The organism is Agrobacterium sp. CNPSo 3708, from assembly GCF_028674915.1.
Taxonomy (GTDB): Bacteria; Pseudomonadota; Alphaproteobacteria; order Rhizobiales; family Rhizobiaceae; genus Agrobacterium; species Agrobacterium cavarae.
Genome location: NZ_JAQZSF010000007.1, coordinates 115,344 through 229,982, shown reverse-complemented (window position 1 = coordinate 229,982; position 114,639 = coordinate 115,344). Strand labels below are relative to the sequence as shown.

Annotated in this window: 109 protein-coding genes and 2 riboswitches (2 of these 111 running past the window's edge); of the genes, 61 read left to right on the top strand and 48 right to left on the bottom strand. The window is 59.4% G+C overall.

What is annotated here, in order from left to right; genetic code table 11:
* The 11 genes from PVA19_RS16630 to rplU form a co-directional block, all read right to left on the bottom strand.
* Positions 1-1,157 carry the 5' portion of a murein hydrolase activator EnvC family protein gene (locus PVA19_RS16630; protein ID WP_440599387.1) on the bottom strand. 178 nt of this gene lie to the left of the window's left edge, so 1,157 of the gene's 1,335 nt are visible here — the first part of the coding sequence; the start codon lies at positions 1,155-1,157; its stop codon lies off the left edge, out of view.
* A gap of 219 nt (positions 1,158-1,376) precedes the next feature.
* The gene (rlmH, locus tag PVA19_RS16625) at positions 1,377-1,859 is read right to left on the bottom strand and encodes a 23S rRNA (pseudouridine(1915)-N(3))-methyltransferase RlmH (RefSeq protein ID WP_112359182.1); all 483 of its coding nucleotides are present in this window, start codon (positions 1,857-1,859) and stop codon (positions 1,377-1,379) included.
* Between the two features lie 202 nt (positions 1,860-2,061).
* The gene (rsfS, locus tag PVA19_RS16620) at positions 2,062-2,535 is read right to left on the bottom strand and encodes a ribosome silencing factor (RefSeq protein ID WP_062444487.1); all 474 of its coding nucleotides are present in this window, start codon (positions 2,533-2,535) and stop codon (positions 2,062-2,064) included.
* A 63-nt stretch (positions 2,536-2,598) separates the two neighbouring features.
* Positions 2,599-3,195, bottom strand: a complete 597-nt coding sequence (locus PVA19_RS16615) for a nicotinate-nucleotide adenylyltransferase (RefSeq protein ID WP_274103613.1) — start codon at positions 3,193-3,195, stop codon at positions 2,599-2,601.
* A gap of 42 nt (positions 3,196-3,237) precedes the next feature.
* Positions 3,238-4,524, bottom strand: a complete 1,287-nt coding sequence (locus tag PVA19_RS16610; RefSeq protein WP_274103482.1) for a glutamate-5-semialdehyde dehydrogenase — start codon at positions 4,522-4,524, stop codon at positions 3,238-3,240.
* Positions 4,517-5,686, bottom strand: a complete 1,170-nt coding sequence (proB, locus tag PVA19_RS16605) for a glutamate 5-kinase (RefSeq protein WP_274103480.1) — start codon at positions 5,684-5,686, stop codon at positions 4,517-4,519. The genes PVA19_RS16610 and proB overlap by 8 nt, the downstream gene beginning before the upstream one ends.
* Positions 5,683-6,747 carry a GTPase ObgE gene (gene obgE / locus PVA19_RS16600; RefSeq protein ID WP_062424758.1) on the bottom strand — a complete coding sequence of 355 codons (1,065 nt, stop codon included), beginning with the start codon at positions 6,745-6,747 and terminating at the stop codon, positions 5,683-5,685. Before obgE ends, proB begins: the two co-directional genes overlap by 4 nt.
* 173 nt (positions 6,748-6,920) lie before the next feature.
* Positions 6,921-7,505 carry a GNAT family N-acetyltransferase gene (locus PVA19_RS16595; protein ID WP_062444481.1) on the bottom strand — a complete coding sequence of 195 codons (585 nt, stop codon included), beginning with the start codon at positions 7,503-7,505 and terminating at the stop codon, positions 6,921-6,923.
* The gene (locus PVA19_RS16590) at positions 7,502-8,134 is read right to left on the bottom strand and encodes a GNAT family N-acetyltransferase (RefSeq protein WP_062424760.1); all 633 of its coding nucleotides are present in this window, start codon (positions 8,132-8,134) and stop codon (positions 7,502-7,504) included. The genes PVA19_RS16595 and PVA19_RS16590 overlap by 4 nt, the downstream gene beginning before the upstream one ends.
* A gap of 130 nt (positions 8,135-8,264) precedes the next feature.
* Positions 8,265-8,534 (bottom strand): 50S ribosomal protein L27, encoded by a 270-nt coding sequence (gene rpmA / locus PVA19_RS16585; RefSeq protein WP_062424761.1) that lies wholly within the window; start codon positions 8,532-8,534, stop codon positions 8,265-8,267.
* Between the two features lie 40 nt (positions 8,535-8,574).
* Entirely contained in the window at positions 8,575-8,889 is a 315-nt protein-coding gene (rplU, locus tag PVA19_RS16580) for a 50S ribosomal protein L21 (protein WP_062424762.1), read from the bottom strand.
* A gap of 324 nt (positions 8,890-9,213) precedes the next feature.
* Here rplU and PVA19_RS16575 point away from each other — a divergent pair, with 324 nt between their 5' ends.
* On the top strand, positions 9,214-9,657 hold the full coding sequence (locus PVA19_RS16575; RefSeq protein ID WP_062424763.1) for a metallopeptidase family protein: 444 nt from the start codon (positions 9,214-9,216) through the stop codon (positions 9,655-9,657).
* Between the two features lie 167 nt (positions 9,658-9,824).
* On the opposite strand, the gene PVA19_RS16570 is transcribed toward PVA19_RS16575, so the two are convergent.
* Both PVA19_RS16570 and PVA19_RS16565 read right to left on the bottom strand, forming a co-directional pair.
* Positions 9,825-10,031, bottom strand: coding sequence for a DUF1737 domain-containing protein (locus PVA19_RS16570; RefSeq protein WP_274103477.1), 207 nt, complete (start codon positions 10,029-10,031; stop codon positions 9,825-9,827).
* Positions 10,028-10,939, bottom strand: a complete 912-nt coding sequence (locus tag PVA19_RS16565; RefSeq protein ID WP_274103475.1) for an HpcH/HpaI aldolase/citrate lyase family protein — start codon at positions 10,937-10,939, stop codon at positions 10,028-10,030. The genes PVA19_RS16570 and PVA19_RS16565 overlap by 4 nt, the downstream gene beginning before the upstream one ends.
* Before the next feature lie 111 nt (positions 10,940-11,050).
* On the opposite strand from PVA19_RS16565, the gene PVA19_RS16560 reads away from it, so the two are divergent.
* The 3 genes from PVA19_RS16560 to leuB all read left to right on the top strand — a co-directional run bounded on the left by PVA19_RS16560 (position 11,051) and on the right by leuB (position 13,553).
* Positions 11,051-11,287, top strand: coding sequence for a hypothetical protein (locus PVA19_RS16560; protein ID WP_062424811.1), 237 nt, complete (start codon positions 11,051-11,053; stop codon positions 11,285-11,287).
* A 143-nt stretch (positions 11,288-11,430) separates the two neighbouring features.
* Entirely contained in the window at positions 11,431-12,036 is a 606-nt protein-coding gene (gene leuD, locus PVA19_RS16555; protein ID WP_062424766.1) for a 3-isopropylmalate dehydratase small subunit, read from the top strand.
* 410 nt (positions 12,037-12,446) lie between these two features.
* Positions 12,447-13,553, top strand: coding sequence for a 3-isopropylmalate dehydrogenase (leuB, locus tag PVA19_RS16550; protein WP_062444474.1), 1,107 nt, complete (start codon positions 12,447-12,449; stop codon positions 13,551-13,553).
* A 132-nt stretch (positions 13,554-13,685) separates the two neighbouring features.
* On the opposite strand, the gene PVA19_RS16545 is transcribed toward leuB, so the two are convergent.
* Positions 13,686-14,303, bottom strand: coding sequence for a helix-turn-helix transcriptional regulator (locus PVA19_RS16545; protein ID WP_274103472.1), 618 nt, complete (start codon positions 14,301-14,303; stop codon positions 13,686-13,688).
* A gap of 111 nt (positions 14,304-14,414) precedes the next feature.
* Between PVA19_RS16545 and PVA19_RS16540 the strand changes: the two genes are divergently transcribed.
* The gene (locus PVA19_RS16540; protein WP_274103471.1) at positions 14,415-15,854 is read left to right on the top strand and encodes an MFS transporter; all 1,440 of its coding nucleotides are present in this window, start codon (positions 14,415-14,417) and stop codon (positions 15,852-15,854) included.
* A 39-nt stretch (positions 15,855-15,893) separates the two neighbouring features.
* Here the strand turns inward: PVA19_RS16540 and PVA19_RS16535 are convergent, their stop codons facing one another.
* The 4 genes from PVA19_RS16535 to PVA19_RS16520 all read right to left on the bottom strand — a co-directional run bounded on the left by PVA19_RS16535 (position 15,894) and on the right by PVA19_RS16520 (position 19,981).
* Positions 15,894-17,144 (bottom strand): cytochrome-c peroxidase, encoded by a 1,251-nt coding sequence (locus PVA19_RS16535; protein ID WP_274103470.1) that lies wholly within the window; start codon positions 17,142-17,144, stop codon positions 15,894-15,896.
* 110 nt (positions 17,145-17,254) lie between these two features.
* Complete coding sequence (locus PVA19_RS16530; protein ID WP_062444471.1) at positions 17,255-17,632, bottom strand: hypothetical protein; 378 nt, start codon at positions 17,630-17,632, stop codon at positions 17,255-17,257.
* A 12-nt stretch (positions 17,633-17,644) separates the two neighbouring features.
* Positions 17,645-18,541, bottom strand: coding sequence for a glutathione-dependent disulfide-bond oxidoreductase (gene yghU, locus PVA19_RS16525; protein ID WP_274103468.1), 897 nt, complete (start codon positions 18,539-18,541; stop codon positions 17,645-17,647).
* Between the two features lie 126 nt (positions 18,542-18,667).
* Positions 18,668-19,981 carry a cobyrinate a,c-diamide synthase gene (locus PVA19_RS16520; RefSeq protein ID WP_274103466.1) on the bottom strand — a complete coding sequence of 438 codons (1,314 nt, stop codon included), beginning with the start codon at positions 19,979-19,981 and terminating at the stop codon, positions 18,668-18,670.
* Positions 19,982-20,075: 94 nt separating this feature from the next.
* Here PVA19_RS16520 and PVA19_RS16515 point away from each other — a divergent pair, with 94 nt between their 5' ends.
* Entirely contained in the window at positions 20,076-21,197 is a 1,122-nt protein-coding gene (locus PVA19_RS16515; RefSeq protein ID WP_274103465.1) for a cobalt-precorrin-5B (C(1))-methyltransferase, read from the top strand.
* Positions 21,198-21,203: 6 nt separating this feature from the next.
* Here PVA19_RS16515 and PVA19_RS16510 read toward each other — a convergent pair whose 3' ends face one another.
* Positions 21,204-21,347, bottom strand: coding sequence for a hypothetical protein (locus PVA19_RS16510; protein ID WP_165457044.1), 144 nt, complete (start codon positions 21,345-21,347; stop codon positions 21,204-21,206).
* A 229-nt stretch (positions 21,348-21,576) separates the two neighbouring features.
* On the opposite strand from PVA19_RS16510, the gene PVA19_RS16505 reads away from it, so the two are divergent.
* Positions 21,577-22,680, top strand: coding sequence for an NAD(P)/FAD-dependent oxidoreductase (locus PVA19_RS16505; RefSeq protein WP_274103464.1), 1,104 nt, complete (start codon positions 21,577-21,579; stop codon positions 22,678-22,680).
* Positions 22,681-22,731: 51 nt separating this feature from the next.
* Here the strand turns inward: PVA19_RS16505 and PVA19_RS16500 are convergent, their stop codons facing one another.
* The 5 genes from PVA19_RS16500 to denD form a co-directional block, all read right to left on the bottom strand.
* Positions 22,732-23,130, bottom strand: coding sequence for a (R)-mandelonitrile lyase (locus PVA19_RS16500; RefSeq protein WP_274103463.1), 399 nt, complete (start codon positions 23,128-23,130; stop codon positions 22,732-22,734).
* A gap of 34 nt (positions 23,131-23,164) precedes the next feature.
* Complete coding sequence (locus tag PVA19_RS16495; RefSeq protein WP_274103462.1) at positions 23,165-24,139, bottom strand: threonine ammonia-lyase; 975 nt, start codon at positions 24,137-24,139, stop codon at positions 23,165-23,167.
* A gap of 108 nt (positions 24,140-24,247) precedes the next feature.
* Positions 24,248-25,681: an aldehyde dehydrogenase family protein gene (locus PVA19_RS16490; protein ID WP_062424776.1), complete on the bottom strand. Its 1,434-nt coding sequence runs from the start codon at positions 25,679-25,681 to the stop codon at positions 24,248-24,250.
* Positions 25,682-25,854: 173 nt separating this feature from the next.
* Positions 25,855-26,757: an NAD(P)-dependent oxidoreductase gene (locus PVA19_RS16485; RefSeq protein ID WP_274103461.1), complete on the bottom strand. Its 903-nt coding sequence runs from the start codon at positions 26,755-26,757 to the stop codon at positions 25,855-25,857.
* A complete protein-coding gene (gene denD, locus PVA19_RS16480) occupies positions 26,754-27,740 on the bottom strand; it encodes a D-erythronate dehydrogenase (RefSeq protein WP_274103460.1) in 987 nt (328 codons plus the stop codon). The genes PVA19_RS16485 and denD overlap by 4 nt, the downstream gene beginning before the upstream one ends.
* Positions 27,741-27,894: 154 nt before the next feature.
* Between denD and PVA19_RS16475 the strand changes: the two genes are divergently transcribed.
* The 6 genes from PVA19_RS16475 (at position 27,895) to PVA19_RS16450 (ending at position 34,435) form a co-directional block, all read left to right on the top strand.
* The gene (locus PVA19_RS16475) at positions 27,895-29,340 is read left to right on the top strand and encodes an FAD-binding oxidoreductase (protein WP_274103459.1); all 1,446 of its coding nucleotides are present in this window, start codon (positions 27,895-27,897) and stop codon (positions 29,338-29,340) included.
* A 50-nt stretch (positions 29,341-29,390) separates the two neighbouring features.
* The gene (locus PVA19_RS16470; RefSeq protein ID WP_062424780.1) at positions 29,391-30,110 is read left to right on the top strand and encodes a FadR/GntR family transcriptional regulator; all 720 of its coding nucleotides are present in this window, start codon (positions 29,391-29,393) and stop codon (positions 30,108-30,110) included.
* A gap of 193 nt (positions 30,111-30,303) precedes the next feature.
* A complete protein-coding gene (locus PVA19_RS16465; RefSeq protein WP_274103458.1) occupies positions 30,304-31,464 on the top strand; it encodes a fumarylacetoacetate hydrolase family protein in 1,161 nt (386 codons plus the stop codon).
* Between the two features lie 116 nt (positions 31,465-31,580).
* Complete coding sequence (locus tag PVA19_RS16460) at positions 31,581-32,111, top strand: TRAP transporter small permease (protein ID WP_062424782.1); 531 nt, start codon at positions 31,581-31,583, stop codon at positions 32,109-32,111.
* A 3-nt stretch (positions 32,112-32,114) separates the two neighbouring features.
* A complete protein-coding gene (locus PVA19_RS16455; protein ID WP_274103456.1) occupies positions 32,115-33,392 on the top strand; it encodes a TRAP transporter large permease in 1,278 nt (425 codons plus the stop codon).
* A gap of 35 nt (positions 33,393-33,427) precedes the next feature.
* Positions 33,428-34,435, top strand: coding sequence for a TRAP transporter substrate-binding protein (locus PVA19_RS16450; protein ID WP_274103455.1), 1,008 nt, complete (start codon positions 33,428-33,430; stop codon positions 34,433-34,435).
* A gap of 92 nt (positions 34,436-34,527) precedes the next feature.
* Here PVA19_RS16450 and acs read toward each other — a convergent pair whose 3' ends face one another.
* Complete coding sequence (gene acs / locus PVA19_RS16445; protein ID WP_113180752.1) at positions 34,528-36,486, bottom strand: acetate--CoA ligase; 1,959 nt, start codon at positions 36,484-36,486, stop codon at positions 34,528-34,530.
* Positions 36,487-36,716: 230 nt separating this feature from the next.
* Here acs and PVA19_RS16440 point away from each other — a divergent pair, with 230 nt between their 5' ends.
* Positions 36,717-37,418 carry a DUF1013 domain-containing protein gene (locus PVA19_RS16440; RefSeq protein ID WP_274103454.1) on the top strand — a complete coding sequence of 234 codons (702 nt, stop codon included), beginning with the start codon at positions 36,717-36,719 and terminating at the stop codon, positions 37,416-37,418.
* Positions 37,419-37,727: 309 nt separating this feature from the next.
* Here the strand turns inward: PVA19_RS16440 and PVA19_RS16435 are convergent, their stop codons facing one another.
* Complete coding sequence (locus PVA19_RS16435) at positions 37,728-39,512, bottom strand: glucan ABC transporter ATP-binding protein/ permease (protein WP_062424787.1); 1,785 nt, start codon at positions 39,510-39,512, stop codon at positions 37,728-37,730.
* Positions 39,513-39,854: 342 nt separating this feature from the next.
* On the opposite strand from PVA19_RS16435, the gene PVA19_RS16430 reads away from it, so the two are divergent.
* From PVA19_RS16430 to PVA19_RS16405, 6 genes are all read left to right on the top strand, one after another.
* Positions 39,855-40,592 carry a helix-turn-helix transcriptional regulator gene (locus tag PVA19_RS16430; RefSeq protein WP_162723073.1) on the top strand — a complete coding sequence of 246 codons (738 nt, stop codon included), beginning with the start codon at positions 39,855-39,857 and terminating at the stop codon, positions 40,590-40,592.
* Between the two features lie 122 nt (positions 40,593-40,714).
* On the top strand, positions 40,715-44,176 hold the full coding sequence (gene pyc, locus PVA19_RS16425) for a pyruvate carboxylase (RefSeq protein ID WP_274103453.1): 3,462 nt from the start codon (positions 40,715-40,717) through the stop codon (positions 44,174-44,176).
* 114 nt (positions 44,177-44,290) lie between these two features.
* Positions 44,291-45,115, top strand: coding sequence for a DeoR/GlpR family DNA-binding transcription regulator (locus PVA19_RS16420; RefSeq protein ID WP_274103451.1), 825 nt, complete (start codon positions 44,291-44,293; stop codon positions 45,113-45,115).
* A complete protein-coding gene (locus tag PVA19_RS16415; RefSeq protein WP_062424791.1) occupies positions 45,112-46,299 on the top strand; it encodes an MFS transporter in 1,188 nt (395 codons plus the stop codon). Before PVA19_RS16420 ends, PVA19_RS16415 begins: the two co-directional genes overlap by 4 nt.
* A 284-nt stretch (positions 46,300-46,583) precedes the next feature.
* Positions 46,584-47,834, top strand: coding sequence for a flavodoxin-dependent (E)-4-hydroxy-3-methylbut-2-enyl-diphosphate synthase (gene ispG, locus PVA19_RS16410; RefSeq protein WP_062424814.1), 1,251 nt, complete (start codon positions 46,584-46,586; stop codon positions 47,832-47,834).
* Between the two features lie 68 nt (positions 47,835-47,902).
* Positions 47,903-48,565 carry an OmpA family protein gene (locus PVA19_RS16405; protein ID WP_062424792.1) on the top strand — a complete coding sequence of 221 codons (663 nt, stop codon included), beginning with the start codon at positions 47,903-47,905 and terminating at the stop codon, positions 48,563-48,565.
* 100 nt (positions 48,566-48,665) lie between these two features.
* Here the strand turns inward: PVA19_RS16405 and PVA19_RS16400 are convergent, their stop codons facing one another.
* Positions 48,666-49,565, bottom strand: coding sequence for a polyprenyl synthetase family protein (locus PVA19_RS16400; RefSeq protein WP_438371327.1), 900 nt, complete (start codon positions 49,563-49,565; stop codon positions 48,666-48,668).
* Positions 49,566-49,817: 252 nt separating this feature from the next.
* Between PVA19_RS16400 and mtgA the strand changes: the two genes are divergently transcribed.
* The gene (gene mtgA / locus PVA19_RS16395) at positions 49,818-50,465 is read left to right on the top strand and encodes a monofunctional biosynthetic peptidoglycan transglycosylase (RefSeq protein WP_236769768.1); all 648 of its coding nucleotides are present in this window, start codon (positions 49,818-49,820) and stop codon (positions 50,463-50,465) included.
* A gap of 6 nt (positions 50,466-50,471) precedes the next feature.
* Here the strand turns inward: mtgA and PVA19_RS16390 are convergent, their stop codons facing one another.
* Both PVA19_RS16390 and metA read right to left on the bottom strand, forming a co-directional pair.
* Positions 50,472-51,497 (bottom strand): aldose epimerase family protein, encoded by a 1,026-nt coding sequence (locus PVA19_RS16390; RefSeq protein ID WP_274103448.1) that lies wholly within the window; start codon positions 51,495-51,497, stop codon positions 50,472-50,474.
* Between the two features lie 96 nt (positions 51,498-51,593).
* On the bottom strand, positions 51,594-52,520 hold the full coding sequence (gene metA / locus PVA19_RS16385; protein WP_062424953.1) for a homoserine O-acetyltransferase MetA: 927 nt from the start codon (positions 52,518-52,520) through the stop codon (positions 51,594-51,596).
* 60 nt (positions 52,521-52,580) lie between these two features.
* A riboswitch (SAM riboswitch) is annotated at positions 52,581-52,657 on the bottom strand.
* A 90-nt stretch (positions 52,658-52,747) separates the two neighbouring features.
* Between metA and PVA19_RS16380 the strand changes: the two genes are divergently transcribed.
* The 7 genes from PVA19_RS16380 to PVA19_RS16350 all read left to right on the top strand — a co-directional run bounded on the left by PVA19_RS16380 (position 52,748) and on the right by PVA19_RS16350 (position 61,040).
* Positions 52,748-53,398 (top strand): thiamine diphosphokinase, encoded by a 651-nt coding sequence (locus PVA19_RS16380; RefSeq protein WP_274103446.1) that lies wholly within the window; start codon positions 52,748-52,750, stop codon positions 53,396-53,398.
* A gap of 4 nt (positions 53,399-53,402) precedes the next feature.
* Positions 53,403-55,229, top strand: a complete 1,827-nt coding sequence (locus PVA19_RS16375; RefSeq protein ID WP_274103445.1) for an ABC-F family ATP-binding cassette domain-containing protein — start codon at positions 53,403-53,405, stop codon at positions 55,227-55,229.
* A gap of 64 nt (positions 55,230-55,293) precedes the next feature.
* A complete protein-coding gene (locus PVA19_RS16370; protein ID WP_062424950.1) occupies positions 55,294-55,686 on the top strand; it encodes a VOC family protein in 393 nt (130 codons plus the stop codon).
* Positions 55,687-55,736: 50 nt separating this feature from the next.
* Positions 55,737-55,844: riboswitch (TPP riboswitch) on the top strand.
* Positions 55,845-55,882: 38 nt separating this feature from the next.
* Entirely contained in the window at positions 55,883-56,896 is a 1,014-nt protein-coding gene (thiB, locus tag PVA19_RS16365; RefSeq protein ID WP_274103444.1) for a thiamine ABC transporter substrate binding subunit, read from the top strand.
* Positions 56,897-56,914: 18 nt separating this feature from the next.
* Entirely contained in the window at positions 56,915-58,540 is a 1,626-nt protein-coding gene (gene thiP / locus PVA19_RS16360) for a thiamine/thiamine pyrophosphate ABC transporter permease ThiP (protein WP_274103443.1), read from the top strand.
* Complete coding sequence (locus PVA19_RS16355; RefSeq protein ID WP_113267458.1) at positions 58,537-59,253, top strand: thiamine ABC transporter ATP-binding protein; 717 nt, start codon at positions 58,537-58,539, stop codon at positions 59,251-59,253. Before thiP ends, PVA19_RS16355 begins: the two co-directional genes overlap by 4 nt.
* Before the next feature lie 308 nt (positions 59,254-59,561).
* Positions 59,562-61,040, top strand: coding sequence for a M48 family metalloprotease (locus tag PVA19_RS16350; RefSeq protein ID WP_062424969.1), 1,479 nt, complete (start codon positions 59,562-59,564; stop codon positions 61,038-61,040).
* 42 nt (positions 61,041-61,082) lie between these two features.
* Here the strand turns inward: PVA19_RS16350 and PVA19_RS16345 are convergent, their stop codons facing one another.
* Positions 61,083-62,156 carry an MBL fold metallo-hydrolase gene (locus tag PVA19_RS16345; protein ID WP_274103610.1) on the bottom strand — a complete coding sequence of 358 codons (1,074 nt, stop codon included), beginning with the start codon at positions 62,154-62,156 and terminating at the stop codon, positions 61,083-61,085.
* Positions 62,157-62,492: 336 nt separating this feature from the next.
* On the opposite strand from PVA19_RS16345, the gene ffh reads away from it, so the two are divergent.
* The 5 genes from ffh (at position 62,493) to trmD (ending at position 66,210) form a co-directional block, all read left to right on the top strand.
* A complete protein-coding gene (gene ffh / locus PVA19_RS16340) occupies positions 62,493-64,061 on the top strand; it encodes a signal recognition particle protein (protein WP_274103441.1) in 1,569 nt (522 codons plus the stop codon).
* A gap of 8 nt (positions 64,062-64,069) precedes the next feature.
* On the top strand, positions 64,070-64,387 hold the full coding sequence (locus tag PVA19_RS16335) for a chorismate mutase (RefSeq protein WP_062444677.1): 318 nt from the start codon (positions 64,070-64,072) through the stop codon (positions 64,385-64,387).
* 32 nt (positions 64,388-64,419) lie between these two features.
* Positions 64,420-64,797, top strand: a complete 378-nt coding sequence (gene rpsP / locus PVA19_RS16330) for a 30S ribosomal protein S16 (protein ID WP_062424945.1) — start codon at positions 64,420-64,422, stop codon at positions 64,795-64,797.
* Positions 64,798-64,931: 134 nt separating this feature from the next.
* Positions 64,932-65,507 (top strand): ribosome maturation factor RimM, encoded by a 576-nt coding sequence (gene rimM / locus PVA19_RS16325; protein ID WP_062424944.1) that lies wholly within the window; start codon positions 64,932-64,934, stop codon positions 65,505-65,507.
* Between the two features lie 4 nt (positions 65,508-65,511).
* Positions 65,512-66,210, top strand: coding sequence for a tRNA (guanosine(37)-N1)-methyltransferase TrmD (gene trmD, locus PVA19_RS16320; protein ID WP_113180737.1), 699 nt, complete (start codon positions 65,512-65,514; stop codon positions 66,208-66,210).
* On the opposite strand, the gene PVA19_RS16315 is transcribed toward trmD, so the two are convergent.
* Positions 66,192-66,938: a sulfite exporter TauE/SafE family protein gene (locus PVA19_RS16315; protein ID WP_274103440.1), complete on the bottom strand. Its 747-nt coding sequence runs from the start codon at positions 66,936-66,938 to the stop codon at positions 66,192-66,194. The two genes, trmD and PVA19_RS16315, sit on opposite strands and share 19 nt — an antisense overlap.
* A gap of 261 nt (positions 66,939-67,199) precedes the next feature.
* Here PVA19_RS16315 and rplS point away from each other — a divergent pair, with 261 nt between their 5' ends.
* The 3 genes from rplS to PVA19_RS16300 all read left to right on the top strand — a co-directional run bounded on the left by rplS (position 67,200) and on the right by PVA19_RS16300 (position 69,603).
* Positions 67,200-67,745, top strand: coding sequence for a 50S ribosomal protein L19 (rplS, locus tag PVA19_RS16310; protein ID WP_027673599.1), 546 nt, complete (start codon positions 67,200-67,202; stop codon positions 67,743-67,745).
* 211 nt (positions 67,746-67,956) lie between these two features.
* Positions 67,957-68,751: a transporter substrate-binding domain-containing protein gene (locus PVA19_RS16305; protein WP_274103439.1), complete on the top strand. Its 795-nt coding sequence runs from the start codon at positions 67,957-67,959 to the stop codon at positions 68,749-68,751.
* Between the two features lie 36 nt (positions 68,752-68,787).
* Positions 68,788-69,603 carry an amino acid ABC transporter permease gene (locus PVA19_RS16300; protein ID WP_274103438.1) on the top strand — a complete coding sequence of 272 codons (816 nt, stop codon included), beginning with the start codon at positions 68,788-68,790 and terminating at the stop codon, positions 69,601-69,603.
* 5 nt (positions 69,604-69,608) lie between these two features.
* Here PVA19_RS16300 and PVA19_RS16295 read toward each other — a convergent pair whose 3' ends face one another.
* On the bottom strand, positions 69,609-70,901 hold the full coding sequence (locus PVA19_RS16295) for an MFS transporter (protein WP_274103437.1): 1,293 nt from the start codon (positions 70,899-70,901) through the stop codon (positions 69,609-69,611).
* 452 nt (positions 70,902-71,353) lie between these two features.
* Here PVA19_RS16295 and leuC point away from each other — a divergent pair, with 452 nt between their 5' ends.
* From leuC to PVA19_RS16260, 7 genes are all read left to right on the top strand, one after another.
* Positions 71,354-72,763, top strand: a complete 1,410-nt coding sequence (leuC, locus tag PVA19_RS16290) for a 3-isopropylmalate dehydratase large subunit (RefSeq protein ID WP_274103436.1) — start codon at positions 71,354-71,356, stop codon at positions 72,761-72,763.
* A gap of 172 nt (positions 72,764-72,935) precedes the next feature.
* Entirely contained in the window at positions 72,936-73,868 is a 933-nt protein-coding gene (gene dapF, locus PVA19_RS16285) for a diaminopimelate epimerase (RefSeq protein WP_274103435.1), read from the top strand.
* A complete protein-coding gene (mtaB, locus tag PVA19_RS16280; RefSeq protein WP_274103434.1) occupies positions 73,865-75,139 on the top strand; it encodes a tRNA (N(6)-L-threonylcarbamoyladenosine(37)-C(2))-methylthiotransferase MtaB in 1,275 nt (424 codons plus the stop codon). The genes dapF and mtaB overlap by 4 nt, the downstream gene beginning before the upstream one ends.
* Before the next feature lie 22 nt (positions 75,140-75,161).
* Positions 75,162-76,634 (top strand): signal recognition particle-docking protein FtsY, encoded by a 1,473-nt coding sequence (ftsY, locus tag PVA19_RS16275; RefSeq protein ID WP_274103433.1) that lies wholly within the window; start codon positions 75,162-75,164, stop codon positions 76,632-76,634.
* 2 nt (positions 76,635-76,636) lie between these two features.
* Positions 76,637-77,287 (top strand): septation protein A, encoded by a 651-nt coding sequence (locus PVA19_RS16270; RefSeq protein WP_274103432.1) that lies wholly within the window; start codon positions 76,637-76,639, stop codon positions 77,285-77,287.
* Positions 77,284-77,880 carry a DUF2585 domain-containing protein gene (locus tag PVA19_RS16265; RefSeq protein WP_274103431.1) on the top strand — a complete coding sequence of 199 codons (597 nt, stop codon included), beginning with the start codon at positions 77,284-77,286 and terminating at the stop codon, positions 77,878-77,880. Before PVA19_RS16270 ends, PVA19_RS16265 begins: the two co-directional genes overlap by 4 nt.
* Positions 77,881-77,973: 93 nt before the next feature.
* Positions 77,974-79,161, top strand: coding sequence for a GGDEF domain-containing protein (locus PVA19_RS16260; RefSeq protein ID WP_274103430.1), 1,188 nt, complete (start codon positions 77,974-77,976; stop codon positions 79,159-79,161).
* Between the two features lie 18 nt (positions 79,162-79,179).
* Here PVA19_RS16260 and PVA19_RS16255 read toward each other — a convergent pair whose 3' ends face one another.
* From PVA19_RS16255 to ccmA, 5 genes are all read right to left on the bottom strand, one after another.
* Complete coding sequence (locus PVA19_RS16255) at positions 79,180-79,782, bottom strand: DsbE family thiol:disulfide interchange protein (protein WP_274103429.1); 603 nt, start codon at positions 79,780-79,782, stop codon at positions 79,180-79,182.
* Positions 79,779-79,955, bottom strand: a complete 177-nt coding sequence (gene ccmD, locus PVA19_RS16250; RefSeq protein ID WP_113178176.1) for a heme exporter protein CcmD — start codon at positions 79,953-79,955, stop codon at positions 79,779-79,781. Before ccmD ends, PVA19_RS16255 begins: the two co-directional genes overlap by 4 nt.
* A gap of 4 nt (positions 79,956-79,959) precedes the next feature.
* Positions 79,960-80,721: a heme ABC transporter permease gene (locus tag PVA19_RS16245; RefSeq protein WP_274103428.1), complete on the bottom strand. Its 762-nt coding sequence runs from the start codon at positions 80,719-80,721 to the stop codon at positions 79,960-79,962.
* A 66-nt stretch (positions 80,722-80,787) separates the two neighbouring features.
* A complete protein-coding gene (gene ccmB, locus PVA19_RS16240) occupies positions 80,788-81,447 on the bottom strand; it encodes a heme exporter protein CcmB (RefSeq protein ID WP_062597385.1) in 660 nt (219 codons plus the stop codon).
* A 241-nt stretch (positions 81,448-81,688) separates the two neighbouring features.
* Positions 81,689-82,330, bottom strand: coding sequence for a heme ABC exporter ATP-binding protein CcmA (gene ccmA, locus PVA19_RS16235; protein WP_274103608.1), 642 nt, complete (start codon positions 82,328-82,330; stop codon positions 81,689-81,691).
* A 273-nt stretch (positions 82,331-82,603) separates the two neighbouring features.
* On the opposite strand from ccmA, the gene acnA reads away from it, so the two are divergent.
* The 3 genes from acnA (at position 82,604) to PVA19_RS16220 (ending at position 87,033) form a co-directional block, all read left to right on the top strand.
* Positions 82,604-85,297 carry an aconitate hydratase AcnA gene (gene acnA / locus PVA19_RS16230; RefSeq protein ID WP_274103427.1) on the top strand — a complete coding sequence of 898 codons (2,694 nt, stop codon included), beginning with the start codon at positions 82,604-82,606 and terminating at the stop codon, positions 85,295-85,297.
* A 260-nt stretch (positions 85,298-85,557) separates the two neighbouring features.
* The gene (locus PVA19_RS16225; protein WP_082478871.1) at positions 85,558-86,340 is read left to right on the top strand and encodes a DUF1223 domain-containing protein; all 783 of its coding nucleotides are present in this window, start codon (positions 85,558-85,560) and stop codon (positions 86,338-86,340) included.
* A 300-nt stretch (positions 86,341-86,640) separates the two neighbouring features.
* On the top strand, positions 86,641-87,033 hold the full coding sequence (locus tag PVA19_RS16220; protein ID WP_062424926.1) for a DUF2794 domain-containing protein: 393 nt from the start codon (positions 86,641-86,643) through the stop codon (positions 87,031-87,033).
* Between the two features lie 193 nt (positions 87,034-87,226).
* Here the strand turns inward: PVA19_RS16220 and PVA19_RS16215 are convergent, their stop codons facing one another.
* The 3 genes from PVA19_RS16215 to PVA19_RS16205 form a co-directional block, all read right to left on the bottom strand.
* Positions 87,227-88,009: a Bax inhibitor-1/YccA family protein gene (locus tag PVA19_RS16215; RefSeq protein ID WP_062597381.1), complete on the bottom strand. Its 783-nt coding sequence runs from the start codon at positions 88,007-88,009 to the stop codon at positions 87,227-87,229.
* Between the two features lie 266 nt (positions 88,010-88,275).
* Positions 88,276-90,825, bottom strand: coding sequence for an ABC transporter permease (locus PVA19_RS16210; protein ID WP_274103426.1), 2,550 nt, complete (start codon positions 90,823-90,825; stop codon positions 88,276-88,278).
* On the bottom strand, positions 90,822-91,535 hold the full coding sequence (locus PVA19_RS16205) for an ABC transporter ATP-binding protein (protein WP_062597379.1): 714 nt from the start codon (positions 91,533-91,535) through the stop codon (positions 90,822-90,824). Before PVA19_RS16205 ends, PVA19_RS16210 begins: the two co-directional genes overlap by 4 nt.
* A gap of 67 nt (positions 91,536-91,602) precedes the next feature.
* On the opposite strand from PVA19_RS16205, the gene PVA19_RS16200 reads away from it, so the two are divergent.
* From PVA19_RS16200 to rlmN, 6 genes are all read left to right on the top strand, one after another.
* Positions 91,603-92,253 carry an arylesterase gene (locus PVA19_RS16200; RefSeq protein WP_113273078.1) on the top strand — a complete coding sequence of 217 codons (651 nt, stop codon included), beginning with the start codon at positions 91,603-91,605 and terminating at the stop codon, positions 92,251-92,253.
* 68 nt (positions 92,254-92,321) lie between these two features.
* Positions 92,322-92,915, top strand: a complete 594-nt coding sequence (thpR, locus tag PVA19_RS16195) for an RNA 2',3'-cyclic phosphodiesterase (RefSeq protein ID WP_113226933.1) — start codon at positions 92,322-92,324, stop codon at positions 92,913-92,915.
* Positions 92,916-93,062: 147 nt separating this feature from the next.
* Positions 93,063-93,368: a 4a-hydroxytetrahydrobiopterin dehydratase gene (locus PVA19_RS16190; RefSeq protein ID WP_062424920.1), complete on the top strand. Its 306-nt coding sequence runs from the start codon at positions 93,063-93,065 to the stop codon at positions 93,366-93,368.
* A gap of 52 nt (positions 93,369-93,420) precedes the next feature.
* A complete protein-coding gene (locus PVA19_RS16185) occupies positions 93,421-93,798 on the top strand; it encodes a YkvA family protein (RefSeq protein ID WP_062424919.1) in 378 nt (125 codons plus the stop codon).
* A 359-nt stretch (positions 93,799-94,157) separates the two neighbouring features.
* Positions 94,158-94,661, top strand: coding sequence for an invasion associated locus B family protein (locus PVA19_RS16180; RefSeq protein ID WP_062424918.1), 504 nt, complete (start codon positions 94,158-94,160; stop codon positions 94,659-94,661).
* A 269-nt stretch (positions 94,662-94,930) separates the two neighbouring features.
* Positions 94,931-96,103, top strand: coding sequence for a 23S rRNA (adenine(2503)-C(2))-methyltransferase RlmN (gene rlmN, locus PVA19_RS16175; protein ID WP_113273198.1), 1,173 nt, complete (start codon positions 94,931-94,933; stop codon positions 96,101-96,103).
* Positions 96,104-96,231: 128 nt separating this feature from the next.
* Here the strand turns inward: rlmN and PVA19_RS16170 are convergent, their stop codons facing one another.
* Positions 96,232-97,314: a M48 family metalloprotease gene (locus PVA19_RS16170; RefSeq protein ID WP_274103425.1), complete on the bottom strand. Its 1,083-nt coding sequence runs from the start codon at positions 97,312-97,314 to the stop codon at positions 96,232-96,234.
* Between the two features lie 473 nt (positions 97,315-97,787).
* Between PVA19_RS16170 and PVA19_RS16165 the strand changes: the two genes are divergently transcribed.
* From PVA19_RS16165 to PVA19_RS16150, 4 genes are all read left to right on the top strand, one after another.
* Complete coding sequence (locus PVA19_RS16165; RefSeq protein ID WP_274103424.1) at positions 97,788-98,741, top strand: ABC transporter substrate-binding protein; 954 nt, start codon at positions 97,788-97,790, stop codon at positions 98,739-98,741.
* Positions 98,742-98,908: 167 nt separating this feature from the next.
* Complete coding sequence (locus PVA19_RS16160) at positions 98,909-99,790, top strand: ABC transporter permease (RefSeq protein WP_274103422.1); 882 nt, start codon at positions 98,909-98,911, stop codon at positions 99,788-99,790.
* Positions 99,787-100,581 (top strand): ABC transporter ATP-binding protein, encoded by a 795-nt coding sequence (locus PVA19_RS16155; protein WP_274103421.1) that lies wholly within the window; start codon positions 99,787-99,789, stop codon positions 100,579-100,581. The genes PVA19_RS16160 and PVA19_RS16155 overlap by 4 nt, the downstream gene beginning before the upstream one ends.
* Before the next feature lie 164 nt (positions 100,582-100,745).
* Positions 100,746-101,705 (top strand): DUF3829 domain-containing protein, encoded by a 960-nt coding sequence (locus PVA19_RS16150; protein ID WP_274103420.1) that lies wholly within the window; start codon positions 100,746-100,748, stop codon positions 101,703-101,705.
* Positions 101,706-101,947: 242 nt separating this feature from the next.
* Here the strand turns inward: PVA19_RS16150 and PVA19_RS16145 are convergent, their stop codons facing one another.
* On the bottom strand, positions 101,948-102,595 hold the full coding sequence (locus PVA19_RS16145; protein WP_113267556.1) for a LysE family translocator: 648 nt from the start codon (positions 102,593-102,595) through the stop codon (positions 101,948-101,950).
* Between the two features lie 78 nt (positions 102,596-102,673).
* On the bottom strand, positions 102,674-103,528 hold the full coding sequence (locus PVA19_RS16140; RefSeq protein WP_274103419.1) for an SDR family NAD(P)-dependent oxidoreductase: 855 nt from the start codon (positions 103,526-103,528) through the stop codon (positions 102,674-102,676).
* A gap of 259 nt (positions 103,529-103,787) precedes the next feature.
* On the opposite strand from PVA19_RS16140, the gene PVA19_RS16135 reads away from it, so the two are divergent.
* The gene (locus PVA19_RS16135; protein WP_062444382.1) at positions 103,788-105,011 is read left to right on the top strand and encodes an argininosuccinate synthase; all 1,224 of its coding nucleotides are present in this window, start codon (positions 103,788-103,790) and stop codon (positions 105,009-105,011) included.
* Positions 105,012-105,257: 246 nt separating this feature from the next.
* Here PVA19_RS16135 and PVA19_RS16130 read toward each other — a convergent pair whose 3' ends face one another.
* The gene (locus PVA19_RS16130; RefSeq protein WP_274103417.1) at positions 105,258-105,725 is read right to left on the bottom strand and encodes a MarR family winged helix-turn-helix transcriptional regulator; all 468 of its coding nucleotides are present in this window, start codon (positions 105,723-105,725) and stop codon (positions 105,258-105,260) included.
* 242 nt (positions 105,726-105,967) lie between these two features.
* Here PVA19_RS16130 and PVA19_RS16125 point away from each other — a divergent pair, with 242 nt between their 5' ends.
* The 4 genes from PVA19_RS16125 (at position 105,968) to ppa (ending at position 111,620) form a co-directional block, all read left to right on the top strand.
* Positions 105,968-108,034: a M3 family metallopeptidase gene (locus tag PVA19_RS16125; RefSeq protein ID WP_274103416.1), complete on the top strand. Its 2,067-nt coding sequence runs from the start codon at positions 105,968-105,970 to the stop codon at positions 108,032-108,034.
* 270 nt (positions 108,035-108,304) lie between these two features.
* Entirely contained in the window at positions 108,305-110,125 is a 1,821-nt protein-coding gene (typA, locus tag PVA19_RS16120) for a translational GTPase TypA (protein WP_062424909.1), read from the top strand.
* Between the two features lie 212 nt (positions 110,126-110,337).
* Entirely contained in the window at positions 110,338-110,844 is a 507-nt protein-coding gene (locus PVA19_RS16115; RefSeq protein WP_062597372.1) for a GNAT family N-acetyltransferase, read from the top strand.
* 242 nt (positions 110,845-111,086) lie between these two features.
* Positions 111,087-111,620, top strand: coding sequence for an inorganic diphosphatase (ppa, locus tag PVA19_RS16110; protein WP_062424907.1), 534 nt, complete (start codon positions 111,087-111,089; stop codon positions 111,618-111,620).
* A gap of 2 nt (positions 111,621-111,622) precedes the next feature.
* Here ppa and PVA19_RS16105 read toward each other — a convergent pair whose 3' ends face one another.
* The 4 genes from PVA19_RS16105 to PVA19_RS16090 all read right to left on the bottom strand — a co-directional run.
* Positions 111,623-111,937 (bottom strand): DUF167 domain-containing protein, encoded by a 315-nt coding sequence (locus PVA19_RS16105; RefSeq protein WP_274103415.1) that lies wholly within the window; start codon positions 111,935-111,937, stop codon positions 111,623-111,625.
* On the bottom strand, positions 111,934-112,248 hold the full coding sequence (locus PVA19_RS16100; protein WP_062424905.1) for a YggT family protein: 315 nt from the start codon (positions 112,246-112,248) through the stop codon (positions 111,934-111,936). Before PVA19_RS16100 ends, PVA19_RS16105 begins: the two co-directional genes overlap by 4 nt.
* A gap of 259 nt (positions 112,249-112,507) precedes the next feature.
* Entirely contained in the window at positions 112,508-112,999 is a 492-nt protein-coding gene (locus tag PVA19_RS16095; RefSeq protein WP_062424904.1) for a tellurite resistance TerB family protein, read from the bottom strand.
* A 27-nt stretch (positions 113,000-113,026) separates the two neighbouring features.
* Positions 113,027-114,639, bottom strand: the 3' portion of a protein-coding gene (locus tag PVA19_RS16090) for a heme biosynthesis protein HemY (protein ID WP_274103413.1). Its footprint extends 190 nt past the window's final position; 1,613 of the gene's 1,803 nt are visible here — the last part of the coding sequence; its start codon lies off the right edge, out of view — the gene reads right to left on this strand; the stop codon is at positions 113,027-113,029.

Genomic DNA, 114,639 nt, shown 5'->3' with positions numbered 1-114,639 from the left:
ACGAACATGCCCTGCCGCGTTCTCACATTGTCCATGCCCGTCAGTACCAAATGATAACCGTCGCCAGCGTTGAGGATGATCATGCGGCCGTAGCTGCGAAATTCTCCAGCAAAAACCACAAAGCCATCGGCTGGCGCTGTTACCAGTGCTTCCGGGCCGGTCGCCACGACGATTCCCTTGGAGAAATGCCCTGTTCCGTCGGCATCGCCGAAGCGTCTCAGCACTTCTCCGGAAACCGGCATTGCCAGCTTACCCTTCAAGCTCGAAAACGGATATGCTGGCGCAATGCGGTTTTTATCGGGCACCCCGGCCTCGGTTTGCGCCTCCAATTTGTCCCGCTCGGCAGGCGGAAGACGGGCGATTCGCTCCTCTTCCAGACGTGCCTTTTCCTTGGCATCGCGCACCGAGGAAATCTCGTTTTCAAGCGATGAGACAAGGCCCTCCAGGCTGGTCGCCTTGCTTGCAAGTTCTTCTGATCGCTTGCGTTCTGCCTCAAGATCGGCGGTCGTCTGGCTGCTCTTCTTGTCGTTTTCGGCACGCAGCAGATCTAGCCGCTTTTCCTCTTCCAGGCTTGCCGTCATCATGCCGGTCAACTGTTCACGCTCTCCAGCAATCGCCTGGCGCAGGTCAGTCAATTCTTTGAGAGCGGAGACAAGCTTGTCGGTCTCGGCGCGAATGCCGGGAACGACGGCGCCGAGCAGGATCGCGCTTCTAACGGAGGCGAGTGCATCTTCGGGAGAGACCAGAAGGGCAGGTGGCGGATTGCGGCCCATGCGCTGCAGCGCGGCCAGCACCTCCGCCAGGACACCGCGGCGCTCGCGAAGCGAGGCTTTCACATCGTCCTCGCGCACGCTCAGTTTCGCCAGACGGTCCTCGCCATCGCTGATCTTGGCTTCCAGATCCTTGCGGCGCTGTGCCGAGGCGATCAGTTCTTCCTTGATCCGGGCCGTGTCCTGATTGAGCGCTGCAATGCTCTCTTCAAGCTGCCTCGCCTTGTCTTCCGACAATCCAATGCTGTCCACCAGTTCCTGCAGATCCTGGCGGTTCTGGTCACGGCGTGTTTCCAGTTCCCGCAATTCGCTCGGTGATTCTGCCGGTGGAGTGGCAGTGGCAGTGGTCGCGGTCGGTGCGGCATCCTGAGCAGAGGCGCGCGACATGGTCAAACACGTCAGTCCGATGAAAAGCGCGACACTTGCCTTCAGTGCAAGCCGACCCGCTGGGGACACAAGCCGGAATGTGTCGCGTGCTGGACCCATGATGTTGTCTTTTACCTGCTCGATAAGATTGGCGACCATACGCTGCTTCGCCGCTTTGCGCCAATAGGTCTTGATGAGGGTGCGAGATAGACCTGCATTTGCGACAAAACCGTGTCGGGTTCAGACCCGGTGGTAAGGGTGACCGGACAGGATGGTAACGGCGCGGTAAAGCTGTTCGGAAATCAGGAAGCGGACGATCTGGTGCGGCCAGGTCAGCTTGCCAAGGCAGAGTGTGGCGGTTGCCTTCTCGCTCAGCGAAGGGTCGAGACCGTCCGCGCCGCCGATCGCAATCACCACATCGCGCTTGCCGTTGTCGCGCATGGTGGCGAAAAGCTCGGCGAAAGCGGGACTGTCCAGCGCCTTGCCGCGCTCGTCCAGAAGGATCAGTGCAGCACCGTCGGCGAGATGCTTTTCCAGCATCGCCGCTTCTTCGCGTTTGCGCGTCTCAGGGTTGGAGGCACGGCTTTCCTGTACCTCGATCATCTTGGCGAATTCCAGCCCAATCGCCGGACCTGCCTTGGCGAAGCGATCCAGATAGCGAGACGCAAGCTCTTTCTCAGGGCCGGATTTCAGCCGTCCCACTGCAAAAATTGAAATCCGCATTCACATATCAGCCTGTTCGCAACCCTGTCGGGTTGCGCTTTTAGCAGGATTGGCTGAGGATTTCCATGCGACCGAAAAAGCCTTCGGCCTAAAGCGTGTCGCGATTTCTCAGATTCGCGCTTACGCTTTATTCCCTTGCTTTATCGCATGGCGTTATCGCAAAACCGCTGCACACTTCTGCACGGCATGCTCTAACCCGCGATCAATGCAGTGTTTCTTCCTCGATGTCCGGGGTCGCCCACATCTTTTCGATGTTGTAGAACGCCCGCACTTCAGGACGGAACACGTGGATGATGACATCGCCTGCGTCGATCAGCACCCAGTCGCCGGCCTCAAGGCCTTCGACACGCGCGCCGCCGAAACCCTCATCCTTCATATCGGTGATGAGATGTTCGCAGATCGCCGTCACATGCCTGTTCGACCGCCCGGACACGACCACCATGTAGTCTGCCAGCGCCGATTTTCCGGCAATGTTCAGGGAAACGATATCTTCTGCTTTGGAGTCCTCGACACTCGCAAGGACGGTTTCCAGGGCACGACGGGCGGCATCGACGCCACTCTCCTGGCCCTTTGGGATAGCGCTGTAAGCTCTTCCCTTAGCGTGTACTGTTGTCAGAGGTTTTCCTTTCCGAAATGACAAAACAGATACTGCGCGCCGCGATTCTCGACGACGCATAATAAAAGTGGCACCATTGGATTCACTTTTCAAGATGTGGGGAGGCAAGCCAGCGCTCACACTTCATTTATGGTGCGGGCTGTTGCCGTTGCGCAAAGCCGTCGAGCTCAACGTCGAGCGCGGTCCATGGATGAAGACCCAGGCCGGTGCCTGCTTCTTCCACAAGACACCGGCATCATCCTCATCAATGCGGGCATGGCTGAAGGCCTGCGCCATGGTGGAGGAAAGATAGGCAAGCGTTGCACCCGGGCGATCAATGACGGCAATCGGAAAGGTCTCGGCGATCAGCCGCCATTTTTGCCAGTGATGAAAGGTTCTGAGATTATCCGCCCCCATGACCCAGATGAAATGGGCATGTGGGTTGCGCGCCTTTACCTTTGCCAGCGTATTGGCCGTATAGCTGACACCGAGTGTCTGCTCGAAGGCGGTGATCTTGATGCGCGGGTCGGTGACGAGATTTTCGCAGGCGGCGATACGGTCGGCAAGCGGGGCCAGTTCTGTTCGGTTCTTTAACGGATTGCCAGGCGTCACCATCCACCAGAGTTGATCGAGCCCGAGGCGCCGCATGGCAATTTCCGCCACCAGCGCATGGCCGTCATGGGGCGGATTGAAGGACCCGCCGAACAGACCGATCACCATGCCGCGCTCGGTGTGCGGCATGGTCAGGTAACGTTGGTCAAGTGCCCGATCAGCCGCCAAAAATCAAATCCGCGTCTGGCCGGTGCCATGCACGCGGTATTTGAAGGACGTCAGCTGTTCGACGCCGACGGGCCCACGCGCATGCATCTTGCCGGTGGCAATGCCGATTTCCGCTCCCATGCCGAACTCGCCACCATCGGCAAATTGTGTGGAGGCATTGTGTAGCAGAATGGCGCTGTCGATCTCGTTGAAGAAGCGGGCAACGACCTCCGCGTCTTCGGCGATTACCGCTTCTGTATGGTTTGAGGAATAGGTGCCGATATGCTGTATCGCACCGTCGATACCATCCACCAGGGTCACCGAGATGATGGCGTCGAGATATTCCGTGCGCCAGTCCTCCTCATTCGCCAGCGTCACGCCTGCAACGGCGTTTTGCACCTCATCCGAACCGCGTACTTCGCAGCCTGCCTCCAGCAGGATTTTTACCAGGGGCTCAAGGTGGGTTGCTGCCACGGCGCGATCGACCAGCAGGGTTTCGGCAGAGCCGCAAATACCGGTGCGGCGCATCTTGGCGTTCAGAACGATCTTCTTTGCCATGTCGAGGTCGGCGGATTTGTCGACATAGACGTGGCAGATGCCTTCCAGGTGCGCAAAGACGGGCACACGGGCTTCTGTCTGCACACGCCCGACCAGGCTTTTTCCGCCACGCGGCACGATGACATCGACGGTGCCACCAAGGCCGCCAAGTAGCAGGCCGACGGCGGCGCGATCGGTCACCGGCACGAGTTGGATCGCATGCTCTGGAAGGCCAGCTATCTTTAGCCCTTCCACCAGGCAGGCATGGATAGCGCGCGATGAATATTGCGAATCCGATCCGCCGCGCAGGATCACGGCGTTACCGGCCTTGAGGCACAGCGCACCGGCATCTGCCGTCACATTGGGGCGGCTCTCATAGATGACGCCAATGACGCCGAGAGGTGTGCGAACACGCTCGATCTTCAGGCCGTTGGGACGATCCCAGGCCGCGATCACCTCACCGACGGGATCGGCAAGATTGGCAATCGCCCGGATACCTTCGGAAATGCCGGCGATGCGCGACGGGTCGAGTTTCAGGCGATCGATGAAGGAGCCGGCCACGCCCGCCTGTTCCGCTGCCGCGACATCCTGTCTATTGGCATCGAGAATGCGGTCCACAGATGCATCGATGGCCGATGCCATGGCGAGAAGCGCGCGGTTCTTCTTTGCGGTCGAAGCGATGGACAACGGTCGTGAAGCAGCTTTCGCCTGAGCGCCGATATTCATCATCAGCGCATCGACAGACTGGCTTTGCTTCACGGCCTGGTCAGGCATCGACTTCATCCTTCTTTGCTTTTTTGATTTTCACGGCAGCGCCGGTCATCACCAGATCGTCGCGGTGGATCATGGCGGAGCGCCCGACATAACCGAGGATCGTTTCGATCTCGTTGGACTTGTGACCATTGATGCGGCGTGCCTCGTCGGCATCGTAGCCGGCAAGTCCGCGCGCGATCTCGCGACCTTGCGCGCCGATAATGGCAACGGCATCGCCGCGGCCGAAATTGCCCTTCACCAGTTTGACACCGGCAGGCAGCAGGCTCTTGCCCTGATGAAGCGCCTTTTCGGCACCCTCATCCACATGCATTTCGCCCGCCGGCTGAAGCTGGCCTGCGATCCAGGTCTTGCGGGCTGTCACGGGCGTGCCGGAAGGCGCAAACCACGAGGAGCGCGCGCCATTCTCGATGGCTTTCAGCGGATGCAGCGTCTTGCCCGATGCGATGATCATGGCGCAACCGGCAGCAGTGGCGATCTTGCCCGCGTCGATCTTGGTGCGCATGCCGCCACGCGACAGTTCCGACGCGGCACCTCCGGCCATGGCCTCAATTTCGGGCGTGATGTCCGCGATGGTTTCAAGAAACCTGGCGTCCGGGTCGAGATGCGGAGGGGCTGTGTAGAGGCCGTCAATGTCAGAGAGCAGAACGAGCAGATCCGCACCGGTCATGGTCGCGACGCGAGCGGCCAGCCGATCATTGTCGCCGTAGCGGATTTCGGTCGTCGCCACCGTATCGTTTTCATTGATGATCGGTGTCGCACCGATCTTCAGCAACTGGTTGATCGTCGCGCGCGCATTGAGATAGCGGCGGCGTTCTTCCGTGTCGGAAAGCGTCAGCAGGATCTGTCCCGCGACGATGTCATGCTTGGAAAGACTTTCCGACCATGCGCGTGCCAGTGCGATCTGCCCGACGGCTGCTGCTGCCTGGCTTTCCTCCAGCTTCAGCGTGCCGGTTGGAAGATTGAGAACCGTTCGGCCAAGCGCGATCGCGCCGGAAGAAACGACCTGCACATCGGCGCCGTTCTTCTTCAGCGCCGCGATATCATCGCAGATCGCGTCAAGCCAGTCCTTCTTCAGCCCCGTCTTGCGGTCCACCAGAAGCGCGGAGCCGATCTTGATGACGATGCGATGATGGCTGCCAAGCGGTTTTCTGGCAGATGTCATAGACGGTCGTCTCCGTCCTCTAGCTCTTCGATCGGCATGGAGCGGTCGGGAAGGGCGGTCTCGCCGCCTTCGCTGGCATCGACGATCACATCGCGCAGTGCGCGCAAGGCTTCCGTCATGCCGATATGGGCGGCAGCCGAAAGAAGAAGCGGAGGACGGCCACAGGCCTTTTCCAGTTCCTTGGCCTTCTTCTTCAGTTCCTTCTCGTCCAGCACGTCGATCTGCGACAGGGCGACGATCTCGCGCTTGTCGGTCAGGCCGCCGCCGTAGGCGTTCAGTTCCGCCTTGACGGTCTTGTAAGCCTGGCCAACCTTTTCTTCCTGCGCGGACACCAGATGAAGCAGCACGCGGGTGCGCTCCACATGGCCGAGGAAGCGGTCGCCGATACCCACACCTTCATGCGCGCCTTCGATCAAGCCCGGAATATCGGCCAGAATGAATTCGCGACCGTCAATCGTGGCAACGCCGAGATTGGGGTGGAGCGTGGTGAAGGGATAGTTGGCGATCTTCGGACGCGCGCGCGTTACCGTTGCCAGGAAGGTGGACTTGCCGGCATTGGGCAGACCGACGAGACCAGCATCGGCAATCAGCTTCAGGCGAAGCCAGATGGTCTTTTCTTCACCTGCGAGGCCCGGATTGGCATGCGTCGGCGCCTGATTGGTGGAGGATTTGAAATAGGCGTTACCGAAGCCGCCATTGCCGCCTGCGGCAAGGCGAAAGCGCTGGCCTTCCTTGGTCAGGTCGATGATCAGCGTCTCGTTGTCTTCTTCGAAGATCTGGGTTCCGACAGGTACCTTCAGCACCACATCCGATCCCTTGGCGCCAGTGCGGGTCTTGCCCATGCCGTGCTGGCCGATCGAGGCCTTGAAATGCTGCTGGAAACGGAAGTCGATCAGGGTGTTGAGGCCATTGACGACCTCGACCCACACGTCACCACCGCGTCCGCCATCGCCGCCATCCGGGCCGCCGAACTCGATGAACTTTTCGCGCCGGAAGGAGACGGCGCCTGCGCCGCCATCGCCGGACTTGATATAGACTTTTGCTTCATCGAGAAATTTCATCGGACTGCCGTTCTGTCAGCTTGCATGCGGTCATGGCCTTGCCATCCGCGTCAAAAAGGTTCTGTCGCCTGGAATATAGCCGCTTGCCCTGAAGGTCAAAGATTATCATGGGCAAGCGCCTATGGAACAAGGCCGGTTTGCGACAAAACCGGCCTTGTCCATCGCGTTGTACGTTACGGTCGGACGAAGCCTTCCGCCGTCAGCTCGGTGTCAATATGCGCGACCATGGTGGCACGCGCGACCGCATAGACCTCACTGCAGCCGGTAATGCGGAAGCCGAGCTTCTCCTGCACGTTGAGCGAGGCCGGGTTATCGGCGAAGACGCCCGAGTGCAAAACCTCGTTCGGCATGCGCCGGAAGAAGCGCTCGACGACGGCGCCAACGGCCTCCGTCATGTAGCCCTTGCCCCAGTAGAAGCGGTTCAGCCAGTAGCCGAGGTGCCATTGACCGTGACGGCGCTCTACCGACACCACGCCGATCAGGGTGTCATCACCGGTGGTGATGGCGAAATCCCAGTCGGGCAGGGTGCCTGACGTCCGCAGGATCAGCCATTCCAGTGCATCCTGCTTGTAGTAGGGCGCTGGAACACGGGCCAACATGCGGGTCACTTGGAAATCGGCAAGCGTGTCCGCAATCGAGCCCGCATCGGTGAGCCGCTGGGGCCGGAGCACCAGCCGTTCGGTTTCGATCGTCGGGCAAGGGCCGGGCGGCGGGGTCGTTTCGACGCTGCGAGGGCGCATCAGCTGAGCCGTACTCATCGCATGTCTCCCCAGCTTCTCAATGATACCCATGTCTTGCGATCCAGCCTGTACCATTCGACCGGGACCATGGCGCCCAACGCCAGCGATCCGACCATGCCGGAACCCTGAAGCTGAAACCCGCACTTTTGTATGACACGGCGAGAGCCGATATTTGTGACCCGGCACCGCGCATCGATCTGGTCGATCTCGCGGGTACGGAAGGCCATGTCGATCAGCGCATGGGCCGCTTCGGTGGTGTAACCCCTGTTCCAATAGGGTTCGCCAAGCCAGTAGCCCATTTCAAGGGTCTTTTCGTCTTCCTGCGGCTCCAGTCCGCAGCACCCCATGAACTCGCCATTGTCCATGCGCGTAATCGCATAGACGCACTTGCCAATCTCGCCATTTGCTGCACGGCGCACAAAATCCGCGGCGTCTTTCGCCGTGTAAGGGTGCGGCATGCGCGACACCATGGTCGCGATGTTGGCGTTGTTGGCAAGATGGGCAAGGGCGTCGATGTCTTCTTCGTGGGGTTTGCGCAAGACAAGTCTTTGCGACAACAAGACGGGGCAATCGCTCCTTGACCGTTCAGGTCTTATCCGTTCTTCGGGTGACCGTGATTGGTCGACCCTCAACAATTCAGCTTGCATGGTTCAGTCCTCCGTGGAGTTAAAGAAAAAAGGGGAGTTGGGTGGTGCCCCAACTCCCCTTTTTTGTGACTGAACCTGTTACGTCTCAGCCGGGTCATTGGGACACCGGCTGCATATGACGCTTACCGGCTTATTCTGCGGCTTCCGCTTTCGGCGCTACGGACACGAATACGCGACCATTGGCCTTCGTGCGGAAGTTAACGTTGCCTGCCGTGAGTGCAAAAAGCGTATGATCTTTGCCCATGCCGACATTGGCGTCGGGATGCCACTGCGTGCCACGCTGACGAACGATAATGTTGCCTGGAATGACGGCTTCGCCACCGAACTTCTTCACGCCAAGGCGCTTGGAGTTGGAATCGCGACCGTTACGCGAAGAACCGCCAGCTTTTTTGTGTGCCATTGGATTGCTCCTTTAAACCTAGTTTCCCGTGTCGCGCCGATTAGGCAGCAACGATGTCCGTGATACGGACGACAGTGTGATGCTGACGATGGCCGCGCGTACGCTTGGAGTTCTGACGACGACGCTTCTTGAAGGCGATGACCTTCTTGCCGCGGTTGTGCTCGACAACTTCAGCCTTGACCGTTGCGCCTGCAACGAAAGGTGCGCCGAACTTTGCATCAGCGCCAACGCCGACAACGAGAACTTCAGTGAATTCTACAGTTGCGCCTGCGTCTGCTTCCAGCTTTTCGATGGTCAGCACGTCGTTGGCGCTTACGCGGTACTGCTTACCGCCGGTCTTGATGACTGCGAACATTTTTTATCCTTTCATGTTCGTTCCGGCTCTGCGCTTTTGGCACTGGCCGTCTTTTTATCAGTCGGAGTAGCGGAAATTCGTCGAGGCAAATGCCCTTGGAAACTCTGCCGGTGGACCGCTTTTTTCAAAGCGGAGTAAACGGAAGGCGCAATACGCCATCAATTTGGCTGCGAATTACGCGAGCGAGGCCTTTATGTCAAGGTTCAAAACGGCCTAAAAACGACGGCTGCGCCTAGAAAATCAGGCCTTTTGCGCGGTTGTTGCAAACAGGTCTCGAATTTTATGTCGCAAGGGTTTATATCAGCCCCACAGCAAGGAGCAGAAATGGCCCGCATAGACAGTACCGACGATTGGCGGGATCGCCACGCGCCGACAATATCAGCGTTTGAATCGCTTGCCATTGAGGCATATGGCCACCTGCCGGAAGAATTTCGTGCGCTGACGAAAGATCTGATCATCGAGATCTCGGAGTTTCCGACCGACGATGTGTTCGAGGACATGGCGCTCGAAACGCCGTTCGACCTGCTCGGCCTTTTCGAGGGCCGCGGCATTTCGGAGCGTTTCACCATGGAAACCGGCGAGATGGTCAACCGCATCACGCTCTATCGCCGCCCGATCCTGGATTACTGGGCCGAGAACGAAGAGACGCTTGGCGACATCATCACCCACGTCCTCATCCACGAAATCGGCCATCACTTCGGCCTGTCGGACGACGACATGGAGCGGATCGAGGAAAGCGCGGACGACGCGGCGGCAGATCGCGGGTGAGTGACTTAACTTGCGTGCGCGTGTGCGACAAAGCCGCAACGCCCGCTTTTTGTCGTCCTCGCCCTTGAGGCGAGGATCCATAAGCCATTGACGCTATTGGTAAAGATGGATCCTCGGGTCAAGCCCGAGGATGACGGTAGAGGAGGCGTCGACCGTCACAACCGCTCTTACTGCTCACCCAGCTTCATATCAGGATGATAGTTCTTGCCCTCGACGGTCTTCGTCACCGCCTGGCCGCAATGCATGATGCCGGCTGCGGCGTTGAAGGCGTAGCTTGGAGAGCCTGCAAGTTCCCAGCCCTTGTTGAGCGCATCAGTGACGCGGTGACAGAATTTGGCGTCGTCCGGGCCCGTGATGAAACGATAGACCTTCATGTGTTTCCTGCCTTTCTTGCGGCGATGATCTCGGCGATGGCGACGAGGCGTTCTGCGCCGGCGACATGCAGCCGTTCGATCATCCGTCCGTTGATGTTGATGACGTTCAATCCCATAGATTCGGGCTTTGCGAAAGCCGCGATCGTCTCGCGCGCCTCTACAAGTGCCGCTTCATCCGGAGTGAAGGCGATGTTTGCCGCCTCGATCTGCGTCGGGTGGATCAGCATCTTGCCATCAAAGCCCATGTCGCGGCCCTGCTCGCATTCCATGGCGAAGGCAGCCAGATCGCGAAAATCGTTGGAAACGCTGTCGATCACATCGAGACCGTAGGCACGGGCCGCAAGCACCACCTGCATCAGCCATGGGACGAGATAGGTGCGCCCCGGTCTTGCCGGAACGCGGGTATCCTTGCGCAGATCGTTCAGTCCCACCACGAGGGCGCTAAGCCTTGCGGCTTTGGTGTGCGCGGCTTCGGCAATCGCTGCGGCATTCAGGACGCCGCGCGGTGTCTCGATCATCGCCCAGATCTGCATCTCTTCCGGAGCGTCGGCTTCGTCCAGAAGGTCGGCAAGTTCATGAATGTCGGAGGGCTGCTCGACCTTTGGCAAGAGTAAGGCTTGGGGGCCGCAGGTCAGCGCAGCCTCCACATCCTTGAGCCCGGTCTGCGTGGAAAGCGGATTGATGCGGATGATCGCTTCGCGGTTTGCAAGCGGCGTCTCGCGGAAGAAGGACAGGAGATTGCTGCGCGCCTCATCCTTCATGTCGGGAGCAACCGAATCTTCCAGGTCGAAGATCGCGCCATCGCAGTCAAGAGAGCTTAGCTTTTGGAGGGCGCGCAGGTTGATTGCAGGCACAGACAGCAGCGAACGGCGCGGGCGTGCAGTATTATCGACAAAAAATTCGGCCATGCCCCACTTGTGTCAATCTTTTGTTACATCTGCAAGGTCGATGACGGTGTGAAACCTCTTGCAAGCGTCAAGAAGAAGGCCCACATTCGTCTGGACAGAAAGGTTTGGACCATGCAGGGCATTCGTACATTCTTCATCGCAGCCTCCAGCATCGCAGTTCTGGCTCTCGCCGCGCTCTTCACCGCATCTCTGACGATCGCATTCGTCGGAACGCTTGCGGTTCTCAGCATCGCCAAGATGTTCTCCTCCCGCCTCAAGCCTGAGCCCATCCGCGTGAAGACGCAGGATCGCCGCCAGCAGAACATGCGCGTGTGGAATGACGGTCGCGGCACGATCATCGATCTCTGATCGGTTCGACTGACGCTTTGGCATTGTAATCCAATTATTGGCGGCGTACCGCAATGGCGTGCTTTGATCTTCAAAAGCGCGCCTTTTTGCTTTAATGGCCTTGGTTGAACGGCTGAGTGCCGGCCAGAATTTCGGAGTGAGAGATGGATAAGTTCACCAAGCTGACGGGTGTTGCCGCCCCCATGCCGGTCGTCAATGTCGACACGGACATGATCATTCCCAAGGACTACCTGAAGACCATCAAGCGCACCGGGCTTGGCAAGGGCCTGTTTGCCGAATCGCGCTACCTGGAAGACGGCTCGCCAAACCCCGATTTCGTGCTGAACAAGCCTGCCTATCAGAATGCGCAAATCCTGGTGGCTGGCGACAACTTCGGTTGCGGCTCCTCGCGCGAGCACGCACCCTGGGCGCTTCTCGATTTCGGCATTCGCTGCGTCATTTCCACCAGCTTCGCCGACATCTTCTACAGCAACTGTTTCAAGAACGGCATTCTGCCCATCGTTGTCAGCCCTGAAAACCTCGAAAAGCTCCTCGACGATGCTTCGCGCGGCTCCAACGCCGTGTTGACGATCGACCTGGAAAACCAGGAAATCAGCGGCCCCGATGGCGGGCGGATCACCTTCGAGATCGATGCCTTCAAGCGTCACTGCCTGCTGAACGGTCTGGATGATATCGGCCTGACGCTGGAACATGCAGGCGCAATCGATAGCTTCGAAAAGACCAACGCCTCTGCCCGGCCCTGGGCCTGATCAATCCTTCTGACTAAGCGCGGACACCTCTCCGTCGTCATCCTCGGCCTAGAGCCGAGGATCCACGTCTTTCAATAGCGCCAATGGGTTATGGATCCTCGGGTCAGGCCCGAGGATGACGAGGAGGAGAGCTTTGACCTCCAAGAGCCTTGTGTCGAAGACCCCCTCCAACCTCCAACCTCCAACCACGCAGTCGATGCCTGATACATCGTCGTGTCATGTATTTTGGAGCATGAGATGAAACTGAGATGATGTGACAGCCGGTTTGCTGCGTCACCCGTACCGAATAGGCTTTTGCTTTGCTTGAAATGCTGCGGGTCGAGCGTTAAGAAGCCCGCATCTTGCAGCCTTTCGGCGTTGCAACCCATGTTTTGACGTGCGCTTCTTTCCAAGCGCCCAAGGAGGATTTCATGACTGTGCGCTCGCTCTTCCTGTTGCCTGGCGACGGTATCGGCCCGGAGGCGATGACCGAGGTCCGTAAGCTGATCGATTACATGAACAGCGAGAAGAATGCCGGCTTCACGGTTGAGGAAGGCCTTGTTGGCGGTTGCGCTTACGACGCGCATGGCGTGGCGATTTCCGATGCGGATATGGAAAAGGCGCTGGCAGCTGACGCCATTCTGTTCGGTGCAGTCGGCGGACCGAAATGGGATGGCGTGCCTTATGAAGTTCGTCCGGAAGCGGGTCTGCTGCGCCTGCGCAAGGATCTCGAGCTTTTCGCGAACCTCCGCCCAGCGATTTGCTACCCGGCGCTGGCCTCTGCCTCGTCGCTGAAGCCAGAGCTCGTCGAAGGTCTCGATATTCTCATCGTTCGCGAACTGACGGGCGGCGTCTATTTCGGCGAGCCGAAGCAGATCATCGATCTCGGTAATGGCCAGAAGCGCGGGATCGACACGCAGATCTACGATACCTTCGAAATCGAGCGTATCGCCAGCGTCGCCTTTGAACTGGCGCGCACCCGCGGCAACCGCGTCTGCTCCATGGAAAAGCGCAACGTCATGAAGTCCGGCGTTCTGTGGAACCAGGTCGTCACCGAAACCCATGCGGCGAAGTACAAGGATGTGCAACTGGAGCATATGCTGGCCGATGCCGGTGGCATGCAGCTGGTGCGCAAGCCCAAGCAGTTCGACGTCATCGTCACCGACAATCTCTTCGGCGACATGCTCTCCGACGTCGCCGCCATGTTGACGGGCTCGCTCGGCATGCTGCCATCCGCGTCTCTCGGTGCGCCGGATGCCAAGACCGGCAAGCGCAAGGCCATGTACGAGCCAGTTCACGGTTCCGCTCCCGATATCGCCGGCCAGGGCATTGCCAACCCGATCGCAATGATCGCCTCCTTCGCCATGTGCCTGCGCTACTCCTTCAACATGGTTGATGACGCCACCAAGCTGGAAACGGCGATCGCCAATGTGCTGGAAAAGGGCATCCGCACCGCCGACATCATGGCCGCCGGCGCGCGCCAGGTCAGCACGTCGGAAATGGGCGATGCGGTTCTGGCGGAATTCAAGGCTCTGTAGATACGTCTTTATTGTTCTGTCGCGCCCGAGCTTTGCTTGGGCGCCACGACAGCATCGGCCCGAAAATCGACATCGATTTTCGGACCGATGCGTCTATTCAAAAAGGTGTTGCAAGCACGGGCGGACCTTGCGCTAACCGATCCGGTATGCGCATCGTCTCGCACCCTGTAGCAGGTGCTCGGTCCTTTCCACCGGTGCGCCCAGCACGGCTCTGAAAATATCGATCTCCGAACGGCAAAAGCCACGGCAGGCGGTTGCGGCGGCGCATATCGGACAATGGTTTTCGACGAGGATGAAGTGTCCATCCTCTTCCTGCCACCAGCTTGCCATATAGCCCTCGGCCACCCGCAAGGCTGAGAGCCGCGCGACACGCTCGTCCAGCGTAGGGGCGTCGAGAAGTGCCGCGCTGTACATCGCCGCTGTCTTGCGCTCCCGGGCTGCAATGATCGTTTCCAGCGCATCCTCACCAAGCTCGCTGCCGATCGCTTCTATGAGGGATACCGCGACGTCAGCATGACCATCTGGAAATTCGCGATGGCCGGCGCTGGTCAGGCGCCAGCTTTGACGCGGCCGCCCCCGCCCGATTGCGGGTTGCGCGATGCTTTCCACCAACCCTTCATCGGCGAGTTTGGCAAGCTGCTGGCGCGCCGCTTCGCCCGTCAGGCCAAGAACTTCGCTGAGCTCTGACGTGGCCTTCGGGCCTTCGGTCTTCAACAGAAAGAGGAGCCTGTCACGGGGAGAAGGGCGCATTTTGTCTGTCCTGCCACTTGCTTAATTTATCTGCGGGTATAATTTCCAAGATATAACTTGGATAATTCCATGCCGCCGACTTTGCAACGGCCTTTTATCGGAAATTCGATCATGTCTTCTCCCGGCGCCCCTTCGTCAACCAGTCTTTGGACCCTGTTTTCCGCCCGGCATCTGGGAGCAAGCCTGATGCTCTCAGGTGGCATCGCGCTCTATGCGATCGAGACCTATGTGACGGCCACGATCATGCCGTCTGTCGTGCGTGATATTGGTGGCCTGCCCCTCTTCGCCTGGGTGACGACGCTCTACGTCACGGCCTCTGTGCTGGGGTCGGTATTTATCGCCATCCGTCCACGTGGCCTTAGCCTCAATCGGACCTATAGTGTCGGTGCAGTCCTCTTTCTCCTTGGTTCGGCGATCTGCGCTGTGGCGCCAACCATGGAGATCGTCCTTGCCGGGCGAGCCGTGCAGGGCTTCGGGGCCGGCACGTTGGCAACGCTGGGCTATGCGTTCATCCGCTATGTCTACCCAGAATCTCTGTGGAACAAGGCGACGACGCTTTATGCTGCGATCTGGGGTATCTCGACCTTCATCGGACCGACGCTCGGTGGCTTCTTCGCCGAGGGCAGCGCATGGCGACATGCTTTCGCGATCATCGTCCCCTTCGCACTCATCATGGGACTTCTGGCGCCGTGGCTGCTGCCGGTGGGCGTGGATGACCGGACCGAGACCAAGGCGCCGCTAAAGCAGATGATCCTGCTGTCCGCTTCGCTTTTGCTGGTCAGCTTTGCGAGCACCGCCGAAGAGATTGGCGCCCGCACCTGGCTTGTGGTTTGCGCCCTCACCGCCATTGCAGCACTTCTGCTTGTCGAACGACGGGCGACGTTGCGCATTCTGCCGCGCGGCGGCACTCTTCTATCGATGCCGATCGCGCGTGTTTATGCTGCGATGTTCATGCTTCTGGCGGCCCTGACCTGCGACATTTACATCCCCTATTTCCTCCAGAACCTGCACAATGTGCCGCCGTTGATCTCGGGCTATATCGTCGCCCTTGTGGCGCTCGGCTGGACGGTAGCCGCCTTCATATGCAGCGATTTCACCGGCAGGGCGATGCGCCGCTCCATTCTTGTCGGCGCCATTCTGGAAGCTGTTTGCATCGGCATGCTGGCCGTAACGCTGGCACGGCTCAATCCCAGTGGGGACGTGCTTCTGGTCAGCGCAGCCGCTTTTCTGATCTTCGGCATGGGCTTCGGCGTTGGGCTCGGTTGGGCGCATCTCGTGACCCATATTCTGCATCTCGCCGAGCCTGATGAGAAAGACAAGGCATCCGCCGGTATCACCACCGTCCAGTCTCTCGGCAGCGCTTTTGGTGCGGCTCTTTCCGGCGTGATCGTCAACAGCACCGGGTTTGTGAGCCCCGGCGGCGTCGAGGGGGCAGCATCTGCCGCGACGTGGCTCTTCATGCTCTTTGCCCTACCAGCGGTTCTGGCAGCGTTCGCGGCCTTCTCATTGCCAGAGCCACGTTACGGAGCGCATGTGGGTGACAATGATTGATCGATGCCGGGCCTAAGTCCTCGAAGTGATTGAGGCGGCTTAATTTTTTGCTGCGTCTCCGGGCTTCGCGGAGATCGCGTGGACGGTCGGATCTTCCGGGCGTCCGATGTTCTCGCCCTTGGCAAGCAGCGGTTCGTAGCGCTTGTCGGTCAGCGTCTTGAGGAAAGCCACGATGGCATCGACGCGCTTGTCGTCGAGTGCCGGGGCGGACGTCAGTTCTTCCATGGCGATGTTGTCCGGAACCTCCGGCGCATCCCATTTCTCGCCGGTTTCCGGGTTGATCTGCCGGCTCGGCTTCTTGCTCTTGTACTTCACATAGAACAGCACGACGGTGCGCAGGTCCTTGAAGACGCCGTTGTGCATGTAAGGGCCTGTCACCGCGATATTGCGGAGCGACGGCACCTTGAACTTGCCGCGCTGTGCCGGATCGTCGCCGACGGCTGGATTTTGCGCCAGGCCGAGATCGACAGCATCCGGCTTCGACCCATTGGCTGCGCGGGCTAGTCTGTTGGCCGGGACGCCGATGTTGAAGTATTTGTGGTTGGTGAAGACGCCGTCCGAGAGGCCGTGCTCACCCTTGATCGTGTGGCAGGTGTTGCAGTTGGTGAACTGCGTGGACGACATCAGCACGCGGCCGAGTTCTTCCTGATCCGTCAGCTTTTCCTCGCCGCGCAGGAAGCGGTCATATTTCGAATCGAAGGTGGAAAGCGCATCGGATCGCTCGTAAGCGGCCAGCGCCTTGCCCATGGCGGCGAAGGCTTGCTCGTCGTTCTCGAATACGTTCGGCCCGAAATGGCTTGCAAAGGCAGTGACGTAGTCAGGATTTTCCTTCAGCCGCTTCACCACGCTCGACTTGTCGGCCATCCCCATTTCGATTGGGTTCAGCGGCGGACCGCCGGCCTGATCTTCCAGCGTGGCGGCGCGTCCATCCCAGAACTGGCCGCCAATATAGTTTCCGTCGGCGTCCTTGCCGAAGGGCGGGGAGAATTTGGCGTAAGTTGCCGTCGGCGCGTTGCGATCTCCCAGCGACTTGCCATCATCGCCAAGCGAAACCGCATGGCCTGCCTTTTCCGTATCGCGGATGTCGGTGAAGCCGTTGGCAGAGGTGTGACATGTGGAACAGGACATCGTCCGGTTCATCGACAGATTGGCGTCGTGAAACAGCGCTTCGCCGAGCTTTTCGACGGTTGGGTAGTCGGTGCCGCCATGGGCAGCTCCGCCAAGACCCATCGCTACGGGAAGGAGGATGAGTGCCGAAGCGGCAAGAAAATGAGAGAAGTGCCTGACCATGTCAGAGCCGCCGAAAATGATGAAACCGGTGGCTCTATACCATCTTCTTTACGCCGCGCACAGAAACTTTCTTCAAGGTCTCCACTTTGTCGCAGGCGCTTATTTCGACCTCAGACGTCGAAGTAATCCTCGAAGGATTCGGGGAAGCTCTGGCGCGCCACGCGCTCGTCGATCACGAGCATCGCCTCATAGGAAAGCGGATCAAAATTCTTCTCGGCGGGGAGAACTTCACGCCCGAAGAGCAGGCTGAGGCGGGCGGCATCGAGATTGCCCCGCTCGAAAGGCTCTGCGCCGAAATGGTGCCAGAGGGCATGCAGGAAGGCCGCATCGATACGATGTTCCGGCGTGCCGGGACGTGCCTTGCGCGGCAGTTGCTTGATGGGGGTGACGCCGCGCGGATTGGCGCGGCGTATGGTAAACTGGACGCCTGTGCCCGGCATGCCGGATGGAAAACCACGGTGTTTGGTCATGTCGGGCAGGTTCGCCATTTCGTCTATCCTTCAGCTCTTGCCGATCTTGTCCTGCGTCTTGGTGTCGAAATCGGACGCGTCGTGACGTTCATGTAGCTGTTCTGAGGGATCACCGGAAGCCTTGTTGACCATGCGGCCGCGTTTGACGGCAGGACGCTCGGCAATTTCATCGGCCCAGCGCTTCACATTCTTGTAGCTTGCTGCTTCCAGGAACACTTCCGCCTTCGGATAGGATTGTCCGCGCGCCAGGTTGCCATACCAGGGCCAGATGGCGATATCGGCGATCGAATATTCATCGCCTGCCATGTAGCGGTTTTCGGCCAAGTGACGATCGAGCACGTCCATCTGGCGCTTCGCCTCCATGGCAAAACGGTCGATGGCGTATTTGATGTGGATGGGCGCATAGGCGTAGAAGTGGCCGAAGCCGCCGCCGAAGAAGGGGGCAGAACCCATCTGCCAGAACAGCCAGTTCAGCGCTTCGGTGCGGGCCTTGTGCCCCTTCGGCAGGAAGGCGCCGAATTTTTCCGCGAGATAAAGCAGAATCGAACCGCTTTCGAAAACGCGCGTCGGTTCCGGTGTGGAATGATCGACCATGACCGGGATCTTCGAATTCGGATTGGCAGCAACGAAGCCGGAACCGAACTGGTCGCCATCGCCGATCTTGATCAGCCAGGCATCATATTCCGCGCCGGAATGGCCGGCGGCCAGAAGCTCTTCCAGCAGAATGCCGACCTTCTGACCGTTCGGTGTCGCCAGCGAGTAGAGCTGCAGCGGATGCTTTCCAACCGGCAGTTCTTTCTCATGGGTTGGCCCGGCAATCGGTCGGTTGATATTGGCAAACGCGCCGCCATTGCCCTTTTCCCACTGCCAGACCTCTGGCGGCTGATAGCCTGCGGGAAAGTTGTTTTCGGGAGACTTTTCGGTCATGAAGATCCGTCCTTATTCCAGATGTGGTTCCAGGTGGGGATGCTGTGTTTCAGCAATATAGGAAATGCAAAGCCGTTCCTCCACTCCCGCGACAGACGGAACACCAGCCTCCGGAAAAAGAACCTGCTAAGCCTTTGCGATCGCGTGGAAAAATGTTCCGCTGACAAGGCCGCGCCTTCCGCCGGATAGCCCGAGCGGCTTGCCGAGACCATCGGCAATTTCAGCGAAGGGCTGATCGGTGCCGGCGTCGATGACGCTGGCATAATGGAACTCGTGTCCGCGCAAAACATCGCCAGCCTGGCCGAGCGGGCCGGTCTCGGCAATCCTGGCCTGACGGTAGCCAAGGTTCATCTTTCGCTTGGCAAAGCTGGTGACGTGCGAGAGTAGCCCGGTCATGGCGTGCGTCACGCCGTTCGCGTCTTCCAGCGCTTCCCCCAGCACCATATAGCCTCCGCATTCCCCATGCACCGGCTTCGTCTGCGAAAAATGGGCAAGCGACGCCTTGAAGCGCGATGCGACGGCCAACTGTCCGGCGAAAAGCTCAGGATAACCGCCGGGCAACCAGCAGATATCGCAGGACGCGTCCGGGGCTTCATCGGCAAGCGGGGAGAAGGGCAGGATCTCGGCGCCAGCCTCCCGCCATTGCCGCTTCAGATGCGGATAGAGGAAGGTGAAGGCGGCGTCTTCGGCCAGTGCGATGCGCTGTCCGGGCGGGGCAATTCCCGCTTCGACCGACCCTTCGGCCAAATCGATGGGCGTTGCCAGGGCCAGGAGCTCATCGAGATCGATGGCACGCTCCATCGTATCGGCCAGTCTTTCGATATGGGCGTCGATCTCCGGGTGTTCGCTCGCCTGCACCAGACCGAGATGCCGTTCGGGCAGGGTCAGCGATGGATCGCGCATGACGCAGCCCGCCACGGGAAGGCCGATCTTTTCGATCGCCTCGGTGCAGAGCGTGCGGTGGCGTTCGCTGCCCGCACGGTTCAAAACGACGGCTGCCATCTTCACCGCCGGATCATAATGGGCAAAACCATGCGCCATGGCTGCCGCCGTTTGCGACTGGCCCGAGACATCGAGGACCAGGAGGACGGAGATGTGAAAGAGCCGCGCCAGATCAGCGGCCGAGCCGGTGCGGTTGTTGGAGACGGCAATACCATCGAAGAGGCCCATGGCGCTTTCGATCAGCAAGAGGTCTGCACCGTCGGCCTGTTGGGTCAGAAGATGACGCAGCAGATCCGGCTGCATCGCCCAGCTGTCCAGGTTGAGGCCGGGCGTACCGGTTGCGACCGCATGAAAGCCGGGATCGATGTAATCCGGTCCGGTCTTGATGCCGCGCACCTTGATGCCGCGGCGGGCAAAGGCGCGCAGCAGCCCGATGGTGACGCTGGTCTTGCCGGAGCCGGAGCGGGGCGCGCCGATGATGATGGCTTTTGCGGTCATGGCAGAATTCTAAACTCCGGGGCGCGCTTTTGATCGTGCAGTTGGTCTGTTGTTTACCGATGACGGCTCACGCTGCAAGGTCTATAGGACATTCATGGAAACGGATGGCAAAAACCTTCGGCGTGGCTGGACCACCGGCACCTGCGCTGCTGCAGCGACGAAGGCCGCCTGTCAGGCGCTTTTGACCGGGTCCTTCCCTGATCTTGTCGATGTCGAACTCCCCAACGGGTCTCGACCGGCCTTCGTTCTCGCAACGGAGGAAAAGGGCGACGGGTTCGCCCGCGCGGGCGTCGTCAAGGATGCCGGCGACGATCCGGATGTGACTCATGGCGCGCTGATCGAGAGCACGCTGCGCAGGACGGAGACGGGAAGCGGCATCAGCTTCAAGGCGGGCAAGGGCGTGGGGATTGTCACCCGCCCCGGTCTGCCGCTTTCGGTGGGAGAGCCCGCGATCAATCCCGTCCCGCGCCAGATGATGCTTGCTGCGATCCATGAGGTGGCAGGGACTGACGCCGATTTCGAAGTCGAAATCTCCGTGCGTGACGGGGAGACGCTGGCGGAAAAGACTTTGAATGGCCGTCTCGGCATTGTTGGCGGCCTCTCCATCCTCGGCACGACCGGTATCGTCATTCCCTTTTCCTGTTCGGCCTGGATCCACTCGATCTGGCGCGGGATCGATGTGGCACGGGCAGAAGGGCTTCCCCATCTGCTAGGCGCAACGGGCAATGCGTCGGAAAAGGCGGGGCAGGCCTTTTACGGGCTGCCCGAGACCGCGCTGATCGACATGGGCGACTTCATTGGCGGCATGCTCAAATATCTGAAGAGCCATCCTGTCCCCAGAGTGACGGTGGCGGGCGGAGTCGCCAAGATGACCAAGCTGGCGCAGGGCATGCTGGACGTCCATTCCAAGCGTGGGCTGGCGGATCTGGAAGCGTTGGCAAAACTTGCTGAAGACGCGGGCGCGACGAGCGAACTTCTGACCGCCATCCGCCACGCCAATATGGTGGCGCATGCCTTTCAGCTGGCCGAGGCGGCCGGGATCGATCTTGGGAATATTGTGGCGCAGCAAGCCTGGGTTACGGCTGCGGCGGCGCTTGGCCGGGACGATATCGCGCTCGATATCCTGGTCTTCGATCGTGATGGCAATCTTAAAGGGCGCACAGCGCCGACGCCATCAAATCGAGCGGCCCCCATTTCCGAGGGGCCGATCGGCTAAGTCTCGTTAAGGCACGAGGCCGAAGATAACCGCTGCGACGAAGGCAAAGCAGATGCCGACGAGCGCTGTATGGATCGATGCCTGCCAGCCGCGATGCGGCGCGGTTGACGGCGTGAAATCTCTTGCTTTTCCTGCTTTGGAATAAGACATCGCACCCTCCTGTTCGTCCAAAAATCGGTACCGCCGATCTGCGGGATAGTGACACTGAGAATATCGCTATTCTCTCGTGTTCCAGTAGAGATAAATTTCCATAAGATTGGGCTTGCGGGGAAAATACTGGTCGTGACTTGCCTCCCAACAAGGTCCGATCTACCGCATTCACGATTCCTTAACGTCCGAGCGGTGTTTCGGTTCAGTGGGTAGAAGGTGGGAAAGACGCGTGGCGGATATCGATGCGATCATCATAGGGGCGGGTGTCATTGGCCTTGCGGTCGGGAGGGCGCTCGCGCTTCAGGGCCGGTCCGTTATCGTATTGGAAAAGGAAGCCGAATTCGGCAGTGCGACCTCCTCTCGTAATAGCGAGGTTATTCATGCCGGGCTCTATTATCCGCAAGGCAGCCTGAAGGCGCGGCTTTGCGTGGAGGGGCGACAGCGGCTCTATGACTATTGCGAAAGTCATGGCGTTGCGCATCGCCGGTGCGGCAAGCTGATCGTGGCGACCACAGAGAGCGAAATTCCTCTGATCGAGGACCTGCAGCGGCGAGGTCTCGACAATGGCTGCGAGGCGCTGGATCTGATCAGCGCGTCCGAGGCCCGGCGTCTCGAACCGGCACTCTCCTGCAAGGCGGCACTGTCGTCACCCATGACCGGCATTATCGATAGCCATGGCTACATGCTGGCGCTGCTTGGCGATATGGAAGATGTGGGCGGCAGCTTGGCCTACAGGGCGCCGTTCCTGCGCGCGGTCGTGGAGGAGGATGGCTTCCGGGTCTTCGTCGGCGGGAGCGAGCCGGTGGAATTGACCTGCCGGACGCTCATCAACGCGGGAGGGCTGGTTGCGCCGCAGATTGCTGGCGCCATCGATGGACTGCCGGCGGCACATGTTCCTGAAGCCTTTTATGCCAAGGGCTCCTATTTCTCGCTGAAAGGCAGAGCGCCATTTTCACGACTCATCTATCCGGCACCCCATGCCCATGGGCTTGGCGTGCATCTGACGCTCGATATTGCCGGACAGGCGCGCTTCGGTCCGGATATCGAATGGATCGACCGTATCGATTACGCCGTCGATCCGAAACGGTCAGCGGGCTTTGACGAGGCGATCCGCCGATACTGGCCAGGTCTGCCGGATGACGCGCTCCAGCCTGCCTATTCCGGTATCAGGCCCAAGATTTCCGGACCTTCAGAGCCTGCGATGGATTTCCGCATCGACGGACCGGAGCGGCATGGCGTTTCCGGCCTCGTCAATCTTTTCGGTATCGAGAGTCCGGGGCTGACGGCATCGCTGGCAATTGCGGATGAGGTGGTTTCAAGACTGGCCGAATAGCGCGTCTCAAACCGCCACGGTAGAGTGCCGTGGGTCCGTTCGGCCGACGCTTTAGTCGCCGGTATATTGGGCATCCGTGACATGCTCCATCCAGTCCACGGCCTTGCCGTCCTTCACTTCCTGGATGGCGATATGGGTCATGGCGGTTTGTGGCGATGCGCCGTGCCAGTGCTTCTCACCAGGTGAGAACCAGACGACATCGCCAGGAGCGATCTTTTCGATCGGGCCACCTTCCCGCTGCACCAGGCCCGATCCGGAGGTGACGATCAATGTCTGACCGAGCGGATGGGTATGCAAGGAGGTGCGGGCGCCGGGTTCGAACGTCACCTGCGCGCCTTGCACGCGCTCTGCATGATGCGGATTGAACAGTGGATCGATGCGGACCGTTCCGGTGAAATAGTCGGCAGGGCCTTTGCCCGATGGTTTCGTGCCAGCGCGGGTGATTTCCATGATCATGTTCCTCGTCTTGTTGAACGCTTGAAGATCAGGCGTATTTCGACAGCGCGTCCGCCATGATGGCGCTATCGACATTGCCGCCGGATGCCACGGCGATCACGGAATCGGTTTCAAGCTCATCACCATGGAAAAGGGCGGCTGCCAGTGCCACGGCACCGCCCGGTTCCACCACGATCTTCAGGCGCTGGAAGGCAAGCACCATGGCTCGCAGCGCTTCTTCTTCGGTCACGGCTATGCCAGCACCGCAAAGGCGCTTGAGGATCGGAAAGGTGATGTTGCCGGGCTGCGGCGTGATGATCGCGTCGCAGATGGAGCCACTGAGGGCTGCGTTTCTCTCGATCTTCCCTGAGGCGAGCGAGCGCGCCACATCGTCGAAATGCTCCGGTTCTGCGGTACGAACCTTCAGGCCCGAAGCCTTGGCTTCCAAGGCAAGCGCGACACCCGATGTCAGCCCGCCGCCACCACAGCAAACCAGCACCTCTGCTTTCTCGATGCCAGCCTCCTGCGCCTGTTCGGCAATCTCCAGGCCCACCGTTCCCTGGCCGGCAATCACCAGCGGTTCGTCATAGGGGCGAATCAAGGTCAGGCCGCGTTCTTCGGACAGCGTCGCGCCGATCGCGTCACGGTCTTCATTGGCGCGATCGTAGAGCACGACCTCGGCGCCGTAGGCTTTGGTGTTTTCGATTTTGATCTTCGGTGCATCGCGCGGCATGATGATGACGGCGGGCACGCCGTGCAGGCTTGCCGCCAGTGCGACGCCCTGGGCGTGGTTGCCGGAGGAAAAGGCGATGACGCCACGCTTTCGCACCTCTGGTTCCAGTGCCGAGACCGCCGACCAGCCGCCACGAAACTTGAAAGAGCCGGTCCGCTGCAGGCATTCCGGCTTGATCAGGACCTTGCGGCCAGCAATCTCGTCAAGAAAGGGAGAAGACATCAAGGGGGTGCGGATTGCCTCGCCGTTCATACGCTGGCGGGCGGCTTCGATCATCGCAATATCGGTCATCATCGTCTCACGTCATTCCAGATGGTGCCTACCATAGGGCCAAATGCAGCGACGTGAAGCCAAAAAAATCCCCGGTCGAAGCCGGGGATTTTCGTCTCTGCCTGTTGATTAGGCCAGCGTGTAGGCCGTCTTCACCGTGGTGAAGAATTCGTTGGCGTACTTGCCCTGCTCGCGCGGGCCGAAGGAGGATGCCTTGCGGCCACCAAACGGCACGTGGAAGTCGACGCCTGCGGTCGGCAGGTTGACCATGACCATGCCGGCTTCGGCGTTGCGCTTGAAGTGCGTGGCGTGCTTCAGGCTGGTGGTGGCGATGCCGGAGGACAGGCCGAAGGGCGTGTCATTGGCAACGGCCAGAGCCTCGTCGTAATCCTTGACGCGGATGACGGAGGCGACCGGTCCGAAGATTTCCTCGCGCGAGATGCGCATGTCATTGGTGGCTTCGGTGAACAGCGTCGGCTGCAGGAAGAAGCCGGGGGTTTCGCGCTTCAGCACTTCGCCACCGAAGGCGAGCTTGGCGCCCTCCTTCTTTCCGATTTCGATATAGTCGCAATCCTGCTTCAACTGCTTTTCATCGACGACCGGTCCGACATGGGTGTCTTTCGACATCGCATTGCCGACATTGATCTTGGCCAGACGCTCGGAAAGCGCTGCCACGAACTTGTCGTGGATGCCTTCGGTGACGATGATCCGTGACGACGCGGTGCAGCGCTGTCCGGTGGAGTAGAAGCCGGAATTTGCAGCCGCTTCGACAGCAACGCCAAGGTCTGCATCATCAAGAACGACGAAGGGGTTCTTGCCGCCCATTTCCAGCTGGAACTTGCGGTTGAATGGCAGCGACGAAGCGGCAACTCGTTGGCCGGTGCCGGTGGAGCCTGTAAACGTGATGCCAGCGAGATCCGGGCTGTCGAGCATTGCCTGACCGACGACGGAACCGCGACCCATGACGAGGTTCAGAACGCCCTTCGGCAGGCCTGCGCGGTGCAGGATATCGACGATCGCCCAGGCGCAACCGGGAACGAGGTCGGCCGGCTTGAAGACGATGGTGTTGCCGTAGCAAAGCGCTGGTGCAATCTTCCAGGCCGGAATGGCAATCGGGAAGTTCCAGGGCGTGATGATGCCGATGACGCCAAGCGGTTCGCGGGTCACTTCAACGCCGATGTTCGGGCGGGCGGATGGAATGACTTCGCCTGCCAGGCGCAGTGCTTCGCCGGCAAAGAAATCGAAAATCTGGGCGGCGCGGATGGTCTCGCCGATGCCTTCGGCCAGAACCTTGCCTTCTTCGCGGGCGAGGAGCGCGCCGAGCTCTTCCTTGCGGGCGAGGATTTCATCGGCGGTCTTCTTCAGGATGGCGTGACGCTCGAGAATGCCGGAGCGCGACCAGGCCGGGAAAGCGGCCTTGGCAGCGGCAATCGCCTGCTTGGCGTCTTCAGCGGAAGCCTGTGCGTATAGGCCGACGACTTCGTTGGTGTCAGAAGGATTGATGTTCTTCGACGTTTCGGATCCGATCCATTCGCCGCCGATAAGGTTTTGGTGAATTGTCATTGGTGCACTCCCTGTAATCGCTTTAATTTTCAGTGCTCGGGCAGCGTGGGGCGAAGCCCCGCTCCTTCGCGTTGTCCGCCGCGGCAGAGCGCGCGACGAGGTCGGCGGTGACCCTATGTCATGTCATGCCATCGCGAAAGACATTCGGGCGTCTAATTGTATGATTTTTTAAGTCAGTCTTGGTGCTCGCGTTTGTTCAGTCTTTCCAGATGCAGCAATAAGCCGCTGTGGTCGATATCGGCGCCGCCATCGCCGACAAAGGCATCGAAAGCGCGGGTCACTTCTTCCGTCAGCGGCAGCGCCAGATCAAGATCCTTGGCGGTGGCAAGAACGCCGTTCAGATCCTTCAACTGGAATTTGGAGGGACCGCCGGGCACGAAGTTGCGGTTCACCATGCGCTCGCCATGCAGCTCGAGAATGCGGCTTTCGGCAAAGCCGCCACGGATGGCGTTGCGGAAACCTTCGCGTGATGCGCCACCGGCTTCGACCAGCATCATCGCTTCCGCCACCGCGCCGATGGTGATGGCGACGATCTGCTGGTTGGCGAGCTTGCACAGCTGGCCTGCACCGGATGGTCCCACATAGGTCAGGCGACCCATGGCGGAAAAGACATCGCCGAGACTTGTCACCGTTGCCTCATCGCCACCGGCCATGATTGCCAGCGTCCCGGCAGTTGCGCCAGGCACGCCGCCGGAGACCGGTGCGTCCACATGGGCAATACCAAGCGCTTTCAGCTTTTGCGAATGGTCGCGGGCGATTGGCGGGGCAATGGAACTGCTGTCGATGACGATGGCGCCTTTTTCCAGCGCCTCGGCAACACCCATGTCGAACAGCACATTGCCGACGGCATTACCATCGCTGAGCATGGTGATGACGACATCGGCCCCTTTCGCCCCGTCAGCAGGGGAAGCGGCGAGGACCGCCCCATGCTCCACCAGCGCCCGCGCTTTCTCCACACTGCGGTTCCAGACGCGCACCGTAAAGCCGGCTTTCAACAGGTTGCGGGCCATGGGCCCGCCCATCAGGCCGGTGCCGATAAAGGCGATGATGCGCGCTTGTTTGCCCGACTCCGTCATTTCAGCGAACCTCCCAGCTCGTCTTCGATATGGACCTTGATGATCTCTTCAAAATTCGTCTCGGCTGTAAAGCCCAATTCGCGGGCGCGGGTAGCCTCGAAGCCGGGTGCCCAGCCTTCGCACATGCGCATGATCATCTCATTCGGCTCGCGACGGATGAGGCTGACGGCCTTTTCGCCCGCGATCTTGCGCAGTGCCTCGATCTGCTCGCCCACCGTGGCGCTCAGTCCCGGCATGGAGAGGTTGCGGCGTGGACCAACCTTGTCGGTATCGATCGTTGCGCCGTGCAGCAGGAAGCCGACAGCCGAACGGGGCGAAGCATGCCAGTGGCGGATGGTCTCCGGCACCGGCAACACGGCTTCCTGGCCGACCAGAGGTTCACGCAAAATGTTGGAGAAGAAACCGGAGGCGGCGGCATTCGGCTTTCCGGGGCGGATGCAGATCGTCGGCAGGCGAATGCCGATGCCTTCGAAGAAACCGCGTCTCGTATAGTCGGACAGAAGCAGCTCCGAGATTGCCTTCTGCGTGCCGTAGCTGGTCAGCGGCGTGGTGTGGAAATCATCGGGGATCGGGTAAGGCAGCGGGGCGCCGAAAACGGCGATGGACGAGGTGAAGACCACCCGCGGCTTGTAGCCATCCTCACCATTGGCGATGCGGATCGCATCGAAGAGATAGCGCGTGCCATCCAGATTGATGCGATAGCCCTTGTCGAAATCGAGCTCTGCTTCGCCAGAGACGATGGCCGCGAGATGGAAGATCACGTCCGGTCTTGTGGAGACCAGCTTTTCGGCCTCGCCTGGGGCGGAAAGATCGGCGGCGCGTGCATCGACCTTACCTTTGAAGCCGGCCGGCGATTCGGGCTGAAACACATCGATTAAGGTGAATGTCTCGATGTCCCTACCGTTCAGGTTTCCTTCGCGAACGAGCCTTTCGGTCAGCTTGCGTCCTACCATTCCGGCTGCGCCGATAATCGCTACATGCATCTGGTTTCTCCTCCACCGCATTACAAAATTTGACTTGTAAGGTTGTCTGATAACCTTATATGACTGGCTTGAAAACAGTATTTTGAAAAACCGAAAAATTTAAGAGCGGAGACGCCAAAGAAGCGTCACCGCCTGGGTGGAGGCGAGGGGGCATATGCTCAAGGTTCATGCGCAATCACGCGAGGAGCTGCAGGCTTCTTTGAAGGCCGGTCTTGGCGAGGGGCTGGTTCTGACGGACGCGGCAGAAATGGTCCGCTACTGCCGCGACTGGCATGGCGATGTCTCAAGCAGTGCCGTTGCCGTCATTCGCCCACGCAATGTGGAAGACGTTGCCGCGACCGTGCGGCTCTGCGCAGAGCTTGGCCTCGCCATTGTCCCCCAGGGCGGCAATACCGGTCTCGTTCTTGGTGGCGTGCCCGATGCGCCGGATCACCAGATCGTTCTCAGCCTTGAGCGCATGAATGCGATCCGCGCCATCGATACGGATGATTTTTCCGCCGTGGTGGAGGCTGGCTGCATCCTGTCGGAATTCAAGGATGCGGTGCAGGAAAAGGGCATGTTCTTTCCGCTGTCTCTCGGCGCGCAAGGATCCTGCCGCATCGGCGGCAACGTTTCGACCAATGCCGGCGGCATCAATGTGCTGCGCTATGGGATGACGCGCGAGTTGGTGCTCGGTCTCGAAGTCGTTCTTGCGGATGGTACCATCTGGAACGGGCTGTCGACGCTTCGCAAGGACAATCGCGGCATCGATCTCAAGCAGCTTTTCATCGGCGCGGAAGGAACGCTTGGCATCATCACCGCCGTCTCGGTCAAGCTCTATCCCAACCCCGAGCATGTCGAAACCGCGCTTCTCGGATTGAACTCGCTCGATGATGCGATCAAGCTTTATCGCCGCGCGCGTCGTGAGTGCTGCGATCTGATGTCGGCTTTCGAGTTCATGCCGCCGGTCGCGTTCACGCTTGCCATGGAAGCCATTCCGGATCTGAAAATGCCGATCGCCGGCGATTATGCCGCCTATGTGCTGATGGAGATTTCAGGCTCTGGTCTGGTCGATACCAGCGATCTGATGAGCCGCTTTCTCGAAGGTGTGATGGAAGACGGGCTGGTGCTCGATGGCGTCATCGCCTCTTCGCGCGCTCAGGCGCAGTCACTCTGGATGTTCCGCGAAGGTATGAATGAAGGCCAGGCGCTGCGCGGCGCCCATATGCGCACCGATATTTCCGTGCCGCTGTCGCGTCTTGCCGAATTCGTTGCAGAAGCGGAGGCGGCACTGGCCAAGGAACTGCCGGAATGCCTGGCGGTGTCCTACGGTCATGTGGGAGACGGCAATGTGCATCTTAACGTCCTTCCGCCCAACGGCAGCACGCGTGAGGAGCGGGATCACTACATTTACAAGGCCAAGGTCATCGTCAATGCGGTGCTGGACCGTTACGCTGGCAGCATCAGTGCCGAGCACGGGATCGGCCGCTTGAAGCGCGGGGATTTTGAAAGCCGTCTCGGCCCCGTCCAGCGGGAGATGATCGAGCGGCTGAAAGCCGCCTTCGATCCGGAGCTTCGCATGAATCCCGGTTGCCAGCTTGCCCTACAAGCGGCTAGCTAGAAGAATGAAAGTGCGCCGTCCTTCGGCGTTCATGTCCACCAGGAGCCATCATGACGCTGGAGTTCAGCCAGATTCACCGCACCGATCATCTTCCTGGCCGGATCGCCGCGGAGATCGCGCGTGAGATCAATGATGGAAAGCTGAAAGCCGGCGACAAGTTGCCGACCGAGCATGCGCTGTCCAAGACGTTCGGCGTCAGCCGTTCGGTCGTGCGAGAGGCCATCGCCCAGCTTCGCAATGAGGGCGCGGTCGAAACACGTCAGGGCGTCGGGGCCTTCGTCAGCGATCCGCGTCATCGCGTATCGATCCGTATCGAGCGCTCCAAGCTGACCGATCCCGACAAATTCCGCGATCTCTTCCAGTTGCGTCTGCCGTTGGAAATCGAGGCCGCCGGTCTTGCCGCCGTCAACCGCACGCCGGAGCAGTTGAGCCGGCTGGAGGCCGCCCTCAACAATATGCGCAATGCGCCGGATTGGGACAAGGACGGTATTCCTGCCGATCTCGATTTCCATCGCACCTTGGCAGAGGCGACGCAGAACGATTATTTCTCGATGTTTCTCGGCTTTATCGCCGAGCGGATCAGCTCGGCGATAAAGGTCGCCTTTTCACGCGCAGTCTTCGGCGAAATCCTGGAAACCACCATCCAAGAGCATGTGCCAATCTATGAGGCCATTGCTGCGTCCGATGCGGCAGCCGCACGCGCCGCCATGCGCGCCCATCTGGTGGGTGCTGCAAAACGCTTGAATCTCGAGATGGAAATCTACGAATAGGCCTTTCGCGCCGGCGCGATTGGTCCTGCCCGCCACGGGCTGTGAATTTCATCGAAAATTCGGCGTCTGGCAGGCTGGACTAAGGCCTTTTCTCATACTAAGAAGATTGACGTATTCAGGTTGTCAGACATCCAGACAATATAATTGCTGTGGAGGCAGTGGTCGGATGGGCTGAAAGTGGGAGGGATCAAGCTTGGTCGAAATCAGGACTGTCGATGCTGCTGCAATTTTGCCGGAAGATCATCGGGATGCGATCCTGATCGGTCGCGTCTGGTCCAAGAGCGAAGACGGCCCATGTCCGGTCCTGTTGAAGGATGGCGTTCTCTACGATCTCTCCAGGCTTGCGCCGACCGTCTCGGAACTGCTCGAAAAGCACGATCTCGTCGAGCGTCTTTCCGACACGCTGCAGTTTGCAGCGCTCGGTGCCTTTGAAGCCTTTCTTGATGGTTCCGCCGGACAATTGCTTTCGCCAAACGATATTCAGGCCGTCAAGGCGGCCGGCGTCACCTTCGCCGACAGCATGCTGGAGCGCGTCATCGAAGAACAGGCCAAGGGCGATCCGCAGCGTGCGCAGGACATCCGCGGCCGTCTGGCTCCAGTGCTTGGCGATAGCCTCAAGGGTGTCGAGGCCGGCTCCGAAAAGGCTGCGGAGGTCAAGCGCCTGCTGCAGGAAATGGGCCTCTGGTCGCAATATCTGGAGGTCGGGATCGGCCCGGATGCGGAGATTTTCTCCAAGGCGCAACCCATGTCGTCCGTCGGCTGCGGCTCGCTGATTGGCGTTCATCCCAAGTCGCAGTGGAACAATCCTGAACCGGAAGTGGTGCTTGCCGTCACCTCCGATGGCCGCATCGTCGGCGCCGCCCTTGGCAATGACGTCAACCTGCGCGATTTCGAAGGGCGCTCCGCCCTGCTGCTGAGCAAGGCAAAGGATAACAACGCGTCCTGCTCCATCGGCCCGTTCATCCGTATTTTCGACGGCAAGTTTACACTGGACGACGTGAAGCAGGCACAGATTTCGCTGCTCGTTGAAGGCGAAGACGGGTTTACAATGACGGGCGTCAGCCCGATGCAGGCAATCAGCCGCACGCCGGAAAATCTCGTGTCGCAGCTTTTGAACCGCGATCACCAGTATCCGGATGGTGCCGTCTTCTTCCTGGGCACGATGTTTGCTCCGGTCAAGGATCGTCATGGTCCAGGTCTCGGCTTCACCCATGCCAAGGGTGACCGCGTCGAGATATCAAGCCCGCGATTGGGCAAGCTGATCAACTGGGTGGCCAGCACATCCGATTGTCCGGAATGGACCTTCGGCACGACGGCATTGATGCGCAATCTCGCAAAGCGCGGGCTTCTATAACGTCCGTCGCGGGCGAGCGATCTCGCTGACGCGACACGCATATCCACAGGCTTAAAACGTTGCGCGCGCGCCTCTTTGTGTTCGCGCCGCTTCGGATCATTCTCGGGAGGGGAAAGATGCAGAAAGTCATCAATCTTTTTTACCGCATCCTCGAGACCATTCTCGTCGCGCTTCTTGCAGGCATGGCAATCATGGTCTTCGTCAATGTGGTCATGCGCTACACCATGAATTCCGGCATCAACGTCTCGGAAGAACTGGCGCGCTATTTCTTCGTCTGGATCACCTTCATCGGTGCGGTCGTCACCTTCCGTGAAAACAGCCATATGGGCATCGAAACGCTGGTGATGTTCCTGTCGCGGCGCTGGCGCATTTTCTGCATGATCCTGTCCAACATCATCATTCTTCTATGCTCGGCGATCTTCTTCTGGGGAACGTGGAAGCAGTCCGCCATCAATGCCAGCATGCATGCGCCGGTCACCGGCCTGTCGATGATCTGGGTCTATGGTGTTGGCATGTTCACCGGCGGAATCATGTTCATCATCGCGCTCGAGCGCCTGTACCGCTTTCTGACCGGCAAGGTCCGCGAAGACGAGATTGCCGCCTTTGCCGGTGAAAATCTCACCATCGAACAGCTTTCGGAGCGCTGACACATGACACTTCTGGTTTTTGTCGGCTCGCTCCTCGGCGCCATGGCAATCGGCGTTCCCGTTGCCTTCTCGCTGATGTTCTGCGGCGTCGTGCTGATGTGGTACATGGGCATGTTCAATACGGCGATCATCGCCCAGAACATGATCTCCGGCGCCGATACCTTCACGCTGCTCGCCATTCCCTTCTTCATCCTGGCCGGTGAATTGATGAATTCCGGCGGTCTGTCGCGCCGCATCATCGACTTTGCGATTGCGCTGGTCGGCCATATTCGCGGCGGTCTCGGCATCGTTGCCATCGTTGCCGCCATCATCATGGCGTCGATCTCCGGTTCGGCGGCGGCGGATACCGCCGCACTCGCGGCGATCCTCATCCCGATGATGGCGAAGGCCGGTTACGACATTCCGCGTTCCGGCGGTCTGATCGCTGCCGGCGGCATCATCGCCCCCGTCATTCCGCCGTCGATGGCCTTCATCGTCTTTGGCGTTGCGGCAAACGTGTCGATCACCCAGCTCTTCCTCGCTGGTATCGTGCCCGGCATCCTGATGGGCGCATCCTTGATCATCGCCTGGCTGATTGTCGTGCGCAAGGACAACGTCCAGCCGCTGCCGAAGACGACGGCAAAGGAACGCCTGGTCGCAACGGGCCGTGCGGGCTGGGCGCTCGGCATGCCGGTCATCATTCTCGGCGGCATCAAGGCCGGTATCATGACGCCGACGGAAGCCGCCGTCATTGCTGCGGCCTACGCACTCTTCGTCGGCATGGTCATCTACCGCGAATTGAAGCCTGCCGATCTGTGGCATGTGCTGCTTCGCGCTGCCAAGAGCACATCGATCATCATGTTCCTGGTTGCCGCAGCACTGGTTTCTGCCTGGCTGATCACCGCTGCCAATATCCCAGCGGAGGTTGCCGGCTTCATCGAACCGCTGATCGACCGTCCAATGCTCTTGATGGCCGTGATCATGGTGCTGGTCTTCATCGTCGGCACTGCGCTCGACCTGACACCCACCATCCTGATCCTGACGCCTGTCCTGATGCCGATCGTCAAGCAGGCGGGCATCGATCCGGTCTATTTCGGCGTGCTCTTCATCATCAACAATGCCATCGGCCTCATCACGCCGCCGGTCGGTGTTGTCCTCAATGTGGTTTCGGGTGTCGGGCGCATTCCGCTCGGCAAGGTGACGGTCGGCGTCTGGCCGTTCCTGGTCGCCGAAACCATCGTTCTGGCCCTTCTGGTGATCTTTCCGCAGATCGTCATGGTGCCGCTGCAATATCTGCGTTGACCGAACGACTCGGTTTGTTTCCAAGGGAGGAAAACATGAGAAAGCTACTTCTACTCACGACAGCCATCGCCTTCACCGCCGGTGCCGCCGCACCCGCTTTTGCCGAATACAACAGCCGGATGATCCGCGTGTCGAACGGCATCAACCAGGATCACCCGGTCGGCAACGGCATCAAGGCCATGCAGGCCTGCCTCGACGAGAAGACCGGCGGCAAGCTGAAGATGACCGCATTCTGGGGCGGCGCTCTCGGTGGTGACTTGCAGGCCACCCAGGCTCTGCGTTCTGGCGTTCAGGAAGCGGTCGTCACATCGTCCTCACCACTCGTCGGCCTGATTCCGGCGCTTGGCGTGTTCGACCTGCCTTTCCTTTTCTCCAACACGAAGGAAGTCGATGCCGTTCTGGACGGCGAGTTCGGCGACATGATGAATAAGAAGCTGGAAGAGCAGGGCCTCGTCAATCTGGCCTATTGGGAAAACGGCTTCCGCAATCTCTCCAACTCCAAGCGCGCGGTCGACAAGTGGGAAGACTTCTCCGGCTTGAAGGTGCGCGTGATGCAGAACAACATCTTCCTCGACACCTTCCAGAACCTTGGCGCCAATGCCACGCCGATGGCGTTTGGCGAAGTGTTCTCCGCACTTGAGACCAATGCGATCGACGCACAGGAAAACCCCTATGTGACGATCGACACCTCGAAGTTCTACGAAGTGCAGAAATTCGTCACCGAGACGAACCACGCTTACACGCCGTTCCTATTCCTCTTCTCCAAGCCGATCTTCGACAGCTACACGCCCGAAGAGCAGACCGCCCTTCGTGAATGCGCGATTGTCGGCCGCGACGAAGAGCGCAAGGTCATTCGTGCGCTGAACCAGAAGTCGCTCGACAAGATCAAGGAAGCCGGTCTCAAGGTGAACGTTCTGTCTGCGGAAGAGCAGGCGCGTATCCGCGAAAAGTCCGCGGTCGTCTACGAAAAGCACAAGGCTGAAATTGGTGCAGATATCGTTGACGGCATTCAGGCCAAGCTCAAGGAAGTTCGCGCTCAGTAATTTGCGCTAAGGTTTAAATACCGAAACGCCCGGTGACAGATCGTCGCCGGGCGTTTTTGTTTCTCAGGACATGTCAGGCGCCCGTAAAGGCCTCAAGCCGCTGCAGGCTTGTTCTGGCGGTGTTCGATCAGGTCGTCGACGACGGCGGGATCGGCGAGCGTCGAGGTGTCGCCGAGCGCGCCGAAATCGTCTTCGGCGATCTTGCGCAGGATGCGGCGCATGATCTTGCCGGAGCGGGTTTTCGGCAGGCCGGGTGCGAACTGGATCTTGTCCGGCGTTGCCACCGGGCCGATCTCATCGCGCACATGCTTGACGAGTTCGGCGCGCAGCGCTTCGTCGCCGGTCTTGCCCGCCATCAACGTCACATAGCAATAGATGCCCTGTCCCTTGATATGGTGCGGATAGCCGACCACGGCTGCCTCCGAAACCGCGCTATGCGAGACGAGCGCCGATTCCACCTCTGCGGTTCCAAGACGGTGGCCAGAGACGTTCAGCACGTCATCGACGCGGCCGGTGATCCAGTAATAGCCATCCTCGTCACGGCGGCAGCCATCACCGGTGAAGTACTTCCCCTTATAGGTGGAGAAGTAGGTCTCGATGAAGCGCTGATGGTCTCCATAGACGGTACGCGCCTGGCCCGGCCAGCTGTCGGTGATGCAAAGATTGCCGTCGGCCGGACCTTCCAGCACCTTGCCCTCAGCATCGACCAGTTCCGGCTTGACGCCGAAGAAGGGGCGGGTGGCCGAACCGGGCTTCAGATCGGTGGCACCCGGCAGCGGCGAAATCAGGATGCCGCCGGTTTCCGTCTGCCACCATGTATCGACGATCGGGCTCTTGTCCTCGCCGACGACATGATAATACCACTCCCAGGCTTCCGGGTTGATCGGCTCGCCGACCGTGCCGAGGAGGCGGATGCTAGAGCGCTGCGAGCGTTTGACGAACTCGTCGCCAGCGCCCATCAACGACCGAAGCGCGGTGGGTGCGGTGTAGAAGATATTGACCTTGTGCTTGTCGATAACTTCCCAGAAGCGTCCCTGGTCGGGGAAGTTTGGTACACCTTCGAACATCAACGTCGTGGCACAGTTGGCAAGCGGTCCGTAGACGATATAGGAGTGGCCGGTCACCCAGCCGACATCGGCCGTACACCAGTAGATGTCGCCATCCTTGTAGTCGAAGACATATTCGTGCGTCATCGACACATAGACGAGATAGCCGCCAGTCGTGTGCAGCACACCCTTCGGCTTGCCGGTGGAGCCCGATGTATAGAGAATGAAGAGCGGGTCCTCCGCTTTCATCTTCACCGGCTCGCAATGGGGTTTTACGTTTGCGGTTTCCTGGTGGTACCAGAGGTCGCGACCGGGCGCCCAGTTGGTCTTGCCGCCCGTGCGGCGCACGACCAGGACCTTGTTGACGATGACGTGCTGGCGCGCGGCGATATGGATCGCCTTGTCGGTGTTTTCCTTCAGCGGAATGGGCTTGCCGCCACGAACGCCTTCATCGCAGGTGATGACGAAGGTGGACTGGCAGTCGACGATGCGGCCGGCCAGCGCTTCGGGAGAGAAACCGCCAAAGACGACGGAATGGATGGCACCGATGCGGGCGCAGGCAAGCATCGCATAGGCCGCTTCCGGGATCATGGGCATATAGATGGTGACGCGGTCGCCCTTCTTGACGCCGTGCTTTTTCAGCACATTGGCGAGGCGGCAGACGGCGTCATAGAGCTGGTTGTAGGTGATCTTCTTGTCGATATAGGGATTGTCACCTTCCCAGATGATCGCGGTGCGTTCGCCATGCGTCTTCAGATGGCGGTCGATACAGTTGTAGGAGACGTTGGTGAGGCCGTCCTCGAACCATTTGATCGGCACCTTGCCCTTGAAGGAGGTGTTCTTGACCTTGGTATATGGCTTGAACCAGTCGATCCGCTTGCCGTGCTTGCCCCAGAATTTCTCCGGGTCTTCCACGCTGTCCTGATACCATTTCAGATAGCGGTCATTGTCGATCAGAGTGCCGGTTTTGGCCGATTTGAGAACCGGGTAGATCTTCGCAGACATGAACTCCTCCTCATGCAGATTGTCTTTTTAAGTCTGGAGACTCCTGTCCTCCAGTCATGTGTCCAATTCATAACAGGTTGGTGACATCCGGCAATTAGACAAAGGTCATTTGTTTCTCGAACAATTGCAATTCTGATGCAATCCGGTTATAGAGCGGTCATATTCCCGGAAATCAGTGGTTTCATTCCACGCCCGCGACACCGGCGCGGACGCTCAGAAGGATTGTATCTATGGCTCAAACACTGCTCATGCCGAAAGCGACGGCCGTCTGGCTCGTTGACAACACGGCGCTGTCGTTCGATCAGATTGCCACGTTCTGCAAGCTTCATCCGCTTGAGGTCAAGGCAATCGCCGATGGTGAAGCAGCGCAGGGCATCAAAGGTCTCGATCCGATCGCAACAGGTCAGCTTTCCCGCGACGAAATCCAACGCGCCGAAGGCAACCCGAACCACAAGCTGAAGCTTTCCGAGCCGAAGGTTCGTGTTCCAGAATCCAAGCGCCGTGGCCCGCGTTACACGCCGGTGTCCAAGCGTCAGGACCGTCCGAATGCCATTCTCTGGCTGGTGCGCAACCACCCGGAGCTGAAGGACGCGCAGATTTCGCGTCTCGTCGGCACCACGAAGTCGACCATCGAGCAGATCCGTGATCGCACCCACTGGAACGCCGCAAACCTGACACCGATGGACCCGGTCACGCTTGGCCTCTGTAGCCAGATCGATCTCGACCTCGAAGTCGAACGTGCATCGCGCGGTCGCCCGCTTCCCACCCAGGAAGAACTGGATGCGACCTTGCAGCCTGCAAGCACCACTGAAAAGCTCGGCTTCAACTATGATCGCGAAGAAGAAAAAGAAATCGACGCCAACGCCGTTTTCGCCAAGCTCTCCTCGCTCAAGTCTACCCGCAAGGATGAAGACGAGGACGACAACTACTAACAGTCTATCCAATAATCGCCGTTGGCCGCCTGCAAATGGCAATTTCTGTGCTTCCGGTGCTCACGTACTTTAAGTACGCTGCGCTCCGGTTCTCGAAATCACCATTTTCGTCAGACCAACAGCAATTCTAGAACAAACTGTAAGGCGTTTGGTCGGTCCTGATACTGCCCGCATCCAGAATGCACCTATTGAAGCCCCGGTTTGCGCCGGGGCTTTTTGCTTTCTGCCGTTTCAGCAAACCGCACAAAGAAAAACCTCCGCAGCGCAGGGCTGCGGAGGTCAATCTGAAATCATCACGTCTTTTTTGTCTTATGCGTGGTTCATCTGTCGCTGCGGCATGTTGATAGATGGCACACCGGTCTTTTCGTCGTCATTGACAAGGCCACTTGCTCTGAGCAGCGAGGTGAAGCGGCCACCGCGCAGGCTGAGTTCATCGAAGGTACCCTTCTCGATGATCCGGCCATTGTCCATGAACAGCACCAGATCGGCGTCGCGGACAGTCGACAGACGGTGCGCGATGATGAAGGTGGTGCGATCCTTGCGCAGCGCATCGACGGCGTCCTTGACGCGCGCTTCGGTTTCCACGTCGAGCGCACTCGTCGCTTCATCCAGAACCAGGATTGGCGCATTCTTCAAAACCGCACGGGCAATGGCGATACGCTGACGCTCACCACCGGAGAGACGGTTGCCGCGCTCACCCACCTGCGTCATGTAGCCATTTAGCCTGCTGTCGATGAAGTCGGTCGCGGCCGCCGCAGTTGCGGCCTGGACGATTTCATCGTCGGTCGCCGAATCGCGACCCAGACGGATGTTGTCACGGATCGAGCGGTTCAGAAGGCCGGCATCCTGGAACACGGTTGCAATCGAGCTTCTGAGCGACTGGCGCGTCACCGTCGAGATGTCGATGCCGTCCACAAGGATCTGGCCGGAGCTTGGGTCATAAACACGCTGCAACAGGTTGATGAGCGTGGTCTTGCCTGCACCCGTCGGACCGACGATGGCGACCGTCTCGCCGGCATTGGCGACGAAGGAGACGTCGTGCACGCCCTGCTTGGTGTTGGCAAAGCCGAAATTGACGTTGCGGAATTCGACCGTGCCTTCGACGTGACCGAGTTCGCGAGCCGAATTCGGTTCTTCACGCTCCTGGACGGAATCTTCCAGCTTGAAGAAGTCCTCGAGCTTGGCGCGGGCCTCGAAAATCTGGCTGACGAAGGCACGCATCTGGTCGAGGCGGCCGATCAGCAGGTTGGCGAAGCCGATAAAGGCAATGACGTCACCAACGCGAAGCTCGCCATTCTTCACCAGGATCGTACCGATGACGAGGATGATCATCATCGACAGCGTCGAGGCCGTGCGGTTCAGCGCGCTGGCGAAAGCCCACCAGTCGAGAACCGGGTACTGGGCGCTCAGCAGGCGCTCGGTGAAGGACTTCAGAGCCTTGGTTTCCGCTTCGATGCGGTTGTAGCTGTGCAGCACCGAGACGTTGCTGATCGAGTCGCTCACATGGGCAAAAACGGTGTGATAGTGCTCCTCGACGGAGGCCTGGCCTTCCTTCGTGCGGTTCATCACCCACTTGCCGATAAACCAGTAGAAAATACCAAGGCCCACCAGCACGAAGCTCAGGCGAACGTCCATCGAGAAGGCAGTCGGGATCAAGAGCGCTACGGCAACGAAGGTTGCCAGATGCGTGCGCATGAATTCGAGCCAGAGGCCGAATAGCGTCTCGCTGGCGCGCAACAGCGTATGCAGCGCGTTGGAGGTGCCGCGCTGATGATGCCACGACAGCGGCATGGAAATGATACGGCCGAAGGCTTCGGTCAGAAGCGAGGCGCGGCGCCCATGGGCAAGCCGGTCCGCCTCACGCGCCACGGCAACGTAAGCCACTGTATTGAAGAGGCCGAACGCACCCCAAAGAATGAGGATGTTGGTTGGAACGGACCCTGTCGACAGCGCATCGATGATCTTGCCGAACAAAACAGGCTCAGCGATGGTGATTGCCGCAAGAATAACGTTTGCAACAACGACGATCGTGACCCGCCATTTGTTGGTTGCAAGGTAGCGCAGGGCGCGCGTGTAAACTTGAAACAGTGTCAATTTCCAAATCCCGTCTTCATGTCAGTCCTGCCCTTTGGGGCGAAACCCTTACCTTCAACGACAAGGGCGATTGCGGGCTATGCAAGCAGTTGTTTTATCGCTCTTTCTACATGAATGGGCGCTTAACGCCGGGGCTTTTGAAGCGAGACTCGAAAAAAATCGCGTTCTGCACGATCTGAATATTTTGGATTGTCAAATCGGTCTATTTCGCGGAAAAGTTTTAGTGCATGACACGTTGCTTGATTACAAATTTGCCGCGTTCGAACCTGGCTGCTAAGGGGTGCGAAAGACATACCCCCTGCAAGGTTCGTGGTCTTTTTTATTGCCAGGATCTATTTTGAGATGCAGACCCTATTTACGTTCCTGGATACCCATGCAGAGCCAATGGGTCTGGATGAATTTCTCTCTTCTTTCCAGCAGGTTATAAGCCAGTATGGGTTTGACTATTATCGTATTTTCCGACGCGCCGTCCGGCGGGCCGCGGTCAAGGATGTGGTGCTGGCGCAGCAGCAGCCCGAGGGGTGGCCCGCGATTTACGACGCGAAGAAGTATAGGGAGGTCGATCCCATCGAGCGATCGCTCTGTCTGTTGCAAAAGCCGGTGAGGTGGCGGGATGCAGTGTGCCTTCTTCCGCAGGCGACGCATCGCAAACGTGCGGCGAAACTTTTTCAGGATGCGGCTCGGCATGGATTGCGGGAAGGCTATGCTTTTCCAATTCACGGACGCAACGGCATGCTGGGTGGCGTTGTCATCAGCGGCCTTGGCTGCCATCTGACGGAACGTGAATTGGCGATCTTCGATGCGGTCATGCGTGTCACGTTCTGGCGTGTTGCGGATTTGACCGGACACTCGGAAGATCTGCTGTCCTCTCCGGATCTTTCGGTGGCGCAGCTGACGCGCCGGGAGCGCGATGTACTGACGCTACTGGCGCTCGGCAACACGTCGCCGGAGATCGGCAAGGCGCTTTCGATCACCAGTCATACGGTGGATTGGTACCTCAGCGGTATCCAGCGCAAGCTCGGTGCGCGAAACCGCCAGCACGTCGTGGCGCTTGCGTTTCGCTGCGGCTTGATTGGTTGACGCATTCAGACGCGCGGACCAGAACCGGGATGATGAAAATCGTCCTTTCCAACATGCGGTTTTGCTGCTTAATTCCGCGGTGCAGCATGTTGGAGTGCTCATAAGGTTCTTGGGAGGCCGTTTTGAAGATATCGAAAATTCTCGTTGCCAATCGTTCGGAGATCGCAATCCGCGTATTTCGCGCCGCCAACGAGCTCGGTATAAAAACGGTCGCCATCTGGGCCGAAGAGGACAAGTTGTCCCTGCACCGCTTCAAGGCGGATGAAAGCTATCAGGTCGGACGTGGCCCGCATCTTGCCAAGGATATGGGTCCGATCGAGAGCTATCTGTCGATCGAGGAAGTGATCCGCGTCGCCAAGCTCTCGGGCGCTGACGCCATCCATCCAGGCTACGGCCTTCTTTCGGAAAGCCCCGAATTCGTCGACGCCTGCGATGCCGCCGGCATCACCTTCATCGGCCCGCGCCCGGCAACCATGCGTCAGCTCGGCAACAAGGTGGCCGCCCGCAATCTGGCGATTTCGGTTGGCGTGCCGGTTGTTCCGGCGACCGAGCCTCTGCCGGATGATCTTGCGCAGGTGGAACGTATGGCCGAGGAGATCGGCTACCCGGTGATGCTGAAAGCCTCCTGGGGCGGCGGCGGTCGCGGCATGCGCGCCATTCGCAAAAAGGAAGATCTGGCGCGCGAAGTCACAGAAGCCAAGCGCGAAGCCAAGGCGGCCTTCGGCAAGGACGAAGTCTATCTGGAAAAGCTGGTGGAACGCGCCCGCCACGTGGAAAGCCAGATCCTTGGCGATACGCATGGCAATGTCGTCCATCTCTTCGAGCGTGACTGCTCCATCCAGCGGCGTAACCAGAAGGTGGTCGAGCGCGCGCCAGCGCCCTATCTGTCGGAATCGCAGCGCCAGGAGCTTGCCAATTACTCGCTGAAGATCGCAGCGGCGACGAATTACATCGGCGCCGGCACGGTCGAGTATCTGATGGATGCCGATACCGGCAAGTTCTACTTCATCGAGGTCAATCCGCGCATCCAGGTGGAGCACACGGTGACCGAAGTCGTCACCGGCATCGATATCGTCAAGGCGCAGATCCACATTCTCGAGGGTGCTGCCATAGGCACGCCCGAATCCGGCGTGCCTGAGCAGAAGGATATCCGTCTCAACGGCCACGCGCTTCAGTGCCGCATCACCACGGAAGATCCCGAGCACAATTTCATTCCCGATTACGGTCGCATCACGGCCTATCGTTCGGCCTCAGGCTTCGGCATTCGCCTGGATGGCGGCACGTCCTATAGCGGCGCCGTCATCACCCGCTATTACGATCCGCTGCTCGTCAAGGTCACCGCATGGGCGCCAAAACCGGATGAGGCGATCAGCCGTATGGACCGCGCGCTGCGCGAATTCCGTATCCGCGGCGTGGCGACCAATCTCACCTTCCTGGAAGCAATCATCGGTCACGAGAGCTTCCGCACCAACACCTACACGACTCGCTTCATCGACTCGACGCCTGAGCTTTTCGCCCAGGTGAAGCGTCAGGACCGCGCCACCAAGCTTCTGACCTATCTGGCCGACGTCACCGTCAACGGTCACCCGGAAACCAAGGGTCGCGCCACGCCGTCCGACAAGGCCGTCAAGCCTGTCGTGCCCTACATCGAAGCGCCGACGCCGGACGGTACGAAGCAGTTGCTGGACAGTTTGGGGCCGAAAGGCTTTGCCGACTGGATGCGCAACGAAAAGCGCGTCCTCGTCACCGACACCACCATGCGCGATGGTCACCAGTCGCTTCTGGCAACGCGCGTTCGCACCCATGACATTGCCCGCGTGGCGAGCGTCTATGCCAAAGCACTTCCGCAGCTTCTGTCGCTGGAGTGCTGGGGCGGTGCGACCTTCGACGTCTCCATGCGCTTCCTGACCGAAGACCCATGGGAGCGTCTGGCGCTGATCCGCGAAGGCGCGCCAAACCTGCTTCTGCAGATGCTTCTGCGCGGCGCCAATGGCGTCGGCTACAAGAACTATCCCGACAACGTCGTCAAATATTTCGTCCGTCAGGCGGCAAAGGGTGGGGTCGATCTCTTCCGCGTCTTCGATTGCCTGAACTGGGTCGAAAACATGCGCGTCTCGATGGATGCGATTGCCGAAGAGAACAAGCTCTGCGAGGCTACCATCTGCTACACGGGCGACCTGCTGAATTCGGCGCGGCCGAAATACGATCTCAAATATTACACCAATCTTGCCGCTGAGCTTGAAAAGGCCGGCGCGCATATCATCGCCGTCAAGGATATGGCGGGTCTTCTGAAGCCTGCCGCCGCGAAGGTTCTGTTCAAGGCCCTGCGCGAAGCAACCGGCCTTCCGATCCATTTCCATACGCATGATACGTCGGGCATTGCTGCCGCCACCGTGCTCGCCGCAGTCGACGCGGGCGTGGATGCCGTGGATGCGGCGATGGATGCCTTCTCCGGCACCACCTCGCAGCCCTGCCTCGGTTCCATCGTCGAGGCATTGTCCGGTTCGGAACGCGACACGGGTCTCGATGCGGAGTGGATCCGCCGCATCTCCTTCTATTGGGAAGCGGTGCGCAACCAGTATGTGGCCTTCGAAAGCGATCTCAAGGGACCGGCATCCGAAGTCTATCTGCACGAAATGCCAGGCGGCCAGTTCACCAACCTCAAGGAACAGGCGCGGTCGCTCGGCCTGGAAAGCCGTTGGCATGAGGTGGCGCAGGCCTATGCCGATGCCAACAAGATGTTCGGCGATATCGTCAAGGTCACGCCATCCTCCAAGGTGGTCGGCGACATGGCACTGATGATGGTCAGCCAGGATCTGACGGTGGCCGATGTCGAAAACCCGGAAAGGGAAGTTTCCTTCCCGGACTCGGTCGTCTCCATGCTCAAGGGCGATCTCGGCCAATCGCCGGGCGGCTGGCCTGAAGCGCTGCAGAAGAAGGCCTTGAAGGGCGAGAAGCCGTATACGGTTCGTCCCGGCTCGCTTCTGGAAGATGCCGACCTCGATGCGGAGCGCAAGGCGATCGAAACCAAGCTGGAGCGTCCGGTCGATGATTTCGAGTTTGCCTCCTATCTGATGTATCCGAAGGTCTTTACCGATTTCGCGCTTGCTTCGGAAACCTACGGTCCTGTCTCGGTGCTGCCGACCCATGCTTACTTCTACGGCATGGAAGACGGCGAGGAGCTGTTTGCCGATATCGAACGCGGCAAGACCCTCGTCATCGTCAACCAGGCGTCTTCGGGCGTCGACGACAAGGGCATGGTTACCATCTTCTTCGAGATCAACGGCCAGCCGCGCCGCATCAAGGTGCCGAACCGTGCCCATGGTGCCAGTGGCTCGGCTGCGCGCCGCAAGGCAGAGCCGGGGAATGCCGCCCATGTCGGCGCGCCGATGCCGGGCGTTATCTCCCGCGTCTTTGCCAATGCCGGCCAGGAGGTGAAGGCGGGCGACGTTCTGGTTTCCATCGAAGCGATGAAGATGGAAACGGCCCTGCATGCCGAGCGAGACGGCAAAATCGCCGAAGTCCTGGTACGGCCAAGTGACCAGATCGACGCCAAGGATCTGCTGGTCGTCTACGCCGAGTAACGAAGCGACATCAAGAGTGACGACAATGCCCGCCACCGTGCGGGCATTTCCGCTTGTGGATAAGCCTTCCTGCATGTATGCGTGTTTGTGCACGATTCCACATGTTGGTGCCGAATGTCCAAAATCGACCACTTCGTCAGCGAGCGTCAGACGCTCATCTTCGCCGAGCTGCAGAGCAAGGGCCGCGTTCTTGCGCAGGATCTCGCCCAGGCTTTCGATGTTTCGGAAGACACGATCCGGCGCGATCTTCGCGATATGGCAGGGCGTGGACTTTGCGAGCGCGTCTATGGCGGGGCGCTGATATACGGTGGCAAGACGGTGCCGCTCAGCCACCGTGTCACGGATATGCAGGACCGCAAGGATGCGCTCGGCCAAGCGGCGGCGGCGTGCATCGCACCGAAAATGACGATCTTTCTCGACGCCGGCTCCACCAATCTTGCCATCGCCCGTCACTTGCCGAAGGGCGCGGGGCTGACCGTCATCACCAATACGCCAGTGATTGCGGCAGAACTGTCCGGCCGCGCCGATCTGGAACTGATCGTGGTCGGCGGGCGGATTGATCCCGCCGTCGGTGCCGCCATCGATACAATGGCGATCTCTCAGCTGGAGGATATGCGGCCCGACCTCTGCATCCTCGGTGTCTGCGGCATGACGGCTGATGGCGGGCTCTCCGCCGACATCTATCAGGACGCGACCTTCAAGCGGCTGGCCTGCAAGGCGAGTGCCAGAACCTTGGCGGCGCTCACCACCGAGAAGCTTGGTATGGGCGCAGCCTTCCATGTGGCGGCGCTCACCCCCGATCTCACCCTTGTCCTGGAGAGCGATGCGGATGAGGCTTTCGTTCGCGATCTCAGGAGACAAAATCTCGACATTCATCTTGCCGGGCGTGACGCCCGTGCGTCATCCCATCCGCATTCACCGAAGGACCAGCCCGCATGACCGGCTCCCCCATGTCCGTCTCCACCGCCCGCACCCCCTATATGACGAAAAACCGCTTTGGCGTCTCTTTGCTGTTCCTGATGAACGGCTTCATGATGGGCTCCTGGGCGCCGATGATTCCCGAATTTGCCAAGCGCCTTTCGCTGAGCGAAGCTGAGCTCGGGCTCGTCATTCTCGTCTTCGGTCTCGGCTCGCTGTCCTGCATGCCGGTTGCCGGTTCGCAGATCGCCCGTATCGGGTCGCGCTCGGTGACGCTCTTCTGCGCCGCCATCTTTGTGCCGACACTACTTCTCATCACGCTCTCCAATACCGTCTGGGCGGGCGTCATCACCGTCTTTCTCTTCGGCGGTCTGACGGGCGCCATGGATGTGGCAATGAATGCCAATGCCGTTGCGGTGGAACGCGGTATGCGGCGCGCCATCATGTCGTCATGCCACGCCTTCTGGAGCCTTGGCGGCCTGATCGGTGCGGGTCTTGGCGGTCTGCTCATCACCAAGATCGGCATTTATGGTCATGCCGTTGCGCTCACCATCATCGCTGCAGCCCTTCTTGCAATTGCCTGGCCGCGCGTCATGATGGATCGTCCGCACCCTGAAGAAGAACGGCCGAAGGGTGGCTTGCCGCTTACACCGCTGCCCTGGATCATCGGCCTCATGGCGCTGTTTTCCATGGTGCCGGAGGGTGCGGTCCTCGATTGGGGTGCGCTCTATCTGCGCAACGAGCTTGGCGCATCGGTTGCCGTGTCGGGCTTTGCTTTCGCCGCCTTCTCGCTGACCATGGCGGTCATGCGCTTTGCGGGCGACCTGGTGCGCGAGCGACTCGGTGCCGTGCGCACGTTGCAAGTCTGCTCGGCCCTATCCATCATCGGTCTTCTGATTGCGGGTGCTGCCGGAGACGCTTTCATTGCCATTATCGGCTTTGCCATTGCCGGTATCGGCATCTCCAACATGGTGCCGATCGCTTTTTCCGCTGCCGGCAACATGCCGGGGCTGGCGCCTGGCATCGGTCTGTCTGTCGTCACCACCATGGGCTATTCCGGCATTCTGGTCGCGCCCTCGGCCATTGGCTTCATTGCCGAACATACCGGGCTTGCGACCGTGTTCCTGTTCATTCCGCTTCTGCACGTGGTCGTGCTGCTGCTCTCCAGGCTCGCTCGTCATGCCGACGGGGCTAGCGGTCACTGAGCCACGCCAATCGTTCCGTGCGTCTGGAGCGCTTCCAATCTCTAAGGAAGCGCTCTCGTTTTGGGTCGGGCGTAAGACGGGCTCGAATTTTGCCATGATTGCGGTAAAATAAAGCACGGCGCGCAAAAGTGTGAAGCGGTTTTGCGATAACGCCATGCGAACAAGAAGACCGTACAGTGTGAGAGCGAAGCGACACGCTTTAACAGTTGACTGCTTCGATGTTGACAAGGCGCCCGCCTTGATCCACCTGAATGAAGACCCTCACCGCAGTTGCAGAGACCATGATGAACGCACACGCCGATTACGATCCGAAGCCCCGCCGCGCCTCCGTTGCCGTCGATGTCGGTGGCGTGATCGTCGGTGGCGGTGCGCCGGTCGTGGTGCAATCCATGACCAATACGGACACGGCCGATATCGATGCGACGGTCCAGCAGGTTGCAGCCCTTCATCGCGCGGGCTCGGAGATCGTCCGCATCACCGTGGACCGGGATGAGAGCGCTGCCGCCGTTCCGAAAATCCGCGACCGCCTGTTGCGGCTTGGCATGGACGTGCCGCTCGTCGGTGACTTTCACTATATCGGCCACAAGCTGCTCGCCGATCATCCGGCCTGTGCCGAGGCTCTGGCGAAATACCGCATCAATCCCGGCAATGTCGGCTTCAAGGACAAGAAGGACAAGCAGTTCGGCGACATCATCGAGATGGCGATCCGCTATGACAAGCCGGTGCGCATCGGCGTCAACTGGGGTTCGCTCGATCAGGAACTGCTGACGAGCCTTATGGACAAGAACAAGGATGCCGGCTTTCCGCTGTCCGCCCGGCAGGTCACGCGCGAAGCCATCGTCCAGTCGGCGCTGATTTCCGCCGAGCTTGCCGAAGAGATCGGCCTGCCGCGCAACCGGATCATTCTCTCCGCCAAGGTCAGCCAGGTTCAGGATCTGATTGCGGTCTATTCCATGCTGTCGGAGCGCTCCGACCACGCGCTGCATCTCGGCCTCACCGAAGCCGGCATGGGTTCCAAGGGCATCGTCGCCTCGTCGGCTGCCATGGGTTATGTGCTGCAGCAGGGCATTGGCGATACGATCCGCGTGTCGCTCACACCGGAGCCGAATGGCGATCGCACCCGCGAAGTGCAGGTGGCGCAGGAACTGTTGCAGGTCATGGGCTTTCGTCAGTTCATTCCCGTGGTCGCGGCCTGTCCGGGATGCGGGCGCACGACGTCGACCGTCTTCCAGGAACTGGCGCAGAACATCCAGAACGATATTCGCAAGAACATGCCGGTCTGGCGTGAGAAATATCCAGGCGTCGAAGCGCTGAACGTTGCCGTCATGGGCTGCATCGTCAATGGTCCGGGCGAAAGCAAGCATGCCGATATCGGCATTTCGCTGCCGGGAACCGGCGAGAGCCCTTCCGCACCCGTCTTTATCGATGGTGAAAAGGCGTTGACCTTGCGCGGTCCGAACATCGCCTCGGACTTCGAGGCGCTGGTCATCGACTATATCGAAAAACGTTTTGGCCAAAAGGACGCGGCGGAGTGAGTCTCGACCGTGAAAATGCCCGAATCGCTGTGTCTTACCTCCCGAAACTCACGGAGCAATGATTTCCAATGATCAAGAAGTTTGCTGTTCTTGCGCTTGCCGCAACTTACCTTTCCGCCTGCACCACGACCGACCCCTACACGGGTGAGCAGAAGGTCTCCAACATGGCGGGCGGCGCGGGGCTTGGCGCGCTGGCCGGTGCGGTTGGCGGTCTGGCGATCGGCGGCGGCAACAAGGGCCGCAACGCGCTGATCGGTGCCGGTATCGGCGCGCTCGCCGGCGGCGCAATCGGCGGCTATATGGACAATCAGGAAGCCGAGCTTCGCCAGCAGTTGCAGGGTACCGGCGTCTCCGTCACACGCCGCGGCGACAGCATCGTGCTCAACATGCCGTCCAACATCACCTTCGCAACGGACCAGGATCAGGTGATCCCGCCATTCTACCCGACGCTGAATTCGGTCGCGATCGTTCTGAACAAGTTCAACAAGACCTATATCGACGTCAACGGCTTCACCGACTCCACCGGCAGCCTGAACCACAACCAGCTCCTGTCGCAGCGCCGCGCCGCCTCGGTTGCCAATTATCTCGCAAGCCAGGGTGTCGATCAGCGCCGCATGTCCACCATGGGCTTCGGCCCGTCGCAGCCGGTGGCATCCAACGCCACGCCGGATGGCCGCGCCCAGAACCGCCGCGTGGAAGTGTTGATCTCGCCGCTGACGCAGAACGGCTAAGACGCAATCACGCCTGTCGGATTTAGAAAAGGGCTGCTTTGGCGGCCCTTTTTGTTGTGGCTGTGGAGATAGTGGGCAAGTGTGAGAGACGCTTACGCTCTCAGCTCTTTCGCTCAGCTATAAAGCGTGCCGCTTCCACCAGGATCTCCGCCTTGTCGCCATAGGGCGCGAGCAGGTTTGCGGCATCGTGTACCTGCTCCTGAAGTTTTTCGCGTGCCCAGTCTTCGCCACGCAGTGCCACCAGCGTGCCTTTGCCGCGCGCGGCGTCCTTACCGGTGGCCTTGCCCATCGTGGCGGCGTCGGAGGTGAGATCGAGGAGATCGTCAGCAAGCTGGAAGGCGAGGCCGATCTTTTCGCCGAAGCGGCGCAGCGTCTGGCGGTGAGAGGCATCGTTTCCGGCAATGATCGCACCGGCCTCACAGGCAAAGCGCAGCAGCGCACCGGTCTTCATCGCCTGCAAAGTCACGATGCCCTGTTCGTCCGGTGCCTGTTTTTCTGCCGCCAGATCGAGCGCCTGACCGCCTGCCATGCCGCCAATGCCTGCGGCGCGTGCCAGTGCGAGCACGAGGGCTGTCTTTTGATCGCCTGTCAGCGGCGTTTCCGGGCTTGCGATGATGTCGAAGGCAAGGGTGAGCAGGCTATCGCCCGCAAGGATCGCGGTCGCCTCGTCGAACTTTTTGTGCACTGTCGGCTGGCCGCGACGCAGGTCGTCGTCATCCATGGCGGGAAGATCATCATGCACCAGCGAATAGCAGTGGAGGCATTCCAGTGCGGCGCCCACACGCTGGGCCGCAGCCTCATTGCCGCCGAGCAGCTGTGCCGTCTCAATGACGAGGAAGGGCCGCAGGCGCTTGCCGCCGTTCAGCACGCCGTGGCGCATGGCGTCCAGCAGGTTTGCGGGCCGTGCGATTTCGTCGTCACCGACTGCGCCTGTCAGAAGCTCTGCCAGCAGTTTTTCCGTGCTCGCCGCGTTATCGCGCAGCCTGTTTTCGAATGTCATTGCGCTGCTTCCTTCCATCTCGCGGCTGTTTCGCATGGGGGAAAAGGGCTGGCAAATGTTTTGTTGAAGGGGTGCGGAACTTCACCATCGTGAGTAGCCTTGATGGTGCGAGCGGAATATGAAAGGCTTGATCTGAACCAGCGGGGACGGGATGTGAGCAGTACGCCGGAAAGCGAAAGGGAGTACGAGGCGCTTCCCGACGAGGAGAGCAGGCCGAAGTTGGATATCAAGAACCTCGCCAAACGCGTCGGCATGTTCGTGCTGGCGCTGTTGATCCTGCCCTATCTGCTGATCCCTCTCTATGCGCTTCCCTTCATTCGTCCCGTCTCGACGCTGATGCTTGCCGATCTGGTGACCTTCCAGGGCTACGATCGGCAATGGGTGCCGCTTGAAGATATTTCTCCCCGCCTCATCCAGTCGGTAATGATGTCGGAAGACGGCCAGTTCTGTTTTCACCATGGCGTGGACTGGAACCAGATGCAGGATGTCGTCAACGACGCGCTGGAAGGCGAGGCGACACGTGGCGCCAGCACCATTCCGATGCAGACGGCCAAGAACCTATTTCTGTGGAACGGGCGATCCCTGATCCGCAAGGGTATGGAGCTTCCGCTTGCGCTCGTTTCCGACTTCGTCTGGTCGAAAAAGCGGATGATGGAGATCTATCTCAATATCGCAGAATGGGGCCCGGGCATTTACGGCATCGAGGCTGCAGCGCAATACCATTTCAAGGTGCCAGCCTCCAAGCTCACCTCTCGCCAGGCTGCACTTCTGGCCGTGTCCTTGCCAAACCCGATCGATCGCAATGCCAGCAAGCCCGGTCGCGGCATGCAGCGTCTTGCGGGGTTGATCGAGCGCCGGGCCAGAGGCTCCGGCGCTTATGTGGGCTGCGTGCTGGACTGACCTGCTTCAGCCCTTCGTGAAGATGTAATCCGTTTCCTGCCGCAGCGTTTCGCCGGGGCGAAGGATCGCCTTGGGGAAGCCCTCGTGATTGACGGCGTCCGGCCAGATCTGGGTTTCCAGGCAGAAGCCGGCAAAGGGGCCGTAGTGGCGGCCATCGTGGCCCGGAACGGCGGTGTTCAGCTTGAAGCCGGAATAGAACTGCACGCCGGGTTCCGTGGTGTGGACTTCCAGCGAAATGCCGGAGGCCGGAGCGCGAACATGCGCCACCTTGCGCTTGGCGACACGCTCTGCGGACAGGCAGAAATTGTGGTCGTAAAGCACCTGTTCGCCCTTGTCGTCCTTCAGGCTCATCGGCGTCGGCTGGCGCAGATCGAACACCGTTCCAGAGACAGGGCGAATTTCGCCGGTCGGGATCTGGCGCTCATCGGTCGGCAGATAGTGATCGGCGGCTATTTCGATCTCGTGGTCGAGCGCGGTTTCGGCGCCGTCGAGATTGAAATAGGAATGCTGGCAGACGTTGGCGATGGTCGGCAGATCGGTCGTCGTTTCATAGAGAACCGAAAGAACGCCGCCTTCGCGGATGGTGTAGGTTGCCGTCATCGTGCAGTTGCCGGGATAGCCGGCGCGACCATTCGGATCGATGATCTGCAGAATGACATGGCTTGGCCCGTGCTCCATGATCAGCCAGTTGCGCTTGCCCGTGCCGTCGCTGCCGCCATGAAGATGGCTGACGCCCTTTTCGTTGAGCTCCAGCTGATAGTCCTTGCCGTCGATCGAGAATGTGCCGCCACCGATGCGGTTGGCATTTCGGCCAGGCGTCGCACCAAAGTAGGAGGAGTATTTTGGGTAGTCGTCAAAGGCGTCGAAGCCGAGCACCAGCGGCGGCTGATGACCGTCAAGGCGCAGATCCTGGATGACCGCACCCCAGGTCATCACCTTGGCGGTCAGGCCGTCGGCGGAAATCGTCACCCGCTCGACCTTTTCGCCAGTGGCCGTAATGCCGAAATTCTCCCGTGCGCCTGCTTCGCTCATCCCGAATTCTCCCTGTCGCTTGCGATTTGCGCCGGACGTTGCGTCATTTTGGCGTCTGGCGCAACGCCGGCATGTCAAATTCTTGGAGGCTCCTGATCAACGGGTCGTCGTGCCGATCTCGGCCAGTTCGTAAGGTGTGGTCTGGTAGATCTCGTTGATCCAGTTGCCGAAGAACAGATGGGCGTGGCTGCGCCAACGGTTGAGCGGGGTTAGCGCCGGGTCGTTATGCGGGAAGTAGTCATGCGGCAGCTTGATCGGCACGCCGGAATTCACGTCGCGGAAATATTCGTCTCCCAGCGAGGTGGAGTCATATTCCACGTGGTTGAACATATAGAGACGCTTGCCGCGCTTCTCATGCACCAGGCACACGCCCATCTCCTCGGACTCCATCAGGATTTCGAGGTCGGGATGCTTCTCGATATCGGCGCGGCGCACCTCCGTCCAGCGGGACACCGGCACCTGGAAGTCGTCGGAGAAGCCGTTGAGGTAGATGGAGGCCGGGCAGAGGTTGCGGTGACGATAAACGCCGAAGGCCTTCTCCTTCAATTCGTGCTTCGGCACGCCATGAAAATGGTAGATCGCCGCCATCGCACCCCAGCAGACATTCAGCGTCGAATGCACATTGGTCTCCGTCCAGTCGAAGATCTTCTTCATCTCTTCCCAGTAGGTCACGTCCTCATAAGCAAGCGTCTCGACTGGAGCACCGGTGATGATGAAGCCGTCGAACTTGCGGTGACGCACCTCTTCCCACGTCTCGTAGAAGGAGAGCAGGTGTTCTTCCGGCGTGTTCTTGGCGCGGTGTCCGCCGATGCGCACCAGCGACAGTTCCACCTGCAGTGGCGAGGCGCCGACAAGGCGGGCCATCTGGATTTCGGTCTTGATCTTGTTCGGCATGAGGTTCAGGAGCCCGATCTGGAGCGGGCGGATATCCTGACGGATCGCCATGGTCTCGGTCATCACCCGCACGCCCTCATTCACGAGGGTTTCGAAGGCGGGCAGCGTATCGGGAATCTTGATGGGCATCGCGAACTCTCACGTCCAAAACAAAAAACCGGCAGCGAAATCGCAACCGGTCCTCGGAAATTGCCTGTTTCCTCGACCCTTTAGCGACTTCTTTAAAGTGGCTGCAAGCCGGTCGGCAAATCACCACTGGGGGCTGTCATAATCCCGTCCGGCCGAAAAATCAATATCGCCGCCCTCTGCAGCGTTTCCGCCTTTCCTTGGGACAAGGTTTCGCGATAAGGCAGGGCATGAGATCGGATCACTTCACCATTCTGCTGGGCGGCGATATCGCGGTAACGGATCGCCTGCAAAAGGCGGTTGCCGGATCGCGCGTGATTGCCGCCGATAGCGGTATGAAACATGCCAGGCCGCTCGCTCTCACCCCTGAGCTGTGGGTGGGCGATTTCGATTCCGCCGATGCGGCGCTTGTCGACGAATGGCCGGATGTGCCGCAACAGCCATTTCCAGCTGCCAAGGGCGAGACGGATGGCGAGATTGCCGTTTCCGAGGCTTTGGCGCGGGGCGCGAAGCGTCTCACGCTGGTCGGCGCGCTGGCGGGCGAACGATCCGACCATGCGCAGTTTCATCTGCTCTATGCTGTGGCTCTGGCGGAACGCGGCTTCGAGGTGGTGCTGACGTCTGGTGAGGAAGAAGCTTTTCCGCTGCTTGCCGGCGATTTGGCGCTCGATCTGCCTCGGGGCTCGCTGTTTTCGGTTGCCGGTTTTACAGCCCTTTCGGGTCTCGATATCGAGAACGCCCGTTATCCCCTCAACGATTTTGCGCTTGCCTTCGGCTCGTCGCGCACTATGTCCAACGTGGCTGAGGGCGAAATTCGCCTTCGCCTCAAAAGCGGCAAGGCGATCGTGCTTGCCCGTCCCTACGATCTGACCGGAGCCTGATGCCTTGGCACCCCCCATTCTGAAACTCGACGATATCAAGCTGACCTTTGGCGTGACGCCACTTCTGGATGGCGCCAACCTGCAGGTGGAGCCGGGCGATCGTATCTGCCTCGTCGGTCGAAACGGGTCGGGCAAGTCGACGCTGATGAAGATCGCCGCCGGTCTCGTCGAAGCGCAGTCGGGCGAGGTCTTTCGTCATCCCTCCGCGACGATCCGCTATCTGGAGCAGGCGCCGGATTTCGGCGCCTACGACACCGTACAGGCCTATGCCGAATCCGGCCTTGGACCGGGCGACGATCCCTATCGGGTCAGCTATCTGCTGGAACATTTGGGTCTGACCGGCCAGGAAAATCCGTCGAGCCTTTCCGGTGGCGAAGCGCGTCGTGCCGCACTTGCCCGTGTCATGGCGCCGGAGCCCGACATCCTGATGCTGGACGAGCCGACCAACCATCTGGATCTTCCGACCATCGAATGGCTGGAAAGCGAATTGCAGCAGACGCGAAGCGCGCTCGTCCTCATCTCGCACGACCGCCGCTTCCTCGAGAAGGTGTCGACCGCCACCGTCTGGCTTGATCGCGGCCAGTCGCGTCGTCTCAGCCGTGGCTTTGGCTACTTCGAGGAATGGCGCGACAAGGTGCTGGAAGAGGAAGAGCTGGAGCAGCACAAGCTCGGCAAGGCGATCGAGCGCGAAGAGCACTGGATGCGCTACGGCGTGACGGCACGCCGCAAGCGCAACATGCGCCGCGTGGGAGAACTGCGTGACATGCGTGCGGCCTATCGCGGCCACAAGGGTCCGCAGGGCTCCGTGCAGGCAACGGCCGTGGAAGCGCGCGAATCCGGCAAGCTGGTGATCGAGGCCGAGGCCATCACCAAGTCCTATGGCGATCGCACCATCATCGCGCCCTTTTCGCTGCGCGTGCATCGCGGCGATTGCATCGGTCTCGTCGGGCCGAATGGCGCGGGCAAGACCACGCTTCTCAAGATGCTGACCGGTGAGTTGGCGCCTGACAGCGGCACGGTGAAACTCGGCACCAATCTGGAAATCGCCACACTCGACCAGAAGCGTGAGGACCTCAATCCCAACGATACGCTGGCGCATTACCTGACCGATGGTCGCGGCGAGAGCCTGCTGGTCAATGGCGAGCAGAAGCATGTGACCGGCTATATGAAGGACTTTCTGTTCCAGCCGGAACAGGCCCGCACGCCAATCCGCAATCTGTCTGGTGGTGAGCGCGCGCGTCTCATTCTGGCGCGGATCCTGGCAAGACCGACAAACCTACTGATCCTTGATGAGCCGACGAACGATCTCGATATCGAGACCCTCGATCTGCTTCAGGAAATCGTCGCTGGCTTTTCCGGCACCGTCATTCTCGTCAGCCACGACCGTGACTTCCTCGACCGCACGGTGACCTCAACGATCGCGCCTGCCAACCCGGATGCGCCGGACGGCCGCTGGATCGAATATGCCGGCGGCTATTCGGACATGATGGCGCAGCGCAAGGGCGCGGCCGAAGACAAGAAGCGTTCGGAAAAGCAGGAAAAGGCGAAGGCCTCTGCAAGTACAGCGACCAGTGCCGAGCCTTCCAAGGCCAAGGGCAAGCTCTCCTTCAAGCAGAAGTTCGCGCTGGAAAACCTGCCGAAGGAAATGGAAAAGCTGCAGGGCGAGATCGCCAAGCGCGAAGAGCGCATGGCCGATCCGCAGCTCTTTGCCAAGGACCCGGCTGCTTTCAACAAGCTGGCGGACGAGATGGCGGAGCTTCGCGAAAAGCTGGACGCCATGGAGGAGGAATGGCTTGAGCTTGAGATGCTGCGCGAAGAGATGGAAGGCTAGCCCACACCATCTTTGACAGCTCATCAAATATGCGGTTCTCTATCCAAAACGGAGGAGCCCCACCATGCGCATGATCTTCGTCAATCTGCCGGTGAAGAATATCGAGACATCGAAAGCCTTCTTCACCGCGCTCGGCTTCAGCTTCAATCCGGAATATTCCGATGAGCGAACGCTGTGCATGATCGTCGAAAAGAACATCTTCGTCATGCTGCTTCAGGAAGAACGCTTCCGCGATTTCATCAATGGCGAGATCGCCGATGCCAATCGCGGCACGGAGGTGCTGACCTGCCTTTCGGCGTCCAGTCGCGAGGAGATCGACAGCATGCTGAAAACAGCGCTGTCTTCCGGTGGGCGCGAGTGGAAACCGGTGCAGGATCACGGCTTCATGTATGCCGCAAGCTTTCAGGATCCCGATGGCCATGTCTGGGAACTGGTTTACATGACGGAGCAGGCATAGGCGCGCGGCGTCACGTCTTGCCAATAACCGATTGTGTCATTACATCTTTTCTCGCTCTAACGGGGTGCTTTGTCGAAAAGACAAGGCTGAGAGGCGTTCGCCAACCCGAAGAACCTGATCCGGTTAACACCGGCGGAGGGATTAGACGGCTTCCATCCAGACGCCTATTCCCGTAACCCATTCGAGAAGGTGTCTGATGTATCGTCGTTTTCTGCTGTCCGGCCTCGTCGCCGTATCCTTCCTCCTGCCAAGCCTTGGCGCTGCGCAGGATAAAAAGGTTCTCACCGTCTACACCTATGAAAGCTTCGTCTCCGAATGGGGTCCCGGTCCCAAGGTGAAGGCGGCGTTCGAGAAGACCTGCGATTGCACCGTCAGTTTCGTCGGCGTCGCCGATGGTGTGGCGCTGCTCAATCGCCTGAAGCTGGAAGGTACAAGCTCCAACGCGGATGTCGTGGTCGGTCTCGATACCAACCTCATTGCCGAAGCCAAGGACACCGGGCTCTTCGAAGCATCGGGCATCGACGCCTCCGCAGCAAAGGTGCCGGGCGGCTTCAAGGACGATGTCTTCGTTCCCTATGATTACGGCCACTTTGCCGTCGTCTACGACACCCAGACGCTGAAGAACCCGCCAAAAAGCCTGAAGGAACTGGTCGAGGGCGACCCGTCGCAGAAGATCGCCATTCAGGATCCGCGGACATCGACGCCGGGTCTCGGCTTGCTGCTCTGGGTCAAGTCGGTCTATGGCGACAAGGCGCCGGAAGCCTGGGCGAAGCTCAAGGATCGCGTGCTGACGGTGACGCCGGGCTGGTCGGAGTCCTACGGACTCTTTACCAAGGGCGAAGTGCCGATGGTGCTTTCCTATACCACATCGCCCGCCTATCACATGGTGGCCGAGCACAGCGAGCGCTATCAGGCTGCAAGCTTCGAGGAAGGCCATTACATTCAGATCGAAGTCGCCGGTTTGTTGAAGAACGCGCCGGAGAAGGAGCTTGGCAAGACGTTCCTTTCCTTCATCCTGACGCCAGGCTTCCAGGATGCCATTCCGGAAAACAACTGGATGATGCCGGTCACCGCCACGTCGCAGCCGCTGCCGGATGCCTTCAACAAGCTGGTCCAGCCGACCAAGACCTTCCTGATGTCGCCGGAAGAGGTGGCGAAGAACCGCAAGGCCTGGATCGATGAGTGGCTGACCGCGATGAGCGTGAAGTAATCTCACGCGACCCCGCCCGTGATTGCGCGCAGCGACAGAAGACGGTTCCTGATCAGTGGCATGGCGGCTTTTTCCGCCGTGTTGCTCTTCATCGGCCTTGCGGTCGTAGCGCTTCTTTCCTTCGATACACAGGCGGCGTCGAACGCCCTCTTCGATACTTATACACTGCGCATTCTCCGCTTCACGCTCTGGCAGGCGACGCTCTCCACCGTTCTTTCGGTGGCGCTCGGTCCACCGGTCGCACTGGCGCTGGCACGCCAGAGGGATTTTCCCGGCCGTATCTGGATCATCCGGCTGATGGCGGTGCCGATGGGTCTGCCCGTGATCGTCGGCGCGCTTGGGCTGATTGCCATCTGGGGCAGGCAGGGGCTGCTCAACGCAGCACTTCTCTCTGCGGGCGCAGAGCAGCCTTTCAGCATCTACGGCCTTTCCGGCATTCTCATTGCCCATGTCTTCTTCAACCTGCCGCTTGCCGTGCGCTTCTTCCTGGCGGGGCTGGAAAGAATGCCCGGCGAATATTGGCGCATGAGTGCCGTGCTCGGCATGAATTCTCTCTCCACGTTCTGCTTCATCGAATGGCCGGTGGTACGGCGGCTCGTACCGGGTGTAGCGGGCCTGATCTTCATGCTCTGCGCCACGAGCTTCACGCTTGTCCTGCTGCTCGGCGGCGGTCCGGCTGCGACGACCGTTGAGGTGGCGATCTATCAGGCGCTCCGCTTCGATTTCGATCCGCCACGCGCCATAGCACTCTCGCTCATGCAGATTGCGATGACCGGCCTGCTTCTCATCTTGCTCTCGTTTCTGCCGGGTGCGGAAGCGGAGGGTCAGACGCACGGCCAGACGGTTCGTCGTTTCGATGCCGCTCGCCCGTTGGCGCGTCTTTGGGATGGGCTTGTCATTGTTCTTGCGATGCTGCTGGTCGGGTCGCCGCTCGTCGCCGTCGCGGCCTCCGGATTGACTGCGGATCTGTGGCGTCTTTTGAGCGCCGAGATATTTCGGCGCGCAGCCATCACCAGCCTGTCGATCGCACTTTTCTCGGCAACGCTCTCGGTTCTGGTCTCCGTGGCGCTCATCCGGGCGCGCCAGGTGGTTGCGGACGACAATGCACCGTCGTGGGGTGCAAGGCTTATCGCGGCGACTTTTGGTGGCGGCGCTTCGATGGTGCTTCTGGTGCCACCCGTCGTGCTGGGCAGTGGCTGGTTTCTGCTGTTGCGCCCCTTTGGCGATGTGTCCCTCTTCGCGCCATTCCTCGTGGCGCTCATCAACATGCTGATGGCCTTGCCCTTTGCCATGCGCGTTCTCGAACCCGCCTTCACGACCCATCAGGCAAGAACCGAAAAACTGGTCTCAAGCCTAGGTCTCACAGGCTTTTCCCGTTTTCGCCTTGTCGATCTTCCGGTCCTGTGGCGCGCCTTCGCCATGGCCTTTTCCTTTGCCATGGCACTGTCGCTTGGCGATCTCGGAGCCGTGGCCCTTTTCGGCTCGGAACGCTTCGTGACCTTGCCGTGGCTCGTCTACAGCAATATGGGCAGCTACCGGACCAATGATGCGGCGGGCTATGCCTTCATCCTAGGCGTCATTTGCCTCATCCTCGCAGCAGGTGGCGTGTCGCGCCAATCCGAGAGAGCGAAAGCAGCGACATGAAGAGTGATCAGGCAAAGGTTACGCTGGAACAGGTCTCGCTGCAGCTTGGACAGCAGCACTTCTGCTTCGACACGTCCTTCGAGGAAGCGAAGGTGACCGCGGTCGTCGGTCCTTCCGGTTCGGGCAAGTCGACGCTTCTCAACCTCGTCGCAGGTTTTGAAAAGCCGACAGGTGGTCGCGTGCTGATCGGGGCCGAAGACATGGGTGGACGCGATCCGGCGGAAAGGCCGATCTCGCTGATCTTCCAGGACAACAACCTCTTCGCCCATCTCGACATCGCCACCAATATCGGCCTCGGGATCAACCCATCGCTTCGCCTTACACAGGAAGACAAGGCAAGGATTGCGTCAGCTCTTGAACGGGTGGGGCTTGCGGGTTTCGAAAAGCGGCTGCCCTCCAGCATGTCCGGTGGTGAACGCCAGCGTGCAGCACTTGCGCGTGCACTGGTTCGTCAGCGCGCGGTCATGCTGCTGGACGAACCCTTTGCAGCGCTGGATCCCGGCTTGCGCGCCGGAATGGCGGGGCTGTTGAAAGAGCTGCAATCGGAGAACGGCAACACGGTTCTCCTCGTCACCCATCACCCGGACGATATTCGCCGTCTTGCTGACGCGGTGGTTTTTCTGTCGGATGGCAAGATCCTGTTTCAGGGCGCGACGGAGGCCTTCTTTTCCGCCACAGACATTCCCGAGGTCGGAGCCTTCCTCCAGAAGTAGTGCGGGGACGTGCCACAATTTGGACGCGGCGCAATGTCAATCCTGCAAATAGACAGTGAAGGTGCGTATTTTTTGCACTTGCCAATCAGGCTCAACTATTTGAGACATATATAGAGAACGTCTTTTGTCAGGGTCTTTCCGCAGCATAGATCGTTTTTGGGATCGTTTTGGATGTTCAGGCATTCTGGTGCCTGTGGGGTTTAAGCTGATATTCTGGTCTGCATATAACGGATGATCAGGAACGTTTGGAGCGGACTGGCAGGATGATGACGCGTGTGAAGGCCGTAAATGGCCGCTCCGGTCACGATATGGAAAAGCGGTCGATATCGCGGCGAGGCATCATAAGCCTCGGGGCTGCGGCATTGATGCTGTCCTCATGCCAGTCGCTGTTCAGCCCTGCCTATCAGTCCTCGCTGAAGCCTTCCGACAATCCGCAGACAGTCGAAGAGGTGCAGAAGAACGATCCGCGTGCACAGATGGGTGCGCGTGAGCATCCGCGCATCGTCGCAAGCTATGGCGGCGAATATCACGACGAGAAGACCGAGCGTCTGGTCGCCCGCATCACCGGCGCGTTGACGGCAGTGTCGGAAAATCCTCAGCAGTCCTATCGCATCACCATTTTGAATTCGCCGGCCATCAATGCTTTCGCGCTGCCGGGCGGCTATCTTTACGTCACGCGCGGTCTTCTGGCGCTTGCCAATGACGCCTCGGAAGTGGCGGCGGTGCTGTCGCATGAAATGGGCCACGTCACAGCCAATCACGGCATCGAGCGTCAACGCCGCGAAGAAGCGGAAGTGATTGCCAGCCGCGTCGTGGCGGAGGTTCTGTCCAGCGATCTCGCCGGCAAGCAGGCGCTTGCACGCGGCAAGCTTCGTCTTGCGGCATTCTCGCGCCAGCAGGAATTGCAGGCGGACGTGATCGGCGTGCGGATGCTGGGTGAGGCGGGCTACGATCCTTACGCCTCGCCACGCTTCCTTGATTCCATGGCGGCCTATGCGCGCTTTACCTCGGCCGATCCCGATAGCGATCAGAGTCTCGACTTCCTCTCGAGCCACCCGAATACGCCGCAGCGTATCGAACTGGCCAAGCGCCATGCGCGCGCCTTCGGTCAGGAAGGCCAGGTCGGCGACAAGGGCCGCGACTGGTTCCTCACCGGCATCGATGGATTGCTCTACGGCGACAGCCCGCAGGAGGGTTATGTCCGCGGCAACACCTTCCTGCATGGCAATCTCGGCATTCGTTTCGATGTGCCGGAAGGCTTCCAGATCGACAACAAGGTCGAGGCGGTTTTGGCAACTGGCCCGGGTGATATGGCAATCCGCTTCGATGGCGTTGCCGATCCGAAGCAGACCAGCCTGCCCAATTACCTGACGAGCGGCTGGGTGGCCGGCCTGTTGCCGGACACGGTGCGGGAAATACAGGTCAACGGTCTGCCCGCTGCAACAGCGCGCGCCAGCGCCGACAAGTGGGATTTCGATGTCACCGTCATTCGTGTCGGCGACCAGATTTTCCGTTTCCTGACTGCCGTGCCGAAGGGCAGCGCGCAGCTGGAGACGGTGGCGAACCTCCTGCGCTCCAGCTTCCGCAAGATGACGCCTGCGGAAATCTCTGCACTGAAGCCGCTTCGCGTGCGTGTCGTTACCGTCAAGCCGGGCGAAACGGTCGCCTCGCTTGCCGCACGGATGATGGGCACGGATCGCAAGCTGGAACTCTTCCGCGTCTTAAATGCGCTGAGCACCACCGCCGCGATAGAGCCGGGGCAGCGGGTCAAGATCATTTCGGAATAAGCAGGGCGCTGTCCGGCAACGCCCTCATTTACCCACTTCCGTTCAAACCATCGGAACGTCGAACACTTCGCCCGGGCGCATCGGGCGGAAGTTTTCACGCGCGACGTTTTTATCCTTCATGGCCGCTTCGAGCGCGATGATCGGTGCATCGATCGCTTCATCGGTCAGTTGCACCGTGCCCCAATGGTGGCCGCAGGCATAAGTGGCGTTGCAGATCTTCATGCCTTCCACAGCCTCCGCCGGATTTTGGTGCTGGCCCTTCATGAACCAGCGCGGCTCATAGGCACCGAAGGGCAGGTTGGCGAGGCGGAAGCTGCCATGCTTCTTGGCGGCAGCGTGGTAGTTCAGCCCGCTGTGAAAGCCGGTATCGCCGATATGGTAGATCTTGCCGCCGGGCGTCTCGATGACGAAGGCGGCCCAGAGCGCCATGCGCCTGTCGTTCAACCCGCGTGCGGACCAGTGGTGGCAGGGCTCGAAATGGACTTTGACGTCGGGGCTGACGGCAATCGCATCGCCCCAGTCTCCCACCGAAATCTTCGCTGCCTGCACCTTGGTGTGGATGATCGCGTCGTTACCGAGCGGCGTGACGAAAAGCGGCTTGTGCTCGACATGCAGCCTATGCAGCGTGTCGAGATCGAGATGGTCATAATGATTATGGGTGACGAGAACGAGATCGATCGGCGGCAGGTCCTCGAAGCGGATGCCGGGCGGGTTGACGCGCTTTGGTCCTACAAAGCTGAACGGACTTGTGCGCTCCGACCATACCGGATCGACCAGAATATTCAGCCCCGCCGTCTGAATGAGGAACGAAGCGTGGCCAACAAAGGTGACGCGCAGATCTTTTCCTTCGACGCGGGCATCTGGTTTCGCGGTCGGATAGGGGCTTGGATAGTTCTCCGGCCACTGAGCTCTCTGGCCGTTGAAGCGCCATTTCATCAGGTCGCTAAAACCATTCGGCTGCTCCCCATTGGGATTGAAGAACCGCGTGCCGTCGAAATGATCGGAGGCAGGGCCCTTGTAATAAGCGCTGGCATAGGAACGGCTGGCAAAAATGCCGCCGCTTGCAAGCAGCAGGCCACCAATGGCGGAGAGGCGAAAGAAGTTTCGACGGTTCATAATATTAGCTATAGGAAGCGCACCGATAAACAACAAGCGTCTGACCCGTAGAAGAAGCGCCTTGAAGGCGACAAATTGACGGCGCTTCGGCCAAAACTGCGGACTTGCCTTGACTTTGGCGCGCATTTCCTGTTTATCCCGCCGCATCAGCTGGCAGTTTCAAGACTCCAAGCCGCCGACCGGGACCCGTCAAGGTATAAAGAGATCCCGGAGGTCAACACCCGACAGCGCGACGCGCCCTCGGGTGCTTTTTGGCTTTGCCCATTTCCGGGCGTCTTGTTTTTGCCAGCAAAAGCACCGACGTTTCGGGAAACCGAAACGAAGAAGGATGAAACGATGTTTGAAAACCTCCAGGACCGCCTTGGCTCCATTTTGAATGGACTGACCGGCCGTGGCTCGCTTTCGGAAGCCGATGTTTCCGCAGCGCTGCGTGAGGTTCGCCGTGCGCTTCTGGAAGCGGACGTGGCGCTGGAAGTCGTTCGTACCTTCACCGAAAAGGTGCGTGAAAAGGCGGTTGGCGCCTCGGTTCTGAAATCCATCAAGCCCGGCCAGATGGTCGTCAAGATCGTCCATGACGAGCTAGTCGAAATGCTGGGTTCGGAAGGTGTTTCGGTCGATCTGCATGCGCCGGCACCCGTCGTCATCATGATGGTGGGTCTGCAGGGTTCGGGTAAGACCACCACCACCGGCAAGATTGCCAAGCGTCTGACGGATCGCGAGAAGAAGAAGGTGCTGATGGCATCTCTCGACACGCGCCGCCCCGCCGCCCAGGAACAGCTGCGCCAGCTCGGCGTGCAGACCGGCATCGACACGCTGCCGATCGTTGCCGGCCAGTCGCCGACCGATATCGCCTCGCGCGCGGTCCAGGCGGCCAAGCTTGGCGGCCATGATGTCGTGATTCTCGATACCGCCGGCCGTACCCACATCGACGAGCCGTTGATGCTGGAAATGGCTGACATCAAGAAGAAGGCCAATCCGCACGAAATCCTGCTGGTTGCCGACAGCCTGACCGGTCAGGACGCCGTCAATCTGGCGCGCAATTTCGATGAACGTGTCGGCATTACCGGCCTCGTTCTGACCCGTATGGACGGCGATGGCCGCGGCGGTGCAGCGCTTTCCATGCGTGCCGTCACCGGCAAGCCGATCAAGCTCATCGGTACCGGCGAGCGGATGAACGAACTGGATGAGTTTCATCCACGCCGTATCGCAGACCGCATTCTCGGCATGGGCGATATCGTTTCGCTGGTCGAAAAGGCTGCAGAGAATATCGATGCGGAAAAAGCCCGCGCCATGGCCGAGAAGATGGCCAAGGGCAAGTTCGACCTCAACGATCTGGCCGACCAGCTGCGCCAAATGCAGAAGATGGGCGGCATGGGCGGCATCATGGGTCTGATGCCCGGCATGGCGGGCATGAAGGACAAGATGGCGTCTGCCGGTTTGAACGACAAGATGTTCGACCGTCAGCTGGCAATCATCTCCTCGATGACCAAGGCTGAGCGCGCCAACCCGGATATTCTCAAACACAGCCGCAAGAAGCGCATTGCTGCCGGTTCCGGCACGGATGCTGCCGAAATCAACAAGTTGCTCAAGATGCATCGCGGCATGGCCGACATGATGAAAGCCATGGGCGGCAAGGGCAAAGGCGGCATCATGAAGCAGATGATGGGCGGTCTGGCCGGCAAGATGGGTCTCGGCGGCATGGGCGGCATGCCTGATCTCGCCAATATGGACCCCAAGCAGCTTGAAGCGCTGCAGAAGCAGGCGGAAGCCGCAGGTCTTGGCAAGCCGGGCGCTCTGCCTCCGGGTCTTGGCGGCCTTCCAGGCGGATTGCCTGGTCTCGGTGGCAGCAAGCTGCCGGGTCTCGGCGGTCTTCCGAGTCTGCCCGGTTTTGGCAAGAAGAAGTGAGGCCATCGGTGACCACGACAGACGTCAAAGAAAAACTCGCTGAATACCGCCAGTCCATCGACAATGTCGATGCCGCACTGGTGCACATGCTGGCCGAACGCTTCCGCTGTACCAAGGCGGTGGGCGTGTTGAAGGCCACCTACGATTTGCCGCCGGCAGACCCGGCGCGCGAAGAATACCAGATCGAACGCCTGCGCCGCCTGGCCAAGGATGCCAATCTGGATCCGGATTTCGCCGAGAAGTTCTTGAACTTCATCATCAAGGAAGTCATCCGGCATCATGAAGCAATTGCTGCTGAACACAACGGCACAGAAAAGACCGCCTGACCGGCGGGCAAGCCATTATAAGGAGAACTCACATGGCACTGAAAATTCGTCTCGCACGCGGTGGTTCCAAGAAGCGCCCGTACTACCAGATCGTTGTTGCTGACGCCCGCAGCCCGCGCGACGGCCGCTTCCTCGAGAAGGTCGGTTCCTGGAACCCGATGCTTCCGAAGGACAACGCTGACCGCATCCAGATCAATGGCGACCTCGTCAAGGAATGGATCGCAAAGGGCGCACAGCCGACCGACCGCGTTCTGCGCTTCCTCGCAGAAGCCGGCATTGCGACGCGCGACGCGCGCAGCAACCCTGAAAAGGCAAAGCCAGGCAAGAAGGCTCTCGAGCGCGTTGCCGAGAAGAAGCAGAAGGCTGAAGACGCCGCTGCTGCTGCCGCTGAAGCTGCTGCTGCAGAATAAGTTCGGTTTATGCCGATTGACGACGGGTGGTGCGGTTTCCGCGCCGCCCGTTTTCATGTTTAATCCCCACGGGCTTGGCGAGAGATCAGCCAGGCACTAAAAGATACGCGCAAAACGCGATAACGGACGGTTCAATGGCAAAGCTGGAAAACCCCATTCTCATGGCCAAGATTGGCGCAGCTCAAGGCTTGCGCGGCGAGGTGCGGGTCAGCTCCTATACCGACGATCCCATGGCGCTTGGCGATTACGGCAATCTTGTTGCCGCCGATGGGCGCGTGTTTGAAATTCTCGAAGTGCGCCAAGGCAAGAATGTCGTCATCGTGCGCTTTCGCGGCATCAACGACCGCAACGCCGCTGAAGCGCTGAACGGGCTTGAGCTGTTTGTCGATCGCGACAACCTGCCTGATGAGGACCTGGACGAGGACGAGTTCTTCTACACCGACCTCGAAGGTCTCGACGTGGTCGATGCCGAAGGCAAGAGCTATGGTTCGGTCAGTGCCGTCTATGATTTCGGCGCGGGCGACCTGCTTGAGCTGAAGGGTGCGGGACGTCGCCCGGCGCTCATCCCCTTTACCGAGGCTGCCGTTCTCGAAATCGATCTGGAAGGCGGAAAGATCCTGATCGATCCCTTTGCCGCCGGACTGATCGACAATCCGGAAGACGGCAAGGACGATCCCGAGCATCCGATTTTCGGCAAGGGCAAGAAGTAAGCCGATGAGCTTCAAGGCGACCGTGCTGACGCTCTACCCGGAAATGTTTCCGGGACATCTGTCCTATTCTCTGGCTGGCAAGGCGCTGGAGCGCGGCCAGTGGCAGATGGAACCGGTGCAGATCCGCGACTTTGCCACCGACAAGCATCGCAGTGTCGATGACACCCCGGCAGGTGGCGGTGCCGGCATGGTGCTGAAACCCGATGTGCTGGCAGCGGCCATCGATGCGGTGTCGGAGGGTGACGCCCGTCCGCGGCTGCTGATGAGCCCGCGCGGCAAACCGCTGACGCAGGAGCGTGTCCGCGAATTGGCCGCCGGAGAGGGTGTCATCATCGTATGCGGTCGCTTTGAAGGCGTGGACCAGCGGGTGATCGATGCGCGTGGCCTCGAAGAGGTTTGCATCGGCGACTATATTCTCTCGGGCGGCGAGCCTGCGGCACTGACGCTTCTCGATGCGGTGGTGCGCATTCTCCCCGGTGTCATGGGCAACGATCTGTCCGGCGTGCATGAAAGTTTCGAAGGCGGGCTTTTGGAGCATCCGCATTACACGAGGCCACAGGTATGGGAAGGGCGCGATATCCCCGCGGTCCTCACCTCCGGCAATCACAAGCTGATCGACACATGGCGGCACGAGCAGGCGCTTTCCCTGACGAAGGAGCGCCGACCCGACCTTCTTGCCGGCACTCAGGCCGTGAAGAAATAATAGCCCGTCAGCAAGAGCCCGACCGTGATCACCAATGCGCGGATGATCCACTGCGGAACGCGGCGGGCAAGATAGACGCCGCAGTAGCCGCCAAGCGCAGACGCCGGGATCATGATCAGCGCGGCATGCCATGCAACGACACCACCGCCGACGAAGACGATAATGGCAACGGCAGCGATGACGACAGCCAGCAGGTTCTTTAGCGCGTTCAGATGATGATAGGTGCCGCCTGCCGTCAGCCCCAGTACCGCCAGCATCATGATGCCCATGCCGGCACCGAAGAACCCGCCATAGATCGAGGTGAAGAACTGGCCGATCAGGCTCGCGGCATTGCTTTTCGGATGCTCTTCACTCGAGCGCGGACGAAGCCAGGGACCTGCGGCAAAGAGCGCGGTTGCGGCAAGCAGCAGCCACGGCACCAGTTGGCGGAAGGAGGGGTTGTCGAGCGACAGCAACAGCAGTGCGCCGCCGGTTGAACCGAGGATGGAGAGGACCGCGAGCAGCACCGCACCCTTCCAGTGGGCACGGATTTCCGGCCAGTAGGCAATTACCGAGGTGACGTAGCCTGGAAACTGAACGATGGAGGAGGTGGCATTGGCCGAGATCGGTGCGAGACCCGCTACCGTCATGGCGCCGAAGGTCAGGAAGGTGCCGCCGCCAGCAATGGCATTGACGGCGCCGGACAGAAAGCCGCTGGCGAACAAGAGTAGAATGATTGCAATGGACATGGCCCCTCCCGGCGTTCCATCTCCCATATAAGCAGATGTGCTTTCCGACAATCAGGTGGCGGCCGACAAAATATTGTCATGTAAGGGATGACAAACCGGTGATCTTCCTGTATTGGCCCGCGTGGAACTGGGCTTATGCCCATTAACCGCAAGCAAAGAATGGCGAACCCGCTCCTGCCGCAAGGCATAATTCCAAGGACAGGATCCAAGGAATGATCTCGTTGAGCGCTCTGGCTGTTTCAGAAGAACTCAGAGGTTAACATGACCAACATTATTGCACAGCTGGAAGCCGAACAGGCCGCCAAGATCGAAGCAAAGCGCAAGCTTCCTGAATTTTCTCCTGGTGACACCGTTCGCGTCAACGTGCGCGTTACGGAAGGTAACCGTACCCGCGTACAGGCTTACGAAGGCGTCGTTATCGCTCGCTCCGGCGGCGGTCTCAACGAGAACTTCACCGTTCGCAAAATCTCCTACGGCGAAGGCGTAGAGCGCGTATTCCCGGTTTACTCTCCGCTGGTTGAAGGCGTTGAGATCGTTCGCCGTGGTAAGGTTCGCCGCGCGAAGCTCTACTACCTGCGCGACCGTCGCGGCAAGTCCGCTCGTATCGTTGAAGACACCGGCGTTCGCGCTCGCAAGCTCAACGACGCCGAGCGTCAGGCTGCTGCCGAGGAAAAGGCACGTATCGAAGCTGAAAAGGTTGCAGCAGCACAGGCTCTGGCCGCCGAAAAGGCAGCAGCAGAAGCCGCTGAAGCCAAGGCAGCTGAAGAAGCTGCAGCAGCAAAGGCTGCTGAAGGTGCAGCTGAATAAGCTTTCCCTTTTGGGTTTTTGAAAAGGCGGTCTTCGGGCCGCCTTTTTTGTTTTCTGGCTTTGCTGCGTGCCGCGCACCGGGCGTTCTATTGCGAGGCTGGGTTGAAAGACGGGTGGCATTCTAACCACCACCGCTTTCTTGAAACGCATATCTCTTGCGTGGCGGGTTTAAAGCGTGTCAATTTCCGCCATTGTTTTCAGGAGACCGCCATTGTTCAGACGCTCGTTTTTCATCGCCATCGCCGCCACGCTGTTATCGCCGGTTCTCGCATCGGCTGCCGATCTGCCGGATCTGAAGGGTCGCGAGATCGTCGTGGTGACGGAGAATGCCTATCCGCCGCTGCAATTCGTCGATCCGAAGACGGGCAAGCCGATCGGTTGGGAATATGATGCGATGAACGAGATCGCCAAGCGGCTGAATGCCAAGGTCGAGTATCAGAACGCATCCTGGGACGCGATGATCCCGGCTGTCTCCGCCGGGCAGTACGACATCGGCATGACCGGCATCAGCATCAAGGACGAGCGCAAGGAGAAGGTGGATTTTTCCGATCCCTATATGCGCTCTGAAATGTTCATGCTGGTGCGGGCAGACGAGACGCGCTTTACCGACGCCAAGAGCTTTGCGGCCTTCGATAAGGGCCTGATCGGCGCGCAGGCTGGCACAACGCCATTCTATACGGCCGTCTACGATATTCTCGATGGCAACGAGCAGAACCCGCGCGTCAAGCTGATGGAAACCTTCGGTGCCACCGTGCAGGCGCTGCGCACCGGCGATGTCGACCTGGTGCTGACCGATGGCGTTGCCGGCAAGGGCTATGTCGATGCCTCGAATGGCACGCTGAAGCTCATCGGTGGACCACTCGGCGGCGACGATTTCGGCTTCATCTTCAAGAAGGGCTCCGATCTCGTGGCACCCGTCAACGCCGCGATTGCTGCCTTGAAAGCCGACGGCACCTTTGCCGCGCTCGATAAGAAGTGGTTCCTGGACTACAAGCTTGGCGAATAAGCGAATGGGCCTGTCATCGCCTTGGAGCGTTCCGGTGTGAACCGTCCGCATTCGAAACAGGCGGCGGATGATTTTCCCTGGTGGCTGGTGGCGCTGGTCGGTATCGGCGCCATTCTTGCCGTGGTGATTGCCATCAATGGCATCTATGCCCAGGTCTTCACCACCGTCATCAATGGCATCGGCATGACGATCTTCGTTACGCTGGTGGCCTTCCTTCTCGCCTGCCTCTGGGGTCTGTTGATCGCCCTTCTCGGCATGTCCGATCATACTGTCCTGCGGCAGATCGCGCGTTTCTACATCGAGACGATGCGCGGCATTCCGATCCTGGTGGTGCTGTTCTACATCGCCTTTGCCGGCGCGCCGCTGCTGGTGGATTTCGTCAATTGGCTGATGACGCCGCTGATTGCCACAGGTTGGATCGAGCCCGTCATCGTGCGCGACTTTTCGCTGATGTGGCGCGCTATCCTGGCGCTGACACTTTGCTACGGAGCATTCCTCGCCGAAATCTTCCGGGCGGGCATCGAGGCTGTCGATCAAGGACAGATCGAGGCTGCCAAGGCGTTGGGGCTCAGCCGCTATCAGCGCTTTCGCCTGGTCGTCTTTCCGCAGGCGGTGCGGACGATCTTTCCGCCGCTCTCCAATGATTTCGTTTCGATGGTGAAGGATAGCTCGCTGGTCTCGGTGCTGGGTGTTGCGGATATCACGCAGCTCGGCAAGGTCTATGCGGCCGGCTCCTTCCGCTTCTTCGAGACCTATTCCATCGTCGCTTACGTCTATCTGATCCTGACGCTCGGACTGTCGCTAATCCTGCGGCGCATCGAAAAAGTGATGCGCCGCAAGCAGGGGCGTTGAGGGCCTCAGGCCTTCAAATTCGGCTGTGAGGTGATCTGCCTGGCGATCATTCGTCCGGCGATGATCACGAGCACACCGGCAATCGCGAGGCAGGCCGAGAGGAAGAACATCGGGGCGATGGTGCTTCCCGTCTCATCTCTGATCCAGGGAACGACGTTCTGGGCGACGAAGCCGCCGAGATTGCCGACCGAGTTGATGGCGGCCAGACCGGCTGCAGCGCCCGCACCCTTCAGGAAGCGACCGGGAAGGCTCCAGAACACCGGCTGTCCGGCAAAGATGCCCGCTGCGGCGATGCAGAGGAAGGCGAATTGCGCGACCGGCGCTGTCATCAGAGCAGACATCAGCAGGCACAACGCGCCAACGAAGGCGGGCACCACGATATAGGTGATCTTCTTCTCGGAGCGATCGGCAGCCGACGGCACCAGATAGAGGGCAACGGCAACGATCAGCCAAGGGATGATGTTGATGAAGCCATTCGCGGTGTTCGACACGCCAAAGCTTTTGACGATCGTCGGCAGCCAGTAGCTGAGGCCGTAGGCAGCGAGCGGAAAGCCCACATAGCAGAGCGACATGAAAAGGACGCGCGGATTGATCAGCGCGCGGAAGCCGTCCTCTGCATGTTCGTCCATGCCGGAATTCTCCGAAGCGATGCGTTTATGCAGCCAGTCCTTCTCGTCCTGCGACAGGAACGCCGCCGTTTCCGGCTTATCGTCGAGATAGAAGATGGTGACGATACCCGCAATCACGGCCGGAATGCCGGTTGCGAGGAAAACCCACTCCCAGCCCGCATAGCCCCAGAGGCCATCCAGATCGAGCAGCATGCCGCCAAGCGGCGCGCCGATGGCATTGGCGAGCGCGGAGAAGATCATGAACAGGCCGACCATGCGGCCGCGATAATCGCGCGGGAACCACAGCGTCAGGAGATAGAGGACGCCGGGGAAGAAGCCGGCCTCGCAGACACCGAGAAGGAAGCGCAGGATGTAGAACATCGTCGGGCTAGAGGTGTAGGCGAGCGCAATGGTGACAAGCCCCCAGGAAATGATGATGCGGGCAAACCAGAGCCTTGCGCCGAAGCGATTGAGCAGCAGATTGCTCGGCACTTCGAAGATGAAGTAACCGATGAAGAACAGCGACGCGCCAAGGCCATAGGCATATTCGCTGAGGCCCAGATCGCCGACCATCTGCAGTTTGGCGAAGCTGACATTCTGACGGTCGATGTAGGCGATGAGATAGAGAAGCCCGAGAAAGGGCATCAGTCGCCAGGTGATTTTTGAAATAAGTGCTTTTTCAGATACCAAGATGTATCCCTCCCTGTCGGCGGCACGCCGAGGTGCTGCCCGATTTGACGAGACCGGTTCTCACGCGGCTTTCACGGCATCGTGAAAAAGCGGTCCCATTGCCGTGCTAACGCTTAACGCGAGAATTCTATCCCGCACACAACGCCCGGCGTTTCTTTTTGCGTTGCACAAAAAGAGAATCCTTAAATACGGGTGGAGGCGTTTTCAATGACAAAGCGCCATGTTGCTGTTGAAAAGCCGATCTGCTATGAGAGAGGCATGGGATCGAAATTCGGATGTCTCGCGCCAAACATTTTCGTGCTGCAGGATCACAAGCGTCTGCCGGCACGATTTTTCGCGCGTATTTCCGGCGCGTTCAATGGTCGACTTACGTCCGCCTGATGGCCTGAAAAGGCTGTCGGCCTTTACTCCACGTCCCCACTTTCCTTTTTGACATTCGAATGGATAAAGCCATGAGCGCTCCGCGTACTCTGTATGATAAAATCTGGGATGATCACGTCGTCAACCGCGATCCCGATGGAACCTGTCTTCTCTATATCGACCGTCACCTGGTCCACGAGGTGACGTCACCGCAGGCTTTCGAAGGTCTGCGTCTGGCCGGTCGCCCGGTTCACTCGCCCACCCGCACGCTGGCCGTCGTCGACCATAACGTTCCGACCACCGCCGACCGTCTGGAAGGCATCAAGAACGAAGAAAGCCGCATCCAGGTGGAAGCGCTGGCGCAGAACGCCAAGGAATTCGGCCTCGAATATTATTCCGAGCGCGACAAGCGCCAGGGCATCGTTCACATCGTCGGACCGGAGCAGGGTTTCACCCTGCCGGGCATGACGATCGTTTGCGGGGACAGCCACACCTCCACCCACGGCGCTTTCGGCGCCTTGGCGCATGGTATCGGCACGTCCGAAGTCGAGCACGTGCTGGCGACGCAAACGCTGATCCAGAAGAAGGCCAAGAACATGCTGGTGCGTGTGGATGGCAAGATCCCGGACGGTGTGACCGCCAAGGACATCATCCTTGCCATCATCGGCGAGATCGGTACCGCCGGCGGCACGGGCCATGTCATCGAGTTTGCCGGCGAGGCGATCCGCTCGCTGTCGATGGAAGGCCGCATGACCGTCTGCAACATGACGATCGAGGGTGGCGCGCGCGCTGGCCTGATCGCGCCGGACGAAAGGACCTTCGATTACATCAAGGACAAGCCGCGTGCGCCGCAGGGCGAAACGCTGGAGCAGGCGATTGCCTATTGGAAGACGCTGAAATCGGATGAGGGTGCCCATTACGACAAGGTCGTCATTCTGGACGCTGCAAGCCTGCCGCCGATCGTCTCCTGGGGCTCGTCTCCGGAAGATGTCGTTTCGGTTCAGGGTATCGTGCCGAACCCTGACGACATTGCCGATGAGAACAAGCGCAATTCCAAATGGCGTGCGCTCGACTATATGGGCCTGAAGCCCGGCACCAAGATGACCGATATCGCCATCGATCGCGTCTTCATCGGCTCCTGCACCAATGGCCGCATCGAGGATCTGCGCGCCGCCGCCAAGATCGTCGAAGGCCGCAAGGTCGCACCGACCGTTTCAGCGATGATCGTTCCAGGCTCGGGTCTCGTCAAGGAACAGGCGGAGAAGGAAGGTCTGGACAAGATCTTCCTCGAGGCTGGTTTCGAATGGCGCGAGCCTGGCTGCTCCATGTGCCTGGCGATGAATGACGACCGTTTGGCGCCGGGCGAGCGTTGCGCGTCTACCTCCAACCGTAACTTCGAAGGCCGTCAGGGCTACAAGAGCCGCACGCATCTGGTCTCGCCCGCCATGGCGGCAGCGGCAGCCGTTGCCGGCCATTTCGTCGACGTGCGTGAGTGGCAGTAAGTATTGCTTGCTATGAAGAGTTCTGCACCCCTGGATCGCTCCGGGGGTGTTTGTTTTCAGCTTACAGGCGCAAAGGCTTTTGCCGTAGCCAGACTGGTAATTGCCCTGCAATTCCGCCATATAGGGGCGAATGCGCCCGCACGAGGCGCGCATCTCCAATGGGTGTAGGGATATGACGCAGACGGTCGAATTCGCGAAGATGAACGGGCTTGGAAACAAGATCCTGGTTGTCGATATGCGCGGCCGCAAAGACATGGTCTCGCCGCAAGCGGCCATCGCGCTCAATGCCGACCCGGACACCGCTTTCGACCAGATCATGGCGATCCGTGACCCACGCATTGCGGGCACCGATGCCTATATCGACATTCTCAACTGCGATGGTACCAAGGCGCAGGCCTGCGGCAATGGCACACGCTGCGTGGTGCAGGCGCTGGCCGCCGAGACCGGCAAGAAGGCCTTCACCTTTCAGACGGTCGCCGGCATCCTGAATGCCAACGAGCATGAGGACGGGATGATTTCCGTCGATATGGGTCTGCCGCGTTTCCGCTGGAGCGATATTCCGCTTTCGGAAGAATTTCACGATACAAGCCGCATCGAATTGCAGATCGGACCCATCGACGATCCCGTGCTGCATTCGCCATCGGTCATGTCCATGGGCAATCCGCATGCTGTCTTCTGGGTGGATCGCGATCCGATGGACTTCGATCTGGAACGGATCGGGCCACTGCTCGAGAGCCATCCGATGTTTCCGGAAAAAGCCAATATCACGCTGGCGCAGGTCATCTCCGACAGCCGGCTTCGCACCCGCACCTTCGAACGCGGCGCGGGCCTTACACTTGCCTGCGGATCGGCCGCTTGCGCTGCCGCCGTCTCAGGCGCTCGGACCGGTCGCACCGGTCGTCGCGTCGAGATCGATGTGGCCTCCAGCCCCGTTCGCATTCCGCTTATCATCGAATGGCGCGAGGACAACCACGTCATCATGACCGGCCCTGCCGAGTGGGAATGGGCCGGGCATGTCGATCCCATCAGCGGCGCATGGACACGCGACCTTGCGACTCAAGAGGTGGGGACGCGTGAGGCGGGCGAGAAGCAGAGCGTCTTATGAGCGGTGTCGAGGTCATAACCTTCGGCTGCCGCCTCAATACCTATGAATCGGAAGTGATGCGGGCTGAGGCCGAAAAGGCGGGGCTCAACAATGCCGTCCTGGTCAATACCTGCGCGGTGACGGGGGAGGCTGTGCGCCAGGCGCGTCAGGCGATCCGCCGGGCGCGGCGCGACAATCCGCATGCGCGCATCATCGTCACCGGTTGCGCTGCCCAGACCGAGAAGCGGACCTTTGCCGACATGCCGGAAGTCGATGCCGTTCTCGGCAATGAGGAGAAGCTGAAGAGCACATCCTATCGTGCACTGCCGGATTTCGGTGTCTCGGCGGAAGAGAAACTGCGCGTAAACGACATCATGAGCGTCAAGGCCACCGCGCCGCAGATGGTCAAGCACATCGATGGGCATGTGCGCGCCTTCATTCAGGTGCAAAATGGCTGCGACCACCGCTGCACCTTCTGCATCATCCCCTATGGACGCGGCAATTCCCGCTCCGTGCCCATGGGTGCGGTGGTGGACCAGGCCCGCAAGCTGACCGAAGGCGGTTATCGCGAAATCGTTCTGACCGGCGTGGATGCCACGAGCTACGGCGCCGATCTGCCAGGCGAACCCTCCCTCGGTTATCTGGCGAAAACGCTGTTGAGGCAGGTGCCGGATATTCTGCGGCTCAGGCTCTCCTCCATCGACAGCATCGAGGCGGATCGTCACCTGATGGACCTGATTGCCGACGAGCCCCGCTTCATGCCGCATCTGCATCTGTCGCTCCAGCATGGCGACGACATGATCCTGAAGCGGATGAAGCGCCGACATCTGCGTGACGATGCCATCCGCTTCTGCCGTGAGGTGCGCGCGCTACGCCCGGATATCGCGTTCGGCGCGGACATGATCGCTGGCTTTCCTACCGAGACCGATGAGATGGCGGAGAATGCCGCTACCCTTGCGGAAGAGTGCGGCATTTCCAGCCTGCACGTGTTTCCCTACAGCCCCCGCCCCGGCACGCCTGCCGCAAGGATGCCGCAACTCGACCGCGCTCTGGTGAAGGAGCGGGCGGCAAAGCTGCGCGCGCGTGGAGAAACGCTCCGCATCGCCCACCTCGAAAACATGGTGGGCAGCGAACAGACGATCCTCGTTGAAAATAACGGTTTTGCCCATACCGACAACTTTACCCTGGTGGCGGCACCCGATCTTGCGCCCCGCACTCTTGCGCGGGTTGTGATTACGGGCCACAACGGTAAGCACTTGAATATGCAATATCTGGCGGCGCAAGCGGCCTGAAGAATCTAGAGACGGAACAGTCATGGCCCTCGGCTTCATCAAAAAAGTCTTTTCGTTCGGCAAGGACAAGGCTGAGACGGATAAGCTGGAAAGCGAAGAGGCCGTTTCTCGCCAGGAGGATCGCAGCGCCTTCGAAGAGGCGTTGAACGAGGCGGAAGCCCACACGCTGCCCGCCGAAGACCCTGTTCCCGATGTGGAGATGGAAACCGCCGCAGGACCTGCTTCCGACGAGGTCGAGCAGGTGGCTGACGTTGCCGATTCTGATCTCGGCGACGATCAGGATGAGGAGGACGCGCCGCTTCTGCCAGGGCCTGAACTGGTTGGCGATATCGGCATGGTGCCGCTCTCCCTGCTGGAAGCCGAAGCAGCCGCTGAAGAGAGCGTCAATGGCGACGCGCGGGACACGTCGCTTGCCGCTGCGCCTCTCGACGAGCATGCGCTGGATGATATTCTGGACGAGGCGGAGGCCGCCAGCGGCATTCCGCCCGCTGCACTGTCTCCTGCCGTTTCGGCAGCTCTTCCAAAGGGCTTTGCGTCGGCTGCCGATCGCGTCGAGCCGGTCGAGGCCGCACCTGAACTGAAGCTTACCTGGTTCCAGCGCCTGCGTGCCGGTCTTGCGCGTACCTCCTCGCAACTGACGAACCAGATTTCGGCACTTTTCACCAAGCGCAAGCTCGATGAAGACACGCTGGATGAGCTGGAAGATCTGCTGATCCAGTCCGACCTCGGCGTCGAGACCGCCATGCGCATTACCGGCGCACTGTCATCGGAGCGCTACGGCAAGGATGTCAGCGGCGAGGATGTCGCCAAGATCATGGCAAGCGAGATCACCAAGGTTCTGTTGCCCGTCGCCAAGCCGCTGGAACTGGATCTGTCGCACAAGCCCCATGTCATTCTGGTGGTCGGCGTCAATGGCACCGGCAAGACCACCACCATCGGCAAGCTTGCGGCAAAACTCTCCGGCTCCGGCCTGAAGGTGATGCTGGCGGCTGGCGATACATTCCGCGCGGCTGCCATCGAGCAGCTGAAGATCTGGGCGGATCGTACCGGATCGGACTTCCTTGGCACCAAGCTTGGCGCCGATGCCGCAGGGCTTGCCTATGATGCCTATGAACAGGCGCGGGCGAAAAAGAGCGACGTTCTGATCATCGATACGGCGGGCCGTCTGCAGAACAAGACCGAGCTCATGGCCGAGCTGGAAAAGATCGTGCGCGTGCTGGCCAAGCTCGATCCTGAGGCGCCGCATACCGTTCTTCAGACGCTGGATGCGACGACGGGTCAGAACGCCATGAACCAAGTCGAGATTTTCCGCAATGTTGCGGGCGTCTCGGGCCTGATTATGACAAAGTTGGATGGCACGGCGCGCGGCGGTATCCTCGTTGCGATCGCTGCCAAGCATAAGTTGCCGGTCTATTTCATCGGCGTGGGCGAAGGCGTGGATGATCTGGAGCCGTTCGAAGCAGAAGATTTCGCCAAGGCGATTGCGGGAGTTTGAGTATGGATGTGGAGAGCAATCAGCGCGAAAGCGAAAAGATGGTGCGGGAAATCAGCCCGCTCCTGAAGTTCGCTTTAGAACTCGGACCGCTCGTCGTCTTCTTCTTTGCCAACTCCAAGGGCGACTGGCTGGCGGAAAAGCTTCCCGTGTTGCATGAATTCGGCGGTCCGATCTTCATCGCCACCGGCCTCTTCATGATCGCCACCGCACTCGCGCTCACCGTCTCCTGGATTCTTACCAGAACTCTGCCGATGATGCCGCTGATCTCCGGCCTTGTGGTTCTCGTCTTCGGTGCGCTGACGCTCTATTTGCAGAACGATACCTTCATCAAGATGAAGCCGACCATCGTCAACACGCTCTTCGGCGTCATTCTGCTGGGTGGGTTGTTCTTCGGCCAGTCCTTGCTTGGCTACGTGTTCAACTCCGCCTTCAAGCTGACGGATGAGGGCTGGCGCAAGCTGACGCTGCGCTGGGGCATCTTCTTCCTTTTTCTTGCAGTGCTGAACGAAGTCGTCTGGCGCAACTTCTCCACCGATACCTGGGTTGCCTTCAAGGTATGGGGCACCATGCCGATCACCATCATCTTCACCATGGCGCAGATGCCGCTCGTCATGCGCCACTCGGTCGAATCGCTGAACAAGGACGACAAATGACCACGACGGTTGTGCCTGCCGACCGCTTGTCTCCGGTCAAGTGGTATTGGGTGGCTGTGGGGCTGTTGCTAGCGCAGATCGTCATTCTCTACATGATGGGCCGCGTTCCAATCTGCGAATGTGGCTATGTGAAGCTGTTCGAGCCGGGGGTGAACACGCCCGGTAACTCACAGCACATCGCCGACTGGTACACGCCGTCCCATATCATCCACGGCTTCCTGTTCTACGGGTTTGCCTGGCTTCTCTTCCGCAGCAAGCCCTTGTCGTTTCGGCTGTCTCTTGCCGTTCTGGTGGAGGCTGCGTGGGAGCTTCTGGAAAACTCCCCGATCATCATCGATCGCTACCGCACCGCCACCATGGCGCTCGGCTATAGCGGCGACAGCATTCTGAATTCCGCGATGGACACGGTCTTCATGGTCGTGGGCTTCTTCTTTGCCGCACGCGTGCCGGTGTGGCTGACCGTTCTGATCGCGATCTTCTTTGAAATTTTCACCGGCTGGTTGATCCGCGACAACCTCACCTTGAATGTGCTGATGCTGGTCTGGCCGGTGGACGCCATCAAGGAATGGCAAAATGCGCTTCCCGGCGCCTGATCTGACGTCATTCTGTATTGAGGCGGAGGCTTTGTTAAGAAAGGTCCATTAGAACTGCGGACCTCTCTCTTTCCATGCGCGAAGGCCGACGTCTTGCAGGATAATTTTGCCTATCTGCTGCCTTTCATTATGGTTACATTCGGGTCGGTCTTCCTCGGCTTGCAGGTCATGGGCTTTCGCGCCGGTCGCTACTGGGGTCTCGGCTACATTCTGGGTGCTGTCGGCTTTGCCCTGCCTATGGTTCTGCCGGAGAGTTTTGATCTTGTCGGGGCACTACTGGCCAATTTCGTCTTCCTTGCCGCCTTTGTCCTTTATGGTCACGCTCTTCTCATCCAGTTTGGAGCGCCGACCTATGTGACGATGCGGCTCGGTGCTGCCGCCGTGGCCTATCTTGCCGTCTGCTTCTTCATCCTGGTTCAGCCAAACCTGCGAAACGAGCTTGCGACATCGGATCTGACGCTTGCGCTCATTCTTGCCCCGTCCATTTTTCTCGTTCGTCGCAAGACGCGAAACCTGATGGACAAGGTTCTGCTGGCCGCTGCCTCGCTGGTGGTCGCAGAGACGCTGGCAAGGGTCGGCATATTCCTGTGGTTTACGACCGGCGCCTCGCCGGAAAGCGTAGGTGCCTATTTTACCTCGGATTATTCCTATCTGGCGCAGTTCACCGCCAGCATCTGCGGCTTCCTCATGGCGCTTTCGGTGCTTGGTAGTGCGATAGCCGATGTTATCGAACAGCACCGGCTGGAAGCAGACCACGATCCGCTCACCGGGCTTCTTAATCGGAGGGGTTTCGATCTTTCCGCTCCGGACTTCCGGTTGACGCCACTGCCTTCAGGCGCAGTTCTGATTTGCGATATCGACCACTTCAAGTCGGTCAATGACCGCTTCGGTCATGCCACCGGCGATCGGGTGATCATCGCGCTCGCGTCGCTCTTGAAGGAGATGCTTCCCGCCAGTGCCAAGGTTGCGCGTTTTGGCGGAGAGGAATTCGTCGCCTATGTTCCAGACATGTCGGCCTCGCAGCTTGCGATACTGGCCAATATGGCGCGCAGTGCCTTTGCCGCCCGCAACTGGTCCGAAGGGCCGTTTCCGGTTCACATCACCAGCAGCTTCGGTGTATCCGCCATCGCGCTTGGCGACCACTCCATCCATGATGCGATTTCGCGCGCCGATGGCTTCCTTTACAGGGCGAAGGAAGCGGGTCGAAATCAGGTGGTCCAGGAAGGAATTGCGCTTCTGGGTGTCACGCCTGCGGCAAGCCTCAAAGTGGTTGCCAGCTGACGACTATCACCGCTGCCATCAATCTCCGGCAGCAGCACTTTCGATTGCCGGGATCAGTTCACGCTCATAGGTCGTCACGTCGATCGGGCCGACCTTCTTGTAGAGGATCGTGCCATCCGGACCGACGAGATAGGTTTCCGGAATGCCATAGACACCCCAGTCGATCGCCGCCCTGCCATTTGGATCGATGCCGATGGCGGCATAGGGATTGCCGAGTTCGCCAAGAAAGCGCACGGCGTTGTCGGCCTTGTCCTTGTAATTGATGCCGACAATGTTGAGGCGCCTGTCCTTCGACAACTCCTTCAGCATCGGGTGCTCCTGCCTGCAGGGCACGCACCAGGAGGCAAAGACGTTGACCAGCGTCAGCTTGCCGGTAATGGCCGCATCGGTGAGCGCCGGTAGATTGGAGCCCTCCAGTGGCGGCAGCGCCAGCGCAGGCGCCTTCGTGCCGATCAGTGCCGAGGGAATGGCGCTGACATCGAGGCCGTTGACGTCCTGCTCATAGAGCATCTTGGCCGAAATCGCGGCGAAGCCACCAAAGACCAGCAGCGGCAGGAGTGCGAGCACGTAGCGCGAGCGCCCGCGCGATGTGGGAGGAGGAGGCGCTTTCGTGTCGCTCATGTCGAGGATGCCTCGGTTTTGGCCGGACGGGAACGGCGGCGGATGCCGAGCGCTTCCAGCTCCTTCAGCTCGCGCTTGCGGGCGCGTCCGTCGAGCCACACCCAGGCGATCAATCCAAAGACGATCAGCCCGGTCAGCGCGTAGGACATGCCGATGTAAAAGGCGTGAGTCATGGTGTCAGGCTCCTCTTCCGGCAGCACGCGCGGCAAGGCGTCGTTGCGCGGCGATGCGCCGGCGCATGATCTCGTTGCGCATGGCGGCAAGATGAAGCGTGAAGAACAGCAGGGTGAAGCCGACAGCCATGGTCAGCAGCGGCCAGAGGAATTCCGGATCGATGGCCGGGCCATCCATGCGCATCACGCTTGCCGGCTGGTGCAGCGTATTCCACCATTCGACGGAAAACTTGATGATCGGGATGTTGACGAAGCCGACGAGGATCAGAACCGCACTGACGCGCGCCGCCTTTGACGGGTCGTCCATCGCCTTGTTGAAGGCAATCAGGCCGAGATACATCAGAAACAGAATGAAGACGGAGGTCAGGCGCGCATCCCACACCCACCATGTGCCCCACATGGGCTTGCCCCAGAGCGAGCCGGTGATCAGCGCAATCAACGTAAAGGCAGCACCAATCGGCGCTGCAGATTTATGGCTGACATCGGCCAGCGGATGGCGCCAGACCAGCGTGCCGATGGCAGAGAGCGCCATGACGGTGTAGCACATCATCGAAAGCCAGGCGGCGGGCACATGCACATACATGATGCGCACCGTATTGCCCTGCTGGTAATCGCCGTCCGTCGAGAAGGCGAGATAGAGGCCAGCCACCAGACAAAGGGCGGATAGCCCCGCAAGCCACGGCAAGAGGCGTGACGACAGCGCCAGAAACCGTGTGGGATTGGCGAGATCGCTGAATTTGGTGATGGCTAGGCTCGTATTGGTCATGGCATCTTTCTGGCCGCGGGCAAGGCCCTTTTACAATGCAGACGAAGCCGCGGCAATTGATCCTTGTCAATCGGCGGAATTGCGCAATGCCAAAGCTGCGAAGAACGGACCGACCACCGATGAAAAGAGCGTGATGGCAATCAGGATCAGGAAGGGCGGCATGAAGGGGGCCGGATCTTCCACCGCGGCATAAGACGCGCTGACGCCGAAGATCAGTACGGGAATGGCAAGCGGCAGAACGAGGATCGACACCAGCAGACCACCGCGTGGCAGTGCTACGGCAACCGCCGCGCCCACTGCGCCGATGAAGGTGAGGGCCGGCGTCCCGACAAGCAGTGTCAGCATGACGGCGCCGATGGCGACTTCGCCCATATTCATGAACAGGCCGAGAAGTGGCGATGCGACGACCAACGGCAGACCGGTCGCGGTCCAGTGCGCCAGGCATTTGACCAAAACCGTCAGCACCAGCGGATTTTCATGCATCAGGATCAGATCGAGAGAACCGTCGTCTCGCTCTGCCTGAAACAGGCGGTCGAGGCCGAGAAGGGCTGCGAGCAGCGCGCCGATCCAGACGATGGCAGGTCCAATGCGGGAGAGGAGGTTGAGGTCCGGTCCGACACCGAAGGGAATGACGGCGACGACGGTCATGAAGAAGAGAACGCCGATCAGCGCGCCGCCGCCGGCGCGGATGGAGAGTTTGAGATCGCGGAGGAAGAGAGCGGTCATCGTGGCGTGCTCCCGCGTACTGGAGTTCCGCACGGAGGGTTTGGTTGCTCATCCCGCTCTGCCCTGCCGGGCATCTCCCCCTCAAGGGGGGAGATCGGCAAGAGGCGGGCTCTCCACTCCATCTTCAAGAGATGAGATTGGCGAGACCGTGCCATGGTTCGATCTCCCCCCTTGAGGGGGAGATGCCCGGCAGGGCAGAGGGGGGTACTGTCTGCGACGAAGGTGGTAACGAAAGAGCCCATCAATATACCTCCTCCACCCCAGCAAACCCCGTCATCCGCAATTCCTTAGCCTCCTCCAACCCCAGCGGCTGATGGGTTGCGGCAATCACCATTCCGCCCTTGACAAGATGCGCCTTCACCAATCCGGTAAACATCCGATCCGCTTCCGCATCCAGCGCCGCCGTCGGCTCATCCAGAATCCAGATCGGCTTCCACGCCACCAGCAGCTTCGCCATGGCGAATCGCCGCTGCTGCCCCGCGGAGAGATAACCGAAGGGCAGGTGGGTGATGCCGGCAAGCCCGACGATGTCGGCTGCCTCTTCGATCGATACAGACGGCGTGCCGTTGAAATCACCGAGAAAGCGTTTCCAGAAGGACAGGTTCTCGTAGACCGTCAGCTCCTGCTTCATGGCGTTGCGGTGGCCAAGATAGTGGCTGACTTCAGCGGGGCGTGTGCCCTTTTCTATTCCTTCGCCGGCTATCTTTATGGTGCCCGCCTCGGCAGGCAGAAGCCCCGCAAGGACGCGCAGAAGCGTGGATTTGCCCGATCCGTTGGGGCCCGTGAGAAGGAGAGCGTCGCCATCCGTTAACTGGAGAGAAACGTTCATGAATATGAAATCTTCGCCCCGTCTGACGCCAAGATTTTCCGCTGTCAGATGCACTGCTGCGCCTCGTTTAAGAATTTCATCATCTCGATCAAAAAAAATCGAAATTAGCCGTTGGTTGGTCTGGCACGTTTTAGCGAAATTATCTATATGGGTCTCAACCACGCCAGCGGCCGGCGTGAACATCACCTAGCGCCGGACCTGAATGTTGCGGAAGCAATTTTCTCGTGCGGACAGCGGAAATGGTCGTACCCGCATCCTGATGTGCATGATAGTGCATAGGTGTCCGCACGCGCGTGTTGGCTATCAGAATGAACGGGGTTTATAACCGTGGCAAAATCTCTCGACAGTTTCAATTGTCGTTCCGTTCTTACCGTCGACGGTAAGGATTATGTCTATTACAGCCTGCCGAAAGCGGAAGCGAACGGCCTTAAGGGCGTCGCCAATCTCCCCTATTCGATGAAGGTTCTGCTGGAGAACCTGCTGCGCAACGAAGACGGCCGTTCGGTTCGCAAGTCCGATATCGAGGCTGTTGCCGAGTGGCTGAACAACAAGGGTCTGAAGGAAGCGGAAATCGCTTACCGTCCTGCCCGCGTTCTGATGCAGGACTTCACCGGCGTTCCTGCCGTCGTTGACCTTGCAGCCATGCGTGATGGCATCAAGGCGCTCGGTGGCGATCCTGAAAAGATCAACCCGCTCGTGCCCGTCGACCTCGTCATCGACCACTCTGTCATCGTCGACGAATTCGGCAATGCCAACGCCTTTGCCCGCAACGTCGAACTGGAATATGAGCGCAACGGCGAGCGTTACCGCTTCCTCAAGTGGGGCCAGCAGGCGTTTAAGAACTTCCGCGTCGTTCCTCCTGGCACCGGCATCTGTCACCAGGTGAACTTCGAATATCTCGGCCAGACCGTCTGGACGAAGGATGAGGATGGCGAGACGATCGCTTATCCGGATACCTGCGTCGGCACCGACAGCCACACGACCATGATCAACGGTCTTGGCGTTCTGGGCTGGGGCGTTGGCGGTATCGAAGCCGAAGCGGCCATGCTCGGCCAGCCGGTTTCCATGCTTCTGCCGGAAGTCATCGGCTTCAAGCTGACGGGCACGCTGAGAGAAGGCGTCACCGCAACCGACCTCGTTCTGACCGTCGTGCAGATGCTGCGTAAGAAGGGCGTCGTTTCCAAGTTCGTCGAATTCTTCGGACCTGGCCTCGATACGCTGCCGGTTGCAGACCGTGCGACCATCGGCAACATGGGCCCGGAATATGGCGCGACCTGCGGCTTCTTCCCGGTCGATACCGCAACCGTCGGCTATCTCGACATGTCCGGCCGTGCGAAGGATCGTATCGCACTCGTCGAAGCCTACTCCAAGGCGCAGGGCATGTGGCGCGACAATGACGGCTCGCAGCTCGTCTTCACCGACACGCTCGAACTCGAACTCGGCGACGTCGTGCCATCCATGGCCGGCCCCAAGCGTCCTGAAGGCCGCCTGCCGCTCGAAACCATTGCACCCAACTTCGCAACGGCTCTCGAAAACGACTACAAGAAGCCAGGCCAGCTCAACACCCGTTACGCGGTCGAGGGCGAAAGCTACGATCTCGGCCATGGCGATGTAGCCATTGCCGCCATTACGTCTTGCACCAACACCTCCAACCCATCGGTGCTGATCGCTGCCGGCCTTCTGGCCCGCAACGCGGTTGCCAAGGGTCTGAAGTCCAAGCCTTGGGTCAAGACCTCGCTTGCACCTGGAAGCCAGGTCGTGGCGGAATATCTGGAGAAGGCTGGCCTGCAGAAGGAGCTCGACGCGCTCGGCTTCAACCTCGTCGGCTTCGGCTGCACGACCTGCATCGGCAACTCCGGCCCGCTGCCTGCGCCGATCTCCAAGACCATCAACGACAAGGGTCTGATCACCGCTGGCGTTCTCTCCGGTAACCGTAACTTCGAAGGCCGTATCTCGCCCGACGTTCAGGCGAACTACCTAGCTTCCCCGCCGCTCGTCGTCGCCTATGCGCTGGCCGGCACGGTGCAGAAGGACCTTACCACGGAGCCGCTCGGCGAAGACCAGGATGGCAACCCGGTATACCTGAAGGACATCTGGCCGACCTCTGCGGAAGTCCAGGAGTTCATCCAGAAATACGTTACGCGCGAGCTGTTCGAAACCAAGTATGCGGACGTGTTCAAGGGCGACGAAAACTGGCAGGCCGTGCAGGTTCCCGATGGCCAGACCTATGCCTGGGACGACAACTCGACTTACGTCCAGAACCCGCCTTACTTCGTCGGCATGGGCAAGAAGGGCACTGGCCTCAAGGACATCAAGGGCGCTCGCGTTCTCGGTCTCTTCGGCGACAAGATCACCACCGACCATATTTCTCCGGCCGGTTCGATCAAGGCAGCGTCTCCAGCCGGTGCATACCTCACCGAAAACGGTGTGGCGGTTGCCGACTTCAACCAGTACGGCACGCGCCGTGGCAACCACGAAGTGATGATGCGCGGCACCTTCGCCAACATCCGCATTCGCAACCACATGCTCGGGCCGAACGGTAAGGAAGGTGGCTACACCATCCACTATCCGTCCAAGGAAGAGATGTCGATTTACGACGCAGCGATGAAGTACAAGGATGAGGGCGTTCCGCTCGTCATCTTCGCTGGCGTCGAATACGGCAACGGTTCTTCGCGTGACTGGGCTGCAAAGGGCACCAACCTGCTCGGCGTCAAGGCCGTGATCGCGCAGTCCTTCGAGCGTATCCACCGCTCCAACCTGGTCGGCATGGGCGTCGTGCCCTTCACCTTCCAGGAAGGCACGACATGGGCAAGCCTTGGCCTGAAGGGTGACGAGACGGTTACGATCGAAGGCCTCGAAGGCGAGATCAAGCCACGCGAAACCAAGATCGCCAAGATCACCTACTCGGACGGCACAGTGAAGGAAATCCCGCTGCTTTGCCGCATCGATACGCTGGACGAAGTGACCTACATGGACAATGGCGGCATTCTGCAGACCGTTCTTCGCGATCTGGCAGCCTGATCCGATAGTCCAAATACATCGAACGCCGGGAGCGATCCCGGCGTTTTTTTGTGACCTGCGGGGCAGCATCTTCCGAGGGTCTGATCGGTGCGAAGGAACGGGTCTTAGCCCCTGCCTTTTCGCCGTCATGCGAAGGCTGCGAAGCTCACCCCATCGTGACTTCCTCTTGAACGGAGTTCGAGGCTATTTTCCGCCTTGCCACCATACCCGAATTGATTGCATCAATGGTTCGGACCGGCCTTCAGACAAGGGTTCACGCTATGCCGAATACAATTGGCCCGCAGCGAAGCGGCATTTTCAGAAACGGGCTTCGCAGCGTTGGCGTTTCGCTATGCCTGTTCGGCGGGCTTTCTGCGGGTGCGGCCTATGCTCAGGATCAGCTGAAAGGCGTGGTCGAACTCTTCACCTCGCAGGGCTGCGCCTCCTGCCCGCCGGCAGATGCCAATCTGCGCAAGCTCATCCAGAATGGCGATGTGATCGGCCTGTCCTACCATGTGGACTACTGGAATTATCTTGGCTGGACGGATTCGCTGGCGTCGAAGGAAAATACCGAGCGGCAGTACGGCTATGCCCGCGCGCTTGGGCGCAACAACGTCTACACACCGCAGGCGGTGGTCAATGGGCGTGACCATGTAAAGGGCGCGGATATCCAGACGATCTACCGCCGCCTGGACGATTTCAACAAGGCGGGCGAGGGCTTGAACGTGCCTATCAGCACCGAGCGGGTCGGCGATGAGATCGAGATCGATATCGGTGCCGGGCAGGGCAAGGCGGAGGTCGTGGTTGCCTATTTCAACCGCGAGCAGGTTGTCGACGTGCAGAAGGGTGAGAACCAGGGCAAGACGATCTCCTACTGGCACAGCGTCTATGATGTGCAGACGGTCGGCATGTGGGATGGCAAGGCGATGACCGTAAAGCTGCCGGCAAGCGTCATGAGCAAGGCGAAATCCGGCGGCTGTGCCGTACTGCTGCAAAAGATGGATGCGGCTGGCAATCCATCGGCCATCGTCGGCGCGAATGTGCTGATGCAGTCAGAGGGATAAGACGAGATTTTTGGGGATCCCCGCTGGGGGGGAGATCCGGCCCGGGCATTGGGGGCTGGGGGTAAAGGGTCAATGCACCGGACCGGGTCATCTTGGTGCCTAGGCATCAATTGACAATCGCACTATTCCATTGAATTCGGGCCATGATTTGTTCGAAATTGGGCATTTGCGCCCGCTTGTTCTGCCTCATTGGTTACCGGAAAAGCCGCTCCTTGCCGGACGACTTTGCGGGCTTGCAATTTCGCCAAGGCGAGGACAGACTGTCGCAGAGATGTCATAAGCAGTCGAGCGAGGTGCCGGATGGCCGATCAGCCGGATTTGCAATACGCGACTTCCCAGACCCGGGAAGGCTCTACCGTCGTTGATCTTCGGGAATACAAGCGAGCCAAGGACCCCTTGCCCGTGACCTTCCACCGCCGGGAACTGGACGCCATTTTGCGCGTCTACGGCCGCATGGTGGGCGAAGGTGAGTGGCGCGACTACGCCATCGACCACATGAAGGAAAAGGCAGTCTTCTCCGTCTTCAAGCGCTCCGGCGAAATGCCGCTCTTCAGGATCGAGAAGAACCCGAAGCTTGCTGCCAAGCAGGGAGCCTACAGCGTCATCAACACCGATGGTCGCATTCTCAAGCGCGGGCATGAATTGCCTCAGGTGCTGAAGGTGTTCGACAAGGCCTTGAAGCTGATCGACTAGAGTTGTGCGTCCGATGGGACGCAAAAGGGACGCATTACCTTTTTGAATCGACGCATGGTGCTTTCCGGACATCGAGTCCGATCTTCGGGCCGATGTTGTCAGGCGGCAGGGGAGCGACGCTTCCTCGGCCTCATAGGCGGGCATGAAAAAGGCGGCCAGTGGCCGCCTTTCTGTTTGAGCGCTATTGCGATCCTTAGTTGTTCCGGTTGCCCAGGAACTGAAGCAGGAACATAAACAGATTCAGGAAGTCGAGGTAGAGCGTCAGCGCACCCATGATCGCCTTGCGACCGGCCACGAGAACGTCGTCACCTTCGAAGTACATTTCCTTGATCTTCTGCGTGTCGTAGGCGGTCAGACCTGCAAAGATCAGAACGCCGATTGCAGAAACTGCAAAGCTAACAGCGCTGGACTCCAACCAAATGTTAACGACCGACGCGATGATCAGGCCGAACAGACCCATGATCAGGAACGAGCCCATGGCGGACAGGTCCTTCTTGGTCGTGTAGCCGTAGAGCGACAGCGCGCCGAAAGAAGCAGCGGTGATGAAGAACGTTTGGACGACGCTAGCTGCGGTGTAGGCCACGAAAATCGACGAAATCGATAGTCCAACCAGGGCCGCGTAGACCCAGAACGTCGCTTGAGCAGCAGAAACGCTCATCTTATGAACGCGGAAGCTCAGAAAGAAGACGAGGGCCAGCGGTGCCAGCATGACGACCCAGCGAAGAGGCGATGCGTAGACCGCAGCGCCGAGCTGCGTGAGCATTGTACCGTTGCTAAGCGTCGCGACGGCCGCCGCAGGATCGGTTGTTACAGCAAGGCTAGCAAAACCGAAGGCAGCAACACCGGTAATCACCAGCGCGAGCGCCATAAGGTTGTAGACCTTCACCATGTAGGAGCGAAGACCTTGGTCGATCATCGCACCAGACTGAGCACGGCCTTGGGCCATACGGTTCTGGTAGTTGTTAAAGTCAGCCATTGTTTCCTCTTTTAGCTCCGAAGTTGCTACGGTGTCGGGATAAGACCGTTATGTGGATACTATCCCAGGCGCCGCTGCGGAGCTACAGCAAGCCTACCAGAGAATATGAGGCGATGGCGCAGCCGTTACAAGTGCCAAAAATAACGAAAAAACACCGTATGCGCGAAAAGCGATAACGTTTTTGACATCATTACCAAGAATTAATCGTAAAAGTTAAATCGCGCACAACTTTTCCGTTTTTTAGATTTTCACTTGCATCCAACGGCTTACTCGCCCGCCTGGCGCAGCACCGGTGCAGCCTTCTGGCCGAGGATGCGCCATGTGCCGATCAGCCCGATGCCCACCGTCATCACCAGCGAAACGACAAGCGTGCCGATTGCCACATCGGGCAGGAAGCTGGAGGGCAGCTTCATGATGCGGGCAATCACGAACCATGCGGAGACGCCGCCCGCCAGAAGGGCGAAGGTGGCGGTCGCTACGCCGAGGATCATGTATTCATAGGAGAAGGCGCGGATCAGCATGGATCGTGTGCCGCCGAGCGTTTTCAGGATCACGGCATCGCGGGTGCGCGCACGGTTGCCCGCCGCCAGGGCGCCTGCCAGCACCAGCACGGAGGCGATCAGCGCAACGGCAGCTGCCGCACGGATCGCGGTTGCGAGCTGACCGACCAGCCGGTCGACGATATCGAGCGCATCCTTGACGCGCACCGTGGTGATCGTCGGATAGGCGTTGGTGACGCTGCGCAGGATTTCGCCTTCCTTGGCGGGTGTCGCCGACGGGTCTGCCAGCGTTGCCAGCCATGCGTGCGGTGCGCCCCGGAAAGTGTTGGGTGAAAACACCATGACGAAATTGATCGACATGGACTGCCACTGCACATCGCGCAGATTGGCGATCTTGGCGGTGATGCTGCGGCCGAGGACATTGACGGTGACCGTATCACCGATCTTGAGGCCGAGTTCGCCCGCCTCTTCGGCAGCAAAGGAAACCAGCGGCTCGCCGCTATAATCCTTGCCCCACCACGTGCCTTGCGTGAGCTTGGCATTTTCCGGCAGATCTTCTGAATAGGTAATGCCGCGATCGCCGCGCAGAACCCAGCGGCCGGATGGCGGTACTTCGATCTTGGTGACGTCTTGGCCGTTCAGCGCCAGAATACGGCCGCGCAGCATCGGAACTTCCGTCAGCGTGCCTTCCGGCGCCTCGCGCTTGACGAGGTCGCGGAAGCCATCGCGCTCGCTTCCCTGAATGTCGACGAAGAAGAAGTTCGGCGCTTTCTCCGGCAGTGTCGACGTCAATTCCCGCCGCAGATTGCCGTCGATCAGTGTCAGCGTCACCAGAAGCGTAAGGCCAAGACCTAGCGATAGCACCACGGAGGGCGTCAGCGCGCCGGGGCGGTGGATATTGCCGATAGCGAGCCGGAGGGCTGCGGAGTGAACGCGTGGACTGCGTCTCGCCAGGGCGCGGATGCCCCAGGCGACAAGCCTCAGCACGACGAAGGCGAAGGCGATCGCACCGAGAAAGACCGAGGCGATGAAGCGATCATCCGCCGTGAAAATCGCAAGGCTCGCAAGCACTGCAAGAAGGATTGCCGTTGCAGCGAGATACGGCCAGGAGGGAAGCTTCCCTTCATCGAAGCCTTGCTCGCGGAAGAGTGCGGTTGCCGGCACTTCGCGTGCCTGACCGAGCGGCACGATGGCGAAGGCAAGTGTGGTCAACATGCCGAAGACGGCGGCAAGCCACAATGCCGAAGGATAGAAGGCAAGCTCCTTCGGCACCGGCAGCACGCCGTCGAGAAAGCGCATGGCGATGAGTGGTGCTATGGCGCCGAACAACAACCCGATCACAATGCCGACGCAGGCAATGAAACCAATCTGGAACAGATAGGTCATCGTCACCACGCTTGCCGGCGCGCCAAGGCATTTCAGCGAGGCAATCGTGGTGCGCTTGGAATCGAGAAAGGCGCGCACGGCATTGGCAACACCAACGCCGCCGACGATTAACGCAGTGAGGCCAACGAGCGTCAGGAATTGGGAGAAGCGATTGACGTTTTCGGTGAGTTGCGGCGCGGCGCGATCGCTGGTGCGAATGGACCAGCCGGCGTTCGGAAACTGCTTGTTGGTCGTTTCGATGATTGTCGCGCGTTGCGACGGGTCGGTCAGACGCACCTTGTAGGCATGCTCGACAAGGCTTCCCGTCTGGATCAGGCCGGAGGCGATCAGCGCATCGCGGCTGATGAGCAGACGGGGCGCGAAGCCGAAACCGTCAGACAGCGTGTCCGGCTCGGTGACGATGGTACCCGTCAGTTTCAGCCTGGCATTGCCAAGAAGCAGTTCGTCGCCGACCTTGATGCCGAGACGCTCAAGCAGCAGGGGGGCCGCGACCGCGCCGAAGCTCTCGCCTTGTTTGGCCAAAAGCGCGGGAAGGGGTTGCGCCGGCTCGGCGACGAAATCGCCATAGAGCGGATAGGCGCCATCGACGGCCTTGACCTCGGCCAGGCTCTGCTGTGAGCCGTCTTCCAGTCGCGCCATGGAGCGCAGCCCGTCCGAGACGGCGACATCACCGAGGCTGTCGATATAAGCGCGCTCTTCAGCACTCGCCTCGCGGTTTCTGAGTTCGAAGCGCACGTCGCCAGCCAGGATCGACTGGCCTTCGTCGGCGATAGCGCTGGTGACTGCGCGCGAGACCGAGTTGACGGCTGCGATAGCACCGGTGCCAAGCGCGATACAGGCGAGGAAGATGTAGAAGCCACCGAACCCGCCGCGGATTTCCCGGCGTGCCAATCTCAGCGCATTTCGAATGTTGGCGGCAGACGGGATCATGCGCTTGCCGCCTGTCTGGCGGCTGTGGAGCCGGCACTTTCGCCTTCGATCTGGCCGGAGCGAACCTTGATCTGGCGGGTGCAGCGGGCGGCAAGCGACGGATCGTGGGTCACGAGGATCATCGTCATGCCGCGCTCGGCCTGCTTCGAAAACAGCAGATCCGCGATCTGCTTGCCGGTATCGGTATCGAGATTGCCCGTCGGTTCGTCGGCGATCAGCACGGCAGGCGAGGGGGCAAGCGCTCTAGCAATCGCCACACGCTGCTGCTCGCCGCCGGACAATTGGCCGGGATAGTGGTTAAGGCGCTGGCCGAGGCCGACCGCGGTCAGTTCTCGCGTCGCAATGTCGAAAGCATTCGGCACATTGGCAAGTTCAAGCGGAACGGCGACATTCTCGAGCGCGGTCATGTTGGCGATCAGGTGAAAGGACTGGAAGACGATCCCGATATTCTTGCCGCGAAAATCCGCCAGCGCATCTTCGCCAAGCGTATGGAGATGCGTTCCCGCAATTGTGATCTCGCCGCTATCGAGCCTTTCAAGGCCTGCCAGAACCATCAGCAGCGTGGACTTGCCGGAGCCGGAAGGCCCGACAATTCCGACGGCTTCGCCCTCTTCAATGGTGAGATCGATGCTCTTCAAAACGTGGACGGAGGCGGCGGCGCTGCCAAGGGTGAGATCCGCTTTCTTCAGCTCGATGGTGCTTTTCGCCACGTTTTTGCGTTCCTATATGATCAAGAGTGCAGAAGCCTTGCTGGCTTCACCAATTAGGAAGGCTGGAATGAATTTTAAAGCCGTTGCCGCTCACTTCGTCGTCATCCTTGGGGCGTTTCTTTCTTCTTCATCCGCTGGCGCTCAAGATAAACCTTTGCAGATCGTCGGCTTTGGCGACAGCCTGATGGCCGGCTATCAGCTTGCGCCGAACGAAAGCTACGCCGCCCAGCTCGAAGCCGCGCTGAAAGCCAAGGGCGTCAATGCGGTCGTGACCAATGCGGGCGTTTCGGGTGACACGAGTTCTGCCGGCCTTGCGCGCGCCGAATGGTCGGTGCCGGATGGGACCGATGGCGTGATCCTGGAGCTTGGCGCCAACGATGCGCTGCGGGGCATTCCGCCTGCCGATACCGAGAAGAACTTGGCGGCCATCATCGAAGGGTTTCAGAAGCGCAATATCCCGGTTCTCATGATGGGCATCATCGTGCCGCCAAACATGGGCGGCGACTACGGCAAGGCGTTCAACCCTATCTATGAACGGCTGGCGCAGAAGTATCAGATCCCGCTCTACCCGTTCTTTCTGGACGGTGTCGTGCTCGATCAAAGCCTGCAGCTGGAAGACAGAATGCATCCCAATGCCAAGGGCGTTGCAGTGATGGTGGAGAAGTCTCTGCCCGCCGTCGAGGCCTTTGTTAAGACTATCCGTGAGCAAAAAAAATAAGCACTTGCGCAGCGAAGCTTTGCATGATTCGCTGTCCTTGTTCTGCCAAGAGATTCGGGGAGCTCGCCATGCCGAGACTGTTTACCGCCCTCGAAATTCCGCGCAATGCGGCGATGAGCCTTTCATTGTTGCGCGGTGGTCTACCGGGAGCCCGGTGGATTGACGTGGAGAATTATCACATCACCTTGCGCTTTATCGGCGATATAGACGGACGCACCGCTGACGAAGTGGTCGATCGGCTGGATCGTATCGATCGCGAGGAGTTTCAGATCAACCTGACGGGCATGGGCTCCTTCGGATCGAAGAAGCCGCATTCCCTCTGGGCCGGGGTTTCTCCCTCTCCGGAAATGGTCGCTCTCCAGGCAGAAATCGAGCGCATCTGCCAGCGTCTCGGGTTGCCGCCGGATCCGCGAAAGTTCACGCCGCATGTGACGCTGGCGCGGCTTCGCAATTCCAGGCTCGACGATGTGGTCCATTATCTTTCAGGCCGCGGGGATTTCCGAACCTCGCCCTTCACCGTCGGGCGCTTCGTGCTGATGTCCTCGAAGGAATCGGTCGGCGGCGGGCCTTACATCGTCGAAGAGGCCTTCCCGCTCTATGAGAGCCGTTCGACTGGCGTCTATGCCGACGCTGGACTGCTTCCGGAGAAGAGCCTGTTCTAACTCCATGATACCTGATCATAGCATCGGCTGGGCGAGCGCCCCGGCCGAGCATCCATTTGCGCGGTTGATCTGACGGTCAAAGGTGAACCAAAGCGCATGTCCGTCCGTTCAGTTGCATAGAACAGTCTATCAGGGGAAGGGACCATCATGACCTATGCGAAACTTGAAGCGGACGCAGTGCGCACGGCGCTTGAGACGCTGGACGGCTGGTCTTTGCGCGAAGACGGTCTGGCAATCGTCAAGGCCTACAAGTTTGCCAGTTTTGCCGAAGCCTTCGGTTTCATGGCTGAGTGCGCGCTGGCGGCAGAAAAGCTCAATCACCATCCGGAATGGTCCAATGTCTATTCGCGGGTGAAGATCTGTCTGACCACGCATGATTCCCAAGGGATTACCGAGCGCGATATCCTGCTGGCAAAGGCGATGGAGAAGGCGGCTGCCGGGCGCGGCAATTGAACAGCGGTCTTCATCGCCTATATTATCCGTCATGACCAAAGGAACTACGACCATGGATGACGTCAAGATCGGTGAAATCCTGCTTCCCGGCGATCCCGACACGCAGAAGGAACGCGAGGAGACTGTTCGATCCAAGTTCTGGCCGAAGATGAAGCGGGTCGTCAGCAAGGTACCTTTTGCCAGAGACGCGGCTGCGGCCTATTATTGCGCTGTCGATCCCTCCACGCCGCTTCGAGCCAAGGGTATTCTGCTTGCAGCACTTGGGTATTTCATCATGCCGATCGATGTGGTGCCGGATGTTCTGGCGGTCATCGGCTTTACCGACGATATTGCGGTTTTGACCGCAGCCCTTGCGATGATCCGTGCCCATATCAAGATGGAGCATTACGACGCCGCCGATCTTGCGCTGGAAAAGATGCGCGAGGAATAACGGCTCTGTGATGTGCCGTTAGACGCGGTTCCAAATCCCGACAAATTCTTGCCTGAATTGCCGTGTCATACCTTTTGCGTGGCGCTGACTCGCGTCGCTCGAAGCGTGTTTTACATGCGTTGAGGACCTCTGACGCATGCATTTCTGTCAAGGCGTTTTCAGCCTTGGCGCAGCATGGATCTTGGGGCGCGGGGAGTATCCGAACTGTAACACCGCGATACAATTCTCACCTTTTAATGATGGCGTTGACGGTTTGGTAACCGTTCCTTAGCCAAAATGAAGATGACGGCCTTCACCTCGCACCGGCCCGGCCTAGCCGTTCGGGCAACTGGAAGACAATAAACCCGGCAGGAATTTCAATGTTTGTAAGAAGTGTAGCAACCGCAGCCGCCATTTTGCTGACCAGCGTCAGCATTGCCTCTGCACAGTCGCCCACGCGCATCCAGCAGTTCAACGCTTGGGGTGCCTATTCGTACAAATCGGGTAAAAGCACCGTTTGCTATGTTCTTTCCGTTCCAACCGCCAAGGAGCCGGCAAGCGTCGACCATGGCGATATCTTTTTCATCGTGTCGCAGCGTCCCGGCCAGAACATTTCCTATGAGCCGCAGGCCATGGTTGGCTATCCTTTGAAGGAAGGCTCCAAGGTCAATGTGACGATCGATGCCAAGAACTTCGTGATGTTCACCAAGGACAAGGCGGCCTGGGTCGAAAATGCCGCTGAAGAACCGGCACTCGTTGCGGCCATGAAGGTTGGCAAGAGCATGACCGTCAAGGCGACCTCCGGTCGCGGGACGGCAACCTCCTATTCCTATTCGCTGTCTGGCATCTCGGCTGCTCTCAAGCAGATCGAAAGCTGCAAGTAAGCAGTTCTAAAAAAATTAGAGTCTGATGGCCGGTCCCTGACCGGCCATTTGCGTTTTTGCCGGTTTGATGCTAGATGCGCGCCAACACGAATGCTGGCGACACCAGGTGATCGCCGCGCTTTTGGATTTTCTCGACATGCAGATGACGTTCCGCCGTTTCGACTGGTCGGTTTCGCTCGTGCATTGGATGATGGGATAGGACGATGTCCACTTTGGAAGCTACACCCGGTCTTGCAGTCAAGGCGCCTCTGGTCGCCAACAGCGACCTCATGTCGGACAAGCCGTCGCTGATCGGCATGACGCGCGACGAGATGGCGGATGCGCTGATGGAGATCGGCGTGCCGCAAAAGCAGGTCAAGATGCGCGTCAGCCAGTTGTGGAACTGGCTCTATGTGCGCGGCGTCTCCGATTTCGACAACATGACCAATGTCGCCAAGGAGCTTCGCGAGACGCTGAAGGCGAAGTTCACCATCGCGCGGCCGGAAATCGTCGAAGAGCAGATCTCCAATGACGGCACGCGCAAGTGGCTGATGCGCTTTCCCCCGCGTGGCGCCGGTCGCCCGGTGGAAATCGAGACCGTTTATATTCCTGAAGAAGGCCGCGGGACACTTTGCATCTCCAGCCAGGTCGGCTGTTCGCTCACCTGTTCCTTCTGCCACACCGGCACACAGCGGCTGGTGCGCAACCTGACGGCGGAAGAAATTCTCTCGCAGCTTCTGCTCGCCCGCGATCGTCTGGGTGATTTCCCGGATGGCTCGACGCCGGTCGGGGCCTATGTGCCGAGCGAAGGCCGCAAGGTGTCCAACATCGTGATGATGGGTATGGGCGAGCCGCTCTATAATTTCGAGCATGTGAAGACCGCACTCCTGATCGCAACCGACGGTGACGGTCTGTCACTCTCCAAGCGCCGCGTCACGCTCTCCACCTCCGGCGTCGTGCCGGAAATCTTCCGCACCGGCGACGAAATCGGCGTGATGCTGGCGATCTCCCTGCATGCCGTGCGCGACGAGCTGCGCGACATGCTGGTGCCGATCAACAAGAAGTATCCGCTGAAGGAGCTGATCGACGCCTGCCGCAACTATCCGGGTCTCTCGAATGCGCGCCGCATCACCTTCGAATATGTGATGCTGAAGGACGTCAATGACAGCCTGGAAGATGCCAAGATGCTGACCCAGCTTCTCAAGGGCGTTCCGGCCAAGATCAATCTCATCCCCTTCAACCCATGGCCCGGCACCAATTATCAGTGCTCGGACTGGGCGCAAATCGAGAAGTTCGCCGACTTCATCAATCAGGCCGGCTACGCCTCACCGATCCGCACCCCGCGTGGCCGCGATATTTTGGCAGCCTGCGGCCAGCTGAAGTCGGAATCCGAACGCATGCGCAAGACCGAGCGCCTGGCGTTTGAAGCGATGATGATTGCCAATCACGGGGCTGACGACTGATTCTACGGTGTCGTCGCTCCGAGAGCAGCTTCAGTCTTGAGCTTCTCCGGTACGGGTCTGTGGCGACGCTCTTTCCGACGTCACGCCTGAAGCCAGATCATCTCCCGCTGCCTCCGGCAGCTTTTACCTTATCCGGTATGTTCCGCTGACGATTGCAGCTTGCTCGGCACGGGGTTCGTCCATAACTCATCCAGCTTAGCAAACATTTGCTTGGCAAAATCGTCTTCCAAGAGGGCAAGTGCTGAGATTGCCACTGGTTCTATGGTAAACCGTTCGGCATAGCCCAGCGCTGAAAGGCGTTGAGCACAGGAGGGATGAGAGGACAGTTCGTCAACCTCCATCGACCATGCGTGGCGCGCATAGATGTTTAACAGCTCACTCATATTGAGCATAGACACCGCGTTCAAAAGGCGTTTCGTGGGCGAAATGACAGTTGGCATTGTATCCGTGCGTTCTTTCCGCAACGACTCGTAAAATGTTTGCTCCAGAAATATGGCGGACGCATCGACCAGAAGCAGGGCGCGAGCGGCCTCTTCGCCGTGACCACCATTCGCCGCTTCAAGATCGGCCTTAATCTCGGCGTCTCGAGATAGGCGCATCTTCTCAAGCTCAAATGATGGTGAGAGTGTTTTCCATAAGGAGTAGAGCAGGTGTCCGGTGATTGATTTCTCCGGTGAAGCGAAGTCGAAGACGATGTTGAGGCTTTCTTCGAGTTCTGCCAGACGGAGCTTTCCGTTCACATCCTCGTTCAGCACGTGACCATTCTCATGCATCAGAATGGCGAACATCGCTTCTTTATCTGTGACTGCCAGCAAAGGAATGCCGACTATCAACTCGTAATGGCGGCGCAATCCGAGCAGAGTACGATGCATCCTGACGCCCGCATTCATCGCGTCACTCAATGTAATCGCGGTTTTCCTGGCTGTGGCCTTTCCGGCGACAGCTTCCCACATGGACCATAGTCCAGGGGCTTGGGCTCGACTGATCCCATTGACCTTTTCACGCGATAGATTTGTAAAGAATATGCCCTTCAACAGAGCGATCGTGATGTCTACCGTCCACAAGGCAAAGCCGATCAGAGCAAAAAGCCAAATGAAGTGCTGATCCAGCAAAAAGAACAACAGACTCATGATGAGCGCCAGCAGCGCGATCAGAAACAGTAAGGTAAATCGCCCGAAACGGCGACCGGCAGCCAGAATAATCTTTGCCAAATCAAGTCTCACTCAAAGGCTGACGCCACCAATCGCGCAGGATGGTTTCCTGAACATTCCGATGACATTTCCCATCCACCGTCTCAAGACCCTCATTCCTGTGACTTTGGTGATCTATCCAGGATAGTGCATGCCGACAAAGGCGTAAGGCGTCCTGTTTGCGGCAGGTTTGAGTGCTTATTGCGAGAACAAACCTCCATCGCGACCGCGGAAAACTTGTTTTACGTCAAGCGGTCGTGCGCTTCCGGCTTCAGAGTATCAGGCTTGCGCGGTATGGACCGCATTTGCGAGTAGAGGATCGGCAGTTTCGTTCCATTTTTCGACGGACTTACAGACCTCAGCAGCTTTTGATTGAACCTTACCCCTCCACCCAATCAAATATTTGATCGCTCCGATCTCTCCCGCGCGATTGATTTCGGCTTAACCCTTTCTTAAAGAGAGCGGGAAAAGCAAAATAATCGGAGGAATACCCTATGCGCGCACTTATTCTGGCGCTCGCCGCCGCCACGGCTCTCGTCCTACCTGCCAAAGCGGAAGACGTGACCGTTGCCGTGACTGCCATCGTCGAACATCCGGCCCTCGATGCCGCACGTGATGGTGTGAAGGCCGCGCTTGCCGAAGCTGGCTATAAGGAAGGCGAAAACCTGAAGTTCGTCTACCAGTCCGCGCAGGGTAACCCAGGTACCGCCGCACAGATCGCCCGTCAGTTCGTTGGCGACGCTCCGAATGTCATCGTGCCGATATCCACGCCTTCGGCTCAGGCCGTCGTTGCCGCAACGCGCGATATTCCAGTCGTCTTCACCGCCGTTTCCGACCCCGTCGGCGCGCAACTGATCAAGTCGATGGAAAAGCCCGGTCGCAACGTCACCGGTCTTTCGGACGCGCTTCCCGTCAACGAGCATCTGGCTCTGGTCAAGGAAATTGCACCGTCGGCAAAGACGATAGGCTACATCTACAACTCGGCCGAGGCCAACTCTGTCTCGACGCTCGCTCTGTTGAAGGAAGCCGCTGCAAAGGCCGGTCTGACGGTTGTCGAATCCGTCGCCACCAAGTCCTCCGAAGTTCAGGGCGCGACCCGCGCATTGGTCGGCAAGACGGATGTAATCTACGTTCCGACCGACAACACTATCGTTTCCGCCTTCGAGGCGGCTGCCGGTGTCGCGGCTGAGGCGAAGATCCCGCTCTTTGCTGCCGATACGGATTCCGTGGCACGTGGCGCTATCGCAGCGCTCGGCTTCAACTATTTCGATGTGGGCAAGCAGACGGGTGCTGTCGTCGTGCGTATCCTGAAGGGTGAGAAGCCTGGTGATATTGCGGCAACCACAGCTGTCGGCACCGACCTCGTTCTCAACAAGAAAGCCGCTGAAAAGATTGGCGTGACCTTCCCTGAGAGCGTCGTGAAGCGCGCTACGAAGGTGATCGAGTAAGGTCTCGTCGTCCGCCTCGCGCGATTGACATTGTTTATGTCGTTTCGTCCACACAAGGCCGGATCACCGAGATACATCACTTCCAATCGAGAGTGCCGCGCTTCAGCGGCACTCTTGCTCTATCGGCCCGGCGAAACGCCCGGTCGAAAAACCCAAGGACTTCTGTCGTGAGCCAAATCGCCTTCTGGGGTGCCGTCGAACTGGGGCTGGTCTTCGCCTTTGTCGCGATCGGTGTTTATCTCGCCTTTCGCGTGCTCGATTTTCCCGATCTGACCGTTGATGGTTCTTTTCCGCTCGGCGCTGCCGTGGCGGCGGTGCTGATCATTGCCGGTCTCAATCCATGGCTTGCAACAGGCGTTGCGATGATCGCCGGTGCTGGCGCTGGTATGGTCACAGCACTTTTGAATGTCCGCTTCAAGATCCTCAATCTTCTGGCCTCGATCCTGACGATGATTGCGCTGTTCTCAGTCAATCTGCGCGTCATGGGCAAGCCGAATGTCGCGCTTCTCAATCAGGAAACGGTCATCGAGCCCTTCTATGGTCTTGGCATATCCGATTATCTGGTGCGGCCGCTCTTCGTCGGCCTGCTGGTTATCGTTGCTGTCATCCTCGTGTGGCGCTTTCTGGAAAGCGATGCAGGTCTTGCCATGCGCGCCACTGGCGCGAATGCCCGCATGGCCCGCGCTCAAGGGGTAAAGACCGGCAACCAGATCTATCTCGGCATGGCGCTTTCCAATGCGCTCGTTGCGCTGGGCGGGGCGCTGTTTGCCCAGACCAACGGCTTTGCCGATGTGACATCGGGTGTCGGCACCATCGTTGTCGGGCTTGCCGCCGTCATCATCGGCGAAACGCTGTTCGGCTCTCGCGGCATTCTGATCGCGTTGATCGGCTGCGTCTTCGGCTCTATTGCCTATCGGCTGGCCATCCAGCTGGCGCTCTCCAGCGATGCGCTGGGCCTCAAGGCCTCCGACCTTAATTTCGTTACCGCCGTTCTGGTTGCCGTCGCCCTCATCCTGCCGCGCCTGCGCCGTGGAGGAGCCGCATCATGATTTCGCTGTCGGATATTCAGGTCATCTTCGGCAAGGGAACGCCCCTGCAAAAGCAGGCGCTCTCCAAGCTCAATCTCACCATCGAAAACGGCTCCTTCGTCACCGTGATCGGCTCGAACGGTGCTGGCAAGTCGACGCTTCTCGGCGTTCTGGCGGGCGACGTGCTGCCGAGTGCTGGCAAGGTGACGATCAGCGGCGTGGACGTCACACGCAAGCCGACCGCCAGCCGTGCGGGCCAGGTGGCGCGTGTGTTTCAGGATCCGTTGGCCGGAAGCTGCGGTGCGCTGACCATTGAGGAAAATCTGGCGCTCGCGGCTGCACGCGGCAAGGTGCGCGGTCTGCTTCCGGCGCTTGGCGGCGGCCGTCGTGCCTTCTTCCAGGACCGCATCGCCTCGCTTGGCCTTGGGCTGGAAAACCGGTTGAAGGACCGCATGGATCTTCTCTCCGGTGGCCAGCGCCAGGCGGTCTCGCTGGTCATGGCAACGCTTGCCGGATCCGATGTTCTGCTGCTGGATGAACATACCGCAGCGCTCGATCCGGGCATGGCCGAATTCGTCATGGAACTGACCCGCAAGGTGGTGGAGGAGCGCAAGCTCACCACGCTCATGGTGACGCACTCCATGCGCCAGGCGCTGGATTATGGCGACCGCACCATCATGCTGCATGCCGGTGAAATCGTGCTCGATGTCTCCGGCGAAAGCCGCAAGGGTCTCCAGGTGGAAGATCTGATCGAGATGTTCCGCAAGATCCGTGGTCAGACTCTCGATGATGATGAATTGCTCATCGGGTGATGCACAGGACGGGCTATGCTCCTGTCACCGTTAAAATGCGGGCAACAAGACCACGCTGGAACTTCACGACCGCTGCACCATTTCTACCGCATCCAATCCCTCACGAGGGACTGGATGTCCTGTCATGTTCGTTTCAGGTCGAATGTCACAGTCATGGAGAAATGATGTTTTTCAGAAAAAGTCTTTTCGCCGCACTCGCCGCCGCTTTTGCAATTCTTCTGACCGGTTGCAACGACAAGGATAATGAAAATAAGGGTGTTGTCGCCCCAGCGGCAGACCAGGCGGCGGTTTCCAAATACAACGCTTATGTCAAGGCAGCCAATTCGCTGGCGGTGAGCTTTAACCAAGTTCTGCAAAGCCACGTTCAGACATATGCTCGTGCCTTGGCTGGCGACAAACCGCTCCAGAATTACTCCGTCGCAAGCCCCATAGACGTTACCAAGGTTAAGTCTGCGCTGAATGAGGCGTTCGTCAAGGAGGCGACGTTTGCAGATATCGATCCTGCAGCGAAGTCTTATGCCGATGCTCTGGCCGGTTTCGAGCCGATCAACACTGACCTTGCGAATTATGCGCAATCCAAAGGGTATCTCGCAGATGGCGGCAAGACCGCACGTGAGAAGGACCCAGCCTTTGTGGATGCCCTGAAGAAGGTAGCGGCGGCAGAGGAGGCCTTCTTCAATAGTATGCAGAAGCACGATTACGATTTGGCGCGCAAAGCCTATGACGAGGCTGCGCCGGATAGTGTGGAGCGTGATCGAGCAGGGATCATTTTGTTTTCAAAGGACACAGTCTCCAAACTGACTGCCATGTTCGCAGCACCTGGTGACGCCAATCTCCGCGATGATACGAAAGCCAGCCTTAACCGCCTGAGTGATGTGTCGGTGGCATGGGACAAGAAACTTCGGTCCAGCGATGCGAAGGGATGTCCCGCCACGATGAGCGCTATCAACACCTTCATTGCTGGCGCACGCACAGCCGTGCAAAGAGCGGAAAAGGGCGATTACAGTGTTGAAATTGATCCTCGCTACGTCAACACCATCCAAGATCCCGTTTACACGGATGGCCGTCAGTTGAACATGAACTATAGCTGGCTGATCAGTTCATTTAACGGCAACAGGTGCTGATGGGCGCTGACTTGTAAGCTCACCCTCATCCTCGCCCTCGAGGCTGAGATCAATGTACTACGATGACTTACAAACGGTATTGAAAAGCCAGACCCCACGACGTTGCGGCTCCGTCTGGCAAGGCGGCAGTATGGTCCACGCAAAAATGTGCAACGGTTGCGATAACGACATGCGATAAAACAAGGATCCAGAGCTTGTGAGCAGATCTGAAAGATCGCGAAACGCTTTGGACAGCTCTCGCCTTACTTTGCCTGCGTCAGGAAAATCTTGACGGCGAAGAGCGAGAAGACGCCAGCGATGGTGTAATCCAGGCCGCGAAGAACCTTGCGATTGCGCTGCAGCCAGTCGGAGAGCGAGTCTGCAGCCACCACGATTCCGATGCCGATCGGCAGGGCGACGATGATCGACCAGAGACCGAGGAAGATCAGCTTGCCTGTCACGTGCGGATCGGAGGCTGTGACGAATTGAGGCAGGAAGGTCATGAAGAAGATGATGACCTTTGGATTGAGCAGGTTAACCCACAGCCCGTTGACCAGAGCAGACGTCATCGACGCGCCGGCCTTCTGTTCCTTCGGGCGCTCCATCACGAAGTTTGAGCCGTGGCGGATGGCCTGGATGGCGAGCCAGACGAGATAGGCAGCACCGCCCGTCTTCAAGATCATGAAGGCTGTCGGCGAAGCGACGATCAGCGCTGCCACGCCAAAGGCGACCAGCAGCGTATGGACGGTGATACCGAGATTGGTGCCCACGAGCGTCATGAAGCCTGCCTTGCGGCCCTCGCGCAGGGAGCGGCTGATCCAGAGCGTCATGTCCGGACCGGGCGTCACCGCCAGAACCAGGATGGCGACGGTGAAGGCAATCAGGGTTGGCAGGCTCGGAATGAAGTCCACGGTGATACCATCCAAAACGGGGTTGCTGCATACTCATAACGCCGTTTCGTGAGCCTGCCAATTCCTCTTCGTATTGCGTCAGCTATTCAAAAACGTCTTGAAGTGCTCGGCATAATCGCCATGCCAGCGCGACAGCGGTGGTCTGTTCTGGACAATGTCGTTGGCAGCCCAGAGAATGCGCTTCTCGTCGGTCTTTCTATCCACCTCGTTGTCGGGGCAGAGAATGTAGAAATCGCCGCGCCCAATGCTCTCCAGCATGAAGTCCACCGTCTGCTCCGGCGTCCATGCGCCATCCGGCTTTTCCGTGCGCTCGCCCGCGGTAAGACCGGTGAAGACGAAGCCGGGAATCAGGAGATGCGCTGAAATCGCGCCGGTGTTTGAAGTGCGCAGCTCATGTTGAAGCGCTTCGGTGAACGCCTTCACGCCCGCTTTCGATACGTTATAGGCCGGATCCCCGGGTGGCGTGGTGATGCCCTGTTTCGAGCCGGTGTTGATGATGAGGCCCGGCTCTCCATGGGCGACCATGCCCCCACCGAATACGCGGGCGCCGTTGATGACGCCCATAAGGTTGACGCCGATCACCCTGTCCCAGTTGACTTGGGGGCCGAAAAGGACGCTGCCCGGCTGGATGCCGGCATTGTTCATCAGCAGATGGACGCGGCCAAAGCGCTGAATCACCGCTCGTTCGAGTGCCTCGAGTTCATCGAGCTTGGAGACATCCGTCGGGATGGCGACGATCTTCGCCGCGCCATCCTCAACCGTGGCGGCAATGTCACGTTCTGCCGCTCGCAATTTCTCACCGTCCAGATCGACCAGCACGACGCTCATGCCGAAACCGGCACATTGTTTTGCCGCTGCAAGACCTATGCCGGAGGCGGCTCCGGTGATGACGGCAACATTATCCTGTTGGAATGCGGGGTGAAATGTCGACATTGGTTTCTCCTTCTCCAGGGCCGTCCTCATCAAACGGCAGTGGCATCCCATGCAACCAGACGCCTTTTGGCGCGCCTTTTGAAATCTATCGCTTTTCTCGTCTCAGTCACGTGACAAGTCATCCGGCAAGCAAAGCGTTCCCAGGTCCGATCCGTTTTCATTATCTCTTGCGCCGACCGATAAACTCGCTAAAAGTGCCGCAATCCCAAGGAAAGGCGAGGCTTGAAGCGATCGCCGGTTATGCAAATGGATTTCACGAATGGCACTCCCGAAAGACGTTAAGAAAGTCGTTCTCGCCTATTCCGGCGGTCTCGATACCTCGATCATCCTGAAGTGGCTGCAGACCGAACTCGGCGCGGAAGTCGTCACCTTCACCGCCGATCTCGGCCAGGGCGAGGAGCTGGAGCCGGCGCGCAAGAAGGCCGAGATGCTCGGCATCAAGGAAATCTTCATCGAGGATGTCCGCGAGGAATTCGTTCGTGATTTCGTATTCCCGATGTTCCGCGCCAACGCCGTCTATGAAGGCGTCTATCTGCTCGGCACGTCGATTGCCCGCCCGCTGATTTCCAAGCACCTGATCGAGATTGCCAAGAAAACCGGTGCTGACGCCATTGCCCATGGTGCGACCGGCAAGGGCAACGACCAAGTGCGTTTCGAGCTTTCCGCTTACGCCTTGAATCCGGATATCAAGATCATCGCACCGTGGCGCGACTGGACCTTCAAGAGCCGTACGGATCTCCTGAACTTCGCCGAACAGCACCAGATCCCGGTTGCCAAGGACAAGAAGGGCGAAGCGCCGTTCTCCGTCGACGCCAACCTGCTGCACTCCTCGTCCGAGGGCAAGGTTCTGGAAGACCCGGCGCAGGAAGCCCCGGAATATGTGCATATGCGCACCATTTCCCCGGAAGCTGCACCCGACAAGGCAACCGTCATCAAGGTCGGTTTCCGCAAGGGCGATGCCTGCTCGATCAACGGTGTTGAAATGTCGCCTGCAACCCTTCTGCAGACGCTCAACGATTATGGCCGCGACAATGGCATTGGCCGTCTCGACCTCGTGGAAAACCGCTTCGTCGGCATGAAGAGCCGTGGCGTCTACGAAACCCCCGGCGGCACGATCCTGCTTGCAGCGCACCGCGCCATCGAATCCATCACGCTCGACCGCGGTGCAGCACACCTTAAGGATGAGCTGATGCCGCGTTACGCCGAGCTGATCTATTACGGCTTCTGGTTCTCGCCGGAGCGCGAAATGCTGCAGGCCCTGATCGACAAGAGCCAGGAGCATGTGGAAGGCGAAGTGACCCTGAAGCTCTACAAGGGCAATGTCATGGTCACCGGTCGCGAGAGCGCGAAGTCGCTCTATTCCGACAAGCTCGTCACCTTCGAAGACGACCAGGGCGCCTACGACCAGAAGGATGCCGCCGGCTTCATCAAGCTGAACGCGCTGCGTCTGCGTACGCTCGCAAAGCGTAACCTCGGCAAGTAAGAGGTCCGCAAGGGCCGTCCTGAGCCTCCGCTTTTGCCGGGGCTCAGGTCTCTCAACCAACTTGGCTTAGAGGGCGTAAAGCCTCTCGGCCGTCATCCTCGGCTTTGAGCCGAGGATCCATAAACCGTTGACGCCATTGGAAAACTTGGATCCTCGGGTCAAGCCCGAGGACGACCAGAGGCGGAGGACGAGATCACCTCACGCATGGAAGCCCCGTTTTGCGCGGGGCTTTTTATTGCTCCCGGCTCAGCCTTCTGTCCGGTTCTTATCCATCGCCGCGGTGTGGAGGTTCTTCTGCAAGACGGAGAGCAGCGCATGGAAGCGCTCGATGTCTTCCCTGCCCAAACCTTCGGTCGCCTGCGCCATCAGGCCATCCACCTCCTCGCGCACCGATTTCAGCATCTGCGTCGAGCTTTCCGTCAAGTAGATGCACTTCGACCGGCGGTCGTCCGGGTTGGGGCGGCGCTCCACGAGGGCAAGCGATTCCAGCTTGTCGAGATAGGTGCAGACCGTCATCGGTTCGAGACCGATGCGAGCGGCAATGTCCGCCTGCTTGGCACCGTCGATGGCAGCAACGGTCAGCAGCGCGCGGGCCTCGCCGGGCGTCAGCCCAAGGCCTGCATTGGCAATACGCCGTTCGAACACGCTGTTGAGAAAACGGGCGCTGCTATTGAGCAGAAAGGCCAGCGGTTCTCGTTCGGGATTGGATGTCATCAAATGGGTGCTTTTCACTAGAACTATTCTACGTTGTGACAACTTCTGTCTTTCCATGCAATCGGATGGAAGAAGAAAGTGTTCCGCACGCTCCATGTCTTTGACATCCACGCATCGTGCTTTTGCGGAATCGACGCCGATTTTTAGGGCCGTTGCCGTTGCCCTTCTTGCGGTCTGATATTGAAAGCTTGCCGTCAGCATGCCCATATGGCTGACAATCACATCTGCATGAGGACATCACCATGACATCGACGATCGCGTATTATTCCGCTCTAACCGACTGGAACGGGAAAAACGGACTGCCGCGTTTCGATGCCGTCAAGGATGAGGATTTTGCCGGTGCGTTCGATGCGGCCCTTGCCGCCCATGATGCAGAGATCGATGCCATTGCCGGCAACAGCGAAGCGCCGAGCTTCGCCAATACGGTGATTGCGCTCGAAATCGCTGGCGACGAGTTGTCGCGCGTCTCGGCGCTGTTCTGGAACAAGGCGGGCGCCCATACAAACCCGCAAATCCAGGCGCTGGAACGCGAGATCGCGCCAAAAATGTCGCGCCACTATTCGCGCATCGGCATGAATGAGGCGCTGTTCAAGCGCATCGATACGCTGTGGGACAAGCGCGAGACGCTGGGACTGACCCATGAGGAACTGCGGGTCCTGGAGCGCCACTGGAAGGGCTTCGTGCGCGCCGGCGCGAAACTGCCCAAACCCGAGCAGGAGCGTCTTGCCGCCATCAACGAGGAGCTGGCAGGTCTTGGCGCAAACTTCGGCCAGAACGTACTTGCGGATGAAAAGAACTGGAAGCTGCTGCTGTCTTCTGATGAGGAACTTGCCGGCATTCCGGGCTTCCTGCGCGATGCCATGGCGGGTGCCGCCAAGGAGCATGGCGAGGAGGACAAGTTTGCAGTGACGCTGTCGCGCTCGATCATCGAGCCCTTCCTCACCTTTTCCGAGCGCCGCGATCTGCGCGAACAGGCCTTCAAGGCCTGGGTGGCTCGCGGTGAAAATGGTGGCGAGACCGACAATCGCGAGATCGTCAGGAAGACGCTGGCGCTGCGCGAAGAAAAGGCAAGGCTCTTGGGCTATGAGAGCTTCGCGGCCTACAAGCTGGACGACACGATGGCGAAGACGCCGGATGCAGTGAACGGTCTCTTGACCCAGGTCTGGGAAAAGGCCGTCGCGCGCGCTGGCGAAGAGGAAGCCGAGCTTGCCACGATCATTACCGACGAAGGCAAAAACCACGAGGTCATGCCCTGGGACTGGCGCCATTATGCGGAGAAGCTCAGAGCAAAGCGCTTCAATTTCTCCGAAACCGAGCTGAAGCCCTATCTGCAGCTGGAAAAGATCATCGAGGCCTGCTTCGACGTGGCGACACGCCTCTTCGGCATCCATGCCGTCGAACTGAAAGACGTCAAGGCCTACCACCCCGATGTCCGTACCTTCGAAATCCGTGACGCCAATGGCGAGCTGAAGGCTATGTTCCTCGGCGACTATTTCGCCCGGCCCTCCAAGCGCTCGGGCGCTTGGATGAGCTCCTTCCAGTCGCAGCACAAGCTGCCGCTGAAGAACGGCACGGTCGGTGAACTGCCGATCATCTACAATGTCTGCAACTTCGCAAAGCCATCAGCCGGCAAGCCAGCACTCCTGTCGCTCGATGATGCGCGCACGCTGTTCCACGAGTTCGGCCACGCGCTGCATGGCATGATGTCGAACGTCACCTATCCGTCCGTTTCCGGTACCGGCGTTTCGCGCGACTTCGTTGAACTGCCCTCGCAGCTTTACGAACACTGGCTGACCGTGCCGGAAATTCTCGAGACCTATGCGCTGCATTACGAGACCGGCGAGCCCATGCCGAAGGCGCTGCTGGACAAGGTGCTTGCGGCCCAGACCTTCAATGCCGGCTTCAACACGGTAGAGTTCACCTCCTCGGCGCTGGTCGATATGGCGTTCCACACCCGTGGCACGGTGGAGGATCCGATGGCGGTGCAGGCAGAGGTGCTGACTTCGCTCAACATGCCGAAGTCGATCACCATGCGCCACGCCACGCCGCACTTTCAGCACGTATTTTCCGGTGACGGCTATTCTGCCGGCTACTATTCCTACATGTGGTCGGAAGTGCTGGATGCCGACGCCTTCGAGGCTTTCGAGGAGACGGGCAATCCTTTCGATCCGGAAACGGCGCGCAAGCTTCTCGATAATGTCTATTCCGTTGGCGGCGCGGTCGATCCGGAAGTGACCTACAAGGCCTTCCGCGGCAAGATGCCGAGCCCGGAGGCCATGCTGAAGAAGCGCGGACTGGTCGCTGCGTAACGCATGCCGCGCAGAAGCGTGAAGCCGTCCTGCGACGCTGATATGCTGTCAAAGAAAGGGTGAGGGCGGGAAGAGCGAATCTGAACGATCGCACCCGCTTCAACCTTAAAAGCGCGCAAAAACCTGTCACACATCTCTGATACGGCGTTTTCGCAAGGGCCTTATGTCACAGGCCCCCCTTTCGCATTTGCAAAAAAAAGGTTATGAGCCCGCCAAACTAAATTGGCGCATCCCATACGATCAGCGCCCCAACCTCAGAGATTTAATCATATGGCCCTTCGCAACATCGCGATCATCGCGCACGTTGACCATGGAAAAACGACACTTGTTGACGAGCTTCTGAAGCAGTCTGGTTCGTTCCGCGACAACCAGCGCGTTGCCGAGCGTGTTATGGATAGCAACGATCTGGAAAAGGAACGCGGCATCACCATTCTCGCCAAGGCGACCTCGGTTGAGTGGAAGGGTGTTCGTATCAACATCGTCGACACCCCCGGCCACGCCGACTTCGGTGGTGAAGTCGAGCGTATCCTCTCCATGGTGGACGGTGCGATCGTTCTGGTCGACAGCTCCGAAGGCCCAATGCCGCAGACGAAGTTCGTCGTCTCCAAGGCGCTGAAGGTTGGTCTTCGCCCGATCGTCGCGATCAACAAGATCGACCGCCCGGATGGCCGCCACGAAGAAGTCATCAACGAAGTCTTCGACCTTTTCGCCAATCTCGACGCGACCGACGAGCAGCTGGACTTCCCGATCCTGTACGGCTCCGGTCGTGATGGCTGGATGAACGTCAACCCGGAAGGTCCGAAGGACCAGGGTCTTGCACCGCTGCTCGATCTGGTTCTCGAGCACGTGCCTGAGCCTACGGTCGAAGAAGGTCCGTTCCGCATGATCGGCACGATCCTTGAGGCCAACAACTTCCTCGGCCGTATCATCACTGGCCGTATCGCGTCCGGCTCGATCAAGCCGAACCAGGCCGTCAAGGTTCTGGGCCAGGATGGCAAGACCATCGAAACCGGCCGTATTTCGAAGATCCTCGCTTTCCGTGGTATCGAGCGCACCGCGATCGAAGAAGCCCATGCAGGCGACATCGTCGCTATCGCTGGCCTTTCCAAGGGCACCGTCGCCGACACGTTCTGCGATCCTTCGGTCACTGAAGCCATGACCGCACAGCCGATCGATCCGCCGACCGTCACCATGTCCTTCATCGTCAATGACAGCCCGCTGGCTGGCACCGAAGGCGACAAGGTCACGAGCCGCGTCATTCGCGACCGTCTGCTCAAGGAAGCCGAAGGCAACGTTGCGCTGAAGATCGAAGAAGCCGAAGGCAAGGACTCGTTCTTCGTGTCCGGCCGTGGCGAATTGCAGCTTGCGGTTCTGATCGAAACCATGCGTCGCGAAGGCTTCGAGCTTGCCGTGTCGCGTCCGCGCGTCGTGATGCACAAGGATGAGAACGGCACCCTGCTGGAGCCGATCGAAGAAGTCGTCATCGACGTCGATGAAGAGCATTCCGGTGTCGTCGTTCAGAAGATGTCCGAGCGCAAGGCTGAAATGGCCGAGCTTCGTCCTTCCGGTGGCAACCGCGTTCGTCTGAAGTTCTATGCGCCGACCCGTGGCCTGATCGGCTACCAGTCGGAACTGCTGACCGACACGCGCGGTACGGCCATCATGAACCGCCTGTTCCACGATTATCAGCCCTTCAAGGGTCAGATCGCGGGCCGCGTCAACGGCGTTCTGCTGTCGAACGGTTCGGGCGAAGCTGTCGCCTACGCCATGTTCAACCTGGAAGACCGTGGCCCGATGATCATCGAGCCGGGCGAAAAGGTTTATGCTGGTATGATCATCGGCATTCACACCCGCGACAACGATCTCGAAGTCAACGTGCTGAAGGGCAAGCAGCTCACCAACATCCGCGCCGCCGGCAAGGATGAAGCCGTGAAGCTGACGCCGCCGATCCGCATGACGCTCGACCGCGCGCTTTCCTGGATCCAGGACGACGAGCTGATGGAAGTGACGCCGAAGTCGCTTCGTCTGCGCAAGCTCTACCTCGATCCGAACGATCGCAAGCGCTTCGAAAAGGCCAAGATGGCCGGCTGATCGCCCTGCCATTAATCATGTTTCCAAGAACCCGGCTTGAGCGCGCCTCAGGCCGGGTTTTTCTTTGCCCGCGCGAATCAAGCCCGCTTGTCTCAATGGTAAAAAAAGCGTTAATCTTTTCTCCATCGTCCACATGATTAGGCTGTGGGTAAGCTTCCCGCCGTTAACCTTTATGGCTGGTAAGTTTTCATGGCCGGGGCCAGAATCGCGTTATGAAAACGTTATCCATCGATGTGCGCCGGGCTGAACCGGAAGACGCTGCCGCTATTGCAGAGACGCATCGGCTGTCCTGGGAGCAGGCCTATGCAGGACTTATTCCCCACAAGCCGCTCTGGCAGATGCTGGATCGTCGCGACGAGGACTGGTGGCGCCGTGCTGCCCGTGGTTCCGCCACGCTGTTGGTGGTCGAAGTGGCGGGTGTGGTGGCAGGCTACACGACGCTTGGCCTCAACCGTGCTCGCGGTCTTCCCTATGATGGCGAGATCTACGAGCTTTATCTGCGTCCGGAATATCAGGGCATCGGCCTTGGGACCGTTCTTTTCAAGGAAGGACGCCGCCTGTTGAAGTCGCTCGGCTGCAACGGCGTTGTGGCATGGTGCCTCGAGGACAGCGATGTCGCCAGCCGCTTCTTCCGCTCGCATGGCGGCAAGGATATTGCCGAAGGCATGGAAGACTTCGCCGACAAGCAGCTGCGCAAGATCGGTTTTGCCTGGCGCTGACTGTTCTTCAAGCCGCGTCATGTGCGCATTGACGCAAGTATCACGATTGGCCCGATCCCGTGATGCCGCCAGGGCACCTGTTAAAACTTCTCGCCCGTCGTTTCTTGTAGCGCTCTCAAACCTTTAAGCTCAGCCCATTCTTGGTTCGACAAAAGCGCAAAGGTTGCGGCGGGCGATGTTGCAAAGCGCTGCCTTTCCCAGTATCGAGGATCAATCTCAACTCACCGAAATAAGGAAAGAGTATGCGTATTGATGCAATCTCCGTCGGCAAGAACCCGCCTGAAGACGTCAATGTGATCGTTGAAGTGCCGGTCGGCGGCCATCCTATCAAGTACGAGATGGACAAGGATGCTGGCGCACTGATCGTCGATCGCTTCCTCTACACGCCGATGACCTATCCGGGCAATTACGGCTTCGTGCCGCACACGCTGTCGGAAGATGGCGACCCGATCGATGTGTTGATCTGCAATACCCGCCCGCTGGTGCCTGGCTGCGTCATCAATGTGCGCCCGATCGGCGTGATGATCATGGAAGACGATGGCGGCAAGGACGAAAAGATCCTCGCAGTTCCGGCTCCCAAACTGACGCAGCGTTACGACAAGGTCAAAAACTACACCGACCTGCCGGACATCACGCTGAAGCAGATCGAGCACTTCTTTGAGCACTACAAGGATCTGGAACCCGGCAAGTGGGTGAAGATGGGCGGCTGGCAGGATGTCGACGTTGCCAAGAAGCTGATCCTCGAAGCCGTCGAACGCTACAAGGCGCAGGGCTGATCTCAGCCAATCACCTTTTCAAGCTTACCTAAAAGATCCTCCGGTTCGCCATCGAGCCGGAGGATTTTTTTGCGCGATGTTTCCCCGGACACGAAACTGATCGATGACTTTGGGATCTTCAGCGTCTTAGACAGAAGCGCAATCAGCGCCTTGTTTGCCTTGCCGTCTTCCGGCACGGCGGTGACGCGGGCCTTGAGATAGGGCAGCCCTTCGGCATCCTTCTCCACCCCATCGATGGCATCACGCCCACCTGAGGGCGTGAGCCTCAATCTCAGCTCAATCTGCCGACCGGCGATCTTCCAGGGCTGGAGCGTCAAATGAAGAGCGAGATCAGGAAAGGTCTGATCGGATTCGCGATGATCATCTGAAGGAAGACAATGCCAAGCAGCACCACGAGCGGCGAAAGATCGATGCCACCCATGTTCGGAAGAATCCGGCGGATGGGGCGCAGAACCGGCTCGGTAGCCTGATACAGGAAGTTGCCGATCGCGTTTACGAACTGATTGGAGGAGTTGATGACATTGAATGCGTAGAGCCATGAGAAAATGGCGCTGGCGATCAAGATCCACCAGTAGATTTGCAACGCCAATAATATGATTGTAATCACCGCGTCGATAATGCCTACCATCAATGTCTCCTATGTTGTTGGCAGACATTTAGACATTACCACATGAGCCGACAAGTACCGTCACACGGAAGTGCGCGTTTAGAAAGTGTGTTGTCTTAGCGGCCTCTTTCCAAGGTGGGTAAAAAGCCGAAGACCAATCTCGGCTTTTGCTGCACCGAAAGCGTGACTGGATCTCTCATGCCAGCTTCCTCCGCTTTGCCACTCCAGCCTGCCGCGCGTCTTCGTCGCAAAACTGCTCTACACCGTCGCTCGACGCGGCTTAGATCGCGTCTGCGTCGGCCTCATCATGACCTTCAAGGTGCTTGTGGCTTGCCACCTGCTGGCGCTGCAGCACGCGGTCGCGCACGGAGACGCCAAGAAGCTCGGCGATTCGCCAGATGACGTTGTCTTCCATCTCGTTGCGCTCACCGTCTGCGTAGACGATGTCCCAGAGAATGCCGATGAGTTCGACGCGTTCCTGTTCGTTCAGGTGGCGGCGAATGTCGGTGGTGAAGCGGTAGTAATCCACCGCCTCCTTGCCGGCTTCCTGCCCCGCATCCATCAGCGCATCCAGCTTGCCGGAACTGAGGTCATAATGCTCCTGCAGCAATTCGCGCAGGCGCTCACGCTCCACCTTGGACACCGTTCCGTCCGCTTCCATCACCTGAAAGCAAAGGGCGGCGATGGCGACGCGCAGGTCGTCGGGCGGAAAATCGCGAGACGTGTCGCCACTCGTCAGGCTTTGGAAGAAGGTCTGGATACGGTCGAGCATGGCTCTCCTTGAGCGTTAAAGGCTGCCTTAAAACAGATTGAGGCGATTTTTTTCGTCCGCGGGGGCAGAGGGTTTCTTCACACCCGGATCATCCGGCAAACCGCCGAAGAAAGGAACGGCTTCGCCGCTTTTTTCGATCACTGTGGTTTTTGGCGCAGCGGCCTTGGATGTCTGGCTCGCCGGGGCCACGGGCTTTGCGGGTTCGGCAAGAGGGGCGCCCTCTGCTTTCTTCACGCCGGGGTCGTCCGGCGCGCCGCCGAAGAAGGGAACGACTTCCTCCGCTTTCGCCGAGGGCGTGACCTTTGCTGGTTCACCCGATTGGACCTTGGGCTTTCGCGTTTCGACAACGGGATGAACCGTGGTCCTCGTCTCGGCTTTGGGCTCAACTTTCGTATCGACGTGTGGCTTCGACTCGGTTTTCACCGGCTCTGCCTTTACTGGAACCGGGATTTCGATGATGCGCTCACGAATTTCCGGCTGCGCGACGTCTGGAAGAGAGGCGAGCGCGCTATCGACGCTCACATCTTCCACCGGGCCCTCCAGCTGGCCGAAGGGCGCCTTCCATTCAAAGGCATCCAGACGGCCGGAGACCGGCGAGACCGGATGCCATTTTTCCGAAACGATGCCGTCTGCCACCCAGGCCGGGTCGCGCGGCGCGCGCAGCGCCTGCGCCATCCAGTGACGCACACGGCCCTGGTCGCCGGTCTCGGCCTCCTCGATATCAGCCAGCAGCAGGAAGACGCTTTCGCGGGGGGCGATACGGGCGGCGGCCTGCGCCTTGGCTCTCGCCTTGGCGAAATCCTGCGCGGCCAATGCTGCCTGCGCCACGGCAAAGAGCGATTCGATGTTGTTTGGCTTCAGGCTCTCCAGACGCTCGGCGCGCTTCAGCCGGTCGATCGCCGTATCGCCGCTGCGGGCGCGAACATAAAGCTCGGCGATCTGTGGGTGCGGCTCAGCCTTCCAGACGGGTTCCAGAATGGCGGCCGCCTTGCGCAGATTGTCTTCGCGGAGATAGGACTTGGCGGCGACGAGCGCTGCCGGAACGAGCGCCTTCGACAGTTTCAGCGCAGCTTTTGCGTCGTCGCGCGCACCCTTCGGGTCGATCTCGAACTTCTCTTCCGCCTTCGCGGTCAGAAGCACGGCCTTCAGGCGCTCGGCTTCGCCACGCTCAATGACATGGGCGGCCTTCTGCTGGTCGAGCAGGCGGATCGCATCGTCCCACTCGCCACTGCGGCATTTGCTTTCCAGCGTCGCTTGCGCGGCCCAAGGCAGATAGGGTGCGTTTTTCGCCGCATCCTCGGCATACTGCAGAGCAGCTTCATGCGCGCCCTGGCGGCGAGCCTCGATATAGAGGCCGCGAAGACCAAGTTCACGCGTCTCCGGGTCATTTGCCATTGCCTCGAATTTGCGGCGCGCGGCGTCATACTTGCCTTCGATGAGATCGGCCTGGGCTTCCAGCAGATGGATCAAGGGCTCCTGATCGGCGCTGAGCAGACCCTGTGTTCTCGCGGTCATCTTGCGGGCCAGCAGGGCATTGCCAGCACCGGCAGCGATCAGGCCGGTCGACAGTGCCTGATAGCCGCGGTCGCGCTTACGGGCGCGGAAGTAGCGGCGTGCGGCATGTGGGGAGTTCCACAGCG

Coding starts and splice junctions, on each gene's coding strand:
- PVA19_RS16100 (WP_062424905.1), bottom strand. CDS start 112,248: ATGGTAGGCATTATCGACGCGGTGATTACAATCATATTATTGGCGTTG.
- obgE (WP_062424758.1), bottom strand. CDS start 6,747: ATGAAATTTCTCGATGAAGCAAAAGTCTATATCAAGTCCGGCGATGGC.
- PVA19_RS16315 (WP_274103440.1), bottom strand. CDS start 66,938: ATGTCCATTGCAATCATTCTACTCTTGTTCGCCAGCGGCTTTCTGTCC.
- ispG (WP_062424814.1), top strand. CDS start 46,584: ATGAACGCACACGCCGATTACGATCCGAAGCCCCGCCGCGCCTCCGTT.
- PVA19_RS16155 (WP_274103421.1), top strand. CDS start 99,787: ATGATTTCGCTGTCGGATATTCAGGTCATCTTCGGCAAGGGAACGCCC.
- mtgA (WP_236769768.1), top strand. CDS start 49,818: ATGTTCGTGCTGGCGCTGTTGATCCTGCCCTATCTGCTGATCCCTCTC.
- PVA19_RS16255 (WP_274103429.1), bottom strand. CDS start 79,782: ATGAGCGACACGAAAGCGCCTCCTCCTCCCACATCGCGCGGGCGCTCG.
- mtaB (WP_274103434.1), top strand. CDS start 73,865: ATGAGCGGTGTCGAGGTCATAACCTTCGGCTGCCGCCTCAATACCTAT.
- ccmD (WP_113178176.1), bottom strand. CDS start 79,955: ATGACTCACGCCTTTTACATCGGCATGTCCTACGCGCTGACCGGGCTG.
- yghU (WP_274103468.1), bottom strand. CDS start 18,541: ATGACCGAAAAGTCTCCCGAAAACAACTTTCCCGCAGGCTATCAGCCG.
- PVA19_RS16510 (WP_165457044.1), bottom strand. CDS start 21,347: ATGTCTTATTCCAAAGCAGGAAAAGCAAGAGATTTCACGCCGTCAACC.
- PVA19_RS16450 (WP_274103455.1), top strand. CDS start 33,428: ATGAGAAAGCTACTTCTACTCACGACAGCCATCGCCTTCACCGCCGGT.
- PVA19_RS16190 (WP_062424920.1), top strand. CDS start 93,063: ATGACCTATGCGAAACTTGAAGCGGACGCAGTGCGCACGGCGCTTGAG.
- PVA19_RS16570 (WP_274103477.1), bottom strand. CDS start 10,031: ATGAAGGTCTATCGTTTCATCACGGGCCCGGACGACGCCAAATTCTGT.
- rlmH (WP_112359182.1), bottom strand. CDS start 1,859: ATGCGGATTTCAATTTTTGCAGTGGGACGGCTGAAATCCGGCCCTGAG.
- PVA19_RS16470 (WP_062424780.1), top strand. CDS start 29,391: ATGACGCTGGAGTTCAGCCAGATTCACCGCACCGATCATCTTCCTGGC.
- PVA19_RS16420 (WP_274103451.1), top strand. CDS start 44,291: ATGTCCAAAATCGACCACTTCGTCAGCGAGCGTCAGACGCTCATCTTC.
- PVA19_RS16545 (WP_274103472.1), bottom strand. CDS start 14,303: ATGCGCCCTTCTCCCCGTGACAGGCTCCTCTTTCTGTTGAAGACCGAA.
- PVA19_RS16095 (WP_062424904.1), bottom strand. CDS start 112,999: ATGCTCGACCGTATCCAGACCTTCTTCCAAAGCCTGACGAGTGGCGAC.
- PVA19_RS16370 (WP_062424950.1), top strand. CDS start 55,294: ATGCGCATGATCTTCGTCAATCTGCCGGTGAAGAATATCGAGACATCG.
- PVA19_RS16590 (WP_062424760.1), bottom strand. CDS start 8,134: ATGCAAGCTGAATTGTTGAGGGTCGACCAATCACGGTCACCCGAAGAA.
- PVA19_RS16535 (WP_274103470.1), bottom strand. CDS start 17,144: ATGGTCAGGCACTTCTCTCATTTTCTTGCCGCTTCGGCACTCATCCTC.
- metA (WP_062424953.1), bottom strand. CDS start 52,520: ATGCCCATCAAGATTCCCGATACGCTGCCCGCCTTCGAAACCCTCGTG.
- PVA19_RS16575 (WP_062424763.1), top strand. CDS start 9,214: ATGGCCCGCATAGACAGTACCGACGATTGGCGGGATCGCCACGCGCCG.
- denD (WP_274103460.1), bottom strand. CDS start 27,740: ATGCATGTAGCGATTATCGGCGCAGCCGGAATGGTAGGACGCAAGCTG.
- PVA19_RS16595 (WP_062444481.1), bottom strand. CDS start 7,505: ATGAGTACGGCTCAGCTGATGCGCCCTCGCAGCGTCGAAACGACCCCG.
- PVA19_RS16135 (WP_062444382.1), top strand. CDS start 103,788: ATGGCACTCCCGAAAGACGTTAAGAAAGTCGTTCTCGCCTATTCCGGC.
- PVA19_RS16495 (WP_274103462.1), bottom strand. CDS start 24,139: ATGACCGATATTGCGATGATCGAAGCCGCCCGCCAGCGTATGAACGGC.
- PVA19_RS16185 (WP_062424919.1), top strand. CDS start 93,421: ATGGATGACGTCAAGATCGGTGAAATCCTGCTTCCCGGCGATCCCGAC.
- PVA19_RS16270 (WP_274103432.1), top strand. CDS start 76,637: ATGGATGTGGAGAGCAATCAGCGCGAAAGCGAAAAGATGGTGCGGGAA.
- PVA19_RS16490 (WP_062424776.1), bottom strand. CDS start 25,681: ATGACAATTCACCAAAACCTTATCGGCGGCGAATGGATCGGATCCGAA.
- PVA19_RS16165 (WP_274103424.1), top strand. CDS start 97,788: ATGCGCGCACTTATTCTGGCGCTCGCCGCCGCCACGGCTCTCGTCCTA.
- leuC (WP_274103436.1), top strand. CDS start 71,354: ATGAGCGCTCCGCGTACTCTGTATGATAAAATCTGGGATGATCACGTC.
- PVA19_RS16345 (WP_274103610.1), bottom strand. CDS start 62,156: ATGAACCGTCGAAACTTCTTTCGCCTCTCCGCCATTGGTGGCCTGCTG.
- thiB (WP_274103444.1), top strand. CDS start 55,883: ATGTATCGTCGTTTTCTGCTGTCCGGCCTCGTCGCCGTATCCTTCCTC.
- PVA19_RS16130 (WP_274103417.1), bottom strand. CDS start 105,725: ATGACATCCAATCCCGAACGAGAACCGCTGGCCTTTCTGCTCAATAGC.
- PVA19_RS16475 (WP_274103459.1), top strand. CDS start 27,895: ATGCTCAAGGTTCATGCGCAATCACGCGAGGAGCTGCAGGCTTCTTTG.
- PVA19_RS16405 (WP_062424792.1), top strand. CDS start 47,903: ATGATCAAGAAGTTTGCTGTTCTTGCGCTTGCCGCAACTTACCTTTCC.
- dapF (WP_274103435.1), top strand. CDS start 72,936: ATGACGCAGACGGTCGAATTCGCGAAGATGAACGGGCTTGGAAACAAG.
- PVA19_RS16485 (WP_274103461.1), bottom strand. CDS start 26,757: ATGACGGAGTCGGGCAAACAAGCGCGCATCATCGCCTTTATCGGCACC.
- PVA19_RS16530 (WP_062444471.1), bottom strand. CDS start 17,632: ATGGCGAACCTGCCCGACATGACCAAACACCGTGGTTTTCCATCCGGC.
- proB (WP_274103480.1), bottom strand. CDS start 5,686: ATGACATCTGCCAGAAAACCGCTTGGCAGCCATCATCGCATCGTCATC.
- PVA19_RS16245 (WP_274103428.1), bottom strand. CDS start 80,721: ATGACCAATACGAGCCTAGCCATCACCAAATTCAGCGATCTCGCCAAT.
- PVA19_RS16125 (WP_274103416.1), top strand. CDS start 105,968: ATGACATCGACGATCGCGTATTATTCCGCTCTAACCGACTGGAACGGG.
- rplS (WP_027673599.1), top strand. CDS start 67,200: ATGACCAACATTATTGCACAGCTGGAAGCCGAACAGGCCGCCAAGATC.
- ccmB (WP_062597385.1), bottom strand. CDS start 81,447: ATGACCGCTCTCTTCCTCCGCGATCTCAAACTCTCCATCCGCGCCGGC.
- PVA19_RS16180 (WP_062424918.1), top strand. CDS start 94,158: ATGTTTGTAAGAAGTGTAGCAACCGCAGCCGCCATTTTGCTGACCAGC.
- PVA19_RS16565 (WP_274103475.1), bottom strand. CDS start 10,939: ATGGCCGAATTTTTTGTCGATAATACTGCACGCCCGCGCCGTTCGCTG.
- PVA19_RS16140 (WP_274103419.1), bottom strand. CDS start 103,528: ATGTCGACATTTCACCCCGCATTCCAACAGGATAATGTTGCCGTCATC.
- ftsY (WP_274103433.1), top strand. CDS start 75,162: ATGGCCCTCGGCTTCATCAAAAAAGTCTTTTCGTTCGGCAAGGACAAG.
- PVA19_RS16150 (WP_274103420.1), top strand. CDS start 100,746: ATGTTTTTCAGAAAAAGTCTTTTCGCCGCACTCGCCGCCGCTTTTGCA.
- rplU (WP_062424762.1), bottom strand. CDS start 8,889: ATGTTCGCAGTCATCAAGACCGGCGGTAAGCAGTACCGCGTAAGCGCC.
- leuB (WP_062444474.1), top strand. CDS start 12,447: ATGACTGTGCGCTCGCTCTTCCTGTTGCCTGGCGACGGTATCGGCCCG.
- PVA19_RS16215 (WP_062597381.1), bottom strand. CDS start 88,009: ATGGCTGACTTTAACAACTACCAGAACCGTATGGCCCAAGGCCGTGCT.
- rpmA (WP_062424761.1), bottom strand. CDS start 8,534: ATGGCACACAAAAAAGCTGGCGGTTCTTCGCGTAACGGTCGCGATTCC.
- PVA19_RS16200 (WP_113273078.1), top strand. CDS start 91,603: ATGAATTTTAAAGCCGTTGCCGCTCACTTCGTCGTCATCCTTGGGGCG.
- PVA19_RS16500 (WP_274103463.1), bottom strand. CDS start 23,130: ATGGAAATCACCCGCGCTGGCACGAAACCATCGGGCAAAGGCCCTGCC.
- PVA19_RS16560 (WP_062424811.1), top strand. CDS start 11,051: ATGCAGGGCATTCGTACATTCTTCATCGCAGCCTCCAGCATCGCAGTT.
- PVA19_RS16265 (WP_274103431.1), top strand. CDS start 77,284: ATGACCACGACGGTTGTGCCTGCCGACCGCTTGTCTCCGGTCAAGTGG.
- PVA19_RS16415 (WP_062424791.1), top strand. CDS start 45,112: ATGACCGGCTCCCCCATGTCCGTCTCCACCGCCCGCACCCCCTATATG.
- rsfS (WP_062444487.1), bottom strand. CDS start 2,535: ATGCGTCGTCGAGAATCGCGGCGCGCAGTATCTGTTTTGTCATTTCGG.
- PVA19_RS16380 (WP_274103446.1), top strand. CDS start 52,748: ATGAGATCGGATCACTTCACCATTCTGCTGGGCGGCGATATCGCGGTA.
- PVA19_RS16115 (WP_062597372.1), top strand. CDS start 110,338: ATGAAAACGTTATCCATCGATGTGCGCCGGGCTGAACCGGAAGACGCT.
- ppa (WP_062424907.1), top strand. CDS start 111,087: ATGCGTATTGATGCAATCTCCGTCGGCAAGAACCCGCCTGAAGACGTC.
- PVA19_RS16225 (WP_082478871.1), top strand. CDS start 85,558: ATGCCGAATACAATTGGCCCGCAGCGAAGCGGCATTTTCAGAAACGGG.
- acs (WP_113180752.1), bottom strand. CDS start 36,486: ATGTCTGCGAAGATCTACCCGGTTCTCAAATCGGCCAAAACCGGCACT.
- PVA19_RS16390 (WP_274103448.1), bottom strand. CDS start 51,497: ATGAGCGAAGCAGGCGCACGGGAGAATTTCGGCATTACGGCCACTGGC.
- PVA19_RS16610 (WP_274103482.1), bottom strand. CDS start 4,524: ATGCCTGACCAGGCCGTGAAGCAAAGCCAGTCTGTCGATGCGCTGATG.
- trmD (WP_113180737.1), top strand. CDS start 65,512: ATGAGCTTCAAGGCGACCGTGCTGACGCTCTACCCGGAAATGTTTCCG.
- PVA19_RS16520 (WP_274103466.1), bottom strand. CDS start 19,981: ATGACCGCAAAAGCCATCATCATCGGCGCGCCCCGCTCCGGCTCCGGC.
- PVA19_RS16455 (WP_274103456.1), top strand. CDS start 32,115: ATGACACTTCTGGTTTTTGTCGGCTCGCTCCTCGGCGCCATGGCAATC.
- typA (WP_062424909.1), top strand. CDS start 108,305: ATGGCCCTTCGCAACATCGCGATCATCGCGCACGTTGACCATGGAAAA.
- PVA19_RS16350 (WP_062424969.1), top strand. CDS start 59,562: ATGGAAAAGCGGTCGATATCGCGGCGAGGCATCATAAGCCTCGGGGCT.
- PVA19_RS16460 (WP_062424782.1), top strand. CDS start 31,581: ATGCAGAAAGTCATCAATCTTTTTTACCGCATCCTCGAGACCATTCTC.
- PVA19_RS16355 (WP_113267458.1), top strand. CDS start 58,537: ATGAAGAGTGATCAGGCAAAGGTTACGCTGGAACAGGTCTCGCTGCAG.
- PVA19_RS16210 (WP_274103426.1), bottom strand. CDS start 90,825: ATGATCCCGTCTGCCGCCAACATTCGAAATGCGCTGAGATTGGCACGC.
- rimM (WP_062424944.1), top strand. CDS start 64,932: ATGGCAAAGCTGGAAAACCCCATTCTCATGGCCAAGATTGGCGCAGCT.
- PVA19_RS16430 (WP_162723073.1), top strand. CDS start 39,855: ATGCAGACCCTATTTACGTTCCTGGATACCCATGCAGAGCCAATGGGT.
- PVA19_RS16615 (WP_274103613.1), bottom strand. CDS start 3,195: ATGCCGCACACCGAGCGCGGCATGGTGATCGGTCTGTTCGGCGGGTCC.
- rpsP (WP_062424945.1), top strand. CDS start 64,420: ATGGCACTGAAAATTCGTCTCGCACGCGGTGGTTCCAAGAAGCGCCCG.
- PVA19_RS16440 (WP_274103454.1), top strand. CDS start 36,717: ATGGCTCAAACACTGCTCATGCCGAAAGCGACGGCCGTCTGGCTCGTT.
- PVA19_RS16220 (WP_062424926.1), top strand. CDS start 86,641: ATGGCCGATCAGCCGGATTTGCAATACGCGACTTCCCAGACCCGGGAA.
- rlmN (WP_113273198.1), top strand. CDS start 94,931: ATGTCGGACAAGCCGTCGCTGATCGGCATGACGCGCGACGAGATGGCG.
- ffh (WP_274103441.1), top strand. CDS start 62,493: ATGTTTGAAAACCTCCAGGACCGCCTTGGCTCCATTTTGAATGGACTG.
- leuD (WP_062424766.1), top strand. CDS start 11,431: ATGGATAAGTTCACCAAGCTGACGGGTGTTGCCGCCCCCATGCCGGTC.
- PVA19_RS16540 (WP_274103471.1), top strand. CDS start 14,415: ATGTCTTCTCCCGGCGCCCCTTCGTCAACCAGTCTTTGGACCCTGTTT.
- PVA19_RS16400 (WP_438371327.1), bottom strand. CDS start 49,565: ATGACATTCGAAAACAGGCTGCGCGATAACGCGGCGAGCACGGAAAAA.
- thpR (WP_113226933.1), top strand. CDS start 92,322: ATGCCGAGACTGTTTACCGCCCTCGAAATTCCGCGCAATGCGGCGATG.
- PVA19_RS16515 (WP_274103465.1), top strand. CDS start 20,076: ATGGAAACGGATGGCAAAAACCTTCGGCGTGGCTGGACCACCGGCACC.